This is a genomic window from Psychrobacter sp. AH5, from assembly GCF_040371085.1.
Taxonomy (GTDB): Bacteria; Pseudomonadota; Gammaproteobacteria; order Pseudomonadales; family Moraxellaceae; genus Psychrobacter.
Genome location: NZ_JAMBMT010000001.1, coordinates 576,717 through 692,059, shown reverse-complemented (window position 1 = coordinate 692,059; position 115,343 = coordinate 576,717). Strand labels below are relative to the sequence as shown.

Below are 115,343 nucleotides of genomic sequence, written 5' to 3'. Positions count from 1 at the left end.
AGATTATTCGCCTAAGTCCTGAGGACCAACGAGGCGATGAGGTGCTACCAGGCCGGGCAGGTCAGTATTGGCAGCCTGAGTGTCTGCATTACTCGCCCATTGGTAATAGTGATATTCAAACCCGTAGTTGGCAGATTCTAAACGCTATAAAAGAGCGTAACATTGATTTGATGATCATCGATGTCAGTGTCGAAGTGGCTATGCTTTGCCGCACCGCTAGCGTACCCTATCTCTATGTACGCCTCGCTGGTATTCGTGATGATACGCCGCACCTTAATGCTTTTGCCGGAGCGCTTGGCCTGCTTGCGCCTTACCCTCAAGCGTTAGAAGCTGCTGAGACTGATAGTTGGCTAATCAACAAAACGCTGTATTTGGACTTTTTGGCTAACAAAACTGCCAACGCTACGAGCTATGGTGACTTTATAGCTTCATTGAAAAATTTGATCCATCAAAACTATAAAAGTAATGACAAGCTTATTGAATCAACGCAAAAGCTGAGCCTAAACAGTGAAGGTAAGATAAAAACCAAAATGATAACGGTAATAAAAGGTTATGGCGGTCACGAGGCTATCGACGCTAAATTGCCAGAGCTACGAGCGGTGCAGCCTGATGCTTTTATTTTATCGCTTGGCCCCATCAGCGCTGACAAACGCGCTTATGTCGATATCGCTCTCGAGGTGCCAGACGTCACCCCTTTTATCGCGCATAGCGATTTATTAATCATGGCCTGCGGTCTCAATGGTATCGCGCAAGCTTATCATTATAAGACGCCATTAGTAGTGCTACCTGACGAGCGTCCGCACCGTGAGCAAGAGGTGATGGCAGCGGCGCTGGTCGCGCAAGGTCGGGCTATTGATTGGCAAAGCTTTATTAAGCTTAGTAAAAAAGATTTAGATATTAAGAGCTTATCCAACTTAACTATCCAAACTAATCATCAGCAAAATCCGTACAGCGCAGATAATAAAACAGCCGCGCAACACTTCATGGACAGTTTAGCTTACTATACAACTGCTAAGATTTGGTTTGAAGAGTGGCTATTACCGAAGCTCAATCTCACTCCTAAGAGCCTAAAGCAATAAGAGAAACTATGACTAGTGCAAACGAACCCCATTCCAAAACTATCAATGTCAGCGTGATTACCACTTGCTATGGACGCAATCGCCATCTTTATAATCTGCTGAGCAGTTTAGCCAATGGCAGCATGCGTCCTCAAGAAGTCATTATCGTCAATGATGATGCTGACCCTGAGCACTTAGCGCAGTATCCGCTGCATATCGTGCAAGTGCCGACTGCACAAGCTGACCTGATAGCCAATAGTCAACAAGGGGCCGTCTCAAAAAACAAAAATACTGCAAAAAAAACAGGCTTTGATATTGGCTATAATCGTAATCTTGGCGCGGCAAAAGCCAGTCATGAGGCGTTAATATTCTTAGACGTTGATTGTATAGTATCGACGACTTTTATTGAGCAATTAACTGCCAAGCTACAAGCTTATCCTGACGCTTTGTTAATGGGTCAGCCGCTTTATTTGACGCGTCCGCTAACCGCTACTGAGTCGCTACAATTGCAGCAAAGCGATCTGAGTAATGCTGAATTAAATGCTTTTGCGGTCACTAACCCCTATCGCCATAATCTTGTTAAAAAAGCTGTTGAACAAGCCAGTAAGATAGCATCAGATACATTAAATAAAAATCACAAGGATATGGAGCGCACGCAAGACTACGGCGCTTTTTGGAGTTTATGTTTTGCCATCTCGCAAACTCAGTTTCAGCGCCTAGGCGGCTTTGATACGCATTATGTCGGTTATGGCGCAGAAGATACCGACTTTGCTTTTATGGCGCGCGCTTTAGATATCGAATTTTATCTGACAGATGATGTAGTCTATCATCAGCAGCACAGCGTCTACCGCCCGCCGCTTAACCATCTGGCAAGCATCGTCATCAATGCCAATCGCTTTTATGATAAATGGCAGCATTGGCCGATGGGGGGCTGGCTTGAGGAGTTTGCGCAGATGCAAATAATCGACTGGGACGCTCAGCAGCAAACCCCTATTGCCATTATCCGTCAGCCTAGCGTCAGTGAGATTGAGGCCGCCTATTGTGCCGATGCGCCTTATGTTTAATTTATCAGCTAAATCCAGTACCACTTAGGCTAAAACAGCATCCTATTGAGAATGCTTTTTTGTAAATTGACTTATTTAATTCTCTATTCACTAAACATCTCGGCAAAAAACGTCAACAATTTTGCTCACCAACCTGTCAATGATGACGCACTACGCTGGGTGATAAAACCATCTGGCGTTTGTCCATTATCGGCCTGCCAGCGCTGAAACGCCAAGCGTGTATTGGTACCGATGATACCATCAGCCCCTTTGGTATCGTAACCGGCGCTAGTAAGACGGCGCTGTAGATTGGTCACTTGTGAGGTTGATAGCGGACGCTCATAGCGCGGCCATGATTTGCGTAGACCGCTTTGACCGTTTAATGCTTTACCTAACAAGCTCACCCCTAACGCATAATTGGATGAATTATTATAGACTTTGATGACATCGAAGTTTGGGCTTAACAGTAAGATAGGGCCATCTTTACCAGCGGGCAGCCATAGCTCCATTGGCGTATTGGCATCTAAATTGACATCTTCTATAGTGTCAATACCTAATGCGGCCCATTTAGCCGCTGACTGCTTAGTACCTACCAATGAGTAATCAAAGGAGGCCGGAAGGGTGGCTTCATAAAAAGGCGCAAGGCCGCGTACCCAGCCCGAAGCATTGAGATAATTGGCGGTAGAGGCAAGGGCATCCGCCGTCGACCAAGGGTTACGATGACCATTGTAGTCGCCATCCACCCCATAATCTAACCAAGTCTTAGGGATAAACTGGGTCTCGCCCATACCGCCCGCCCAAGAGCCGTCAAGCTGCGACCAGTATATGTCTCCCCGCTGCAATAAGTCTGATAGCGCCAATAGTTGCTCTTCGGCAAACGTTTGACGGCGACCATCGTAAGCGAGACTAGCTAGCGAGCTTGGAATATAGCTGTTGCCAGTCACTGCGCCAAATGAGGACTCCATGCCCCAAATAGCGGCAATGATTTCAGCTGGTACGCCATAGCGCGACTCTAAGCCAGATAAATAAGAGCGCTGCTCATTGAATTTACGCTGACCGCTACTGACTCTGCCGCCAGATACCGCTGAGTCAGCATAGTCCCATGGCATTTTGGAGAATTCAGGCTGGCTTGAATCAAGCGAGATGACTTGCTGATTGAGATTTACAGAGGCGAGTAGACGCTGTATATCGTTAGCACTTTTACCAGCGGCAATCGCGCGCATGGTAAAGTCTGACTTCCAATCTGAGAAACTGGTGTAACTTGGCTTTGGTGCTGGCGTGACAACTTGAGGTCTGACGACTGGCTTTGGCTTGACAGTGATAGTCTGTGTCACTTGTACATTAGGTTGGCGTACAGGCTTAGTCGGTTGCGGCGCAGTCTGTTGACTGCTACAGCCGACTATCATTAGCGCAGGTAGCAGTATAGCGATGTGGTGTTTTTTAAAAATCATGAGGGTCTCGAGTATCAGGTATCAATAGCGGATGAAATGAGTCAAATATAGAACAATACAAAACGGTGGCAGCAGTAGCACAATCCGTTGCTAGCTAAAAATCACTTTAGCAATAAATAATAATAAAGTCGATGGAAGTAGTCATTATTATAGAATTTAAAATTGACATAAAAAATCGCTATCCTTAGATAACGATTATGGGATGTTAGAGTTTTATCTGCCATAAGCTAGCGAGCTAGATAAGCGGTCATCTCCTCAACCCCATGCAAAGTCATCGGGTACATATGATTGTCGAAGAGTTGTCTTATCTCAGTAATGGTTTGGGTATAAGACCAAAAGGCTGCTTCCTCAGGATTGAGCCAAGCGACTTTATCAAAATGAGCTAGCACCCGCTTTAGCCATACCACCCCTGCCTCGTTATTCATATACTCAACACTACCGCCGACTGAAAACAGCTCATAAGGCGACATTGAGGCATCGCCTACAAAGATGACTCGGTACTCACGCCCGTATTTGTTGAGTAGCTCGTAAGTGGGCATCGGATTACTGTGGCGACGGCTATTGTCTTCCCATACATAGTCATAAAGACAATTATGAAAGTAAAAAAACTCTAAGGTTTTAAATTCGTTTTTTGCCGCAGAGAACAGCTTCTCTAGCGCCTCGACATGGATATCCATACTACCGCCAACATCAAACAGCATCAGCACCTTGACACGGTTACGGCGCTCAGGCTGCATATGGATATCGAGTATGCCCTTTTTGGCGGTACGTTTGATAGTCTCGTGGATATCTAACTCATCCTCGCTGCCGGTACGCGCGAACTGGCGCAAGTTGCGAAGTGCCATCTGGATCTGCCGGGTGCCAAGCTGCTTGTCATCATCGAGATTACGATATTTGCGCTGCTCCCAGACTTTTACCGCGCTACCTTTGCGCGATTCACCGCCGACGCGCACGCCTTCAGGATGATCGCCATAAGCGCCAAACGGCGAGCTGCCGCCAGTGCCGACCCATTTACTGCCGCCTTGATGTCGCTCTTTTTGCTCTTTGAGCCGCTCCTCAAGCGCCTTCATCAGCTCCTCAAGCGAGCCGTATTTTTTTAATAATCGGCGCTGCTCATCGTTTAGGTTTTTGGGATCCAGCTTGAGATCGAGCCACTCTTTTGGAATGTCCGTCAGCTTATTCATCAGCTCATCGATATCAAGGCTATCAACGCCATCAAAATAATCGGCCATCGCCCGATCAAATTTATCAAAGTGACGCTCATCTTTGACCATACACAGACGAATAAGCCGGTACATATCTTCGCGGCTAGCAAAGATTTGCAAATCTGCATCCTCAGGATGCGGCTGCATCATCAGCCCTTTATCAAGCGCGGCATTGAGATCGAGTAACTCACGAGTGGTCACTGGCACGCCGTAACTACGTAAGGTGTAGAATAGTTTTACAAACATGATCAGGCCTCACTTATTAGCTGTCATTGTCATTAAATGGAATCAAGCTTACTCAAAAATAACTTTAAGCGGCTTACCTTCTAACGACGCATCATATTGGCAAAGCGCTGCAGTAGATTGACATCGGCTTCGTTTTTTAGCAGTGCCCCATAGAGCGGTGGAATCGATTTTTCGCCGCGCAAGTTCTCTTCAAGCTCGTCTTGTGCCATATCATCAGCCAATAGCAGGGTTAACCAATCGACTAGCTCTGAGGTTGAAGGCGGCTTTTTTAGACCTTGTAGATTGCGCAGCTTATAAAAGATATCGAGTGCATCATTGACCAGTTTTTCTTGGATATTGGGGAAATGCACCTCAATAATTTGGCGCATGGTTTGCTCATCTGGGAAGTCAATATAATGAAAGAAGCAGCGACGCAAAAAGGCATCGGGCAGCTCTTTTTCATTATTTGAGGTAATAATCACTACCGGACGCTGCTCAGCTGAGATAGTCTCGCCAGTCTCATAGACATAAAAAGACATTTTATCTAGCTCATGCAATAAGTCATTGGGGAACTCAATATCGGCTTTATCGACTTCATCGATGAGGAGCACACTTCGCTGTTTACTAGTGAACGCTTCCCACAGCTTACCCGGCTTGATGTAATTACCGATATCGTAGACTTTATCATCACCCAATTGTGAGTCGCGCAAACGCGATACCGCATCGTACTCATACAAGCCTTGCTCAGCTTTGGTGGTTGATTTGATATGCCAAGTAATCAGCGGCATCCCTAAACTCTCGGCCACCTCTTCGGCGAGCAACGTCTTACCGGTGCCAGGCTCGCCTTTGATGAGCAGCGGCTTTTGCAAGGTCATTGCCGCATTGACGGCTAATTGTAGATCACCAGTTGCGATATAAGTATCGGTACCGGTAAAGCTTTTTTTGCTGTTATTTGTCATAAAAGTAGTCTCAGTTAAGGTTTTTTATATAAAAGGTATAGGGCGTTTAATATTAGCTTTAGATTAGCATAGCCCTTGCTTAGACCAAAATACTGATGGGTTTGCAATTTTTGGTTCCGGTGTAGTTAGTACGAAATAAAATCGATACACCAATATTAACCGTGCAGCTGGTATAAATTTTCCTTGCGTGCTGTGTCTACGCTGACAGAGGCTGCGCAAAATTCATTCCAGCCGCACTTTATCAGTTTTAAAGTGAATCAACTATAGTCAGTAGTGACTGCTTTTTTGATGGCTAATAGCTGGCGCTTTTTTAATACTTAGATTAACACATGAAGTGCAATTTCAAAGAGCAGGTGAAAAAAAGACCTAGATGCGCTAGCATCAAAGTCTTTATCCACCGACCAAAGTGAGATTGCAACCATGAGCTATACGCATCTAAGCCTAGGGGAACGATACCAGATTTATGCCCTAATAGGGGCAAAACATAGTATTAATTTCATAGCTCGAGAGTTAAACAGAAGTCCCAGTACCATATCAAGAGAGCTTAGACGCAATAAAAGCCTACGAGGTTACCGAGCAAAGCATGCTAATAACAAGGCTTGTGACAGACGGGCTAACAACGCCACAACTATTGTGGCTGACATCTGGGCATGGGTGACAGACAAGCTTAAAGAGAACTGGAGTCCTGAGCAAATATCTGGCGTTCATGCTGGTATCAGTCATATGAGCATTTATCGCTATATTTGGCGTGATAAGAGGCAGGGTGGCACATTGTGGCAGTGTCTCAGACGTAAAGCCAAACCATACCGGCAGCGTCTAACCGCTGAGACTCGAGGCCGTATCAATGACAGAGTCTCGATTCATGAGCGCCCTTGTATTGTTGAAGAACGCTCACGTATTGGTGACTGGGAAGCGGATACCGTTATCGGTCAGCATCACAAGCAAGCGATTGTCACGCTCGTTGAACGTAAAACGGGGCTGCTGAAGATGAAGCGTGTGGGTCATAAAACAGCACAGCAAGTATCAGAGGCAATGATAGAACTCTTAGCGCCAGTGAGTTTGCAGGTTAAGACCATTACCTCTGACAATGGTAAAGAGTTTGCTCAGCATAAGAAGGTGAAACAAAAGCTCTTTAGCCCTTTCTTCTTTGCCGATGCTTATGCGTCATGGCAGCGAGGAACCAACGAGAATACCAATGGCCTTATCAGAGAGTACTTGCCTAAGGGTTGTGACTTTAGACAAGTCTCTGATAATGAAATACAGGACATTGAGAACAAACTAAACAACAGACCAAGAAAACGATTAGGGTTTAAGACGCCTATGCAGGCGTTCTATAATATTAATTAGCGTTGCACTTGGTGTGTTAATCTAAGATATAAAAACCGCGCAAAAAAAAGACACTCTACAGTGTCTTTATTATCTTTATACCCTATTGACGTTAGCTTTTATTATCCGTGTCTTGTTTATCTAGGGTTTCGTTCTTTGAGGTTTTAGAAGTTTTAGTGAGTAGCGGCTCTTCGGTTTTACTATAAAAGCCTTTTACGGGTTTTTTTGCCGCCGGCTCAGAGGTTTTAGAATGCTCAGCAACAGTAGCATCCACCGCTGTTATCGGTACGGTATTGGCATGTTCAGTATGCTTTTCTTCTAGATAATTACCCGTAGCTAATTGCATATTTGCCTGGGTATCCTCAGCGCTATTACGCCGTGCTTTATCAAGGCTTGATTCAAAAGCGCCGCGAATTAGCTGCCAGACAAAGCCAATAAACAGGCCAACTACTAAAACGATCAAGATAGGCAGCGCATTATTAACCGCGCCTACCGTATCTTTCATCATTAGCGCATAGACCACGCCAATACTGGCAGGGGCAATCTCGCCTTGCTCACCAAGAGCGGTGCCAGGGGCTAGTAGCACTGCAAATATTACCATCCAGCTCATACCGCCAAGCGGTTTTGGCAAAATACGTGCAACCAATATCCACAATAGCAGTACGACTACCGTGCCACCCAAATAAGCATACATAGGCAAGTCAGCAGGCGGTACATTTTTGACCATCTGACTCCACCAAATCACAATCTCACCAAGTATTTCGCTGAGCTGCTCTAATGGCAAACTGTTTAAAAGACCTTTTAACCAATCCATGCGTATTCAATTACCTGCGTTCGTAGATCTGGTGGCAGATTACTCTCGTAGCGTCTTGCCTAAAGAGATAAAATTGCCCAAATTAAGCCGCTAGTTTATCACGAGTTAAGATAAAGGTGCACTGACTATCAAGCTAAGCTACGAGAGTAGGTTTTATCAATCGTACTTATTATCTTGCGCCTCTTTCGCGCGCATCTCAGCTTGCCGGCGCATCACATCTTGTGGCGGCATTTGCACAAAGTAGCCTTGCGATTGTAGTTTGGTTAGTACCTCTGCTTTGTCTACGCGAGCAAGTTTTTCGGTATTGCCTAAATCTAAGTGCATAACGAACTGACTAGCACCTAGTCCTGCTCTAAAATCTTTGGGCAAAACACTTAGCCAGTCTCTAATCTCATCGGTATCATCAGGATAATCAGGACGAGCGATATAAACGTACATATCAGAGTGTTTGGGAAATTTATAAATATCACAATGCATCAGTGTCACCTATTTATTAAACGGTTATAAAACAATCCAAGTTATCAAAGCTTGTTAAGGTTATAAAAGCTATCAAAATTATTATTCAGTAGCCTAGCATAATTCGGCTAATTATCAGTAGTGACTTTTAGTTAGTAGATAGTTAGCCAAAAAAGACAGCTATAATCCACGATTTTAAAAATTAATTGCTATTAAAGGCGGTGATGCCTTGTAAAACAGCTATGAACCTTTCATAATAAAAGGGTATTTCAGGAGAGAGTTTTGTGATTAAGCCAATAAATAGCCATCAATGACCACACAACCACCGAAGGCGCATCTACCCTGCTAATCGCTCAGGTAAAAGGACTGAAAAACACATGCCTATTTATAGTCAAATGATAAGTTTGAATATTAGTCAAATAAATTATCATTAGCACTCATATCATGGCATAACAAATCTGGAGAGCGGCAAAGACCATTAGTGCTTTGCCCACCGAAGGGGAGAAAATAGGCTATCATGGCGACTATTACTTTTGCTTTAATAAAAGTGATAATTCATAGCTATATAGTCTGTTGAAAATCTCAGGTCACAGGACAGATAGGGCTTAAACACAAATTGACCATTAGTGTCTGTTTGTGTGGCTTTATTTTGTGTCACCCTTTATTGTAAGGTTTACATCTTGCATTTTTGTCTCTCACTATTGTTTAACTGCTCAATTTGTACTATTAAGAATTAATTCTCTATAGTCCAGATAGCATAAACACAAGGATTTGTTATGACCGATACCAATACTCAAAATACCGACTCTACAGCTAATCAAGCCCCTCAGCGCACGCCTCTTTATCAGTCGCATGTAGATAGTAATGGCAAACTTGTTGATTTCTCCGGTTGGGAGCTACCAATTCATTACGGTTCACAAATCGAAGAGCATGAAGCCGTGCGTACTGATGCGGGGATGTTTGACGTCTCGCACATGGTGGTGGTTGATGTGGCTGGCAAAGATAGCAAAGCTTGGTTACAAAAGCTGCTAGCTAACGATGTTGATAAGCTCAAAACGGTAGGCAAAGCGCTGTACTCGCCTATGCTTAATGAGCAAGGCGGTATCATTGATGATCTAATTGTTTACTTGATGAATGAAGATGAGACAGCGTACCGTATCGTCTCAAACGCCGCGACTCGCGATAAAGATATGGCGCAGTTCCATAAAGTCGCTGAAGGCTTCGATGTCACTTTGAATGAGCGTACTGAGCTTGCGATGATAGCTGTGCAAGGTCCTAAAGCGGTTGAGAAGCTTACGCAAGCTAAACCAAGCTGGGCGGATACTTTAGCAGCTCTAAAGCCTTTTGTGGGTGCTGATTTGACAGATATTGAAGGCCAAGATTGGTTTGTCGCGCGTACCGGCTATACGGGTGAAGATGGTGTTGAAGTCATTATGCATGGCAATGATGCGCCAGAGTTTTTTGACTTACTAAAGGATACTGATATCAAGCCTGCTGGCCTTGGCGCACGTGACACCTTGCGCATGGAAGCGGGAATGAACCTTTATGGTCATGATATGGATGATAATGTCAGTCCGTATGAGTGCAACATGGGCTGGACTTTAGCGCTAAAAGATGAGCGCGACTTTATTGGCCGTGAAGCCCTAGTAAGTAAACGTAAGCAGGCAAAAGAGGACAATACTGCGATGAAGCAGGTAGGTCTATTGATGACCAGCCGCGGCGTGCTACGTGAAGGGATGGAGGTCACTATCAATCAAGGCACAGATAATGAGCAAACCGGCATCATTACTAGCGGTACTTTCTCGCCTAGCCTAAAAAACTCTATCGCTATTGCCCGCGTACCCGCTAGCCTCTCAGAGGACGATAAAGTACAGATCGATCTACGCGGTAAAGGCAAATTCGTCGACGTGCGCGTACTGAAATTACCTTTTGTACGTAATGGTCAGCAGCAGTTTGACTAATATTATTTGGTTTAACTTTGCTTTGCCTGATATTATTGTCTTTAGCTTACAAAGCGGCGTTAATTGATTAAAGTGTTATTTATTACAAACCACCCTCTATTATTTGGAGAGAACCATGAGCAATATCCCAGCAGAATTAAAGTATATCGCAAGCCATGAGTGGCTACGTTTAGAAGATGACGGTACTATCACTGTCGGCATCACCGATCATGCCCAAGATTTATTAGGCGATGTGGTATTCGTTGAGCTTCCTGATGTTGGCGATACTATCGCTGTTGATGATGAGATCTCAGTCGTTGAGTCCGTCAAAGCCGCCTCTGACGTCTATGCTCCTCTTTCAGGCGAGATTGTAGCTATCAATGAAGCGCTTGAAGACGATCCTGAAATCATCAACTCAGACCCTTATGGCGAAGGTTGGTTCTTTAGAATGAAGCCTGACAATATGGAAGACTACGAAGCATTATTGACCGCTGATGAGTACGAAAGCGAGCTGTAATCTATCCTGATAAAAAGTAGATACTGGTGTGCTGACGTACATTGGTATCTATTTTAATTTTCAAAATCTATTCATCTTATCCGCCTCTCAATACTAAAAGTCGATACAAGCACTGGTGATACTAAGCCTTGACAATGCCTATAAGACTGGTATTACCCATAATACAAGCCCGGATTCTGATATGACTGCTGATATTGATAATAATCGTCAAATTCATCAAAGCGAGCAAACGGCTCAAACCGATTTGGCTATGCCTAATCATACCCCGCAGCTAGAGGCTTTTACGCAAGTGGTTGAGTCGCGTCGCTCCGTGCGCCGCTTTACCGATACGCCTATTCCAGATGACGTCATGGCAGACTGTCTGCGTCTGGCTATGCTTGCGCCGAACTCTAGCAATCTGCAGCCTTGGGAGTTTTATGTCATTGATAGTACTGACAAGCGCAAACGCGCGATCAAAAACTGTATGAATCAAAATGCCGCCAGAACCGCAGCGCGCCTGATAGCAGTGGTAGCACGTACTGACAACTGGCATGATAATGCTCAGCAAATCCTTAAGGAATATCCGGATCAGCCGGTACCCAAAAAGGTCAAAGACTACTATACCAAAGTGGTGACCTTAGACTTTTTACGTGGTCCTGTTAATGTGATCTCAGCGGCCAAATGGAGTGCTACCAAAGTCTTTAGACAAGTCAAAGGGCCTATCAAATCGCCCTACTATACTTTTGACGATATCAAAAACTGGGCTACTAATAATACCGCTTTGGCCGCAGAGAACTTGATGCTAGCGCTAAGAGCACATGGTTTTGATAGCTGTCCGATGGGCGGTTTTGATGAGCCGGCTATGAAGCAACTACTTAACCTTACCGATGACCATCATATCGTAATGATGATTGGTGCCGGCGAGCGAGCTGATAATGGTATTTATCATGAGCAGTTTCGCTTTAATCAACAGCAATCGGTACATTACGTTTAATTCTTTGGCTTTATTCTATTCATCTACTACTATTTTGTACTTTAATTTTGCGTCTCTTCTCAAACGCTAATAAGGACTGTCATGACTACTTCTCAAAAACCGACGTTCGATACTTTTAAAGGTTTATTCAATGAGTCTGAATTTGTATATCGTCACTTAGGCTCAAATGAAAGCAAGCAAGCTGATCTTCTAAGCGCAATTGGCTACCAAGACATGGCAAGCTTTATCGATGATACGGTGCCAGAGCCAGTACGCTTGCATAAAGACCTAGACTTGCCACTAGCCATGAGCGAGCATGCCGCTTTAGCTAAGCTACGTAAGATGGCGGACAAAGTTACTGTCAATAAGAGCTATATCGGACAAGGTTACTCGCCGGTGCGTATGCCCGCGGTTATTCAGCGTAACGTGCTTGAAAACCCAGGCTGGTATACTGCTTACACCCCGTATCAAGCCGAAATCGCGCAAGGTCGCTTGGAGGCTTTGCTTAATTTTCAACAAGTTTGTATCGATCTGACTGGCCTTGAGATGGCAGGCGCCTCCCTACTTGACGAAGCCACCGCAGCAGCGGAAGCGATGGCGATGTCTAAGCGCATGAGTAAAAGCAAATCAACGCAGTTTTTTGTTGATGAGCGTATCTATCCGCAAACTTTAGATGTCATTCATACCCGCGCCAAGTACTTTGGCTGGGAAGTCATCGTCGGTGACTTTGAATTAGCCAAATCAGGCGATTATTTCGGCGCTATCTTCCAATACGTTGGTAAAGAGGGCGATGTTCAGGATCTAACTGACGTCATCAGCGCAGTAAAAGAAAAGAAAACTTATGTCAGTGTGGTAAGTGATATCATGAGCTTAGTGTTGCTCAAGTCCCCTGCTGATATGGGCGCTGATGTGGCGCTAGGTAGCACGCAGCGTTTCGGTATTCCTATGGGCTATGGTGGTCCGCACGCCGCTTACTTCGCCTTTACTGATAAAGCCAAACGCTCAGCGCCAGGCCGTATCATTGGCGTATCTAAAGACGCGCAAGGCAATACTGCTCTACGTATGGCGTTACAAACGCGTGAGCAGCATATTCGCCGTGAAAAAGCCAACTCCAATATCTGTACCTCACAAGTGTTGCTAGCCAACCTCGCAGGTATGTACGCTGTTTATCATGGCCCAAGTGGCGTCAAGCGTATCGCTACCCGTATTCATGCCTTTGCGACTGCTTTTGCCAAGGTAATTAAGGCTAACGGTGAAAATAAACTTAGCGTGGTACATGAGCAGTTCTTTGATACTGTCGTCGTCGATTGTGGTTCAGAGCAGCTAGCGACAGAGATTTTTGAGAACGCGGATAACGTCGGCTATAACTTATGGCGTTTTGATGAGACCAAGATTGGGGTGGCTTTTAGTGAAACCAGTGACGAAGAGGACTTTAAAGTCTTAACCCAGCTATTTGTTAATAAAGCGCATGAGCTACCAGAGGCGGCTACGGTCTCATTAGATGAGGCGCATCTGCGTACCGATGATATCTTGAGCCATCCGGTATTTAACTCGCATCATACTGAGCATGAGATGCTCCGCTACCTAAAGTCTTTGGAAGATAAAGATCTGGCAATGAACCGCAGTATGATTGCTCTAGGCAGCTGTACCATGAAGCTCAACGCTACTAGCGAGATGTTGCCTATCACTTGGCCTGAATTTGCTAATGTCCATCCGTTTGCACCGCTCGATCAAGTCTCAGGTTATATTGAGATGATCGATAGCTTACAAGAGCAGCTCAAAGCCATCACCGGTTTTGATGATATCTCTATGCAGCCAAACTCTGGCGCTTCTGGTGAATACGCCGGTATTCTAGCCATTCGTCGCTACCATGAGTCCTTGGGAGAAACCAATCGCAATATCTGCCTAATCCCTATGTCGGCACACGGTACTAACCCTGCCACCGCTATTATGATGGGTATGGAAGTGGTGGTAGTCAAAACCGATGACAACGGTAACGTCGATATTGAGGACTTAACCGCGAAATGCGAAGAGCACAGCGCTAATCTAGGCGCGCTGATGATTACTTATCCCTCAACTCATGGAGTGTTTGAAGAAGGTATCCGCAAGATTTGTGACCTTATTCATAGCCATGGCGGTCAGGTCTATATGGATGGCGCCAACATGAATGCTCAGGTCGCTATCATGCAGCCAGCAGAGGTAGGTGCAGACGTGCTACACATGAACTTGCATAAGACTTTCTGTATCCCTCATGGCGGCGGTGGTCCAGGTATGGGTCCTATCGGTATGCAAGCACATTTGGCCCCGTTTAAGGCCAACCACACGGTTGTGCCAGTACACAACGCCCCAAATCAATGCTCAGCAGTATCGGCCGCTCCTTATGGTTCAGCGAGCATTCTACCGATCTCGTGGATGTATATCACCATGATGGGCCGTGATGGCTTACTTGAGGCGACAAACTTAGCGCTGCTAAATGCCAACTACGTCGCTGATCAGCTCAAAGACGACTATCCGGTACTCTATGCAGGCAAAAACGGCCGCGTTGCCCACGAATGTATCATCGATATCCGTCCGCTCAAAGACGAGACAGGCATTAGTGAGAGCGACATTGCTAAACGCTTGATGGATTATGGCTTCCATGCGCCAACCATGAGCTTCCCTGTTGCCGGTACGCTGATGATTGAGCCGACTGAATCTGAGTCTAAAGAGGAGCTTGATCGCTTTATTAGTGCGCTAAAATCGATCAAAGCGGAGATCATGAAAGCCAAATCAGGCGATGAGGGTTGGACATTAGAGGATAATCCAGTAGTCAATGCTCCGCACACCGCTGCTGTTATCACTAGTGAAGAGTGGTCACATCCGTACAGCCGTGAGACAGCCGCTTTCCCATTACCGTATATCCGCGCCAATAAGTTCTGGCCAAGTGTCGGGCGTATCGATGATGTTTATGGCGATAAGAACCTTATGTGTTCTTGCCCTAGCATCGAGAATTATATGTAGTCTTTAGCAAATTTAGTTTAAAAACAAACCTCCAAGTCAGCCACTGATTTGGAGGTTTCTGTTTTGGTTATATAAATAACGATTTAACCTTAGCCTAGCATAAGCTATATTTTGTAGAATAAAAGCCCTGGGCTAAAGCCCCAGCTTATGCCAAATTTATCATAATAAAAAGTAACGTGTCACTCTAACTATTAGCTTAGCGTTGTTATTAACTTTTTTGGAACCCTCTATGAGTCAAAAAAACCGCCTTATCCTTATTCATGGTCTACATCAATTTCCATTTATTATGCGGCCTATGGCCAAGCACTTGCAGATAGCAGGTTTTAAGACGCATACGTTTGGCTACCGCAGCATGCGCGACGATATCAAGACTAACAGCGCACGTCTAAACAGTTGGCTTGAGACTAATCATAATCCTAGCGAGCCTATCGATCTAGTGGGTCATAGCTTAGGCGGCTTAATAATTCGTGACTTTGTCGCTCACTATCCACAGTGGAGAGTTGGGCGTTGTGTGACACTCGGCACACCGCATAATGGTAGCATTAGTGGCGATTATATTTGGCGACTAGCGCCGATTATTGTTGGTAAGTCGTATGAGCAAGCTTTGGATGGCACGGTTGCGCCGCTGCCAGAGGGGATTGAGCTTGGCGTCATTGCAGGCAACAAAGCTCAAGGGCTCGGTCAGCCTATTTTGAGCTATCATAATCATAAGCGGCGTAAAGCGGACGGCTCAATAACCAATGATTGCTTAGCTCATGACGGCACTGTTTATGTAGCAGAGACTAAACTTGTAAGCGCCACTGATCATATCGTAATGCCAGTGACGCATACCGGAATGCTGATGAATAAAGAGGTGATTAAGCAAGCTATGTATTTTTTAGCAAATGGCGAGTTTAGACGCTAACGCCCATGCCCTGCTGTAATTCTGCTTTGTGCTCAATAATAATAGGTATTAACTGCTGAGTTACCCACTTATAACGCCAGCCTTGCAAACCCTCTGGCATTTCATTCAAAGCCTTGTCATAGGCGATGACTTCATATAATTGGCTGAGCCATTTTTTTCGCATCAACACATTGGCTGGTATAGCTGTTTTTTTTGCTTGTAGATCAATCTGTTGCTGCACCGCTTTAGAGAGTATCTTGTTTTTTGAGCGATAAGGCGCAGGTAAGCGCGGGGGCTGCTCAGCAGGATGCGTATCTTTGGCCTGTTTTATGACACCTAGTAGCTCCTCACCATAGAGTCTGAGCATACTACGGTGCATAGTAGTCTTGTGCGCCAGCTCGCGCATAGTATTAGGCTTTTCAGTGACAATCTCTCGTACCGCTTGTTTTTTTATAATAAAGGTACGCGGCTGATTGGTCGCGCGCGCTAGCTGTTCGCGCCAAGTCGCCACTGCTTGTAGTATTGCCATTTGCTGCGAGGTATAACGATAATCCGCCATGGTTAGGTACATCTCTTCATCGGCAACCTGCTGGGTTTCATAAAGCTCATAAGCATAAAGCTGACAATCATCCCAAACATAGTCATACAAACCCTGCTTTTTTAGCTCATACTCCAAGCTTAAATACAGCGCTGGCAAAAAGCGCACATCATCTATCGCGTACTGCTCTTGCTCCTCTGACAAAGGACGACGTAGCCAATCAGACTGGCTATGTTCCTTATCAATATGCATATCTAGCTGATCATCAAGCGCTTGCTGATAGCCCATTTGCAATTGCCCCGTTAGATAAGCCAAAGCAATTTGCGTATCAAAGATATTGGTCAATGGCGGACAACCTGATAGCAAATAAAAAATACCCAAATCCTCACCACAAGCATGCCAAATCGCTACATCCACTGCAATGAGAGCTTGCCATAATTCTTGTAATTGTAGCCTTGGTGCATCCAATAAATAAATATGATCGCCGACGTTAATTTGCACCAACGCCAGACGCGGATAATAAGTATCACGCTTGATAAACTCCGTATCTAAAGCCACCCGTCCGCAGCTCTCTAACGCTGCAATGACCGCTGTCAGTTGCGATTGCTCTTTGATCCAAGTGACTGGCAGCTCATCAGCGCTATCAAGCAAAGCATCAATATCAGGCTCGACAGGCAAAGCATCGGACGGATTAAAAGTCGCGGCTACGGACTCATCGTCAATAGTAGCCCTATCATCTTGAGAGATTGGCGCTGTTGCTGTTGTTGCTAAAGAAGGGCTTGACACGGGCAGATACCTGCTAAATTAAGAAAAGTTTGTAATAAGATTTATGATAAAAACTGGTAAGTATAACAATAATAGCTAGCAAACTGCGGTTTTAGCAAAATTACTAACTATAAAGCATTTTAATATTATAAAAAGGAGCGATTTTGCAGCGCTTGACCCAGCGTCATGCTATCAAGGTATTCAAGCTCGCCGCCCATCGGTACGCCTTGTGCTAGGCGCGTAATCTTTTTGACATGGCGAGTTACCGCTTCGCTAATAAAGTGGGCGGTGGTCTGACCCTCAACGGTGGTGCCTGTAGCTAGTATCAGCTCCTCTACCGGCTCTTCTTTGACGCGCCATACCAGTTGATCAATATTAAGATCATCAGCGCTAATACCATCAATAGGCGACAGATGACCGCCCAACACAAAATACAGACCACGATAACCCGCCGTTTGCTCGATAGCCATGACATCAGCGGCGGTCTCAACTACACAAAGCTGAGTAGTATCGCGTCTTGGATCTTGACACAACGGACAGATACTCTCATCACTAAAGCTGTGGCAGCGCTGGCACTCCACAATCTCACGCATCGCTTCATCCAGCGCTTGCGCGAGCGCCATACCTTGGGGTCGCTTTTTGGTTAGCAGATGCAAAGCCATACGCTGAGCACTTTTTTGACCGACACCTGGCAGGACACGTAATTGTTTGACCAGTTGATCGAATTTGGCAGTAAGCAAATTATTATCCTTTCACTGTTATAAAGAAGATTCTGCGAGGCTGGTATAAATTTTTTGCAGCCTCTGTCAGTCCCGAAACGCATAGACACAGTACGCCAGAAAAATTTATACTAGTCTCTCTTACTAGTGTTGCTACTTTATAGAATATTGACACTATAAGTTAGATTCTAGTGATAAAAATGGGGTCGTATCATCGCGATAACAACCCCATTTTTTGACTGCTAAATTCAATATTTATAAGCTTTTTGTGCTAATTAACCCTATTAGTTAACTTTATATAAAAGCTTAGAACATACCTTGCATACCAGGTGGTAGACCCATGCCTGAGGTTGCGCCTGCCATGGTTTGTTCATACAGCTCATCGGCTTGACGAACCGCGTCGTTGACAGCAGCAGCGATGAGATCTTCAATCATATCAGGCTCATCATCAAGTAAGCTTGGATCGATAGTGATACGTTTGACCACATGGCGACCGGTCATAGTGACTTTGACAAGACCACTGCCCGCTTCGGCCTGTACTTCTTTGTTAGCAAGCTCTTTTTTGGCCGACTCAACATTGGCTTCAACTTTCTTTTGCATGGTTTGTGCTTGTTGCATTAAAGCTTGAATATTCATAATAGTCTCTTCTTCTTTATAATAAAAAACGGGTATAAAAACAGTAAAGCATGGAGCTGATTATAACGTTATCTTTACAGACTGTCTAAGCCGCGTGCCAAATCTTTGATAATATCTTCAGCATCTTCAAGCCCAACTGACAATCGTAGCAGACTATCATTAACGCCTGCCTCTAAACGCGCTTCGGCAGTCAAACGAAAATGAGTAGTAGTCGCTGGATGGGTAATCGTGGTCTTAGCATCGCCCAAATTATTGGTAATGGAGATCATTTGCGTAGAGTCAATGACGTGCCAAGCAGCAGCCTTGGCATCATCTGACTCAGTGGCTTTGACCTCAAAGCCCATAATCGCGCCAAACCCGTCCTGCATATGATGCTGGCGTTTGGCAAGCTTGTGCGCGGGATGATCTTTTAGGCCAGAGAAATGTACTTGACTTACCTTAGGATGATTGACCAAAAACTGCGCCACTTGATTGGCATTGGCGCAGTGCGCCCTCATTCGCAATTTGAGCGTCTCAAGCCCTTTGGTAAATACCCAAGCATTAAAGGGACTCATACTTATACCGCCTGAACGCACGACGGTAAAAGCCTCTTGCATTAGCTTATCACTACCGACAAGCGCGCCGCCTAAGACACGGCCTTGACCATCTAAGTATTTGGTCGCCGAATGAATCACCACATCCGCGCCCAAATCAAGCGGACGCTGAATAGCAGGAGAGGCAAAGCAGTTATCCACCACCAGTAAAATATCGTTAGCCTTTGATAATTCACTCAAAAAACCAATATCACAAATTTGCGCCAGCGGATTACTGGGGCTTTCACAATAAATAAGCTTAGTATTTGGCTGCACCGCCGCCGCCCAAGCGTCATTATCAAAGCAATCGACGTAACTGACTTCTACGCCAAACTTGGCCATATAATTATTAAATAGGCCAATGGAGGAGCCAAAGAGTTGATTGGCCGCTAGCAGATGATCGCCGGCTTTTAGATAAGCCAAACACATGGTCAAAATAGCTCCCATACCTGAGGCAGTCGCCACGGCGCGCTCGCCATTCTCAAGCGCCGCTAAACGCCTCTCAAAGGTGCGCACACTAGGATTGGTATGGCGCGAGTAGACATTACCCGTCTTAGTACCATCGAAATGCGCTGCTGCATCACTAGCTGAGCTATAAACATAAGAGCTTGTGGTAAAAATAGCTTCTGAATGCTCGCCTTCATCGGTACGGTGTTGACCGGCACGCACAGCGATGGTTTGCATACCATAATCAAGACTCAAATCTAAGGCATCTGAGCGCCAATTGCTATCCAAACCATTATCGTCATTATTTTGCTGCGTTGATGTTTGGCTCATAGTTGTTCCGTAGTAAGAGTTAATTCTGTGGTGACTGTTATCTAAAGGATTATTAATGTAGGGGCTAGCCATGGCTTTAGGCTGCACAATATCATATCATGCCTCTGGCTTTGAGACACCTGCTAAGCTTTTTTTTTGCAACTGCCATTTTACCAAACACAATTTTTGTTAAAGCGGCTGATTAAAAAACTTAACGTATTTTTTATAGGCAGATATCCTTGTACCTGCTAAGCTTGGCAAAAATAATTTTGTATAACCATGGGATTACTGCGCTTACACTGGCTATGGCTCATAAGCATTGCTATTAATGGCAGTTGACTTCGCTGCTAAATAAAACTTCAGTCCATTGAGGCCAAGCTATTATGTCGTTAAATAGGTATATAAATAGAATGACGCTGAGCCTAACTCTTGGCTTATCTTTGAGTATGGTAGGCTGTCAAAGTTTGCCTGAGGTAGCGCATTTACCAAAAAGTAAAGCCTTGTCTGCGCGTGTCAATGCTTTGTACCAAAATGGCAATCAGGGCGATGACGCAGCCAAAAACACTATAGAGACGTCAGCTAGTGCAGACGCCGTAAGTGACCCAGTTGTAGCAGATACGATAGATAAAGAAGATAAGCAGAGCGCTACCGATATGGAAGCTGCCAATGAGCTAGAAGCTGGCAAAAGCAGCACCTTTGACACTGAGACCAAAAAGTCTCAAGAGCTGACCAATAGTATAAGTAACGATGTAAATAACAACGTGAATAGCGATATTAATAACAGCGTAAATCATACTGATTTGGTCGCGGCTATTAGTGAGCAAAACAAGATTCACCCTGATTTGTCAGGCTATCATCCTATTGTTACTGGTGCCAATGCTTTTGCGGCGCGCAGTGTCTTAACCGATATGGCAAATCGAACTATCGATGCTCAGTATTATATTTGGCATAACGATCAGTCCGGTCAATTGCTGCTAAAAGACTTGTGGGAAGCGGCTGAACGCGGTGTTATCGTGCGCTTATTGATTGATGATTTTAACAGTAGTAGTGATTTAGATCAGCAGTTGCTGCGCTTCTCAAACCATCCTAACATAGCGGTACGCATAGCCAATCCGCTGATGCATCGTAAGTTTCAGGCGTTAAATTTTGTCACTGGTTTGCCTCGTATTAATCGGCGCATGCATAATAAGAGCATGACTTTTGACAAACAAATCACTATTATCGGTGGCCGTAATATCGGTAACGAATACTTAAGTAATGATCAAAATAGTCAATTTGCAGATTTAGATGTGCTGCTTATCGGTAAAGTGGTCGCTGATATCGATAACAGCTTTGGTAGCTATTGGTCAGCGCCAATCTCTTATGATATTGAAACTTTGGTAAGCTTTGATAAAGATAAACCTACTGATTTTATAGCCGGTTTAGATCAGCTTGATGAGGATGAAAAAAACGATAGCCAAAGTAGCTTATCCGTCTATCGCTCCGCTATTGAGGACTCCTCCATTGATACCGACTTATTAAATAAGCGTATTCCTTTTCGCTGGACGGATATGCAATTTTTGAGTGATGATGTCGGTAAGCTGACCAAAAGCGTGGCTACCGATACCAATTTGGTGCAGCAGCTACGTACCTTACTAGGTCGCCCCTCAAAAGAGCTGACAATCATTTCATCCTATTTTGTGCCTACCAAAGATGGTGTGGATACTTTAGTACAGTTAGCCAAAAGCGGCATCACTATAAAAATACTAACCAATTCTTTTGATGCTACTGATGTGACCGCAGTGCATTCGGGTTATAGCCAATGGCGACCTAAGCTGCTAAAAGCTGGGATAAAAATATACGAGTTAAAATCAACAGCTAGCGAAGAGAACCGCGAAAATAAGCTTTGGAAAGCTCGCAGTCAATCCTCTACTAGTTTACATGCCAAGACCTTTGCTATTGATGATCATCAAGTGTTTATTGGTTCTTACAATGTCGATCCACGCTCAGCAAATATCAATACTGAGATGGGGGTCATTATTAATGATGATGAGCTCGCGCGCCAGCTCCATGAGTCGCTAAGTGCCGATCTATTGACTCAGGCTTATGAGGTCAAATTAACCGATGAGAATCATCTGCAGTGGCACACTATTGAGGAAGGTGAGGTAAAGATCTATGAGGCTGAGCCGCGAGTGGGTTTGTCTGACCATATTTGGCTGACCATTATGTCCTGGTTGCCAATTGATTGGCTACTATAACTTTGGCTAAATCCAAATCAAAGGTTTATCTTTTTAGCGCTTTTGTCTTTATTAACGCGTAACCTTTCAACTTTTTTAGCTTTAGGAGAGACGGTTATTTTAATGGCCGTTGTAATGCTTTGCTTGTATACGGAAAAATAACTAACCATGCCTTCTCGTCCCCAATATGCACTAATGTCTTCTAAAGACAGAAATATGATGATTTTTGTCTGCCTAACTAGTGCTATCACTTTTTTTGACTTTTTGATTTATTTGTATATGGCAGATTATATCTCTTCTGCTTTTTTTCCGATAAACGTTGATCCTCGGGTTACTAGATTACAAGGTTTAGGCTTATTTGCTATCGGCTATTTAGCTCGCCCTCTTGGCGGTGTTATTTTTGGCCGCTATGGCGATATTAAGGGAAGAAAACCTTTATTATTGATCAGTATATTGGTTACCGCAGCTTGTATGATGACCATGTCGGTACTGCCTACTTATGCGCAGTGGGGTTTGATGGCTCCTATTTTGTTTATTGTTTTACGGCTGATTCAGGGGATGGCGTTTGGGGTTTATGTGCCTTTGTCTTGGATATATATCGCTGAGCAAGTGCCGCGCCAGTATTTATCTGTGGGTTGTAGCTATGTAACGGCTAGCTTCTTTGTTGGCGTGTTATTTTCTAATGCCTTTTTTGTCTGGCTAACAGGCTCAATGACGCCTGTTCAGCTATTGGACTACGGCTGGCGTGTGCCTTTTATCTCAGCTGCCGTACTGAGCTTTTTGCCACTATTTGCTTGGCGTTTGATTAACGAATCACCGTTTTTTATTGAAATGCAGGCAAAAAAAGCTTTGGATAAAACGGCTATTACTGAGCCTTTTACTTTACTACTAAAATACTGTAAGCATGCGGTATTTTTGGGTCTTATGCTTAGTCTAATCATTGCCAGTATCACTACGGTAGTTGCATTACTATTGCCAAGCTTGATTGAACTACGCTTTGTTTTAGATACTGATCTGTTTGGTTTTTCGCATAGTTTAGGCATTATCTTTATGGTTTTTGGCTGTATTTTTTACGGTATTCTCTCCAATTATGAGAATTTTGGTAAAATACTTGTGATAGGATCAGTGCTGCTCATCGGTCAGATGTTCGCCTTTTATTATCATTTGCAAGCAGGCGGTGATTACATCTTGATTATGTATGCGCTCTTAGGCTTTTTTGCCGGTATTGTCGGCATGGTGCCGGCTATTTTTGTTCAATTATTTCCAACTAACGTACGTCTAACGGGTATAGCCTTCTCTTACAATGTGATGTATGCCATTGTTGGCGGAACTCTACCTTTTATTCTCGGTTATGCCACCTCATATATTAGCTTTTCTCCAGCGCTATATGTCGCCTTTATTGGCGCTATAGGCATTATGATTGGTCTATATTTTTATCATTTACCTGAGTCTAGAAAGCTGGATCGTATTATTTAAATCGCGTTGCCTAAAAGCTGATTTCTCTAAACCTTGGCTGTTGCTAAAGTCGCTCTGCTAAAACCAGACGCCACCTTATTTTTAAAAAGAGTTTTATAGTTATGGTTGATATGACCAATAAGCGCTTGTCAGTCGCTCCAATGATTGATTGGACGACTACCGATTATCGTTATTTTGCCCGTCTGTTTAATCCGCATGTTTATCTGTATACGGAGATGATTAGCACTGGTGCGCTGATACATGGTAATCGCGCCCGGCATTTGCGTTTCGATGCGCGCGAACATCCTCTCGTTTTGCAATTAGGCGGCGCCGATATCACCGAGATGACTCAGTGCGCTGAGTTTGCTCAGCAGCATCACTATGATGAGGTCAATATAAATGTCGGTTGTCCCTCAGATCGCGTACAGCATAATAAGATAGGTGCTTGCTTGATGGCAGAGCCCGATACCGTGGCAAGCTTAGTCAAACACATGCAAGCGGCGGTCGATATTCCGGTAACTGTCAAACACCGCATTGGGATTGATGATTTTGATAGTTATGAGTTTATGAAGGATTTTGTTGAAACCGTGGCAGCAGCAGGTTGCAGCCGTTTTATCGTCCATGCTCGTACCGCTTTGCTACAAGGTCTTAGTCCCAAACAAAATCGTGAAATACCGCCGCTACGTTATGAGGATGTCTACCGCCTCAAACAGGAGTTCCCTGAGCTTGATATCGAGATTAATGGCGGTATCGAGACGGTGCAGGATATCGAAAACCATCTACAATATATTGATGGAGTAATGATTGGCCGTGCTTTTTATCACAATCCTTATCTGCTTGCTCAAGCCAATAGCTTATGGGGCGAGCCTGCACCAAAACGCTCTGCTATCTTAGCTCAGCTGTACCCTTATCTTCGTCAGCAAATAGCGCAAGGCGAAGCGTTACCGACTATGTCTCGGCACTATTTAGGGCTCTTTCAAGGCTTGAATGGAGCACGCAGATGGCGACAGGCTTTGAGCGGTAAACCAAGTTTGACAGTAGAAGATGTTGAAGCGGCGGCAGCTGAGGTATTAGCGCTTAATCCTGAGGTTTAATGGCTTAAGCTAAAAACCTTTTTTTGAGTTAACAAACTTATAATAAATACTGCCCCATCGCCAAACCGTTATTAAAGATATGCAATAATATTGGCAATAATAGTGAGCCTGATTTGTAGCGAGCGTAACAAAATATCATGGCGAGCAAAACGATAGTACTGATCTCATACAAGCCGTATTGCAAATGCATAATGGCAAACACTAAGCTGGTGATCAAGCTAGCCATTAGCGCGCCATGTGCCTCAGACTTCGCTCTCGCCTCTGCTAGCGATAGCGAGTTTGCGACATACCTCAACGAAAACTGCTCTTTGAGCGCTGACCAGATAATCCCGCGAAACACCAGCTCTTCATAAATAGGCGCGACAATCACCAAAGCGATAATCAGTAGCCACACTGAGCTTACCGACTGGTACAGAGGATCGACAAATAGTGAAGGCGATTTATCTAATAGATAAGTCAGCGCTTGACTGCCGATCAAAAATATCAATAACAGTCCAAAGCTGCCGATAGCTACTTTCAAATTAAAGCGCTTTAGTGCTAAATAGTCACTAACCCTACCGCCTTTTGAACGGATAAGGAGCACTATCAGAGCGCTCAAAAACAGCAAACTTAAGAAGATAGAGCTACTAACAATAGTTCCATTACCGCTAGCATGATAAAAAACGTCCGCTACCGTTTGCGTTTTAAACGCTGGTAATAGCAGCCTGCCGGCAATATAAACCCCTAACAGCTGACTGGCAAAAAAAGCAAACACCATACCAACTAGCAGCGCCATAGCTTCAAAAAGAGAGAATAGCGGCTGTGGAGTTTGAGCAGATAAGCGGGTGAGTTTTGGCATAAATATTGACTCAAAGGGATAAGAGGCGAAGCAAACTAATAGAACGGCTTACTCTATGAAGTCTGCTACTACTCAGATAACTGCTGCTCAATGATATCTAATACCAGCGCTGACACTGAGTCTGGATGCTCAAGCGGAAACATATGACCGCCGGCATGAGTCTGAAAATCTATACCCAAACGCGCTTTTATTTTATGAGGGAATTTACGTTTTAAAAAGATACTATCTTTGCCAATGATTAGCGTAGCTGGTGGCTTGGGTCCTTTGTTAGGCGTCAACCAATACATCGATGGATTGGTTCGAAACACTGCCACTTCGCTTTGTTTTGAGATAGCCAAAGTCACTTTGCCATCAGCGCGCTCATGTAATCCATGCTCGATATATCCTTGAAAGCTACGCTCATCAAAATGCTTAAAAAAACCTTTATGGCGTAATTGCTCATAAGCGTCCGCTCGACTATTCCAGACATCACGGCGATGTTTGGAGATGCCTGATGGCGATATTTTATCCATCAAGCGATTATTCATCATTGGTAATCTATCTAGCGTTTTGGCCAGATGCCAAAATAAGCTACTACGCCCATAAATCCAAGGCGGATCCATTAATACCGCTTGATTAAAGTACTTGGGCGCACGGTATAGCGCTTGTAAAGTACACATAGCTCCCAAAGAGTGACCTACCGCAACGAGTTGCGCCACACCGTGACGCGCGCAAGCATCTGCCACACTATCGATGACTTGCTGCGTCAAACTACGCCATTGATCATCTACTCGATAACCAGGCGTCTCCCCTAACATTGGGATATATTCGATAGTAAAAAACTCAGCTAATCCAGCAAAAAAAGGCTCATAAACGGCACTTGGCATGCCATTAGCATGAGCAAAATGTAGCACCGGCTTTTGCGTTAGTTTTGATACGGGTAATTGCGAAAATCTCTGCATTTCATGGTTGTTTTGATTATTTGCTACAGGGTTATTTACACTCATGACGGGCTCTCTATTATTTTAATAATCTCGCTATTTTATTTATACCTAGCCACGATAGCACTAGCTAAAAATCAATGTTAGTTATAGCAAAAGGCTGAGCTATTTACTAGCTCAGCCTCAACACTGACACCATAAAGCTTAACTAAAACCACTAACGCATCTCAGCACTGCCCTCTTGTTGCGGCAACATATCAAGGATAATACTTGAGCCCACGCCAGCGCCTAATTTTACGGCAAAACGATCCATAAATAACTGGAACGGATCAACAGGAGAGTAGTTCACGACGTTATTAAGCTTCAATTGCTTCTCTAAGCTAGCAATACTACCCTTTTTATCGGCCAAGCCCAAAGCGATAGACTGCTCGCCGGTCCAAAATAACCCTGAGAATAATTTATTAGCTTCAGGATTTTTGAGACGATCACCGCGGCCCTCTTTTACCGCATTAATGAAGTGCTTATGGGTATTAGCTAGCACCTTCTCAACATGCTGCTCTTCATAAGCAGTAAGCGGACGCGATAGGCTTAAGATGTCTTTATATTCGCCAGCGGTAATAGTGCGATCTTCGACACCCACTTTATCCATCAAGCCTTCGATGTTATAACTTGGCATAATAACGCCGATAGAGCCCACCAAACTTGATGGATTGACATAGATCTCATCCGCTGCAGAAGCAATATAATAAGCACCAGAAGCACCGATATCACCGATGACCGCGTAGAGCTTTTTATCAGGATACTGTTTGCGCAGATCCATCATCGTTTGCCAGATCTCATCAGACTGCACTGGTGAGCCGCCTGGAGAGTTGATATCTAAAGCTACCGCTTTTGCATTGTTATTCTCAAAAGCGCGAGTCAAAGCTTCGCTGATATCATAAGCATTGGCTATATCGCCGTTGCTGATGACGCCTTGTAGCTCAACCACTGCCAGATGTGGAGAGTTAGTTCCTTCAATACCAGTAGGCGTTTTGGTACTACAGCCTCGGCTGAAGCTAAAGAATAACAACAAGATATAACCAAAGGTCAGCAGCTTAAAAAAGATACTCCAACGCCTAGAGCGGCGCTGCTCTTCAACACTGGCTAATAAGGTTTTTTCGATAAGACGCCATTCTTGTCCGCTTGGCTGATTGGCCGGTACCTGCTGTAAAGGTAGCGGTTGATTTGCCGAATTATCAGGACGTTTGTTAGGGTCTGGTGGCCAGTTGGGCATATAACTTCCTAAGTTAAAATCGATCTAAACAAGGTATAAATATCGTCTATAAAAATACAGGTCTAACTGATAAAAAATAAACAGTGTGCTAAGTATGGTGGCATTATAGCCAAGGTTCAATAGTAAAAGGTGAGCTTATTGCATCAATAAGCTTACAGGTTAGGTATCGGCCTAGCTATTGGTTGCTATTAATAATTATCCTCAAGCATCAACGCGGCCTCCAAGGGTTGCTCATCATAAGTTATTATTTGCTTAGCCTGCTGCATCTCTAACACCTGTGTCGACACCCTTGAGCTACTATGACTCAGCCAAGCGCTTGAAGTAGTCGCGGCTTGGCTGATATCTAACGCGAAAGGTTCAGCGCGACACATTAGCGACCACAACTGCCAGCTGCGTTTGTGAGTAGCACTATCCAGAATAAGCCGCGACGAAGCTGTAGGCTCAGTTATGGTCTCAACTGTCGAGTCAGTCTTAGCTTTATCTAAGATAGCTAATCCTTTATCATCAACAAGCATTTGCACAGTAGCTTTAGTAGGCTGCTGAGGATTACTAGCCTTATAATGCACTACCGTTATCGGCAACGAGCTGTCGATAGCCACACTACAATCCCAAACGCTAGCATCATCAATCTCACGCCAACCAGTCAGCACTTGTAATTTTAGCTGTCCGCTCAAATCTTGCCACCGCTTACCTGTTTGACAGTCTTGGGCACTAATATAAGGTGTATTAGTAAGTGACGATTGGCTTTTTTGGGTTTGTGGTAAAAGCGCTGGCCAAAGCTCATGCCGCCCTGCCTGCCAATATTGCGCCGTAGGTAACACTTGGCTTAATCGCGCTACCGTCAACGCTAATAGCGGCTGCGCGCCTGATAAGTTTTGCAAATCTTGCAAGCCTTTAGTATTTTTAGAACTTGCTTTACGCTTATCGCTTTTAGTAGTATCAGACAAAGTTGCCGTCAAAGCTGAGTCGCTACTTTGCACGATGATACCTTGCAGATTTTTTATAGCGAGTGTGCGCAGTTGCTGCTCTAATATTTTCGTAAGCTTATCAGCGATTAATGAGCTTGGCTTACTATCCTCACCTTGCACTCTATGATCTGCCAAAAATAGCCAGCTTATCTTATCTTGCCTCAGTGATTTTTCACCCTCTTTACTTTGGTTAGCATTATTTTTATCAATAGGATAAATAAGTACTGCTGACGTGATATAACGATCGCCTGTCGGCAAAATATAGAGGGTTGGTGTCTGAGAAAAAGAGTGCTGATTGGCATAAATAGTCATCAGCAAAAGCGTCAGCGGCGGTAGTGACAATAAGCGGCTCAGCAGTCCGCGTGGCAGTAGCCATGGCAATATCACCAGTACCGCCATCAATACCATAGCAAAATTGATAGGCGTATATAACCAAGCGCTACTTAGTATAGGCAGCGTCGTTAGCCACTCAATCAATTGATGTAAATAACTGACAATGCTACTAACCAACGCCCAAATGCTATCAGCGATAGCTGGCGATAATAAATAGCAAAGCCCGGCTAGTAAATTTAGCGGCACAATGAGCCAACCGAATAAACCAATAGCAAATAAGTTAATCACAAGTCCCCATAGCGAGACTTTGCCAAATAACAATAAAGTGATAGGCAGCAGCGCGATAAATAACCAAAGCTGCAATCTAAAGATACGCTTGAATAGTAACCAGCCTTTACTATTCAAGAGCTTTAACTTGATAAAGCTTTGCCGATTTTCGCTGATTATTGACGAGCTAGTAGAATATGATAGAGATAATGAAGAATTAGAGTTTAAAGTTTGGCTTTGTAGCACATCCTCGTATTTTAGTAATAAAGCTACCGCAATAAAAGACAGCCAATAACCCGCTTGCCATAACACGTACGGATCCATCCAAGCCATAATGATCGCTAATGCCAGCAGCACTCGCATGGTGCTAATAGGCACCAAGGTTAGGCGCACTAGCCCTAGAGCTAATAGCATCCAAGCGGTACGTGCTGCGGGTACATCAAAACCTGTAAATAACGCATAAATAAAAGCCGACGCTATTATCACCCACCAACGTACTTGCCAGCGCGCCGCGGTGCGATAGAGTGCCGGATAAAATCGCTGAACTAATAGCACTGCCATAGCCGCTAACATAATAGCCATAAATAGCACATGAGTACCCGAAATCGCTAACAAATGCGAGATACCGGCTAGCTGGTACAGATCTTTGGTCTCGCGATTGATTAAGCTGCGATCACCGGTAAGTAGGCTCAAGGTCACGGCTTGCGCTTGTTGTTCACTAGCGGTTTTAGCGGACCAATCTTGATAAAAATGCTGACGTAGTTGCAAACGCCAATTATCGATAGTGTTACGCGCTCGCTGCCAAAATAAGGTAGCGTCATCGTTAGCTAGCGCTAAGCTTGATGAGTGCTCAGTGACTGAGCTCACTGCAATAATAGTCGCTACCCCATCAATATGACGAGCACGTAGCCAACGATAACTATCAAAACCAGTCGGATTATTTAGCGTTTGCTCAGAGCTGGCTAGCGGCGCTAGTGATAAGCTCATTAATATACGCGAGCCAGGCTTTAGATTATTGAGGGTGACAATACTAGGGTCATCATTGGCTTTTTTGGGGTATAAGCTTAGTAATACGCGCCGCTCGTTTAATTGGTTGCTTTTGGGCAAAGGGTTGTTTGCGTTCTCGATACTTTGCGCTGTTAAATCGTTGGAGCTTAGCTCAGCTGTCAGTGGCGCTATATGGCTCAAAGTAGCGACTTGTCGATAGCCGCTATTGGTACTGGCATCATAGACGCTATCTCTAATACCCTCGATAGTTACCCAAGCTTGTACCCGCATAGCTGTGCTCACTTTGGTAAGCTGCAACTGTTGATGCTGAGTTAATGCCTGTAAGATACTGCCAGTAAGTAAAGCGAGCGCTAATAACGCTACGATTAGATAACGGATAGCTTTGATAAGTAAGGCGCGATTATAAAGGCGTGTTATTGAAGCAGTGACAGGTAAGGTAGTTTTTGCAGAGTTGCTATTAGCTGTTAAAGCTAATTCCTCTATTGCTGGTTGCTCGGTTACTAGCGCTATGGGAGGTGAGAATACTAAAGCGGTTCGCAGCTTAAAGAGGATCAAAATAAAAGCCATTGCAAAAAGTAGCAAAGGTAAAAACCAACCATTACTAGTCACTATCAGCGGTAGACTCTCCAGAGCTGATAACTCACTATCGGCCGCTACCGTTAATACGCCAATCATAGCGACTATAATTAAAGTGCCAATCAACCAATACACTGGCACTCCTTAGCCGCTGATTTAGTTTTTTTATCACCTGCTAGCGATAGTATTCGCCTTTATATTGACCTATACTAACCAGCTTACTTAAAACAAAATGTCGCCGTAAAAAACTTTGTCAAAAGCTAGATCAGAGCTCAAAAGTCGCTATGATTTAATTATAGCACTATTACTGTTGATATACTTTTGTCTAAAAACGTAATCACTTATCTGCTTAATATATTGGTATCGGCAGGTAATAATTAGCGACTAAAGGCAAGCTTGTGTCCAAAAAACGTCTAAAAAACCTACTTCCTACTCCCGAACAAATCTTACAAAGCCGTAGTCTAAAACTATTTGCGCCGCATTTAGCGGATCCTAGGTTGTGGCAGTTTAATCGCCATAGCCTAAATAAAGCGGTTTATATTGGGGTGCTTAGTGCGTTTTTTCCGCTACCAGGACAGATGCTATTAGCTTTGATTGGCGCGCTTATCTTTCGCGCTAATGTGCCGATGGCGCTTGGTCTGACTTGGATTACCAATCCGTTGACGACTCTGCCCATCTTTTATGCCGGCTATTATATTGGCGCAAAAATCATCGATGTGCCGATGATTAGCTTACGGCTGATTGGTAGGATGATTGCTGATTTTAGCTTGTGGGTATTATCAGATGGCGCCAATCCTTTTGTCACGCATAGCGGCAAAGTATCGATTACCGCTTTTTGTTTGGGACTGACTATTTTAGCTATCATTACTAGCATCGTTTGTGGTTTGGCATTCAAAGCGATTTGGCGTTATAAAACAGTAGTCAGTTGGCAAAAACGACAAGGATTACGTAATGATAAAACACCAAAACCTTAGTGGCTTAAAGGCTCAATGGTGCAAAGTTTTGACGCTTTAAAACATTACTATAGTAATGTAGTAGCTATAACCTTAATAGCTATAAATCTTCTAGCAGTGTCTAGCTTTGTTGATGAGTTTCCAAGGCGTCAAGAATAGTATCTTTGAATTGACTATCCATCACTTGTGTCGTAATGACTTTATCATCTTTAGTTAAATGATATTGCTTACCGCCCACCGTTTCTTGCACTTTCAAATAATAATCCACACCGGCTAAAGTAATAGCATCAAATATCGCTGTGAATTGCTCTTTTTGAGCTGCTACCCCTACTCGCTCAAACGCTTGAGGGTCAATATATGGAAATAAAGGATCCTCACCTTCCTCAGCGCTGCCAAAAGCGGCAATAGGATCGTCTTTATTATCTATAACTTTACTCTCAATAATATCGATTAAACTCATGGCTCAATACTCATAATATAATATAAAAAACCATACCATTAGCCATTGTTATAAACAATATCTGCTTTTTAGAGATCTAGTAGCTTTTCTAACGACTAGCTCATTGTCTGTAACTCAACATCTATCGCTTACTGCTAATACCGCTTTACTGTTAACTTCATTATGGCTCTTTACTAGTAGTTTTCCCAGTGGCCATTGCGTAATAGTAGCTGACGATCCGCTAGCGCAGCGAGGCTACGATCATGAGTCACCATTAATAATGCCGTTTTCATAGTGCTTTGTAGCTCTGAGAGTAGCCCAAAAACACTTTGTGCATTATCATAATCCAAGTTTCCGGTAGGCTCATCGGCTAAAATAAGCGAAGGCTTAGTGACCAAAGCGCGAGCAATAGCAACCCTTTGACGCTCACCACCGGATAGCTCACCAGGTCTGTGCTCCAAACGATGACCCAAACCCACATTTTCTAAAATCTCAATCGCCTGCTTACGAGCCTCAGTAGTTGATACTTTTGGGCGCATAAGCAGCGGCATAGCGACATTTTCTATTGCGGTAAACTCCGCTAATAGATGATGAAACTGGTAAATAAAACCTAGATATTTATTGCGCATGGCACCGCGTTCGGTCTCATTCATATGATTAAGACACTCCCCATGTAACCAAACTTCACCGCTAGTAGGCGTATCAAGACCACCTAATAGATGCAATAAGGTACTCTTGCCCGAACCACTAGTGCCAACGATAGCTATACGCTCGCCGGCATTGATATTAAGATCCAAACCAGTTAGCACTTGAGTGTGTACCGCCCCTTCATCATAGATCTTACTGATATTGCTTGCCTTCAAAATAGCTGACATTCCGCTTCCTTTATTCTTTAATTGCTTACAGTTGCTATATATTCACCCTCGACTACTTCGATATGTTTACGTAGGCTATAGATGACCGTGTAATAGCTCAGTACAGGCTTGGCTACTCATAACGTAGCGTTTGTGCCGGTTGAATTTTAGCCGCTCGGCGCGCTGGATAAATTGTCGCCAAAAAGCTGAGGACAAAAGAGGCGCCTGTAATCAATACCACATCGGCTAAACGTAATTGTGAAGGCAGATAATTGACAAAATAGGCATCAAATAGATTCAGACCGAAAACTTGATTAATAAAGCCCAAAATATCGCTGACCGTAAGCGCAAATATAATACCCAATATCGTTCCTGCCACCGTTCCAATAACCCCTATCACTACCCCTTGCACCATAAATACTTGCGTAATCAAGCGCGGTGAGGCACCAAAGGTCTTTAAAATAGCAATATCAGCTTTTTTATCGGTCACTAACATCACAAGACTTGAAACAATGTTGAAGGCGGCGACTAAAATAATTAGAAAGAGCAGTAAACCAACCATCGCTTTTTCCATCTGGATAGCCCCAAATAAATTACCATGGGTTTGTGTCCAGTCGCTCGGATAAAGCTGAGCGGGCGCGATGCTAGCCGCTTTTTGCGCCGCAATGGGGGCTTGGAAGATATCATCTAGCTTTAAGCGAATACCTTGCGCGCCAGCCGGTAGCCTGAGCAGCTTTGCCGCATCGTTCATCGGAATAAAGGCCGCTAGAGTATTAACATCAGGACTGATATCAAAGATACCTGTCAAGGTAAAGCGCTTAAACCTAGGGATAACGCCGGCTGGTGATGGCGAAGCTTCAGGCAATACCAAAGTCACCTTATCGCCGATATTAAGCCCAAGCGACTGCACCATCTCCAACCCTAATACGATAGCGAAGTCGCCATCTTTTAAGGTGTCGATGCTGCCTTCTGTCATGTGATTATTGATAATAGAGACATTTTTTTCGTACTCAGGGTCGATACCAGTGACCATGATTCCGGCTACTTGACCATTTGAGGTCAGCATTCCTTGCAACTGAATAAAAGGAGCCACTGCTGCCACTTCTGGATCTTCAGCTTTGATACGATCTGCAAGCGGCTGCCAATCACTAATGACCTCAGCTGAGGTTACGGTCGCTTGTGGCACCATACCTAGTATGCGAGTTTTGAGCTCGCGATCAAAGCCATTCATCACCGATAATACGGTGATAAGTACCGCAACTCCAAGCGTCAAACCTATCATAGAGATCAGCGATATAAAGGAGATAAAGCGGTTACTGCGCTCAGCTCGGGTATAACGCAGGCCAATAAATAATGCTAAAGGACGAAACATAGTCAAACTCTTTATCTTATTCACATACCTCTATATATACTGACTTTTAATAGCCACAAAAAAGCGACTATAGCCCAATAAACAGGTATATAAACATGGTTTTAGACGGATCTATTAGTTTAGTGCATCAATAATCATACTACAGAGATAATCACACTCTGATAAAAGGGGGATAGTTTGACATAGTTTCCTCAAAATATGCCAACGATTAGCATAAACTATCACGGTTTTTCGATAAAACTTCGCTGTTTGATATTATTTTTATACTCAGGCTTGCTATTGTTTGCCTGCATACCTATATATTATATGCTAAAGACGAATGTCATTAACCCATTATCATGGTTTGGTAGCTGGCTTGATAAAGTATTAGTAGCTATGAGGCAATAGTTTTAGCGGAGGTATTATATACCCCTAAGCTAATGGCTTACTGCATTAGTTGCGTTTATTAATTATTACAGCTTGCTGTTCCAACTTCACCACTGAGCTAAGTTTGAGTATCTCTATGACCATTAATTATCATTATAAAAACGTACAATCCCCTACCAAAATCACTTTATCTGACGAACAAACCGCAGGTCACGCCGATCACTGGCGTATTTTGACTAGCGATATGAGTCAGGATGTGCCTGAATGGTTACAGCAAATGATAGATCACGCTACTATGCCTAAAGGCCTTAATGGTAATGTTAGTGCTCAAGATAGCTGCCTGCTATTATCTGAAAACAAGCCTTGTCATATCAATCAAGTATTAGCGATGAAAGAGGGTCGACCGGAGCGTTTTATCAACGCTTATCCTTGTGTGGATAGTCCTTATGGTATGACCTGTAAAATCGAGCGGGTAATAGTTAATGAAAACTCGCATGATGCAGTATTAAGACTGCGTGGCAGCGATGGCAGTATTGTTTATGCTTTTGATCAGCTCTATACTCCTAACCGTCATTTGTATGAGCAAGGAACTACTTATTTTGTCAATTTCAGTGCTTGGGCGCATGAGATCTCTATTAGTGAACAAAATGAGGTGATCAGAGTTGAAGACGAGGAAGCTATTCGTTATCACCGCGCTTTTAACGACATTGTCGCCGCTAATGATGGCAAAATACCCGATGATTTGCAGGAGCAGATCAAAGCTTGGCGTCCAGAGACCAAGGAGCAAATGGCACCGGTAGAGATCAATCTCGGTCACATGTGCGCCTATCTATTTGGCGATACTCTAGGACAAGAGGATGAAGCTTGGTGTCAAGGACAAGTTCTAGGCAAGCAGCAAACTGTCTTTAATAATAAGCCTATCATTTTGTTTGATGTGGTGATACTGCGTGAACAAGATACTCAGCCTTTTGTAGTGCGTATCGGCGCTTGTCTCACTGATGAGACTCAAGCTATCGAGGTGCACGACTACGTCCAAGCCAATATTTGGCTACAAGCGGCGATTTATAAAGAAAATCAACAGCTTCAAGCATAAAGCTAGAGCAATAAAGCCATAGCCTGCGCCTGTTATGGTTATCATCGAAAAAGCCCCTAGTTCATATAGGGGCCTTTTTGTACCGCAAAATAGCTTAAGCTAAAGTGGTTATTGATTTGATATTTTTGAATAGCTCTTTTTGCTCAGTACTCGGGCGCGCCGTTTGCAAAGCCATCAACTGCGACATATCGCCTTCTACACGAATCTTACCACTCATAAAGGCGCCCATAATCTCGTTCATGTCGAAATCTGTGATGATAGACTGTAGCGTACTACGATCAAGCAGTAGCGTCGTGGTTGCCTCAGAATTTAAGCCTTTATGGAGCAGACCATTAGCATAGTTACTTTCGATAACTTCATTATCATCAGTGACTTTTAGGTTAATCACCATATCCGCTAGCGCTGGTGGCAGATTGAGCTCACCTGCTTCATTACCCATTTGCTCAACTTGCTCAAACCAGGTATCGGTCAAAAAAACAGCCATATCATTATCCTTAGTAAATACTCATTGTAGACCACTAATTGCCTCAATAGGTTGAATTGAGACAGAAGTTATAATACAGTCATTGCCTAGTGCAACGATCATAGTCTCTACAATCATATATTAAATTGCGATTATTGTAATAAAAATTTATTTTGCGGTATAGGGCTCAGATTAAAGAGAAATAAAAGCTAATACTAGCATTGATTGCTAAACTGTAACAAAAAACTTAATCATAGACTTTAGGTATAAAACTTAACTATCAGCGTTCTTTTACAATTAGTTACCTCTATGTGACTATAAAAAACGCCTAACTCTTGACTATCCCTAGGCATTTTTTACAAAATATTTAGAGTAAAAATGATCGTCAAACCAGTCGCTGTAATGCTGTGTTAATTTCAAAATAATTTAATATAATTATTTTAATATCAAATAGATGCTTGTTAATACTGTGATACTTCAATGGGTTATTATAATAAGTTGTCAGATAAATTATTTACCAAAGATTTTGTATTTTGACACATAGTTCTGATGATATTTTATTAATATTGCGTTACAATACCCTTAAACAGAGTCGGGAGTTTTAACTAAACGTTACCTCCACATGTTTTTGTCAGCAGCCGCTAGCATCTATCTGTTCCTTAACAGCTTTTATTGCAGATTAATGTCAGCCTGTATTTTGGTCGATAGTTAGTGTCTGATGTAGAGATAACTACTGAGTGATTCAGATCTAAATACTATTATTTATAATTAACTTTAACGATATATTAATCATCCTAACTTTGTCTAATCATTGCTTACTTTACAAGTGTTCATTTAGCTTAGTAAGTACCGAGATAGCAACGTTTGGCTCACTAGTTAATACACCGTTACAGTGATAGATAATCCTGATGACAGCATGTGCCGCAATCCCTATCTATTTTATGACATTGCCTTTTAGACTTTAGCTTTGTTATGGTTTAGATACTCGGAGATTTAGTTAATTCTGTTGATAATTTAGGCTGTAAAGGAATCATCCAATGAGTTTACAAAACACAGCAGTCGCCCCAGTTGACCGCGAGTACGAGATCACTATCGTAAGATTCTTTACGATTATGACTGTCGTTTGGGGTATTGTCGGAATGAGTCTTGGTGTGTTCTTGGCATCGCAATTGGCGTGGCCAGCACTTAACTTTGACATTCCATGGCTGACATTTAGTCGCCTAAGACCACTGCACACCAATGCGGTCATTTTTGCGTTCGGTGGCTGTGCCCTGTTCGCAACTTCCTACTATATTGTTCAGCGTACTTGTAAGACTAGACTATTTGCACCGTACCTAGCTTGGTTTACCTTTTGGGGTTGGCAAGCGGTTATCGTAGCCGCAGTTATCACTTTGCCGCTAGGTATAACGACGACTAAAGAATATGCTGAGCTTGAGTGGCCAATCGATATCTTGATTGCTTTGGTATGGGTCTCTTATGCCATTGTTTTCTTTGGTACTCTTATCAAACGTAAAACCTCGCATATTTATGTGGCTAACTGGTTCTTTGCTGCTTTTATTATTACGATTGCTTTACTGCATATCGTCAATAGTATGGCGATTCCTGTTGGTGCCTTTAAGTCATATTCATTATTTGGCGGTGCAACTGATGCCATGGTGCAGTGGTGGTACGGACATAACGCGGTAGGTTTCTACCTAACTGCGGCCTTCTTGGGTATGATGTACTATTTCGTTCCGGTACAGATTGGTCGTCCTATTTATTCTTATCGCCTCTCTATCGTTCACTTTTGGGCATTGATTGCTTCATATATGTGGGCAGGTGGTCACCATCTACACTATTCAGCGCTACCAGACTGGACTCAGTCGTTAGCTATGGTGTTCTCAATCATTCTATTCGCACCTTCTTGGGGTGGTATGATTAACGGTGTTCTAACCTTATCAGGTAGCTGGGATAAGCTGCGTACCGATCCGATCATTCGCTTTATGATTGTAGCATTGTCATTCTATGCAATGTCTACTTTTGAGGGTCCAATGATGTCTATTAAGACAGTCAACGCGCTCTCACATAATACCGACTGGACAGTAGGTCACGTACACTCAGGTGCACTTGGCTGGGTAGGTATGATTACTATTGGTTCGCTATACGTACTACTACCACGTATTTATAACAAGCCAAAAATGTACTCAATCAGCCTTATCACTACTCACTTCTGGCTTGCGACAGCAGGTACTATTTTCTATATCGTCTCGATGTGGATCTCAGGTATCGGTCAAGGCATGATGTGGCTTGCCACTAACCCAGACGGTACTTTGGTATATAGCTTTGTAGATACGGTTGAGTTCTCTCATTTCCCCTATATTGGCCGTGCATTTGGTGGTCTGTTATACGTGTCTGGTATGTTTGTTATGGCCTATAACGTCTATCGTACTGTCAAGATGCCAGAAGGTAAGCCTGTTGATATCGCTGACCCTACGGATCATGAACCTAGTGTCGAACAAACTTCGACAGCTAAAGTATAAGGAGCGATCATGGCTGGTACACCGCATGAAATTATTGAGAAAAATACAGGCTTGTTGGTCATCTTTATCGTTATCGCTATTAGCTTTGCAACGCTAGTTGAAATCGTACCGCTGATTTATGATAACAAGAGCCCTGAGGATGGCGGTGTCAATACACCCCTTCCCTCTATGGAGCCTTGGACTGCCCTTGAGTTTGAAGGTCGTGATATTTATATCCGTGAAGGTTGTCACGTCTGTCATACTCAAATGGTACGTCCATTGCGCGCAGAAGTAGAGCGCTATGGCCCCTACTCTCGTGCTGCAGAGTCGACGTGGGATCACCCTTTTTTATGGGGATCAAAGCGTACTGGACCTGATTTAGCACGAGTGGGTGGTCGCTACTCAGAAGATTGGCAAAAGCAGCATCTCATTGCGCCAAGATCTTTAGTTCCTGAGTCAGTAATGCCAGGTTTCCCATGGCTTGCTACCAACGAAGTGGATGGTGTTAAGGTTCAAACTAAAATGCGTCTATTCCGTGATCGTTTTGGCGTACCTTATACTGAAGAGGATATCGAGGGCGCACCTGATGCCGTACTTGGTGCTACCGAGCTTGATGCTCTAGTTGCTTATTTGCAGCAGTTAGGTACCGCAATGGAAGGACAGCGCTAATGGGTATTGGTGAATTACAAACAATTGCAACTGTTTCTGCCTTCATCGCCTTTATAGGCGTTGCTTGGTGGGCTTATTCGCCAAAAAACAAAAAACGCTTCGAAGAAGATGCACAACTTGCGCTTGATGATGAGATGAAAGATCGCTCATCGGATGAGCAGCGCGATAAGGATAAATGATGACATTCTTTTGGAGTTCCTGGATCACCATATTAAGTGTTGCCTGTTGGGTCGGTATTCTTGCCCTCTTATTATTTGTACTCAAATATAAGCCAGAGGTCGAAGAAGACGGTACTACTGGACATAGCTATGACGGCATTCAGGAATACGATAAACCGCTACCAAAATGGTGGCTAGTGATTTTCTTTGGCACTATCGCTTGGGGTGCTGCTTACTGGATCTTTTTTCCAGCTATCCAACCTGGCAGCTGGAACGGCGTTGCCACTGTAGAAGTTGATGGCGAGACAGTGCCATGGACCTCAAAGAACGAGCTGTATAGCGAACTTGAAGCCAACGACAAGGTTTTCACTGATAACTTTGAACAAAGCATTCTTGCAAAAGCTAATGCTATTGAAGCGACAACGACTCTTAATGAGTTGAGCGAGCTACAAACAACGTTACGTCGTAGTGAAGAGCCACCAGCAGATCTACAAACCCAAATAGACGAAAAAATTGCGGCTCTATCTCCTGCGGTCGAAAAATTGGCTCAAGATCCAAATGCCTTGAAAGTAGGTAGCCGTCTGTTCTTACAGAACTGTTCAGTCTGCCATGGTTCTAACGCCAAAGGCGCTGTGGGCTATCCAAACTTGACTGATAATGAATGGTTGTATGGCGGCGGTGCTGATCATATTTTAACGACTTTGCATAAAGGCCGCGTTGGCGGTATGCCAGCATGGCGTGATCAGATCGGTGAGGATGGAGTCCGCGCCGCATCAGAGTACGTTTTATCATTATCACCAAAAAATGGTAGTGAAAGTAACGGTCCTCTAGATCAAACCTTGGTCAAACAAGGGGAAGCTGTTTTCTCGCAGAACTGTGCTTTATGTCATGGTCCAGATGGTAAAGGTATGATCTCAGCAGGCGCGCCAAACTTAACTGATGATATTTGGTTATATGGTGGTGATCGTGAGACGGTACGTGACACTCTACGTTATGGCCGTGCAGGTGTTATGCCTGAGTGGGAAACTAAACTAGGTAACGAGCGTATCATGTTGCTTGCCGCTTACGTTTATTCCCTATCAGACAGATCTGCAGCTACAAGCACTAATATGACTGCTAACAATACAGCAACCTCTGCTCCTGCTAAGCAAGAAGCTAGCGCTAATTAAGATAGTGAGTAGTTGATTAAGTGTTATAGAGATGGATTTTAATTAAGGGAGAACTGTTAATGCAGTTCTCCCTTTTTGCTTATAAAGCTAGCTTTATACTCCGTCAAAAAGCGATATCAATAGCTTTAGAGATATTGTTTTTAAGGATTAAAACCCCATTTATGTTAAGGGTAATGTTAAAATACTAATTAACATATTATAGTTATCAATGATGAATGATAGCAATATATTCATTTTGTTTAGTCAGCCAGCAGACTGATTCTTTTTCTAAAAGAGGCAAGTTTATGTCAGCTCCACAACCCAATAAAATCCCCGTACAACAAGTAGACATGGATGCTACTAAGCATCGTGTGCATCCACGTTTTGTAAAGGGTTTTTATCAAAATATTCGTGTCGTTAGTATGTACTTCTTTTTGGCGCTATTTTTGCTTTTGCCTTGGCTGCGTTATGACGGTAGGCAAGCTATTTGGTTAGATGTACCCTCGCAGCATTACTACATCTTTGGCATGACATTTTTGACTCAAGATTTTTATTTTGTTGCTATATTTGCCATCATTGCTGCCTTTACACTGTTTATGGTGACGGTCTATGCTGGTCGGGTGTGGTGTGGGTACGCTTGTCCCCAAACTATCTGGACTCATCTTTATCAGCATGTCGAAAAATGGGTGATTGGTGATCGTAATAAGCGTCTTAAGTTCGATAAAGAACCTTTAGGTCCAAAAAAGGTACTTAAGCGCTCTCTGATATACCTTATTTGGTTTATATTTTCGGTGATTACAGCAACTACCTTTGTTAGCTATGTGGCTGGTACTGATTATATTTATCAAAGCTGGCAGATGATAGGCTTTATTCCTTTTCCTGATTGGCCGACCTGGATATGGGTAGCTGTATTTATTTTTACTTTTGCTACTTATGCTAACGCCGGCTACATGCGTGAGCAGATGTGTATTCAGATTTGTCCGTATGGCCGTTTTCAAAGTGTTATGTTTGATAAAGATACGCTGGTTGTTTCTTATGATTACGACCGTGGTGAGCCGCGTGGTCCCCGCAAAAAAGGAACCAATCCTGATGATTTAGGCGACTGTATTGAATGCCAAATGTGTGTGCAGGTCTGCCCTACCGGTATCGATATTCGTGATGGGCTACAAGTCGCTTGTATTCAGTGCGCTGCTTGTGTCGATGCTTGTAATGAGATCATGGATAAGGTGGGTTATCCGCGTGGTTTGATTCGTTATACTACTGAGCGTCAATTGGTAGAAAAAGAGGATACTAAAGTCATTAGTAAGCGCTTATTTGCTTATATGGCTCTACTTATTGTGCTCTGTGGTGGCTTGATTTATGCATTGACCGATCGCGTACCGTTAGAGATTGATATACGTCGTGACCGTAATCAATTGTCTTCATTGAACCAGCAAGGTATGATTGAGAATAGCTATGTGGTGAAGCTTACTAACAAGACTCAAGATGAGCATACCTACAAGATTACTTTAGCGCCAGAAGAGGGTTTAAGCTTGCAATTACGCTTCAATGATGTCCCTTTAGCGCCAGGTGAAAGCTTTGATATGTCGGTCAGTATCTATGGTGATCCAGCGATTGTTGAACCGGGTCAGACTCCCATTACGCTCAACGTTGAGAGTGAAGATGGTAAATATAAGGTTAGTAAAGATAACGTCTTTACCACTCAAGGTCAGTAGTGTGAGCCCGTAACATGAGCTAATAGTATAAGATAGTGCTCCTAGTTAATTATAGCCAATGTCCTTATTAGATTGTTTCACACTTTTTAATATGGGCAGGGGCTAATGCAGTAAACGCTGACACACCAAACGCTAACGTTTTAAACGCTATTATATTCATAGGTATTTTATGTCTACTTCTTCATCAGACTTTAAGCATCAAGACAGTCAGCCGTGGTATAAAAACTACATGGTGATTATCTTCGTTATTGGTCTACCGGCCTTTGTGGTAGTGGCTTGTATTTTTTTCGTTTATTACTCTTATCAGATTCGTGATAGCGTGGTTCGTGATGATTGGTACATGGATGGCAAAACGCTATATCATGATGTCTCGCGTGACAAGCTCACTTATGATCTTGATTTACATGGTCAAATGCAGTTCTCTGAGACTGGCGATATTACCTTTTATCTTAATTATCCTGAACAAAGCTTACAATCGGGCAAACTACTAAATGGTGAGCCGGTTAGCTATCCTGAAAAACTAGAGTTATCCATCTCTCATGCGACTGATGTCAAAAAAGATCGTGATGTCATATTGGAGTATCAGGGTGCTAATAAGTATACGGCTCAAGCGGATATTGACCCTTTAAAGGCCAAGTACTATTTACAAGTTAGTAATGATGGGAAAGATGATTGGCGTATGCAAGATGTGGCTAAACTGCCACGTGCTGAGGTCAGCTTTGATCCGCTACCAGTCTTTGAGAAAAACTCCTAATAAAGCTATCAAAGTGTTTAAGACAAAAACCAGTGAACATCAAAAGTTCGCTGGTTTTTTTAATTGGCTTAAACTAAGAAACCACTTTATTTATAGTACGGGATTAATAGTTGGAATTTTATGCGGCTGCGCGCTGTTGTGGTCAGTCTTTGGCGCAAACGTTTGCGTTTTAGGCTGTATAGGTAGACCCATATCATCAAGACTATGCTGCTGACCTACCTGAATATTCTCCCCCTCAAATGAGCGTTCACTCTCATCGCGCTGCAAACTTAGCGTCTCAAAATCAAATAACTCTCGATCTGCTAGCTGCGATGGCGCTACATTTTGCATAGCTTTAAAGATAGAAGCTAAACGCTGCGGATGGGCATCATCCCATTCGCGCAGCATGTCATTGATGATAGCTCGTTGTAGATTGGTTTGGCTGCCGCAAAGATTACAAGGAATAATCGGAAACTGCTTTAAGTGGGCGTACTCTATAATGTCTTTTTCTTCAACATAAGCTAGCGGGCGAATGAGGATGTTTTGTTTATCATCGCTAAGTAGTTTTGGTGGCATAGATTTGAGCGCGCCGCCATGAAATAGGTTTAAGAAAAAAGTGGCGAGCATATCATCGCGGTGATGACCCAAAGCGATTTTGGTCGCGCCAATTTGTTTGGCAAAACCATAAAGTGAGCCACGACGTAGCCGCGAGCAAGCTGAGCAGTAAGTTTTACCTTCAGGAACCACGCTTTTGACAATACTATAAGTATCTTTTTCTAAAATATAATGGGCTATGCCTTGCTCGTTTAGATAGTTGGGTAGTATCTCTTCTGGATAGCCCGGCTGTTTTTGATCAAGATTGACCGCGACGACATCAAAATGAATAGGCGCTGCGCGTTGTAACTTTAGCAGCATATCAAGCAAAGTATAGCTGTCTTTACCGCCTGAGACGCAGACCATTATCACATCGCCCTCTTCTATCATATTAAAATCATGAATAGCTTGAGAGACTTGGCGACGTAGTTTTTTCTGTAATTTTTTAGATTCAGCTGATAGTGGAGCGTCTGTTTCTTTATCAAGGATAGAATGATCAAGGGCAGACATTTCTACTTGAGAGTCGCTATTAGGAGTAAATAAAGTAGCTGTATTTGAGGAAACGGTGTTCATAAATGACTCAATATCTATATATTAGGGCTTGTTAAAACGTATTAAAAACAGGATAGATTATAACAAATATTCCAAGCAGACTAAAAAGCGATGCTTGGCTATAATAAAACACTTGTAGTTAGCGCCAGCTGTCGTTATCAGTCTAAATTTGTTAAAATAGCCGCTTTTATTCTACTGATAGATCTTATTATGACCCATGCTACTTTGCCCTCTAACTCTGAGACGCCAAACGACAATCAAGCTATTAAAAGCAGTGAAAACGCGGTCGTTCTACTATCCGGTGGCCTTGATTCAGTGACTTGCCTTTATTGGGCAAAAGCTCGCTACGCTTCAGTGACAGCAGTGAGCTTCAACTATGGTCAGCGTCATAATAGTGAGTTAGTAGCCGCCAAAAATATAGCGGCGATGGCAGCGGTTGCTCATCGTATTATCGATATTGATATTGCTCAGCTTGGTGGTTCTTCATTGACCGATCACAGTATGACAGTGCCAGATGGTGATACAGATAAATTCTCTAATAAAGAGCATGAGCAGCTCGATAATGAAGCGATTCCGAATACTTATGTTCCGGCTCGCAATACCATTTTTTTATCTTATGCTTTAGCAGTGGCTGAAGTGAGTAATGCCAATCACATCGTTATCGGAGTGAGCTCTATCGATTATTCTGGCTATCCAGACTGTCGCCCTGAGTATATCGAGGCCTTCGAAAAAATGGCCAATCTAGCAACCAAAGCTGGGGTTACTGGTCATCCTTTACGTATTCAAACGCCATTACAGCAGCTATCAAAGGCGCAAACTATCCAGCTTGGCTTGGCGCTTGGCGTAGATTATGGACAAACTATCTCCTGTTATCAGGCCGATGATGATGGGCGAGCATGCGCAATATGTGATAGCTGTACGCTACGCCGCGAAGGCTTTATGCAAGCCGGAGTTGCTGACCCGACCCGCTATAAAGCCTACGTTCAGTGATCAGTAAAAAAAATGGGATCGTTTAGATGATAATCTAAAATAAAAGCGTAACATTTGCTTGCATGATTACAGCATCTCTGCGGTGTTATTCATTAACCATAGTTGATATGGTAGGGCTCAAAATTATGATTATCATCTAGCGACTTGCTGATTTATTATTTAATGACTTACCTGTAAGAGGATTTTTATGAAGCTGTTACCTATCCTGCCTTTGGCGCTATTTAGTTTTTTTGCTATGTCGCAAGCGAACGCTGTCGATATTAAACAAAATAATATCAATCAATGCGTCAATGGCGCGATGAAGTACAAAGTAGCGGATAAAAATACGGCTACTAAACTTTGTAGTTGTACTATTAACGTGCGTAGTAAAATGACTATCGGTCAGATGTGGGAGATTGAGAGTTACGCGCAAGATAATAAAGATCCCTCAAGCTTGCCTTATGTAAAAACTATGCAAAGAGATTTGCAGCAATGCACTGAAGGCTTAGATCTAAAGCCGCCACAAAAACCTTCTTAAGCGCCATTAAATGATAGAGTCAGCTGAAAATAAAAGGGTTATAGATTTAAGCGCGCTACTGGTATAAATTTGGTTGGCTTGCTGTTTATACAGAGGCTGCACAAAATTCATTGCAGCATCGCTATGTCATTTTTAAAGTATATTGACTATAGTATAAATATAAGTTTAAACACAATTATAGCTACCATAGCTTTTTTATGACTTGAGTGTTTTTGATTGCTGTATTTATCTTTTATTAGGGTATATCTATTAGGATATATCCCAAAAGGGCTGGCTATTGTCAGTCTTTTTTTATGCTTACTAGTTGCCAATATACGCTCAAAGTGTAAAACTGAAGCTTGATGATGATTCACTCATATTATGACTAAAAAATAATTAAAAAAGGAGCTTATGATGGCAAAGCCAACTACTGAAGTTATTGCTTTACCTGATTTTCCAGTTACTTTAACTCGTAAGTTAGACGGACAGTTTATTGATGATGCTATTAGCTTATCTGCGCTGATGAAAGATAGACAAAAAGGCTTGATACTTTATTTTTATCCTAAAGATAATACCCCAGGTTGTACTACGCAAGCTATCGACTTCACTAAGCATCTACATGATTTTGGTAAGCTTGGCTACGATATTATCGGCGTCTCGCGTGATAGTATTGAATCTCACAAAAACTTCATAGAAAAACATGAGTTACAAATCCCGCTTATCAGCGATAGCGATGAGAAGCTCTGTCAGTATTTTGAGGTGATCAAAGAAAAAAATATGTACGGCAAAAAGACGCTTGGTTTGGTACGCTCAGCTTTTGTATTTGATAAACAAGGCACTTTGACTCACGCGCAGCGCAATCTACGCGCTAAGGACTACGCAGAACGTCTATTGACGGTACTATCGGTCGACTAGTTCCCAATAAACATCAGTAAACTATAAGCTATAGCAAAGCTCGTTAAACATTTTTTCAACAACCTGCTACGCTTATCTTGCTGAGTCGTTATCAACTTTGGCTTAACATAATGAGTGTTTATTAAATGTCAGCTACACAGCTGATAGTAATAAATTTATTATAGGATAAATTCGTTATAAAAAGCGATAACTAAAATCCCCCTTTTTAATTTGAGAATATTATGAGTAAATCGACTGAGCAAACCGCTGATAATGTGGCTGACAACCGAGATAATAATAAAATCACTCGCAAGGTTTCAGTAGCCGTTATCGGGGCAGGTACGGCTGGACAAAACGCTTTTCGGCAAGCGAGTAAAATCAATAAAGATATTATTATTATCAATGACGGGTTTTGGACCACCACCTGCGTCACTGTAGGCTGTATGCCAAGTAAACTACTTATTGCTGCCGCTGAGCGTGCGAATGATGCTAAGTATTCAGAGGAGTTTGGCATTCACAGTGACGTTACTATTAATGGCAAGCAAGTTATGGCGCGCGTACAAGCAGAGCGTAGCCACTTTGAGAGCTTTATCGAAAAGCAGGTAGAGAGTTGGCCTGATGATAAGAAAATAGCAGGTACGGCTCATATAAATGCTGATGGTCTTATCGAAGTCAATGATGAGCTGATTAAAGCTAACAAGATTATTATTGCTACTGGTAGCTCGCCTTTTATCCCAGATGGATGGAGCGATAAGCTAGGCGAGACGTTACTCACCTCTGATAGCGTATTTGATTTAGCCGATTTGCCAGTTTCGATGGCAGTGATAGGGACAGGTTCGGTAGGACTAGAGCTTGCCCAAGCCTTTACCCGTTTAGGAGTGGCGGTCACGGTATTTAATCGTGAAAACCGCGTGGCTGGCCTAAAAGATACCGATATCAATGCAAAAGCTATTGATTGCTTGAGCAATGATCTAACCTTGAATCTGAAAAGTACCATTAACGATTTAGGCACTCACATCGATAGCGATGATAAGCTCTCAGCCTTTATCGAATATACCGACAAAGATGGCAATGATCATCGCTGGGAAGGTGAGCGCGTCTTGGTAGCTACCGGTCGGCGCAATAATATCAAATCGTTAGGTGTCGAAAATCTAGGAGTAGAGCTAGATGACAAAAACCGGCCACAAAACTTAGATATTCATACCGGTCAAATCGGTGAGCTTGAAGTGTATATTGTAGGCGATGCTAATGCTCATATTCCCTTGTTGCATGTCGCTAGTGATGAAGGCTATAGTGCTGGTAGTATTGTTTGTAATCAAAATACCGATGCTTATATCCGCCCGCCAGCGATACCCTTCTCTATTGTTTTTACCTCACCACAAATCGTCAATGTTGGTATGACTCAGCAGCAAATAGAAGAAGATCCGGAGCTAGAGTATGTCATTGGTAAAGTGAGTTTTGATAATCAAGGACGTAGTCGTATTATGGGCGTCAACTGTGGCCTATTACATATTTATGGCTGCAAGCAAACCGACAAAGTATTGGGAGCCAGTATGGTTGGCCCTGACGCTGAATATATCGGTCATATCTTAGCGACCGCTATCACCAATGATATCTGCGTCAAGCAGCTACTAGATACGCCTTTTTATCATCCCACTATTTTAGAGGGACTGCGAACGGCTCTACGCGATGTACAGCATAAAATGGCTATTCCTTATCAAGCTTTAGATACTCAAGAAGATGGCTTTTAGTGTTGTTTCATTTTTGTAGATAATAAAGCTGCAAAATACTATTTTATTAAATAGACCCTTATTACTGATAAAAACTGGCATGGATAATAAGATGGCAATCGCTAGTATTACTGATTTTTTTCAAGAAATCATTCGTGATTTGCATGCCAGTCTTTATTTAGCATTAGGAGGCTCTATTGAGGAGGACACGCTAGATTGGTCTTCTTATGCTGTAGAGCTGACCAGTACGGGTATCAAAATCTTAATACTTTTGGCGGTAATAGGATTTTTTTATTGGTTAGCTATTTATTTTTTAAAGCACAATAAAAAGCGCTTTCGTCTCAATGATCGCCGCGCCAAAATCGCTCGTTCTATCTTTCGTTATATCTGGATTGTCGCCAGCTTAATTGCGGTTATGAGTCAGCTTAATTTTGAGCCAGAAACGGTAAAAGCAACAGCGAAAGCCAGTATTTGGGCTGGGGTTTATTACATCTTATGGACGTCATCAGGACAAATCATCCATAGAGTCTTACAGCATTATGGTCTTAATGCTTCTATTGAGCAGCTGCTCAAAAATATTTTATCGGTCCTACTACTGGTATTGGGTCTTGCCAGTGTCATGGCGCAGTTTGGTTTTGATATTGTCTCTTTGGTAGCTGGTTTAGGTATTGCTGGTTTGGCCGTTGGTTTTGCCGCACAGTCAACGCTTGCCAACTTTATTGCTGGTATTACTATTTTACTTGAGCAGTCCTTTCAAGTCGGCGATTGGGTCAATATTAATGGTAATGAAGGCCGCGTCGTAGTGATTGCGCTGCGTACCACACATGTGCTGACCCGAGACAATATTACCGTTATCATCCCCAACTCCAATGTCGCCTCCTCCGAGGTGACCAATCTGACCTCCAAAAACTTCATTCGTTTTGACATAAGAGCTCGCATAGCTTTTGAGGATGATATCGAAAAAGCCCGTCAACAAATATTGCAAGTGCTGACAGATACTGAGGTAGTACTAAACCGCCCTGAAGCCTCTGCTACGGTGGCAGAGATTGGCGAATATGGGGTATTTTTTATTGTACGCTTTTGGGTCAAGCCTGCTTCTGTCGCTCGCATGCCAAAAATCAAAGAAGATCTGCAAGAGAATATCAAGCTTGCTTTTGATGCCGCTAACATCTCAACTCCTTATCCGCATATGCGCCTGCTTATGCCAAAAGACGTCGATTACTCGATTCCAACCAAGCCTTTTGCTACTACTACGCAAATAGTGAGCGAAGAGTTACCAAATAACAAGTTACCGGATAACAAAGAGGAGTAAAGGGAGAACTATCAGCTAGCGCTTACTTAAGCTTATAAAATTTTGTACACAGTGCAAGGATTGGTTGTGGCATTGCTCTAGATACTTAAATACTGCTAAATCTTTGTAATAAATATAATTATTTATCACTAGACGAGTGTTTTCTTGGTCCAAAAAGTGACCATGAGTATCTATGTTACCTTTAACGCTAGGGTATACTGACTCAGCATATTGTTTAAATGCCGTCTGCCCAAGACTATGATCTGGCAGTTGATCGAAGGGACCATCATAATAATTATTAAGCGCTGAATTACGGCTCGCTATCCCCACTAAAATCTTACGAGGCTGTACTCTGTTATTATCATGAAAATAGACAAATCCCGTTCTAGCACCCACGCTGATATGTGGTGACAAGTCATAATAGTATTCGTAACTTTGGCTCTCATCCAAGAGATAGTAAAATTGCTTCAGCTGCTGATTGAATACTAAAGTAAATACCACTCCAGATTCATCCTGCATATCGCCTAAGAACACCTCTTGCGCACTAGTCAGGTAATCGCTAGTGGGAATATTAAGGCTAACTGCCTTCTCTACTCCATCAAAGCTAAGCTGATATTGGCGCTCTGCTGTCTTAGTCAATACCAATCCGTCTGCCGCTGAATACGTCTTGTAATAAACCTCAGAATCCTGCCCGCCCTTTGCCTCTATATCATAATAATAAGCTAAAGAGAGTTGAGCTTTATCAACCAGCTTGTGACTGAAGCGAAGATTACCGCGTATCACATTACCTTGATGATAAAACCAAAAATAATAATAGCCTTCCGTTGGATACACTGTAATCCGTTCTGGCGTATGATCCATAACCGTTTTTAGCACCGCGTCGATATCAGTAATATCAACAATATTATGACTCGATAAACTCTCTATCATCTCTTGATTGGTATTTACTTTTGACATCGCAGGGCTTGAGAGCAGCCATAACGACCCAAAAGCCAAGAGCGCTAAAACCCTGATTTTATAATTATTTTTAGTAGGGTGTGTATAGAATTCAAATCAAGGGCAACCAGATAAAGACACAAGCGAGCATTACCGCCGCTGCAAAGCTATCTTTGAGCTTATCATATCGCGTGGCAATGCCCCTAAAATGTTTCAATCTAGCAAAAGCGTTTTCTACCAAATGACGGCAACGATACAAATACCAATCTAGTGTGTCGTTACTGCTTTTAGAGTTCGACTTAACAGGTATGACTGACTGAGCACAGTGCTTGAAGATACACTCTCTAATATCGCTACTATCGTAGCCCCTGTCTGCAATCACCGCTTTAGTCTGGTTGTTAATGGTGCTACATATCAACGCCTTTGCCATCTTAGAGTCATGTACTTGCCCACCTGACAGCTCAACATGTATAGGGTTGCCACAAGCATCGACCACTAAGTGCAGTTTGCTGCTATTACCTGCAACGCTTTTACCAATGGCCTCATCAAGATGACTGGCTGCGCCTGTACTATGCTGATGAGCTTTAACCACGCTACCGTCTATAAATAACCATTCACTATCATAGTTTGCTGTGACTATCTTCATGAGCTTTTGCCATTTACCGGTTTTACGCCAGTAACGGTATTGATGATATATGCTAGACCAATGACCAAAATAAGAAGGTAAGTCTCGCCATGGACAGCCTACTCGTATGCGGTACAACATGCCTTCAACGGTACGTCTTAGATTGGGCTTGTTATATACGTTAATTTGTCGCAATATAATAAATAGCTTGTGCCAATGTTCATCGTTGAGCTTAGTGCGAGCCATAAGTGACGCCTTGTTTCTTTGTTGTGGTAAACATTAGAGTAAGGCGTTGCTTATTTTTTTCAATGCTTTCTCAATTCTATACAGTCCCTAATCTTTTTCATAATACCCTCCTCTAAACCAGTAATAAATTCTGCATCGTAGCTATCGATCTAGAAAATATGATTTTGCCCTAAAACCAGTTTAACCAACGAGCTAAAGCAATGTACCTGTAGATATTGACAGGTACATTGTTAAAAAATCATTGTTATGATGAACTGATAGTAGAAATAATGATCTAAAACTTAAGGAGCATAAGATGACTATTATCAAGACCTTATTGACTGGTTTAGGGGCAGTGGCTCTTAGCGTCTCTATCGCTTCTGCTCAAGAAGGTAGTCGTGACAAAAAACCTGCTGAGGCGATGTCAAAAAGAGCCACTTTAACCATTAAACCAATTACAGACTCGCAAGTAACAGCAAAAAAGAGCGCTATAGGCGCTGTCGTAAAAACGGATTTGGCTGTTGCAACCCCAACACCACACCTTCGTCACAGCGAGATCAACACGCAAGCATGTTATGCGCAGTTTGGTAACCCACCAGTGTATTACGTTTTGGGAACGGCCATGCCTATAGATTGCAATTACTACATCATAGACTAACCATTCATATAGTCATTTCTATAAATTTTGGCAGATACTATAAAAAGATTTAGACGAGATAAATAACTCAGGGAGAATATCATGACTATTTTAAGAAATTTAATGCTCAGCTTAGCGATTGCGCCCTTAACCGTTTCTATGGCTTTTGCTGCAGGTGGTTACGATCCCATCACAGGTATTGACGTCATTGTTACCGAAGCAGGTTTTGTCACTACGAACGTAAAGCAACCAATGCTCACTCAAGAAAGCGGCGGAGTTAGGCGCCAAACTATTAAACCTTTAGCGCAAACCAATCCTACTAGACCTTCCGCTAATGAAGAAAAAGAGCTTTATCATGATGAGAAAAAATCAGAGTGCTATCGTCGTTATGGTAATCCACCTACCGTTACTATTGGCGGTAAAACCCTTAGAGTAGCGTGCGAAGTTAGGGAAAGAAGAATGGAGATTAACCCTTCAGCAATGCTGGAGTCTGGAATAACGTCTCCTATAGATCTCTTAGGCGTTCCGTCTTATACGGAGTCTGAATAGACTATAGAGCTAGTTATTTTCCTATGCCTATAGGAGATAGCAGATGATAAAACAGCTCATTCTCCTAATAGGGCTCATTATCATGAGCTCAATGGCCTGGTCAACAGATAAGCTGATGCCTATTGAGGGACAATGGCAGTTTTATCAGACGGATAATATTACCCTTAGCTACAGTGATGTTCCAGATTCTGACTGGCAAGTAGTTTATCCGCCCAAGCTTTTGAGCACCAATGCTAAGCATGGCATCTATGGCTGGTATCAAGTGTCTTTTGACTGGACACAGGCGACTGATAAAGATTGGCTACTCTACTTGCAAAGCATTCGTTATGCCGATGAGACTTGGCTGAACGGTCAGCGTATCGGTGGGCTAGGTCAAATTCTAAAGCCATGGGATTTTAATACTTCTAATCCACAAAATATGGCACGCAAATATACAATTCCGCCCAATTTATTAAAGCCCTCTAATAATCTATTGGCTGTCAAGGTCAATCTAGGGATCGGACAAGCTTGGGGCGCGATGTATCCTGGCGGCGTAGGTATTGGCGGCAATACTATCGGTATTGGTCAAGCACAAAGCGTCTATGATATTTATACTAAGCGCCTGATAAAAAGCACTCGTTTTGATACCATACTCATCGTATTAGGTGTCATCGATATCTTTATTATTGTCTTTTTATTTCGTAAGTCTATTCATCACTTTAGAGAGTTTTGGTGGCTATTGATTAGTAGCTTATCTATGCTATGTGGTTCGTTGTTGCTCGATCATTATGTGGTATTGGAGTCGCCGCCTAATGGTCTTAATCTATTATTGATTCTCTCTATTCTTATTGTGCCTTTTACTAGTGCCTTATATTTTCAAGCGGTCTATCACAATCTCTCAAAACACCTTATTTGGTTTATTACTGCTATAGGCCTGATATTGATTGGGCTGATTATTATTCCTAATATTGCTACTAGTATCAAAGAGTATAGCTGGCTTGGCTGGACGGCACTTGCGACAGTGACTTATTTGTACTGTCTATTATCAGTATTATATGGCATTAAACAGCGCTGTACTGGGGCAATGGTTCAGCTCATTGGTTTGGTTATTTATATTGCCTCCATCCGTACGCAGTGGTTGCCGAATGATTTATTTGAGCACCGCAATATTATTATTGGCACCCTTATATTTCGTTATGCTTTACTGTTTTCTTATTTTCAGCGTATCACTGAGATGAGTAGCCAATATAAACAGCTCTCTAAGCGCCTATTAACTACTATTGAGGATCATAAAAAAGAGATAGCTCGCGATCTCCATGATGATTTGGGCCAGCACTTATCGGCGGCAAAATTGCAACTACTGCTCTATCATCAAGGCGAGACAAAGGTGTCAATCCATTTTATACAGCAAGAGATAAACGCCGCTATCCAGTCTACGCGAGAGATTATGGAAGGGCTGCATCCTGTCTTTTTGGAGCACTATCGTTTTGATGAGGCGCTTAATAGAGAAGTTACGCGCTTGCAACGCCTATATCCGGTAGCTATTGAGTTGACAATGGGCAAGGTTAAGCTTGAAAAAAAGATAGAAAAGCAGCTTTTTCGCATTATCCAAGAAGCGCTGCACAATGCTATTAGGCACGGTCAAGCATCATTTATTAAAGTACAACTGCTCGTGAATAAAAATCAGATTAAGCTGGTGATAAGGGATAATGGTTTGGGTTTTGATCCCAAGAACCTGTCTTTATTCTCAAAACAATACGGTTTTGGTCTAGTTAGTCTCCATGAACGCGTAGCGCTAATCAACGGTCAATTGCAGCTATCCTCTAAAAAAGGAAAAGGCACTACTATCAGCATTATTCTTGCAAAAAAGCATTAGTAACTTATCATTAAATAAATGCTGTTAGCTATCTAACTATCAAACTATATCTATCAAGCCATAACTTACGGCTTTGACGATAGCTTCTGTACGATTGCTAGCGTCTGTTTTTATAAAACAATTGGTCATATGAAAGCAGACAGTACGCTGAGAGATTCCTAATTTACGAGCGATTTGCTTATTGCTATCACCGCTTGCAACACAGGTTAGCACTTCAAGCTCTCGCTCCGTCAGGCAGGGAATAACTACTAGGGATACCTCTTCACAAATTAAGGACGGTGATATAAAGCTTTTATTCAAAAGCACTTGTTCAATAGAGGTAATCAAATCCTCAAATGCCATGTCTTTTAATACATAACCTGCTAATCCTAAACTAAGCAGCTGCTGTGCTCTATAGCTATCTTTTAGCATTGTCAGCACGATCAATTTAGTATCAAAGCTGTTTTGTTTAAGGTGCTCAATCATGTGCTCTATCGAGACGCCTGTCATCGATAAATCAATAAGCGCAATATTAGGCTGATATTGCTCAATCATGGCTAATGCTTGATCGCCATCCGTCGCGCTAGCCAATAACTCAAAACACTCTAAGCGCTCAAACAGCATGATTAAGCCTTCCAAAAATATAGGATGGTCATCAGCTACGATTAATGTGGTTAGCGTCTTCATTTATTTAGTATAAAGCATATAATCCCTCTTATTTAGAATTAATAGAGACAAATTAACAAGTATTTGGCAATACTTTCTTAAAATTTACTTAATATTACTGTTAGCTTCGTTACTTTTGGGCGGCTAACTTATTTAACCCTATGGCTTTAAACCTTAGCCAACTGAATTGTGCTAAAATTGCCGGCTAAATAAAACCTCTTTTATTCTCTGATTCGCTCTTTTTGCAACAGGTATCCGTATGACCGAAGTAACCCTACCCGCCTCGCCACAAACCACCTCGCCAGCCGCCTCAAACGAATTGTCGCTCGATCTTGTTATCACTTGTGCTGATGGTTTAGAGCTACCACTACAGACTGAGCTGACCAGCTTCGGTATCGCTAGTGATATCAAGAGTACCGGGCGACTCACGGTTCGCGCTAGCTTGCGCGATTTATATACGATCTGTTTGTGGTCACGAGTAGCTTCTAGAGTACTTATGCTCATTAAGCGCAAAAACATCAACATCGACTATGATGTAGCAGAGCAGCTTTATGGCCTCGCGAAGTCCATTAACTGGACGGAGCAATTCGATCTTGAGCAAACCTTTGCTATTCGCTTGTCAGTGGATAAACGAGTCGCTGTTAGTCAGCAGTTTGCGATGCTACGTATCAAAGATGCGATTGCCGATACCTTTAATGAAGCTTTTGAGAGCCGTCCTAATGTCGATAGTAAAAACCCAGATTTTGCTATTTTTGCGACAGTTAATGATAAGCAGGCCGAGTTATATTTAGATCTATCCGGTACAAGTTTGCATCGCCGTGGCTACCGCGTGGCGATGACCGATGCCCCATTAAAAGAGAACCTAGCCGCAGCCCTACTCTATAGCTCAGGTTGGCATCTAAAAAATGCGGCTAATAACGCGCCTTTGTATAATGCCTTGATTGACCCGATGTGCGGCTCCGGTACTTTTATTATTGAAGGCCTGCTGATGCATTTAGATTATGCCGTCGGTATTGATAAAGCCGCCAATCAATTTGGCTTTTATCAGTGGCAGCATCATGATGAGACGCTGTGGCTTGCGATGATAGATGAGGCGCAGACCCGTTTTCGCGAAGCGCTAGCCATCGCGCTTGAGCAGCCTGATACTTTGCCGCTGATACTTGGTTTTGATGCCGATAGCGGCGCTATTTTGGCCACAGAGAAAAACCTAATTGCCGCAGGTTTGCAAGAGTTATTACCACTGATTGATCTTGAGACCCGCGCGCTTAGTAAATTGAATGACACTTTACAGCCGATGGTTAAAGATGGCCGCTTAACTAATCCGCTAATCATCACCAACCCGCCTTATGGTGAGCGTCTGGGCGATGAGGATTATATTCGTCCGCTTTATCAGGCGTTAGGACTTATCATTCAAGACAGCTTTGCCGGTAGCGGTATCGAGCCGATGCTTGGTATCTTGGCAGCAAACGTTGAGCAAGTTGATATCTTGCCTATTAAAGAGCCAAAAACGCTGCGCTGCCACAATGGCGCGATAACCGTTTATTTCCGTTACGGTCAGCTCATTGCAGGACAGACAGGTAGCCTAGTTAGCCGCTTTGAGAAGCGCGAGATCAACGTGGAGGAAGGCCAAGACTTTATCAATCGTCTACAAAAGAATTTGGGGAAACTCAGAAAACAGGCGAACAAAGAAAAGGTCAGTAATATCCGCGTCTATGATGCTGATTTACCTGACTTTAAAGTGGCAGTTGATCTATATGGCGACTACGTGCATGTGCAAGAGTATGCACCGCCAAAAACCATTCCGCCTGAGACTGCCAAAAAACGCTTTAATCTGGCCCTTATGGGTATTCGTGAAGTATTAGGCATCAACCGCGAGCAAGTATTTATCAAGACTCGCGCGCGTCAGTCAGGTAATGAGCAATATAGCAAACAAGGTAGTTCAGATAAAAAAGGCAAGTTCTATATCGCCCGTGAAGATGGCGCTTACTTTTATGTCAACTTTACCGACTATCTTGATACAGGGCTGTTTATCGATCACCGTAATATGCGCGCGCGTATCAAGCGTAATAGTGAAGGCAAATCGGTGCTAAACCTTTTTGCTTATACTTGTACCGCTAGCGTCCATGCCGCTTTAGCTGGTGCCAAAAAGGTCACGAGCGTCGATTTATCACAAAACTATCTTAATTGGGGCAAACAAAACTTTGTATTAAATGGCCTTGATATTAGTCGCAATAATTACCAATTTGTCGCCGCCGATATCTTTGAATGGATAAAAGATAATACTGAACAATTTGATATTATTTTTATTGATCCACCAACCTTCTCAAATTCCAAAAAGTTTCAGGGCACCTTTGATGTGCAGCGCGATCACGCCGCTTTAATCAATCGCGCTATGAACCGCTTAACCTCCGATGGCGTGCTCTATTTCTCCAATAACTTTAGCCGTTTTGAGCTCGATGAGCAGTTGATGGAGCGCTACAATATCACTGATATTACCCCTCAGACCATAGGTTTTGACTTCAATATCAAAAAGCCTATCCATCAAAGCTTTGAGATTCGCCATCGCTGATTTTTATTTAATAATAAAGCAACAATAAGCTTTACAACAATGACCCGATCCGCTTTGATTGGGTCATTTTTTGTTGTTATGATAGAACATCATTTAGCAGCAATTACAGTTATCATTTACACTCTATTGATTGCAAACTTTTAACTATAAAAATCAACCTAATAAAAAGGATCTATCCATGGCTTTATCATTAAATAAAGGCGGTAATTTATCGCTAACTAAAACGGACCCAAACTTAAATAAACTGCTTATCGGTCTAGGCTGGGATGAGCGCGCCACCTCTGGTGCTGAGTTTGATTTGGATGCTAGTGTTTTTTTATTAAGTAACGCCGGCAAAGTGCGCGGCGATCACGATTTTATCTTCTATAATCAGCTAAAATCTGATAATGGCGCAGTTGAACACACCGGTGATAACCGTACTGGCGAAGGGGACGGCGATGATGAAGTAATTAAAGTCAATCTAAGCCAAGTGCCAAGCGATGTCGATAAAATCGTCGTCACTGTCACTATTCATGATGCTGCTGCTCGTAGCCAAAACTTCGGTCAAGTGGCTAACGCTTTTATTCGCGTCGTTAACGAAGAGTCTGGTACCGAAGTCGTACGCTTTGATCTGGCAGAGGATTATTCAGTCGAGACTGCTATGGTGTTCGGTGAGGTCTATCGCCATAACAATGAGTGGAAGTTTCGGGCGGTAGGTCAAGGCTACTCAGGTGGCCTACAAGCGATGTGTCATCAATATGGTGTTGATATCTAATCGCAAAGTATCATTAGTGGCGAAGTACAATTAGTTGCAAAATACTACAGTTTTATATAGCTAAACGATTAAAAATGCTTTATGTTTCTGTTAATTTTCGTCCCCAAAAAGGCAGCTACTTATAGCTGCTTTTTTGAGCATGTATTAGTTTTTTACAATGTTTGCATTTATCTTTATTAGACCAAATTAACTCAGCATTACTTTATGCCATTAGACAGGACATGTCATGAGACATTTTTATTTAGACTTTATCTTTACCGCTATTGCTTTGGCCGTAGCTGCTTGGTGGGGATATTCACATAGTGGGATCAGTGGCATGTTATCCACGCTATCTATCACCGCTATTTTGGCGGTAATGGAGATCTCATTATCCTTTGATAATGCGGTAGTCAATGCCTCAGTACTAAAGCGTTGGGACGCCTTTTGGAAGATGATCTTCTTAACGGTTGGTATCTTAATCGCCGTGTTCGGGATGCGCCTCGTATTTCCGATTGTCATTGTTGCGGTCACCGCCGATCTTGGCATGATGGAAGTTATCCGCTTAGCGCTTAATAACCCCACAGAGTACTCAGCCAAGCTATTAGCCCATCACGCTGAGATCTCAGCATTTGGTGGTATTTTCTTATTACTCGTATTCTTAAATTTTGTCTTTGACGATAAAGACGTTCACTGGTTTCATTGGCTTGAGAGCCGTTTGGCTAAATTTGGCAAAGTCGATGCTATGAGCGTCTTTATAGCACTGATTGTATTGATGATCGCCGTCTCCTTTGCTAATGAAGCGCAAGCGGCAGCAGTCCTTATCGCTGGCGTTTGGGGTATCTTAGTGTATCTTGGCGTGCAAGTCATCTCAGGCTTGTTAGAGGGCGATTTGGAAGAAGAGCTAGATGAAGACGGCAATAGCACCGGTGAGGTTACTAGCGCCATTTTGCGCGGCGGTATCATCGGTTTCTTATATTTAGAAGTGCTCGATGCCTCCTTTAGTTTCGATGGCGTTATCGGTGCATTCGCGATTACCAATGATGTTATCGTCATTATGTTAGGTCTAGCTATCGGTGCGATGTTCGTGCGTTCAATGACGATCTTCTTAGTCGATAAAGGCACGCTTGATGAGTTCATCTACCTTGAACACGGCGCGCATTATGCTATCGGTGCGCTAGCGGTTATTATGCTGCTCTCGGTTAAGTTCCATGTACCAGAGCTGATCACCGGTCTTATCGGTATTGCCTTTATTGGTTTGGCTTTGTGGGGTTCATTAAAGTATCGTAAAGCAGAAGCCCTAGCCAATCCTGACTCAGAAACACAGCTCAAAACCAAGCAACTAGATTAGTTTGAGGTTATGACAAACAGTAAAGGGCTATAACGATGATTCGTTATAGCCCTTTTTTATGTCTATTATTTTAGAAGGACAAGTAATCTAATATATACGCTCTACTTCCCTGCTAGCATCTTTTGCAGTTTTGCTAATATCACCCCATACAGCGGTAAGAAAATCAACACGCCCATTATCATCTTAAACAGGTAATCTACGCTGCCAATCTCTATCCAGTTTGCTGCCATAAAAGCATCTGGGCTTTTGTAAAAGGCAATGGCAAAAAAGCAAAAACTATCCACCAGATTACCGATAAGCGTTGAGGCTAAGGGGGCAATCCACCAAGTTTTGAGCTGACGCAGTTTATTAAATACCTGAATATCTAATAGCTGGCCAATGACATAAGCGCTGAAGCTCGCTAGGACAATACGAAAGACAAATAAATTAAAATCCAGCAGATGCTCGTGACCGACAAACTGCCCTTTTGCAAACACCACTGAGAAGTAATAAGAGATTGCCAGCGCTGGCAACATCGCAAAAAATATGATTCTTCTAGCTAACTGCTGACCAAAGATACGCACGGTCAAATCAGTAATTAAGAAGATAAAGGGGAAGGTTATGGAGCCCCAAGTGGTGATAAAGCCAAATACTGCTACGGGTATTTGCACCAAGTAGTTACTGATAGCGATAATAAAAATATGTAGACTCGCCAGCCAAAATAAAGCGCGGCTATAACGAATGGATGGGATAGGTGTAATCAAGGTAGTACTAATGCTCATAGAAGAGTCCTTTTTTTAAATCAGGGTTGAGGGAACCTGAGCGCGCATATTATAAAGCAAAACACTTACAAAAGCCAAAATGGTTTGGATAAAAACCTTAGATAGCAGATCTGACATTATAGCTATATTCACTTTTTTGTAGCCAGTTTTTGTAGAGGCCATTACAGATACTTTTAAAACACATCTCTAAACAGTTAGCCACAAAATACGACTTGCTTAGTGCTTAGCTGCTTAGTATAGTAAAACTTAACGATAGACAGGACATAGTCTACGGTTAGCAATTATCCTAACTAATCATTTATCAATAAATCAAAGGACAATTTTATGGCTATTAGCTTAACGAAAGGCGGCAACGTAAACTTATCAAAAGAAGCTCCAGGCTTGACTAACATTACTGTTGGTCTTGGTTGGGATCCTCGTGCTACTGACGGCCAAGAGTTTGATTTGGATGCTATTGCTTTTTTGGTTAATGAAGGCGGTAAAGTACGTAACGATCAAGACTTTATTTTCTTTAACAATTTAAAGTCTGACAACGGCGCAGTTGAGCACACCGGTGATAACCGTACGGGCGAAGGTGACGGCGATGATGAAAAAATCAAAATCAATCTTGCTAGCCTTCCAGCGGATGTTAGCAAAGTAGCGGTTTGTGCCATTATTTATGAAGGTCAGGCACGTAATCAAAACTTTGGTCAAGTAGGCGACGCTTACATCCGTATTGTCAATGATAATGGCAACAGCGAAATCGCTCGTTACGACTTATCAGAAGACGGTAGCACTGAGACCGCTATGATCTTTGGTGAGCTATATCGTCACAGTGGCGACTGGAAATTCCGTGCAGTAGGTCAAGGATTCAGCGGTGGTCTAGGTCCATTAGCCTCTTCTTATGGTGTCAATGTCTAAGCCTAAATAACCAGTCAAAAGCATCATTTATTAAAGCTATCAAGTGCGATTATTCACCGTGTTTGCTAGCTTTAATTTTATCCATCAAGCGTTTTTCCCTACTTATCACTACTCCCATTAAAAGTAAGACTATTAATCAAAATATCGATGTAAGGATTTATTTATTATGGCAGCGACTTTTAGTTTAATCGGCACTATCGAACCTTTTTTGCACTGCAATCTCAAAAAAGGCGATTCTATCTATTGTGAAGCCAATGCCATGGTAATGATGGAGTCAAACCTTGAGCTAAAAGGCAAACTGCAAGGTGGCCTGATGCAATCCTTAATGCGCCGCTTTGCTAATGATGAGTCGCTATTTCAGCAGCAGATCGAAGCGACGGGCGGTGAAGGCGATTGTCTACTTGCCCCTACCCTCGATGGCGATATGCAAATACTTGATGTAGGCGCTCAGCAATACACCTTAAGCGATGGCGCTTTTGTCGCAGCCCAAAAAGATGTCGATATTAGAGCGAAGATTCAGCGTAACCTAGGCGGCGCGGTATTTGGTGATACCGGCGGCTTTATGGTGATGCAGACTCAAGGCAAAGGTCAGGTAGTCGTCTCAGGCTTTGGCTCCTTATTTGAAATTGATGTTGAGCCTGGTAAAGATGTGGTCATCGATAACGGTCATGTGGTCTGCTGGGACTCCAATCTTGATTATAAATTATCAGTCTCTACTAGTAAGAAAAAAGGCATTATGAGTAATATTATCAACTCAGTGACTAGCGGCGAAGGTATGGTGCTTAACTTCTCAGGCAGCGGTAAAGTGATTATTTGTTCGCGTAACCGGGATAGCTATCAAGGCTGGCTGCAAAGTATATTAGGCAGTAATTCAGGTGGCCGCGGCGGAAGTGGTGGTTTTTTGGATAATATTTTATAAAAGACTCTTTATAAAAAATATTTTATAGTCGAAAAACAGTAAACCTAAATTATTAGTCATATTTTAATATAAAAATTAAACTTTTAGATTATTTATAACTATTACACTCTCAACTACGATAAGGATTATATTATGGCAGTTAGTCTACAAAAGGGACAGAAAATATCCTTAAGCAAAGAAGCAGGCGGCACTCTGACTCAGGTTAAACTTGGCCTAGGTTGGGATGTCGCCCAAAGCCCGCAAGCACAAAAAGGCGGATTTTTGGGTAAATTATTTGGCGGTGGTAGCGGTGGCGACACTATTGATCTAGATGCCTCATGCATTATGTTCGATAGTAATAAGCAAGCGGTCGATGCTATTTGGTTTGGTCAATTGCAATCAAAAGACGGCAGCATTTTGCATACCGGTGATAATCGTACGGGCGCTGGAGATGGCGATGATGAAGTGATCAATGTCGATCTATCAAAAATTCCAGCTAATGTGACCTCTTTAGTATTTACCGTAAACAGCTTTACCGGTCAGACTTTTGAGACAGTAGAGAATGCTTTTTGCCGTATCGTTAATGCACAAAACAACTCAGAGGTGGCACGTTATAACTTATCGGCGCAAGGGGGTCATACCGCTATGGTGATGGCAAAAGTCTATCGTCATAACGATGAATGGAAGATGCATGCTATTGGTGAAACCGCCTCTGGTCGAACTTTCCATGACTTGATGCCCGCTATCGCTCCGCATGCGTAAAATTTAGTATTAAACCCTTAAAAACAGCCTAGCTATGATAGCTAGGCTGTTTGCATTGTAGCATTCGACAAAGCGTCTATTTGCTACCCCGCTTCCAACTAAAGCCCCAATTAAAGGCGTTATCCATCTCTTTGTGACCATTAAAATACTGGTTAATACGCTCAACATTAATACTACCTTGCTGATTGACCAGCCGCGCAATAGCGCACATAGGCGCGTTACCTGCGCCTTCGGTAAGCCGAGTCTCGATCGGCGGCTGCCCGGGTACATGGATAGTGACCACGCCATCGGTCTGCGCCCAATTAGGTACGCCCTCATAGATAAAAGCAAAGATAAACACCTCTTGAATCTGCGACCACTGCTGCCCGTTGATATCAAGCCATTCGCCATCGCTCACCTGCCCTGTTCTATCATCAGCGCGCAGCAATACAAAAGGCGATGAGTTTAAACTACCAAAGCGATTACCTAGCGCTTGAATCAGCGTTTTCTCGCCGTTTTTTAGATGTACCATGGCTCCCACATCAAGATCAATACCGCCTGAACCACGCTGCTTAAATAAGTCACCAAGCAGTCCTTTTTTGGGCGCGGCTTTATCGACATTAGGCCGCTGATTCCAGTTTAGATTGACTGATATTTTGCCAAAGTCATCGCGCTTGGTCAGATTAATAGTGGATTGGTTTTTGGTTAAAGTAATCTTACTAAGATTGACCGAGAGACTAGCTGGAATTGGCGGCGGACTACTTTGAGTAGCGCTGCTTTGATTCGTACTGCTAGCCTTTTGCGTATTGATGGGCTTTTGCGTGTTGATGCTTGCTGACTGATTTTGAGCTGGCGTATCATCGCTAATCTCAACACCAAAGTGCTCAGATAGCGGCTTAAGCCCGCCCTCAAAACCTTGGGCAATAAATCTAAACTTCCAGCTGCCCTGCCGACGATAGCACTCTGCCAGAATGATAGCCTTCTCACTACGTCCGGCGCTACTAAGCTGACAGCTAATAAGTACTTGACTGCCTTGCATGACTTGAATATCGACATCGCCAAGCTGCGCAAGGGTCTGCTCGCTTGAGAATGCTAGCGCTATTTTCTCAATCTCCCCTGCCTGCGCTGGCAAATTAATATCAAAAAACCCATCGCTATCATGCCCGCGAAAGCTGACGCTACCATCATCGCTACGTGTCTGACCATAAAAAATCATATCACCATCACCACGTACTTTTCCTTGACTGGTTAAGCGGTAAGCGGCGCAGTCGATAGCGTTTTGGCTCAAAATACGAATGCTAATATTATCATTAGGCAGTGGCGCATTAGCACCAGCAACTAATTTTTGCGGTGAGGTTTGACTCATTATCTCGTCCTTTTTGTCTTTATAGTTTGTCTTTATGTTTTAGCAATCATCCTAGTTATAGCCGTATAGTAGCATGAATATTCATCTATTTTTATGACGACTTTTAGTCCAAAGTTATTATCCATACCAGCGGATTAAAAGCACTAATAGCGCCACTTTTTATTATTAAATCGCTATAAACATTTATATACTAGCGCATTTGTATATAATGGCGATGAATATCTTAGGGTCTTGAGAGCATTGTGGAGAGAGTAATGACTAACGACATAAGCAACAACGAGAAAACAAAAGCCGTTTGGCTTGCTGAGGGTCAATCTAGCCAGCGCGATATGTTAGAGAGCTTACAATGGCTAAAAACTCAAGCTACCTCGCCATTTACTATCATTGGCTCTCATCGTCACCAGCGTCCTGAGATATTTGAATTTGCTGATAAGGTTTATCTTGAGCCTTATCAGTCAGCTAGCGAAGCTGAGGCTCAGCCCTTAGTTGAGCGTTGGCAGTATGTGCTAAAACAGGCCAAACAAAATAACGTCAAAGTATTACTCACTGGCCGTAATAGTATAGATTATGAGGCGCATAGAGCGGCCTTTACCGAGGCAGGTATTCGGCTATTAACTGGCGCCACTAGCGTAGTTGCTCTTGAGACGATCGATGATAAATTTGCTTTTATGCAGCAGTGTCAGGCTCATAACATTCCAGTCGCGACCGCTTGGCGTTTTGATACTATCGATGAGCTAGAGGCACTATTGGCTAAGCATAGTCATCAGCCCCTCTGCGTAAAGCCAGTAACTGGTATATTCGCACAAGGATTTTGGCGACTCGATGCCGATAAAAAAACAGAAGATCAGTACGACAGCTTTGAGCACTTATACTTTACTGAAGATAAAAAAATCAATACTACTCAATTTATCGCTGCTTATCGCGATAGCCAACTGGTAAAAGAGCAGCCTATTCCGATGCTACTCATGCCTTATTTATCGGGGCGTGAGTACTCTATCGACGTGGTTTGTGAAGCTGGTGAAGTACTGGCCGCTATCACTCGTTATAAAACTGGCAAGGTTCAGCATATTGGCTATGATGAGTCGGTGATGGAAGTAGTTATCGCGCTAATCAAAGCTTTTCAGTGTGATGGTATCGTTAGCGTACAGACCAAAGAAGATGAGCAAGGCCAGCACCGAGTATTGGAGATTAACAGTCGTCCTTCGGGCGGTATTGGCTACACTACTCACAGCGGCGTCGATCTCACAAAAGTAGGCTTTAGTTATTGGCTCGGTTTGACCGACAAGCCCAAATTGGCTGATGTCGTCAAGCAAATTACTCCTTGTCAGGTACGCTCTATTATGACAAGTGTAAAGATTGAGGTGGATGAAGCTAACGGTTTTGAATAGTAGCTTTGGCAGCTATAATCAAATCTGCGGCCGTATTAAGTATAGTTAGCTTATTATCTATTTTTACCCTAGCTCAGGAAAGCGTCTAACCATATATATCATTATCAATAATGCCAAAGCGGCAATAGCGCCGCCCACGAAGCCGACACTTGATAGCGAGATATAGGTTACAGCGTAGCCGCCGAGCAAGGCGCCCATACCTATTCCTAAATTGATAATTCCTGAGAACATAGCCATTACCATGTCTTGAGCATTGACATCGATCTCGATAACTTTGGACTGAATCGTTAGCATCAGTAGTATCATCGCTGTGCCCCAAACCACAGTTACTATACTAAGTAGCCATATCGAGCTTACTGCCCATAACATCAGCATCATCGGCAATAAAATTAACAGGATTGACACCAGCATTAGCTTGGTAGTCGATCTCTCGTTCCAGCGGCTAAAGATATAACTACCGATGAGTCCAGCCGCGCCAAATAGGAGCAGGATAAAAGTGACTTGGTTTTCACTAATAGTGCCAATCTTATTCATAAAAGGTTCGATATACGAATAAGCGGCGTAGTCAGCCGTAAACACCACAAAGCAGAATAAATACAAGCAGATCAATAGCGGATTTTTGAGTAATTCTGGCAGCTTATTAAAAGAGCCATCAAACATACTAGGCAGATCGGGTAAAAGCTTCATCTGTAAGATGAAAATAATAAAAGCAATCCCGCCAATACCGGCAAAAGTCATCCGCCAACCAAACCACTGCCCCACTATGCGTCCTATAGGCACGCCGAGTACTAGCGCTAACGACGTTCCTGTCGCTAGTATACTTAATGCCAACGCTTTTTTGCCTGCAGGCGCTACTCGCAAAGCTATGGCAGCGGTGATGGCCCAAAATATCGCATGCGACAAAGCAATCCCAACGCGGCTAATGAGCAGCACTTGAAAGCTCCAAGCAAATACTGATAAAACGTGGCTGGCGATAAATACGGCAAATAAAGCTAGTAGCAAGCGCTTACGCTCGAGGCGACTAGTCAGCAACATAAGCGGCAGCGACATAGCGGCAACTACCCATGCGTAAAGAGTCAACATCCAACCCGTCTCGGCGCTAGTAATAGAGAAGTCTTGCGCAATATCACTTAGCAGTGCCACAGGAACGAACTCTGTAGTATTGACCACAAAAGCGCTAACGCCCATCAATATCACTTGAAAGTATTTGCTTTGACGAGAGACTTCATCGGTCTCAATAGCATGTTCCATAAAATCTACTCTATAAAAAGGAGTCGATTTATCAAAGTTAAAATGGACTCAAAATGAGACGAAAAGCTAAAGCTGGGTCAACCCGCAATTCTGATAGCAGTGTGACAATATATCAAGCAATTTTTACAATAAAAACAACGACTATCAAAGCTTATCGCTCATAAACAAACTACTTATAGCAAAATATTAAAGATACAATATATGAAATAAATAATATCTAGAGCACGCGAGTAATAGTTAAAATTTGATGGTGAAGGATGAGGACGTAGTATAATTGACTAAACAGCGTTAAATAGGCAGGCATAAAGTGTGAGATAGAGCGTAAAATTTCAGCTATCATCACCGCCTACCTCTACTATATAAGCAGTTTACATAATTTATTTGAAAGATATCTCAAAAGAGTCCCCTTAAGGAAGATGAATGCCAAACCAGTCACAAAGCACTACCATTGCTCTACCCCGTGGCAAGCTTGATTTAACCTATCAGACCAATACTAATACTAAAAGCACTCATGATAAAAGCTATCAGCTTAAGGACCTACTAGGTTTTGCTCAGCGCATTAACCCTAAACGCGCTTTTTTATTCGTCTCCAAAGTTTTGGGTCGTCATATTCCAGTGGCGCCTAGCACTATGCGCGGGGCTTTTACTGATTTGGCGAATTTAATTCCTGATAATTTACCTGAGCCGATACTAGTTATAGGTATGGCAGAAACCGCGGTTGGACTATCGGCGGGCGTACATCAAGCGCTACAAACGCGTTACTCAAAAGCCTTGCTGCTTAATTCTACTCGTCATGCTCAGCATAGCAAAAACCACCATGAGACTTTATTTACTACCTTTAGTGAAGATCATAGTCATGCCAGTCAGCATTTAATTTATCAAAGTAAAGAGCAAAGCTTACAAAAACAGCTACTTGCTAGCAAAACGCTAATCATGGTCGATGACGAAGCGTCAACGGGTAATACTTGTGTCAACGTAGTGACGGCTTTGCGCGAGGCAGGACTACAGCAATTAGAGCAAGTACATCTCACTACATTGGTCGATTGGTCATTAGCTAAGGACCATACTGACAATGCTGACGATACTATATCTTCGCGCTTGCCAGATATAGAATTTCAGCGCCATCATCTACTCTCCGGCGCTTGGCAATGGACTGACGCTCCCAATCCTCAGCCTATCGTTATGCCGTCGGTAGATACTACCGAGGCTGGTAGCCAGACTTTGGGAGATACTGGTAATTGGGGACGCTTTCCGACGCTAGATAGTACAGAGGGCTTTACTGATTATCTAAATAATTTTCAGCAAGCTTTTGCAGATTTTAGCGGACAAGCCACTTTTGACAAAAATCAATTGCCGAAGCGAATTTTGGTCTTGGGGAGTAATGAGTTTGTGTGGTTGCCTTTTTTGTTAGCCGAATGGCTTGAATCTGCAACTTTAACATCTAAAACTAATGCAAACGGCGCTAATAACGATGCTAGTAATGACGCTAGTAATGATGCTGATACTACTGTCAAATTTAGCGCCTTAACTCGCTCGCCCATTGCGCTTGGTGGCGCGATTAATACCATGCTAAGCTTCCATGATAATTACGGCCTTGGCATGACTAACTTTGTTTATAATGTTGAGCCAAAGGATTGGGATTTGATTGTCTTGTGTGTAGAAACCGCTGCCGATAGTGTGGATACCATGTGGCAGGACTTGGATAATGTGTTAGTAGTAGGGGTTGACAGCTGAGCTTTTAATTTACCGTAGGGTGAGGTTAGCGCAGCGTCACCCATCATCTAAGCGTTATAAACTTACTAAGCGGTGGGTGACGTTTTATCTTCATTCTTTATAAGAATTTAATAAAACTAACCGCACCCTACAAGAGCTTTTAATTGTGGACCATATATGACCGCCCCATTCTTCCAAGTTAATTCTGATATTATCAAACCCTATGCCCTAATGGATCTAGACGATACGCTATTTCAAACGCAGCGCAAAATAGAGGCTTGGGATTTACCTACTGCTAAAGCAAATAGCTTGGTGTGTGCCAGTGTCAATAAACAAGGCGAGCCGCTTAGCTTTATGACCACTCGGCAAGCTATCTTTTTTAATTGGTTATTGACTAGCACGGAGTTGATAGTCGTTACCGCTCGCGACCGTAGTGAGATTAAGCGAGTTAAGCTGCCTTTTGCCAGCTGGCAGGTACTAACCCATGGCGCGATAATCCTCAACCAAAATGGCGAACTATTACAGACTTGGCAGCAGCGTATGTATAACGAGCTTGCGCCATTACAGGATAAACTTAGTCAGCTTAGTCAGTTATTTGCCAAGCATAGCAGCAATGATAACAGCCAGCTGAGATTTACTGCCCATAGCGATGATTTTATTAACGGTAGCGTCAGTGAAAAGTTAGTTATTTATCTAGCGATTAAACATGCGAAAAAAGATCATCAAGCCCTAATCGAATTGGCTAGTCAGCTTCCTAAACTTGTACGCGATTTTGATAAATATTTTTATGTGCATGTAAACGCTAATAATTTAGCTATTTTGCCTCATGTTGTACATAAGCGTCACGCGGTACAGTTTTTATTAGCGCAGCATTTAGATAATGAGCGCCCAAGCTTTGGCTTTGGTGACAGCTTAGCCGATCTGCCTTTTTTGCAACTATTAGACTGGTATGGTATGCCCAATCATGGTCAGCTGCACGAACAGCTTGCTGCTAAATAGCCTATAAAAACATAGCGATACAGATATTATGACAAGAGCTAGATTACAAGATTTAAATAAATATGGCTCAGGCAGCTATTTGGCTAGCGATGTGACCGTACTACTAGATATCGTCGACAAACAGGCGGTAGCGGATGTGCCTGTGAGTGAAAAAGAAGCGCTGATTCAAAGTGGTCAGCGTCATTATTCCGAGATGCTCACTTTAGAGCAAGCGCCGACGGCTAGGCATGAGCAGCTTTATTTGCAAGCTCTAACTCAAGGCAAACAGCGCATGGCTAGTGACATTGCCAATATAGCTTATACTTTACATAATATTTTCCAAAGCTCTGTCGATGATAAAAATCCTCTAATTATAGTCAGCTTAGTACGGGCAGGATTGCCTATTGGCGTATTATTGCAACGAGCTTTGGCAGATAGTAATAGCAGCTATTCACTACCTAGCAAGCACTATGGTATCAGTATCATTCGCGATCGTGGTGTTGACTCAGCTGCACTGCAATTCATATTAGACAATCATCCTGATAGTCCAATGGTCTTTGTCGATGGCTGGACGGGTAAAGGCGCTATTTATCAGCAGTTAGCAACTAGTCTTGAAGTCTTCAATGATAAAAGCCATCCTAACTTTGGCAATATCTTCCATCAAGGTCAAGGGGTGATACCACTATTAACGCTCGCTGATCCAGCTGGCGTAGCGTGGCTTGCAGCTAGCGAGGAGGATTGGCTGATACCTTCAGGCTTATTAAATAGTACGGTATCTGGGCTAATATCACGCTCGCTTTATACTGAGCCTCAATCAGGTCTACATCGCGCTATTTTTTATGATAACTTAGTAGATAGTGATCACAGCTTAGCTTTTATTGAGCAAATTGATTCGGCAAGGCAGCAATTAACCCTATCGCCCATAATATTAGCTACCTTCAGGCAGCCTAGATATCGTACGCAAAGCATCATTGATAAGCTAGCCACAGATTATAATATCAATAATCACAATCGTATCAAGCCAACTATCGCTGAGGCGACCCGCGCTATACTGCGCCGCGATCCTGAACGTATTTTATTAGCGAGCGCAGCGCATCCGGATACTGAACTACTGCGACATTTATGCGCCGATAGAGAGATTGAAATTAACGTGTTAGGTGCTAAAATACTGCCCTATCAAGCGATTACTCTCATTAAGCAGCGTGTCAAATAGCTTTATTGTCTAGATATACCAATAAACAGATTAGTCATACTAGCGAACCGCTCCCCTCATTTATCACAATATATGATACTAACTATGCCAGATAACCCCAACAACGAGTCAGAGCTTTATAATTATACTCAGTCCTACGAGCATCTTATTACTGAGCGTCATGCGCTGCTCAAAACGTACAATCATCATCCTTATCAATTAGGCGCAAGCCTTTATATGCCAGCGACTCGGCAGGATATTTGGCAAGTTATTAAGCGCGATAAATTGCCAACTATCAACAGTATTATTATCTGTGTTGAGGATGCGGTCAGCCATAACGATGTCGAATTAGCCTTAGAGAGATTGCAAGAGCTTTTAAATACTTGGGCGGCGCATAGTGATAGTATTAACACTCCATCAGCCCCTGAAAACAATCAGCAAAATCGGCCGACAAGGCCATTGGTTTTTGTGCGGCCTCGTAATCCGATGATGCTGCAAAAGCTGGCTCACTACCAAAACATAGAATTGCTTGACGGCTTTGTCATGCCTAAAGTCGATATGTGTAGTTTGTCTAATTGGCGTATGTCTTGTCAAAACCTCAGCTCCGAGCAGCTATTGATGCCAACGCTTGAGACTGCCGCCTTATTTGATCCGCATCATAACCAAGAGCTCGCTATCGGCTTTAAAGAAGCTTTTAGTCAGCCTGTTTTTGCCTTGCGTATCGGTGGTAATGACTTGTTTGCCGCGCTGCGTCTGCGTCGCCCCAAAAACAGTATCATCTATGATACTCCTATCGGCACCCTTGCTTATCAATTGCTTGGCTGCTTTGTGCCGCATGGCTTTTATCTATCAGCGCCAGTGTTTGAGTATTTAGATCAGCCAACGCTATTTATGCAAGAATTAACGCGTGATGTCAGCTTAGGATTAGTCGGAAAAACCGTAATTCATCCGAGTCAAATTGCGCTTGTGCAGCAAGCCTATTGTGTGCCAGCCAGCGTTTTAGATGAAGCGCAAGCGATACTCCATAGCGAGGCCAAAGCGGTATTTAAGTATAATAATACTATGCTTGAGCCCGCAACGCACCGAGCTTGGGCGACAGAGATTATCAACCGTGCCAAAGTATTTGGGACTATTAATAATGATAATACGGACTATAAATCACGAGTGTAATTATCCTTTTATACTCGTTGGCTATATATGAAGTAGCAGAGCGCAAAACCACAAAGCCGCTATCTTACTGATAACGGCTTTGTCGCTTTAATCTAAGCCTTAACTTTTAATACCAGCCTTCAATACCATCCAAAAACTCGCCCAACACTCTATTAACCTGTTCAGGCTCTTCAACGGTTGAGGTATGACCAGCGCCTTTTATCACCGCTAGTTTTGAGCCATCGATAGCAAAGTGCATACGCTCTGATTTTGCATAAGGAGTGGCGGCGTCTTCATCACCTACGATAATTAAGGTTGGGGTTTGAATCTCGCCTAAGCGCTCATAGACACCCTCACGATCGATAACGCCAGTCGTCGCTTTTATGGTGCCACCTTTGCGGTTACTTTGGAGCATAGAGAGCCACTCTTTACGATCGGCCTTTCGCTCCTTGGCTGCCAAAAAGGTACTACCAAACATAATGGGCATCACCTTTTGACTAACGCGCTTCATACCCAGCCAGCGAATTGCCTTCATTAACTTGCGATATTCAGGCACGTTTTTGGGATCTTCAGCATCAGCGGAGGTTTCTAGCAGTGATAATGACAACAGGCGCTCAGGATGATCGATAGCGATGCGCTGCGCCACAAAACCGCCCATAGAAAGACCGACAAAATGACACTTCTCGATATTGAGCGCATCCAAAAGGCCGATAGTATCTTTGGTTAAGCTATCCATATCATAGCCGTCTTTAGTAATTTGCGACTGCCCTTGTCCGCGAAAGTCAAAAGTGATACAGCGATAGTTGTTTTTGAAATGCTCGACTTGCTTGTCGTACATCCTACCGCTCCAAAGCAGCCCATGAGCGAAGACTATCACCGGCTTTTGACTATCATTGGGGGCACTATCTTCATAATATAGTTCAACGTTGTTTACTTTAATCGTTGGCATAACTTTTCCTTGTTAATAGGGTTTATTATAAAATTTAAACTCATTTTTATTAAATAGAGCATCACTACTTACTCTCTACAATTAGCATAATTTACTATTCATAAGTTTAGTAGTGTTATTTGTGAATATAAAGTATTTAACTTTGATTAATAATGGCTTGGAGGTGCACAAAAGCCAATTTTAGAGCCTACATCAAGCTGTTATAGTAGTTAGCAGCAGCATTTAAGCTACTTAGCAATCAACACTGTAGGACTTACAAGATAATATCTCATAAAAAACAACCTCTACAAGGACGCCACTTATGGCCAAAGCTCTAGTCGATTATCAAAATGATAATCATATCGCCATTATCACCATGAACGATCCCAAAACCTTAAATGCCTTTAGTACGCCAATGAAACAGGCGATGATGGATGCGCTGGATAAGGCCGATCAGGATAACGAAGTACGGGTTATTATTTTACAAGGTGGTGGTAATAACTTCTCCAGTGGTGGTCATATCGGTGAGATGCTTGAGAACGGTATGGAGTCTGAGGCGCTGGTCGCGAAGCTCGATTTTATGCTGCGAGAAGTGGCTGAGGTCAGTCTAAAATTGCGTAATATTCATAAGCCTATCATCGCTAAATTAGAAGGCGCGGTAGCAGGCGCAGGGATGAATCTAGCGCTCACTTGTGATTTTCGTATTGCGAGCGACAATGCAAAATTTGTGCAAGCCTTTGTCAATATTGGCCTGATACCCGATGCTGGCGGTATCTACTTATTAAATCAATTGATCGGTACAGCAAAAACCACTGAGCTTGTCATGCTTGGCGATAAGCTAAAGGCAGAAGACGTTGCACGCCTAAACTTAGTTAATAAAGTGGTCAGCGCTGAGGAGCTAGATAGCGAGGTCATGGCACTAGCGACGCGTCTAAGTCACCTGCCTGGCAAAGCGCTGGCGTCTATGAAACACATGATTAATGTTCACGCATATATGGGACTTAATGAAGCACTAGATATGGAAGTTGAGCAGCAAACTATGATGGCGGCGACGGATGATTTTAAAGAAGGTATTAGCGCGTTTATGGAGAAGCGCAAGCCGGTTTATCAGGGTAAGTAGGTTTTAAATGATTGACGTTGTAATTCATCACTAATTTTTAGTTGATTTGAACCATAAAAAACCCCGCATCATGACGATACGGGGTTGCTGTTTATCTAAAAGCGGTAAAACTTAAAAACGTCTCATTTTGAAGCTTAAGTCAACTGAGCGACGTTGATTTTATCCGCTTCTTCCGTATACGCATCCATACGATCGAAGTTCATGTACTTGTAGACTTCATCACCCATGCTGTTAAGCATACCCGCGTATTGCTGATATTCGTCGTTGGTTGGCAGTTTGCCTAATACCGCAGCAACCGCAGCTAGCTCAGCAGATGCTAGATAAACGTTAGCGCCTTGACCTAAACGGTTCGGGAAGTTACGCGTAGAGGTGGACACGGCGGTAGATTTCGGCGCGATACGCGCTTGGTTACCCATACATAGTGAACACCCTGGCATCTCAGTACGCGCGCCGGCTTGCGCGTAGATGTTGTAATAGCCTTCTTCCATCAACTGGCGTGCATCCATCTTAGTTGGCGGCGCAATCCACAAACGAGTCTTGAGGCTACCTGCTGGTACGTCCTGCAAGAGTTTACCTGCAGCGCGGAAGTGACCAATGTTAGTCATGCACGAACCGATAAACACTTCATCAATGGTATCGCCTGCGACATCAGCTAGCGTTTTGGCATCATCTGGATCGTTCGGGCAGCAAAGGATGGGCTCTTTGATCTCGCTCATATCGATAGTCATGTCGATGGCATATTCTGCGTCTTCGTCAGCACGCATTAGGCTTGGGTTCGCCAGCCACTCTTGCATCTGCTCGATACGGCGGCTGATAGTACGCGCATCGCCATAGCCTTCTGAGATCATCCACTTAAGTAGCGTGATGTTTGAGTTTAAGTACTCAGTTACCGACTCTTCAGATAATGTGATAGTACAGCCAGCAGCACTACGCTCAGCAGAGGCATCAGATAATTCAAACGCTTGCTCAGCGGTTAGATCTTCTAAACCTTCGATCTCAAGGATACGACCGTTGAACTCGTTGATTTTACCTTTTTTATCGACCGTCAAATAACCCTCTTTGATGGCTTGGTAAGGAATAGCATGGACCAAGTCACGTAGCGTGATACCAGGCTGACGCTCACCAACGAAACGGACACGGACAGATTCTGGCATATCAAGCGGCATAACACCAGTCGCCGCAGCAAAAGCGACTAGACCAGAACCCGCTGGAAACGAGATACCCATTGGGAAACGCGTGTGCGAGTCACCGCCAGTACCAACAGTATCTGGAAGAAGCATACGGTTCAGCCAGCTATGAATGATACCATCGCCTGGACGTAAGCTTACGCCGCCGCGGTTCATAATAAAGTCAGGTAGCGTATGCTGAGTCTCAACGTCAACAGGCTTTGGATAAGCAGCGGTATGACAAAAAGACTGCATCACAAGATCCGCTTGGAAACCTAAACAAGCTAGATCTTTTAGCTCGTCACGGGTCATAGGACCTGTGGTGTCTTGCGAGCCGACTGTGGTCATCTTAGGCTCACAGTACATACCCGGACGCACGCCTTCTAGGCCACAAGCTTTACCGACCATTTTTTGTGCTAGTGTAAAGCCTTTACCGGTATCAGTCGGCTCTTCTGGCTTTGCAAATACGTCTGAATGACCAAGACCCATGTATGCGCGGGCACGGTTAGTCAGGCCACGACCTACGATAAGTGGAATACGGCCACCAGCACGAACTTCATCAAGCAGTGTTGGCGAGTTTAATTTGAAAGTTGATAATACTTCATCAGAATCATGCTTAGTGATTTTGCCTTCATACGGATAGATGTCAAAAACATCGCCCATATCCAGCTTATCAACCGCTACTTTTTCGATTGGCAATGCGCCTGAATCTTCCATAGTATTGAAGAAGATAGGAGCGATGTTGTTACCCAGTACTAGACCGCCGCCGCGTTTGTTTGGTACGTTCGGGATATCTTCGCCCATTAGCCACAGTACTGAGTTGGTCGCAGACTTACGGCTAGAGCCCGTACCGACGACGTCGCCGACATAAGCAAGTGGATAGCCTTTTTCTTTTAGTGCCTCGATCTGCTTCATAGGACCAACAACGCCCTCTTCATCAGCCGTGATGCCGTCACGAGAGTTTTTGTGCATGGCAAGTGCGTGTAGAGGAATATCAGGACGGCTCCATGCGTCTTGAGCTGGAGACAAGTCGTCAGTGTTGGTTTCGCCCGTGACCTTAAACGTGGTGTAAGTGGTTTTTTCTGGTACCGCATCACGGTTCAAGAACCATTCGGCATCCGCCCAAGACTGCACTACTTCGCGAGCGATGTCATTGCCCGCTTCGGCTTTTTCAGTCACGTCGTTAAACGCGTCAAATACTAGCAATGTTTTCTTTAAAGCTTCGGCAGCTTCTTGTGCTACATCGGCGTCATCTAATGCTGCAACCAATGGCGCAACGTTATAGCCGCCTTGCATAGTGCCTAAGATCTCAACCGCTTTTTTCTTACTGATAAGTGGTGAGCTTGCTTCGCCTTTTACGATAGCCGCTAAGAATGCCGCTTTTACATAAGCCGCTTGGTCCACACCGGCTGGGATACGATTTTCTAGCAAGTTCATCAAGAACTCGTCTTCACCTGCTGGTGGGTTTTTTAGTAGCTCGACCAATTCGGCGACTTGGTTTTCGCTAAGCGGTAGTGGTACTACTCCTAGCTGGGCACGTTCTTCGACATGTTTGCGATAAGCTTCTAACATATATAGTTTTCCTCGTCGGTCGATGATCAGCACATCACGGGGGTAGTCAGTATAACAGCCTGCGTCAATGTGCTTAATTGAATACAAATATTGAATAATTAGTATGGCAATGATAGCCTAAAATGCTCAAAATGTTAATGGTTAGGGGCTAAAGCGCCTTGCATAGCCAACATTTATTAAAAAAATGGATGGTATAACTAAGCGGATTATTATCACCTTATAACTACCTTTCAATTAACCGTCTAAGATTATTAGGAAAAGCCATATGGATAATGACTCAAATTATGATAAAGGGCTAAAGGTTCGTACCGAAGTTATGGGCGCAGCACATGTTGAGCGCTCTCTTAAGGGGGCAACCGCTTTTACTCAGCCGTTGCAGGATTGGATCATTGAGCACGCTTGGGGCAGCACTTGGCAAGACGACTCAATATTGCCACGCAAATACCGCTCATTAGTCACCTTGTCATTCTTGATCGCGCAAAAAAGCCCTAATGAGTTAAAAGGTCATATCCGCGGTGCTATCAACAATGGCGCAAGTGTCAGCGAGATTCGCGAAGTACTGATGCATAGCCTGCCTTATTGCGGCGCGCCAACGACGCAAGAAGCCTTTCGAGCGGCTATTGAGGTATTTACTGAGATGGGTATTGATATTGAAAAGTAAAAACTGATGGTCTCTAATATTCCGCTAGTCTCCAAAACCGTCCAATCAGCTATTGAATTACTTTTATACTAGCTTCTTTGACGATAGCTAGATGATTACTAAAGCAAATTTTGCTATAATTACTCGATAAAATCTAAGACTCACTACTATCAGATAATAAAATAAAACCCTTGTCTTATAAAGGTTTAGGCCTTGATACAAAGACAGTGAGGGTTAGGGATAACTCTATGAGCTCATTAGCTGTACAAACCCACGTTCCTGCTGTTAAAGCTAAGCCCAAAAAAGCCATTCAAGGCGAAAAGTTGCGCGGCTACGATAAGGTTGCCCGTATACCTATTAAGGTGATTCCTACTGTTGAGACTAAGCAAAAACCGGATTGGATACGAGTAAAGCTATCCTCCCCTGCGGAAGTGGCGCGTATCAAAGCCAAACTACGTGAGCAAAAGCTCTATACCGTTTGCGAAGAAGCGGCCTGCCCCAATCTTGCGCAGTGCTTCTCTGATGGTACTGCTACCTTTATGATTATGGGCGATATTTGTACCCGTCGCTGCCCGTTTTGTGATGTCGGTCACGGTCGCCCTAATGAGCTTGATAAGGATGAGCCGCGTCATACCGCTGAGACTATCTTAGGTTTAGGGCTAAAATACGCGGTTATCACCTCAGTGGATCGCGATGATCTAAAGGATGGCGGCGCGCAGCATTTTGTCGAAGTATTGAATGAATCTAGAGCTTTGAGCCCTAATTGCTTAATTGAGATCCTAGTCCCTGATTTTCGTGGCCGTATGGATATAGCGCTCGATTTATTGACGGAGACTGCGCCGGATGTGTTTAACCATAATATCGAAACGGTGCCGCGTCTGTATAAAGCCTTCCGTCCGGGTTCTGACTATCAGCATTCGCTAGATCTGCTAAAGATTTATAAAGAGCGTCGCCCTGATATCGCCACCAAATGCGGGTTTATGGTGGGTCTTGGTGAGACTGAAGAAGAGGTTTACGCGCTACTTGATGATCTAAAAGCCCATGATGTCGATATGATTACCGTAGGTCAGTACTTGCAGCCGAGTAAGGATCATGCGCCAGTCGATCGTTACGTGCATCCTGATGAGTTTCAGCGCTACATGGATTATGGCAAAAAGATTGGCTTCTTTAGCATTTGGGCCGGTCCTATGGTGCGCTCAAGCTACTTTGCCGATCGTCAATACTATGGCGAGGACTGTCCTGCGCCAGTTCGTAGCAAAAAAGCGCTTGCAGCGGAAGGTAAATTAGGCTGCTAATAGTTATTCTATAAAGTTGTTTATGAATGATTAGTAGCAAAAAAAAGGAGACCTAGCAAGGTCTCTTTTTTTGTCTAAATGATCAGCAGCTCTACTTAAAGCCAATATTATGAGACACTCAGAAAATGTTATATTTCGCTTTAATGAATTTCGAGAATAAACATAGCTAACTTTCTTCTTATAACTTTATTTTAATAAAAAGGATTGACCGATGAGCAAACAATTTACGCCGCAAGAAGGCTCCTGCTCTTGCTGTAGCAATACCTACCTGATTAACAACACGCCGATTGCTCGCTTTATCTGTCATTGTACTATTTGTCAGGAATACACCGGACAAGCTTATAACGATATCACCGTTTTAGTTAAGCCAGATGTCAGTGAGCTAAAGCTAATGCGTACTAAGTTTCGCCGCTGGAAACTACCACCAAATATAAGCCGTGGACTTTGCAAAAGCTGCAATAAACCTAGTATAGAGATGGCAATGGGCGGCAATCTGCTATTAGTGCCTACTAGCAATTATGCTGATGCAGCGGCACTACCAGAACCTAGCATGCATCTGTTTTATAATCGCCGTGTCGCAGATATAGACGATAAGCTGCCTAAATACAAAGGCTTTGCACAAAGTCAGGCGATGATCGTCAAAGCATTGGCTCAGGGTTTATATAATAGATTTTCTAAACGCTAGTGGTAGTAGCTTTATAAGCTTTTAGTTAAAAAGAACTGTGTCAATTCAATCATCTAATGTCTAACTGCGTTTAAACCGATGATACCTCTCTACCCACTTAAGTAATTTCTCTGGCGCATGATTGCGTTTCCACGCCCCTGCCGCGTACTTATTCGCCTCACTCATGGTCGGATAAGGATGGATAGTGCCAAGGATTTTATTAAGGCCAAGATTATGTTTCATCGCCAAGACGTATTCGGCTAATAACTCGCCTGCATTATTACCGACGATAGTCACGCCAAGTATTTTATCTTTATTAGGCACAGTCAATACCTTTACCCAGCCTGTCGCTTGGCTTTCAGTTATGGCGCGATCCAGATCGCCGATATCATAACGCGTCACTTCAAACTTAATATCTTGCTCATGAGCCTCAGTTTCACTAAGCCCAACGCGGGCAATTTCAGGATCAATAAAAGTCACCCAAGGAATCACTCGATAATCGACTTTGAACTTTTTTAGACCGCCAAATAAGCTATTGACCGCCGCATACCAAGCTTGATGGGAGGCTACATGAGTGAACTGATAGGGGCCTGCGACATCACCAGCCGCTAAAATATTAGGGAACTTTGTTTCTAAGTAGTCGTTAGTAACAAGAGTACCGCCGGTATCAAAAGTATCAATGCCTAAATTCTCAAGACCATAACCAGTAGTCCGCGCTTGTCGTCCGACCGCGATAAGCAAAGCATCAAACTCAATAGTCGCCTCAACCCCTTGCTTATCTTTCACCGTCAGGCTTTGCAACGCACTATTAATATCGTCACGCGTACAGCGTATAGCATCGTGATTGAGTAATACGTTTACGCCATCAGTCTCTAGACAGTCTTTAGCATACTCTGCCACTTCCGGATCTTCTTTTTTTAGCAGCCGACTACCGCGCTCTATCTGCGTGACATTAGAGCCTAAACGCGCAAAGGCTTGCGATAACTCACAGCCGATAGGACCGCCACCGATGATAACCAAGCGTTTAGGCGGCGACTGTTGATGACTAAGCTTTTGCCAAAGAGTATCACTAGTCAAATAGTCGATGTTTTCTAACCCATCGATAGGCGGTATAAAAGGTCGGCTACCGGCAGCGATAACGATATTACGAGTCGTCAGCTGCTGCACTTGACCATTATTATCCTTAATCTCTACTGTCCACGGATTAACGATCGTGGCGTAGCCTTTGATAACCTCTACCCCAAGTCCGCTATAGCGCTCAACGCTGTCATTAGGTTCTATTTTTTTGATAATGCGCTGTATGCGGCTCATTACTGATTTGAAGTCGTAATTGACCTCGACATTTTGTAACCCGTAGTCTGCACCATGGCGCATATGATGAGCAACTTTGGCACTTTTTATCAGTGATTTACTAGGTACGCAGCCATAATTTAAGCAGTCGCCGCCCATTTTATTAGCTTCAACTAGTGTCACTTTAGCTTTGACAGTAGCAGCGATATAAGCAGAGACTAGCCCGCCTGCCCCTGCGCCGATCACTACCATATTGCGATCAAAGGATTTAGGCTTATGCCAGCCTTTGTAGACTTGCTGAGCTTTGTACCAATCGAGGGCTTTTTTGGCCAATAATGGAAATATCGCTAGCAGCGCAAAGGAGCCTAACAATGTAGGTGAAATAACATCACCAAGGCTCTCAATCTGTGCGAGTTGTACGCCAGCATTAACGTAGACAAAAGTGCCAGCTAGCATGCCGAGTTGACTGACCCAGTAATAAGTCCAAGCCTTAATAGTCGTCAAACCCATCAAAATATTGACCAAAAAAAATGGAAATATCGGCAATAAGCGCACGGTAAATAAATAGAAGCCACCATCTTTTGCTATACCGTCATTGATACTTTTAAGCTTACTGGCAAATTTAGTTTGGAAGCTGTCGCGAAACAAAAAACGTGCGGCCAAAAAGGCAAATAGCGCGCCAATGCTCGAAGCAAAAGAGGCCAGTAATAAGCCCCACCATAGGCCAAACAAAGCGCCAGCTAACAAAGTCATAATAGCCGCGCCTGGCAATGAAAAGGCGGCGACAAGCACATAAGCCAAAAAGAACAAGCCGCCTACTAATAGCGGCGATTCATCACGCCACTCATAAAACTGCGATAGACGCGCCTGAATACCTTGTAAGGTTAATAAGTCATCAAAGCCAAAGAAGAAAAACCCGGCAATGACTAAGATGACGACTAGGACAATTAAGATCTTTTTCATAAACGACTATTGTCCTTTTGGGGAGGGATAAGTGAAAACGAGCAGTTTATATCTATGTATAGCATGGTAAGTTGAGCGGCTTGATAATGGATTTAAAGTCACTTAGCAACCTAATGCATGTCACATTATTCGCATTATTATTGATTATAGTCTAATCAATCGATAGCTAAATTCAAGTTTAACTAATCAATGATACGGTATTATGTCACCAATATTTTTATTAAAAAGTGGTAATAATAATTAGCGGCTGTTGAATTTATAAAAATTTTACTTTTTATTGACAAAACGCTTATCAATATACTTTTTAAGTGCCCAAACCCAGCGACCTTGCACACTGTATCTGCCCCAACTACCGATAGCGTATTTATCACCGCAAGATAATAGATATAGCGTACGATTTTTGGGCTGATAACTCTTTAGAGGTTTGCCTGCTAGATAAGCTAACAGATTATCCGCTGCTACCGCGCCGCCAAATACCGCATGGACACCTGAGTGCGCCATATCGCGATCGACGCGGCTGCAGACATCACCAACGGCAAACACATTGGCATGTGAGATACTTTGCTGATAGCTATTGACGGCAATAAAGCCATTCTCTACCGTTGCCAAATTGCTATGCTCGCTCCAAGCTGAACCCATAACGCCAGTCGCGGCAATGACTGCATTCACAGGCAAGCTTTGCTTAGTCGTTAGCAGCTGCTCATTCGTTAAGCTCTCAGCGCGCTCATAGATAATATCAATATTATGACGCTGCAGTTGTTTAATGACGCGAGACTTGAAACCTTGAGCAAAGTCAGAGAGTAGCTGCTCACCGCAGACTAGATAAGCTTGATGCTTAGGACTGATTTGCTGTAAGGCAAACTGCGCTGCCATGACGAGCTCTGCCGCCGCCGCTCCAGCGCCAACCACTGCTAGCTTATACTGATCCGCTTGCTTGGCCTCTTGCAAGATTTGTTGCCACTGCAAAACGAAGTTAGCTAATGGACGCACGGGGACAACCTTAACATGATTATCATCAGCTTTTTCAGCCTCTGAATCATCAGATTTTAACCAGTGCAAGTCCGTGTCAGCGCCAGTGTTTAATGATAAAACCTGATAATCAAGCGTCTCATCTTTGCTAGTGACGACAGTCTGCGTCTCAGCATCAACCGCTATTATAGGCTGCTGCAATAACGACACTTCGGCACGTCTGCATAGCTCAATCATGTCGATAGTTATCTCAGCAAGGTTATAATGCCCTGCCATCCAGCCGGGCAGCATCCCTGAATAAAGCGTTTGCGGCTGCTCAGTTATCAAAGTAATAGCGACATCTTTTAGTGGCTTATCGCTAAGACGACGCAATAGGCCAATATGCGCATGACCTCCGCCAGCTAATAGTAGATGTTTAGCTCGTTTGACTGCTGTATTTTTCATAAGTTTCTTACTATTAGTTCGTTATTGGTTCATTATTGGTTCATTATTGGTTCGTTTAGTATCTGCTAAATCATTATTGAAGCTAACGACCTGGTAAATAAAATAACATTGACCCTGTAGGTCATTGTGGTTAAATTGGTAACCATGATATTTTTAAGCTAATTTATTTAGAGCTTTATCGCTCTTTTAACCCTCGCCCGCTACTAAGGAGCCTTAATGACTCTCATGCCTCTACTCAAACCTACTTTATTAAGCTTAGGTATAATAGCCATGATGGGTTGTAGCTCCAGCCATGACACCGCTTTCACAAAAACGAATAAAACCGTAGCAAAGACTAAGCAAAGCGTAGACAATCTAGACTCTACCGCCACCGTTTACTATAACGGCGACATTATTACTATGCAAAGCGACCAGCCAGAGATGGTCGAAGCCTTAGTCACTAAAGGCGGCAAAATTGCTTATGTAGGTACCTTGGACAAAGCACAGTCAAAATATAAAAATGCCATCTCAGTCAATCTAAAAAACCAAACTTTATTACCAGGGTTTATCGATCCGCACAGTCATTTTGGTATGATTTCTAACACATTCGGTCAAGCTGATCTAAATCCACCACCAGTAGGCAAGATTGACAGTATAGATAAAATGCTGCAAGCGCTAAAGGCTTATAAAAAAGATAATAATATCGCTGATGGCGAGTGGAGATTTGGCTGGGGTTATGATGAGACCCAATTAGCGGAGGGTCGTCATCCGACCAAAGATGAGATCGATAGCGTGCTGCCTAATAATCCGGTTTATCTACAACATACTAGCGGTCATATGGGCGTGGCGAACTCTAAAGGCTTAGCTGAGATGAATATCACGGCCGATAGTAAAGCGCCAGAGGGTGGTAATATTGCTCGGGTCAAAGGCTCTAACGAGCCAAACGGTTTGGTGCAAGAGACCGCTATGTATCCTTTCGTGCGTAACTTATTAGAAGTACTGGCTCCTAAGCAAGCTCAGTTCTTTGAGCAAACGCAGGACTATTATGCCAGCAATGGCATTACCACCGCCCAAGATGGTTCAACCACGCGTGATGCCATTAAGTTTTTTCAGGCGCAAGCTGATGCTGGTAAGCTAAAGATCGATTTGATATCCCTAGCTGGCGTGAGCGACTTGGATGAGAACTTAGCGGATAAAGATTTTAAATGGAAAAGCTATCAAAACGGCTTTAAAGTACAAGGCACAAAGATTATCGCTGATGGCTCCCCGCAAGGCAAGACCGCTTATTTTAGTCAGCCTTATCTAACGCCTGTAGCCGATTGTGATAGTAACTGCCGCGGCCTGCCAAGCTTGAGTCAAGATGAGCTCAATGAGATGTTTGCCAAAGCTTATGCTCGCGATAATCAGCTCTTTATCCATAATAATGGCGATGGTGCCACCGATATGGTGATTAAAGCTCATGAGTATGCCATCAAAAAGACCGGACAAGCGGCGGATAAAGATCGTCGTACCGTTCCCATTCATGCGCAGTTCGCGCGCCTTGATCAACTACAAGCTTTCAAAAAGTATAAAATGCTACCGTCATTCTTTACCAATCACGCTTACTTTTGGGGCGATGTCCATGTCAAAAACTTAGGCTTAGCTCGCGCAAACTTCTTAAGTCCGATTGCCACTGCCGATAAAATGGGACTAAAATATACCAACCACTCAGATGATACCGTCACCCCTGTCGATCCTTTATTTGGTATCTGGTCCGCGGTCAATCGTACCTCACGCACTGGCAAAATTATCGGTGTCGATGAGCGCGCCAGCCCTTATCAAGCGCTAAAAGCAATCACCAGCCACGCCGCTTATGAGTATTATGAAGAGGACAGCAAAGGCTCGTTGACTCCTGGCAAATTAGCGGATTTAGTTATTTTGGATCAAAATCCTTTGAGCGTACCAGCCGATAAAATACGGGATATCAAAGTGGTAAAAACCATCAAAGAAGGCAAAACGATTTACGACAGTTTATCTAGCCATAATACGGCGCAATAAAATCTTAACCCATCTTGTTAATCTCCAAATCGATCAAGGAAGCTTTATGAGTACTACCGAGCAAATCACCTCATCGGATACTAGCCACTATTTACACCATAGTTTTTTTGAGCCTACAGATAGTGCTACTAAAATAACTGCTACCTTATTAATAATTCATGGTATGAGCGAGCACAGCGGCCGCTATAGCGAGTTTGCACAATTCTTAGCGGATAACGGTATTGCAGTAGCCACGTATGATCAGCTCGGTCATGGCAAGACAGTCAAGTCCGCAAGCGAGCTTGGGTTTTTTGGTGATGAGCATCCGGTGCAGACTTTATTAAAAGATGTAATCTTGATGGCAGATAACCTAAAAGCTCGGCATCCTGATGTCCCGCATTTCGTTATGGGACACTCCATGGGCTCCTTTATTGTGCGCACGGTAATGAAGCATCACGCACATAACTTCGCTGGCGCTATCTTGATGGGTAGCGCTGATGTCAATCCGTTAGCAAAAGCTATTTTGCCTATCAATAAGCTACTAGCAAAAGTCGCGCCTAAAAAGCCCAATACGCTATTTGCTACTACCATGAATAAAGTGCTTAATAGTAAGCTTGATAACCGTATTTCCTCCTCGCCCTTTGCTTGGTTAAGCGAGAATCAGGCCAATATTGAGGCTTATGAAGCTGACCCTTTAACGGGGTTTGAATTTACTAATAATGGCTATTTGACGCTATTTACCCTAATGCAATCAGGTCTTAATAAAGGCTGGGCAACTACTATCAAAAAAGACTTTGCCATGCTCTTTATCAGTGGTAAAAACGATCCTATCGGTGACATGGGCAGAGGTGTGCAGAAGGTAGTTAACCGCTTAAAACAGCAAAAATTCAGCGATATCACTATAAAGCTTTATCCGCATATGCGTCATGAGCCGCTACAAGAGCTGGAGAAACATACGGTTTATCAAGATATCTTGGCGTGGATCAATAATCATCTCAAAAACTCTTAGAGCGTATCAACTACGTTTTTAACTTTGTTCATCAACCTTTAAGGATTTTTATGTCATTACAACAAACCATTGAGCAAGCTTTTGAAAACCGCAACGACTATAGCCCAGCTAATATGCCATCAGAGGTGCGGGCAGCTATCGAGCAAGTACTTGAGCAATTAGATAATGGTAGTTTGCGTGTCGCTGAAAAAAAAGAGGGCCAGTGGGTGGTCAATCAATGGGCCAAAAAAGCAGTGCTATTATCTTTTCGCCTCAATGACAATTATGTGCAAGCTGCCGGCGAGCATGTACAGTTTTATGACAGAGTGCCGACTAAATTTGCTGATTGGACAGCGGCCCAATTTAAAGAAGCGGGCGTGCGCGTTGTGCCACCAGCGGTAGCGCGTAAAGGCTCCTACATCGCAGCTGGTGCGGTACTCATGCCGTCCTACGTCAACATTGGCGCTTATGTCGATCAAGGCGCTATGGTTGATACTTGGGCAACCGTCGGATCTTGTGCACAAATCGGTAAAAACGTGCATTTATCAGGCGGCGTTGGTATCGGCGGTGTGTTAGAGCCGCTACAAGCCAATCCTACTATCATCGAGGATAATTGCTTCATCGGTGCGCGCTCTGAAATCGTTGAAGGCGTGATCATCGAGGAAGGCGCAGTGATCTCTATGGGCGTCTATATCGGTCAATCAACGCGTATTTATGATCGTGAAACGGGCGAGATTCATCGCGGCCGTGTGCCAGCAGGCTCAGTAGTAGTGCCCGGTAGCTTGCCTTCAGAAGACGGCACTCATAGCTTGTACGCGGCTATCATCGTCAAAAAAGTCGATGCACAAACCCGTGCTAAGACCGCAGTTAATGACTTACTACGCTTAGATTAAACGAGACGGTTTGGTAGTTCTCAATTTATTTTGTGCTTATACTAAAAAAGATGCTCAAGGTTATGCTTAGCATCTTTTTTCCGGTTTACTCTACTGTTTAGTAGAGCCACTTACGTTATAATTCATCGTTTGCAAAATCATTATGGATAATCGCTCTCTGCTCTACTGAGCATGATTATCTTAGGTTTGGCAAAGTCGATGTCAACAGTCTCAGAGCAGCCAAAAAGCGTAAGGATACAAGGATGGTAAAACTCATTTTGCTTGGGTTATTAGCAGGTGCGCTTTTTAGCTCAACCTTTATATTGAATGAGGCTATGAGTAGCGCAGGTGGGCATTGGTTTTGGTCAGCTAGTCTGCGCTACTTATTTATGTGGCTGATATTGAGCTTAATTATCGTTGTACCACACGGCTTTGGACGCATCAAAGCACTAAGCGCTATTTTTGCGCAGCATTGGCGCTTTTGGTGTTTGACTGGCAGTATTGGTTTTGGCGTTTTTTATACGGGTATCTGCTATGCCGGCGACCATGTTGCTGGTTGGGTGGTCGCAGCGACTTTTATGTTTACGGTGGTCACAAGCTTATTAGTGCTATTGGCATTTGGTCAGCGCTTTGATAAAAAGTTTATCTTTTATGCCATACTAGTGTTTATTGGCGTGGTGTTAGTCAATGTCAGCGAGGGACTACGCGCTACTGCAGCAGCAGCTTTGGCAACCCCTTCTATGTCGGAGATGCTACTGTTTGGCGCTTTACCTGCCTTGCTCGCAGCATTTTGTTATCCGATTGGCAATCAGCTGGTCTGGCAAGTCTCTTATAATTCTCGGCAGCGCATGGCTGCAGAGCCTTTTTTAACAGTCGCTGCTAATGACGCCGCTGATACTAACGATTTTACCACTCCTACCATTAGTCTACCTTACTCCCATGAACCGGCTGCCAAAATTGAGCAGCAGTCCTCCAAATTACAAAAGTTAATCAGCCGTATTCCCGCTATCGAAACGGACTTATTACAAAATGCTTTTAACAAAGTCTGGCTAATGTCCTTAGGAAGTTTGCCATTTTGGCTATTGTTAGGCATTATAGTGCGCCCAGAAGCCCCTAGCTCCTCACAGTTGTTCAATACCTTGCTAGTAGCTCTATTAGCAGGCGTTGGCGCGACTAGTATATTTCTTTATGCACGCGAGAAAGCGGTGACTTCGAGTGAGGTCGCTGGTGTTGACTCCACCCAAGCTAGTGAGGTCATCTTTGCATTGATGGGCGGTATGCTGTTTCTTAGTAATGATCTACCTTCAGCGATGGGACTAGTAGGCATTGCCCTTATTATATTAGGCTTAATACTATTTGCTAAAGATGGTTAGCGCTATAATCGGTATTGAGTATTGAGTATTGCTCTTATAAAGTATTGCTTTTATATTTGACTAAATATCATGGAAATAGGTAAATAAAATGGTTAATGATTTAATTTTTCCTGATATTTTATTATACCTATTAGATATGGTAGGTATTGTTGCTTGCGCTATTGCCGGCACTCTACTCGCTCAGCACAAAGGCTTCGATATCGCTGGTTGTATCTTGGTCTCGATGGTTAATGCTATCGGCGGTGGTACAGTACGCGATTTGGTGTTAGATCGCCATCCGCTATTTTGGATGACCGATCTGAACTATGTCATCGTCATCACCATAACCTCGCTGGTTTTGCAAATCTTCTTTCATCTGTATCATAAAATTGATAATGCGCTAAAACTGTTTGACGCTATAGGGCTTGCCGCCTTTAGTGTCATTGGCTTCAAAGTTGCACTAAACCAAGATATGTCACCGCTGATTGCTATTATGATGGGAGTTTGGACGGCTATTATTGGTGGTTTACTGCGTGATATTATTTGCAATGAGATACCGCTACTGCTGCAACGAGAGATCTACATCTCCGCTAGTATTGCCGGTTCAGTGACTTATTTATTGCTTGATTATTTCGGCGTCAATCCCGGAATTAACGAATTTATTATGCTTGGCGTCATCTTTGCAGTACGCATGCTTGCGCTACGCTTTGATTGGCATCTACCTTCTATCCGCTTAGTTGACTAATATCACTAATTGTCAGCTTAGGCATGTTTTTGTGAACCTCTACCTTTATGATCAGCACCTTAACTCAGCTACCACCGCAGGCGCTTACCCCAGAGTTTGTAACTCGTTTTGAGCCGACCTCATTTATGTTTTGGCTAGAGATGTTTGGTATTTTTGCCTGTAGTGTCTCAGGGACGATTCTAGCTAAGCATAAGAACTTCGATGCCTTTGGCTGTATTTTGGTGGCGATGATTGCTGCCATTAGTGGCCCTACCGCCCGTGATATTATTCTTAATCGCTATCCGCTGTTTTGGATGGTAAATATGAATTATTTGCTGATTATCACTATTACCTCGGTTGGCTTTCAGATGTTTTGTAATCCCAAAGCGCGTCATGTCGATGGTCTGTTGAAGCTATTTGATGGCTTGGCGCTTGCAATATTTACTCTAATTGGTATTCAAGTGGCACAAGAGATGGGCGCTAATATTCCAGTTTGTATTTTACTTGGCGTATTAAACATTTTATTTGGTACAGTCATCCGTGACATGCTATGTAATGAGATTCCGCTGGTATTACAGCGCGAGCTTTATATTACTCCAGCCATTATTGGCGGTATTTTATACTTTGTGCTGCAGGTAATGGATATCCCTTCTTGGATAACGCAGTCCTTGACGATGCTTACTATCTTCTCTATTCGTATGTTGGCCGTACAACATGATTGGTATTTTCCAGATATTAGCTTAATTAAGAAAGCCAGTTTATAGTCTATAAAAACGCAAGTTAACGACTTAAAAAGACGCGTTAAAAGCTTCAATGGTTAAAAGCTTTAGTGCGCCCTCAACGCTTAGTCACCGCCAAATCTTTTATCATTAGCTGCAGGCTTTGCTTACCATTCCATTCATTGATATCAAGCTGAAATAAGATATGTACCTCTGCTGCGCGATAATCCCAATGGTCATTATCAAAATTAAAATAAATAGCTTCAATAGGATATTGTACACCCGGATAACGAAGCGATAGTTTGAGGTGTTTATCCTTTAATATCTTAAAGCTTAATACCTCAAATAGTCCATCAAATATTGGTGGAGCAAAGCCATGACCCCAAATGCTAGCATCGGCTAAATGCTCAGCAAACGCTAAGCTAAAATCGCTCGCTTGCAACGCGCCGTCGGTGAATTTTTGCTCAGCGAATACCTCGTCATCAAGCTGCGATATCACCTCATCAAAAGCCTCAACAAAAGCCTCAAAATTGCGGCGCTTAATAGTCAAGCCTGCTGCCATCGCGTGTCCGCCAAAATGAGTGATAAGGCTGGGATATCGCTCGGCGACCTGCTCAATAGCGTCACGAATATGCACCCCGGCTATCGAGCGCGCAGACCCTTTGATCGCATCATCTGCTCCTGTACGCGTCGTATCAGCCGGCGCAAAGACAATACTAGGGCGATAGTGGCTTTCTTTTAAGCGTCCAGCCACGATACCGATAACCCCTTGATGCCAGTCATCTTGATACAGGACAATACTGCGCTTATCATTGATAACAGAATTTTGCTGAGCTTTAGAGGCAATGGTTTTAGAGATAATAATAGTGTCATCGCCCTCCTCCAAATCATTATCACTATCTGCGCTACTCTCAGCTAAACCCTGCACAATGTTATCGGCTTGCGTGCGCATCTCGCCTTCTACTTGCCGGCGACTGCGGTTAAGAAGCTCAAGCTCGTGCGCTAAACGCTGCGCGCAGGCCCAATCATCGGTCAATAAACATTCAACACCGATACGCATATTATCCATGCGACCGGCAGCATTAATCCGTGGCCCTAATACAAAACCAAAATCTTGCGCCTGTAATTGCTTAGCATCACGGCCCGCTTGTTCAAGTAGCGCTAAGATGCCGATACAGCAGCGTCCTTGGCGAATGGCGTTTAGTCCATGATGCACAAGGATACGGTTGTTTTTATCGAGTACGCCGACATCTGCGATAGTGCCAAGCGCCACTAAGTCTAGATATTGGCTAACTTGTACCGTGGACTTGCCAGCCTCTCGGCGTAATTTAGCCAACCGGCCTAACACATAAAACGCGACCCCAACACCTACCAAAGCCTTGCTAGCAAAGGTGCAGTCCAATTGATTGGGATTGACTACCGCTTCAGCAGGCGGCGTCGCCTTAGTAGTCAGATGATGATCGGTAATAATCACTGTAATGCCATCCGCTTGCGCGCGTGCTACGCCATCGGTACTTGAGATACCATTATCAACGGTGACGATGACCTCTGGCTGATAAGTTACTATACCTAGCTCAACAATCTCAGGCGTCAAACCATAACCATATTTAAAGCGATCCGGCACCAAAAAATCTACTTTAGCGCCCATAGCCGTTAATGCGCGCATCATCAGCGCCGTACTAGTAGCCCCATCGCAATCAAAGTCGCCAACGATTAAGATACGCTGATGATTATCAATAGCCTCATCAAGCAAACGCACCGCCTCAGTGACACCATACAAGTCCTCAGCAGGCAGCAAGGCGGATAAACTCGTCTGCAGCTCATCTGGATCGGTAATACCGCGTCCAGCATAGAGCCGAGCAAGAGTAAAAGATTGGGCAGCTAGCGATTGTAGCGCGGTGGGCAGCTCGTCAATGCGAGTGCCGGTAAATCGAGGGATTAAATTTAGCATAGCGGTATTCTACTGACTTTAATCATTAGCCACAATGTTAATTTTAAACGTTAATTTAACGGCTAATTGATGAGCATTTACTCCGTAATTTACCCGTATCTAGATTCAGGCTACTGAACTTATGCTATTGTGAGTCTTAACTAGCTACTAGATAAGCAGTCTAAGGATAATCGTTACAAAAACCGTGTACTTTTTAGCTATTTTTTTGCAATTTGCTACAAAGCTGGGATTGTATGGCGCTGATAAACTCCTAAAATGATACTAACTTAAATAATCAGACCATTAATTTAATTAGTCATTAACTTTTGCACGACTTTATAAGGATAATTTTATGAAAACCACCCCTACTGCCGAAAAGCTTCCTAACACTATTGACCCCAATCTAGATCTAGATGAGGTAAAAAAAGAGTGTCTGAAATTAATTAAGAAGCGTGCCAGAATCTCCGCTGGTGTAGCGATAGTGCCTATTCCTTTTTTTGATGTCGCTGTTGATGCTAGTATGCTAACCATGCTATTACCAGAGATTAGTGAGCGTTTTGGTTTACTAGAGAATCGTAGAGGGGCGGTTGATCTTGAGTCGCGCGCTATTCACTGGAAAGAGCTAAAAAACCGTACGGTTGATTTTGCTGGCTTGATGGCGACGCGTGGTATCGTCAAAAAAACTATTCAAGGGTTTGGAGGTCGAATTGCCGCTAAACAAGTGACTAAATTTGTACCATTAGGCGGGCAACTAGTTGCCGCGACTATGGGTTATACTATTTTCAAAAAGATAGCTAGCGATCATATTGATGAGTGCTACAAATTAGCAAAAGACATTCAGCAAAGAGAAAGTAGCAAAAATGTCTAAACACCATAGTTTTTAGCGAGTAATAGGCAAATCATAGACAATAAACCAGTTAAGACAATGCTCTTAACTGGTTTTTTTATCTGATCTGTTTTAGGCTAATCGATTTTAGACTAGTCACTATTAGCGCTCACTTCCCCTACCTAAATTAGGGTATTATTTTGCTTACTATTAATTCTATCTACAGGGATATACTGATGAATAAACTATTAATCTCCAACACCTTGCTAGCTACTGTTACTTTAGCTGGCTGTGCAGCAACAGGCGCTAATAATAATGCGGGCAACGCTATCGGCACTGCCAATGAGATTGGTATGAATGTCTTTAAAGCGGCTATCGATAATCAATGCCGCAGTCAGATTGAAAAGCAGAGCGCTTGGCGTATTGCTAGTGCTGCTATGAGCGATAGCCAAGAAGAAGCTATCAAAGCTAGAGTATGCGGCTGCGTCAGTGAGCAAGCGCCGCAGCAAGTGACGCTCGTAGAGTTAGGTAATGCAGCAATTGATCCTAGCTACCGCACTCAGCTAGTAGCAAGAGTAGTGGCAAAATCGTTACAAAGCTGTTATGGCAGTATCGTTGGCTAGAGTAGAGTTGCTATACTCTAGGTATAGTATGTCGATAAATCTAGTATATCGATTTTATTTTTACTTGACGATAGTCTGTTATCCATAAAAAAACGCAGCCCAGTCATCTTAAAGACTATGCTGCGCTTTTTAGTATATCTTTGGCGCACAAAAACAAGATAGCGCTATTATTTAGCAGTTGCCATTCAACTCAAGTCGCAAATACGATTAGCGTTACTAATATTTGTCAGCGTCAGTAATCACTTGCTCGCTTCCTAAGGCAGCAGCCATAGGCAGGACTTTACTAATGCGAAAGTATTTTGAGTGACTGTTTATAATATCGTTCACCCCATCTACTAAGTCCTCTATAACATCATCATAAATACCATGATGCAGCTCAGTTTCGAATTCAGTAAAGGGATGCTTACGAGCCGCCGCTCTTACATCTGTTATGCCGTCTTTGGAATAAAAGATGTTTACGCTACCATCACTGTTTAATACACAAATCAAGTTACCATCGTCAATGACCATATCTACACGTTCAGGCATAAAAATATAATCATCAACGTCGAGTAATTCTTTTTCAATCCCCTTTTTAAATAATGCTTTGACATCCATACTGTATTACTCCTAATATTTATTGTATTTATGGTTTATTTTATTGAGGCCACTTAGGACTTATGACGCCTAAATTATAGGGCTAATCCTCTTTAATTCTGCTATCTTCTGACGGCAATTAGATAATAATTTATTAACTTATACTATAAGATAACCTTGCTATTTTTAAGATAAAAAGTGTAAAACTGCGTTTAGGGTTAGTAAGAACAATAAGATATTTTTAGGATGAAGAGAATAAGCTACATTCGTTACTAGTATAGGCTATAGAAAAAGATAAAGCTAAAAAAAAGCGAACCAACTATAAGTTAACTCGCTCTATTTTTCGCTCTCAAACTATTATATTGAAGATTTTATGGCCCTCTACAGCAGATGCGCTTTTAGCTCTAGCACCTTATCGCGAGTCTTGGCTGCATCTTCAAATTTTAAATCACGCGAGAACTGCTTCATTAGTTTCTCCAAGCGATTGATCTCTTTGGCGAGCAAATCTGGGCTTCTAAGGATACTGATATCGACATCAGGTAGATTGCTTTTGACCGGAATTGCCTGATTATCATTGGCATCCAAATCTTCACCAGTATCAATCTTGTCAGTGACATTACGGCGCGCGCCTCTTGGCGTAATGTTATGCTCAAGGTTAAAAGCGATCTGCTTCTCGCGGCGACGATCGGTCTCCTCTATCGCTTTTTCCATGCTCGGTGTAATACGATCAGCATACAAGATAGCTTTGCCGTTTAAGTGACGCGCCGCGCGGCCAATAGTCTGAATTAAAGAGCGCTCAGAGCGCAAAAAGCCTTCTTTATCGGCATCAAATATTGCTACTAATGACACCTCAGGCATATCTAAGCCTTCACGCAATAGATTAATACCGACAAGTACATCATGCACGCCGGTACGCAGTTCATGAATGATTTGCATACGCTCAACGGTATCGATGTCCGAGTGCAAATAAGCAACCTTAATATCATACTCTTTTAGATAACTGGTCAAATCTTCAGCCATACGTTTGGTCAAGGTAGTAATAAGCACGCGCTCATCAAGCTCACGGCGTTTGGTAATCTCCGATAGCACATCATCGACCTGAGTCAGCACCGGACGAATCTCAATCTCAGGATCAATCAAACCCGTTGGACGAACCACTTGCTCAACTATCTGCTCGCTATGCTCAAGCTCATAAGCCGCAGGGGTTGCGCTCACATAGATGGTTTTGGGCTTGATACGCTCCCACTCTTCAAACTTCATCGGCCGATTATTCATCGCACTAGGTAGACGAAAGCCATAATTGACTAGATTCTCTTTACGCGAGCGATCGCCTTTGTACATCGCCCCAACTTGTGAGACTGTCACATGCGACTCGTCGATAAATAGCAGCGCATCCTCTGGAATATAATCAAAGAGTGTCGGCGGCGCCTCTCCCCAGGGACGACCGGAGAGATGCTGCGAGTAGTTCTCAATGCCATTACAGTAGCCAAGCTGCTGAATCATCTCTAGATCATACTGGGTACGCTCTTTTAAACGCTGCGCTTCAATGAGCTTATTATTCTCACGAAAATACTCAAGGCGTGGCTCAAGCTCGGCTCGAATAGTATGACTAGCCGCCTCCAAACGATTACGCGGGGTCACATAATGCGATTTGGGATAAATCGTAATACGCGGTACGCTACGTACGGTCTTGCCGGTTAAAGGATCAAACCAAGTGATCTTTTCTACCTCATCATCAAATAGATGCACGCGAATCGCTAGCTGCTCGGACTCAGCTGGATAAATATCTAGCAGCTCACCGCGTAAACGATAAGTACCACGGCCAAAATCCAGCTCATTACGAGTATATTGCATCTCTACCAAACGCTTAATAGTCGCCGTACGATCTATTTTATCGCCGACCACTATATGCAGCAGCATTTTTAGGTAACTCTCAGGATCGCCCAAACCATAAATACAAGACACCGAGGCGACAATAATCGCATCACGGCGCTCAAGTAAGGCACGCGTTGCAGACAGGCGCATCTGGTCAATATGATCGTTAATGGCGCTGTCTTTTTCGATAAAAGTATCACTAGCGGCAACATAAGCCTCAGGCTGATAGTAATCATAATAGCTGACAAAATACTCAACGGCGTTATTGGGGAAAAACGCCTTGAATTCGCCATATAACTGCGCCGCTAGCGTCTTATTATGCGCCATAATAATAGTTGGGCGCTGGCACTCAGAGATAACCTTTGCCATGGTATAAGTCTTGCCAGAGCCGGTCACCCCAAGCAACAACTGCTCGTCCATGCCAGCGTTAATGCCTTTGACCAGTTTTTCGATTGCTTGTGGCTGATCACCTGCCGGCTCAAAGTCAGTGACCATCTCAAAGGCGCGACTCGATATTTGCGTTCCAGACGCATTGACACCAACAATCTCAGCTTCGCCTTGTAGCTGAGTGGCCAATTGGTTTAACTGACGCGACGAGCGCGGTTCGGGCATTCGCATAGTAGCTTTCTTCTTTTTTGAATTTATAATAATGTGGGGGCTAAACCGCTACTTTTAAAGGCGAATTTATAGCTTCCAGCTGTTATTGAGCCACTAAATATAAAGGCCAAACTCTAACTAAAAAACAAAAATTAAAGTATGGTTTAGCAGCTATCGATTAGCGGTCATTAAATAGAGGGCAAGTTATAAAAGCTCATGATTTATATGGTTAGTACGAAATAAAATCGATACACTAATATTAATCGTGCAGCTGGTATAAATTTTCCTTGCGTGCTGTGTCTACGCTGACAGAGGCTGCGCAAAATTTATTCCAGCCGCACTGTATCGGTTTTAAAGTGAATCAACTATATGATGAAGTAGATATACAGTAGGCTTGTAATAGTCATATAAAGGTAATGATTTTTGGTAAGTAAAAGTTATCAGAATCACTCCTTTTGGCTATTAAAATTACAAAGCTTTTCACGCTTAACAAAGCCATTACACGACCACTCAACAAAGCCTAAACCTTGGGGTTCAATAACTTTTTTAAGCTGCTATTATTGATAATGAAATTTGGCAACAAACCATCAAGATAGGTTTTCAAAGTTTCTTTTAAAAATATATTAATAACTATTTATTCAAAACTAAAATAATGGAGTAAACTATGAGAGAACGTTACGCAAGCGGTATAAATGACGAAACTGCCAAAAAAATGGTAGATCTACTTAATTCTAACCTAGCTAGCTTGATTGATCTGAGCATGGATACTAAGCAGTGCCATTGGAATCTACAAGGTACGGGCTTTATTGGTGTGCATCAACTGTTAGATGATACTTACGAGCGCTTGACGGAAGCTTTTGATACAGTAGCAGAGCGTATCGTTATTCTTGGTGGTAAAGCCAATGGTATCTCTAAGCGTGTGGTGGAAGATTCTATTTTAGAAACTTATCCTACTGATATCTCAGAGGTTGACCAGCATGTACGCGAGCTGACTAACCGCTATAAAAAAATTGCTGAGACCTTACGTGAAGCTATCGACACTGCAGGCGATGCTGGTGATGAAGATACCGCTGACCTACTAACTGAAGTTAGCCGTATTGTGGATAAAGACGCTTGGTTTATCGGTGCCAATGCGCCAAAGAAATAGTTCGAGATTGACAGCTGTCTTTTTGTAATGTCACTTGAGTAGTATGACTTAAGTAGACAATTGCTTGAATAATAATTACTTAAAAAAATCTAGTCTAAACTAGCAAATAGAAGGTCACCTTAACGGGTGACCTTTTTTTGGTTATAGCTTATTACAGCTAAAACTACTGTAGAGCTTTTTATTTTTTAGCGGTCAATCTTTATTGGCTTTCATCAGTTTTAAAGGTTTGGCATTTGGCGCTGATAGAGTCAAGATAGCTTCTTGAAACAGCTCATTAGCACGGAACTGACCTTCAATGGCTTCAAACTTTTGTGCAATACTCTCCTCTTTTTGATTGCCAGCGATATCTACTGCCGCCACCATAAATATCTTCTTGGGTCCAACCCATTCTAAATGTAAGTAGGAGACACTATCAATGTCTGCATGGCTTAACAGCTCGCTTAATACATAATCATGCATGGTGGTTGAGACTTTATAACCGACCAAAAAGTCTCGATTGCGGCTGATCAAAAATATTGCCACTATCCCTAATAATATACCAACGATAATAGAGCCTAGCGCATCCCAAAAGGCTTGACCGGTATAAACATGCATTCCCATAGCAGCAGCGGCAATCACTAGTCCAATAACTGCGGCTAAATCCTCAAAAAACACCCCGCGCAAAGTTGGGTTTGAGGTATTAATAACGTAGCCCACAGCGCTGACATTGAGCGCCTCTCCTTGCTTTTTACTTTGCAAATAGGCTTGAACGAGTGAGAACCCTTCGAGCACAAAAGCAATAGCTAGGATAATAAAAGCGATAGTGTAATTGGTCTCAGTGTCAGCCGCATTCCATTCAGTAATGCCAGTATAAATAGAGACAATCGAGCCTGCCATAAAAACGCCAAAAGCAGCTATCATCGACCAAACATAAGACTCTTTGCCATAACCTAAAGGATGAGTATCATCTGCAGGTTTAATAGATTTTTTTTCGGCTACTAATAAAAATATACCATTACCAGTGTCTGCCCAGGAGTGCGCAGCTTCGGCTACCATAGAGGCGGAGCCAGTAATAAAGGCTGCAACGGATTTGGCAATAGCAATGAGAAAGTTTGCACCAATAGCGATTAAAACAGTAATCACTGAGCTGGGCTTTTTGTCCTTGGGATTAAGACTAGGGGGTTTATCACCTCGGGCGCTATTGGAGATATCCGGACTCCCTAGGTGCAATTGTGGATTGGCAATGGATGGTTTTAAACTCATAATAAACTCAATAACGCGGCTAATAAAAACTAACTAAGATTTTTTAGCTGAAATAAAAATATCTAGCTCAGAATAAATTAACCGCTGTTATTTAACAGTAGTTTATGCGTTTATGATAAGTAACTTTTGCTAGCTACTTTTTTATCATCTACTGCAATCAAAGCTTGGCTCAGCAAAAGCTAACTCAAGCTTTAGTGGCATTTTGAGTCAACTCTCCTACTTCCTTATTAATATTGCAGCTAGGACGCTGGGAGTCTTGCATACGCAAACTTTTACGCTCAAGGGCAGCATCAGCGCGGCACTGCTGTAAATCGTTTTTTATATCAAGCGGCGGTATTGGTGTGGGTTTACCATTATCATCGATAGCCACCATGGTGAAATAACAACTATTGGTATGGCGAATGGTACGCGCGCGGACGTCTTCTGCCTCAACCCGTATACCAATCTCCATAGAAGTCGTGCCTACATAATTGACACTAGCGGCAAAAGTGACAAGCTCACCGACATAAATAGGCTCGCGGAACATCACTTGATCTACGGACAGCGTCACCACGTAGCTACCGCTATAACGACTAGCGCAAGCATAAGCCACCTGATCGAGCATCTTTAATAAATCGCCACCGTGGACGTTGCCAATAAAGTTTGCCATATCTGGGGTCATCAATATCGACATATATAATTCGTGATTTAATGGCGCTCTTTTCGCAGTAGAGCTAGTGTTGTATTGCGGCATGATGGTCCTTAATAGTTAAGAGAATATTAAATGCAAATAGCTAAGAGAAGAATTGAGAAGATAATTATGAGATTTATTTGTCATTTATACAGCAGGTAGATAGCTAGTGCAAACCCATTAGACACAAAAAAACGGCTTAACCTAAGTTAAGCCGCTGTTATTTAAGCTGGCACACTTAAGCTGAAGCCGTTCTATCCAGCCAGCGAAAACGGTATGCCAACCAAGCCGTACCAGCACTCACTGTACCGGTTAAAAAGCCGCCCCAAGTAAAATCTACCAAAGCGGTATCAAGTGTATAACCTTTAAATAAAGCTAGATTGGTAAAGTCGTAAGTACCATAAGCCATTAGACCCAGTAATCCGCCCAATAAGAAAATATGACCGATTGAGGCATTTGCTTTAATCTGCGGATAAAGAACAATAATACATAGCGCTAAGATATAGAACATATAGAACACGGCAGCTGCCATCATATTAGGTTCATCGGCTAAAAGATGACCTATACGCTCCTCATAAAATAGTCCTTTCATCGTTGACAGCCAGACGAAATCAACGCCCAAGAACATGGCAACGGCAACCAAATAAACAAACGTATAGCCCATAATAATATCCTTTTATAATAACTAAACAAGGATCACAGTTGCCTCCATGCTCAGCCTGTTTTATTTACGTAATCTCTTAGTAGCCCCTATGATTTGATATCACTCAATAGTAAAAATATTTAGAACAACTATGATGATTGCTACATTGATTAAATATACTTTAACTGTACTTCAATATAACGCATTTAGGTTTAGGAATCGTTGTAGCTTTAGGTAACTTAATTGTAAAGACTTTATGAAAGCTTTAATCTTAGATTTATCCTTTTTAACCGAAAGCAGCAGCAATGCTAGGAGCACTACGCGGATCTATAGTGTTGTCAATAAACTTGTCTGGCACCTCAGCAGCAGGCGAGTCAGAGAAATGTAGAATATCTATATTATTTGGCTTGACTGCCGTCAGCTGCACGACACCAATAGTACGCTCCAAAAATCCGCCTTCACAGTAACAGAAATAAAACCTCCATAATCTGATAAACGCCTCATCATAGCCAAGCGCTTTTATCTCTTCACGCTGCGACATAAACGCTAAGCGCCAATCTCGTAGCGTATGCGCATAGTCAAAGCCGTAATCATGCAATTGCTTGATGACCATATCGGTCTGCTGAGTAAACTGATTGTTTAACTCTTGATTGGATAATAGACAACCGCCGGGGAAAATATGGGTCTGAATAAAATCCACTGACTCTATATAACTCTGATAATTTTGATCATTAAAGGTGATGGCTTGTAGTACCATCAGCCCTGTCGGCTTAAGCAGCTCATTGCACTTAGCAAAGAAGGTCGGTAAGTACTCATGACCCACCGCTTCAATCATCTCAATACTAACTAGCTTGTCATATTGCCCTGTTAATTCACGATAATCCTCTTTGAGCAACGTAATTTTATCAGACAAGCCAGCTGCCTCTACACGTATCCGTGCCTCATCGAATTGTGCGTCAGAGATGGTGGTCGTCGTGACATGACAGCCATAATGAGTAGCGGCATAAATAGCAAATCCGCCCCAGCCTGTACCGATCTCAATGACTTTATCCTCAGCAGTGAGCTGCAAGCGCTTACAGATTAGCGCTAGTTTATGCTGCTGCGCCTCATAAAGCGTAGCTTCAGGGTTTTTATAAACGGCTGATGAATACATCATCGTCTCATCCAAAAAGCGCTGATACATGTCATTACCCAAATCATAATGCGCCAAGATATTGGATTTGGAACCTAACTGATCATTACTACGCAGCTGATGCTTAGCCCTCTCAAAGGTTTTACTAATGGCCGCAAAACGATTTTCTAACTTATTGAGCACCGACAAATTGCGCGCGGCTAGACGTATCAACCCAGTTAAGTCATCGGTATCCCACTCGCCATTGATGTAGCTATCCGCCAAGGCAATCGAGCCGCCAAACAATAACTGACGATAAACGCTGATATCATGAATGGTTAAGGTGACCTGCAGAGCATGACGACCAACCGCTGAGCTACTTTTTAGATTTAGTGATTTACTACCGAAACTATGCGTATCAACAGCTTGATCAGTAAACGCCTCAATGATGGTTATACCGCCGAATTGTACCCGTTTCAAAGCTTGGAATACCGCTTTTCTGGCTAGGTAACTTACACTATCATTTACAGGCTTTAAAATAGCACTGTCATTAAGCGTCTGGCTCAAACGCGCATTTACCTTCTCTAATCGAGTTGTTGGCTTCCGTTCGGTCGGTCGTACTGACATCGTTTTGGTATCCTTTTATGCATTTATCCATTTAAAATACGCTTTGATTACTACTAGGGTTGAGATTTCAATTTTGTTACTAAGCTTTAAGGATCTTTAGCTCCGTCATGTTAGTTGATATCAGCACTCTGCTCACTATCGGCTAGCTTTTGGTCATAACTAATATAAGGCACCCTTTTGAGCGCATAAAGCTTAAAGGTGTGCCAATAGATACGGCTTAGCGAAGTCACGTTCATTAACGGATTTTGCTTTAAGCTTTGCTGTATCGTCTGCTTAGTCATCGGCTCACCGCTCATTTTTATCCCTGTCTTGAGCACCTCACCGCGCTTATCACTGATATTGATAGCGATGCGAATATCAAAAGTATCTTGTTTATTATTAGCAGTTATAGAGTCCTGCAAAAAAGAAGACTTTACATCAACCTGCCAGCGATAGAGCTGGTCAATAGGATTAAAAGGCGAGACATGAAAGTCTTTATCATGACAGAACTCAGTCTGCGCGCCTTGTAATAAAAACCCATAATAATGACGCTTATCCCACGGCGTATTGGAGACCTCAGCTAATAGATGGGTGGGCACTTGCTCATCATCAAAGCCTAGATAAAAATTCACCGGACTAAAATACAAACCTGCATTACGACAAACCACTAAGCCCACGATATCGCCTTTAGGCCTACTGCCTGTCTTATCTTTAAAGACAGCATTTAGACGCTGCAACAACCCCTCTATATCTTTAGCATCAGCATCAACCGCCGTTTCTTGACTCGTCTGATCTAAAGGCAAACCTTGCAAATAATCATCGGCATAAAACTGCTGTAGTGCTTTATGTTTAGCTGAAAAAATGGGTAAAGCTGTCATGCGTTTATGTCGCGCAAATACACTCACCTCAGGTAGATCCTGCCCTGCTGCTAAAGCACTAATATTGACGCCCCAATAGCGATAAGGATAGCTAAACTTATGCACGCTCGGTAATAGGCGACTGTGCCATGTGGTCCCATGAAACAGCTGATGAGGAAATCGACTCTTAGACGAATGGTCACTTTTAGGCATTAAGCTCTCTTTTATTTGCGGCCGTGGATTTAAAGCTATTTATTGCTGCGAAAAACATTAGAAAATAGACCGCGCTTTTTTTTAGCCGTTGTTGATGGAGCTGATTTGGCTGCTACTGTATCGATATAATCTACCAATTCTTGATTGATCTGCGCGCTTAGCAGTTGGCGATTTTTTAGCTTGCGAGCCGATCGATCGGCTTTGACGGGCAAATCTTTGTAGACAAAAGGCGTATGCGCGCTATCGCTATTTGGTAAATGACTAGTATCCACCTCGTTTTTAATATCGATCTGAACTCCTAAAGACTGACAAACGCGCAGAGCACTACGCACGCCATCCTCATGAAAACCATTAAACCAGTAAGCTCCGCAAAAATGCGTATGTAGACCGCTGCTAGAGATAGTTGACCACTGTTTTTGCGCCTCAATCATCGGCTTATCAAACACCGGGTGGCTATAATCAATCGTCTTTATCACTTGCGCTGCATCGATTTTATGATTAAGAGTCACTAGATAATTATGCTGCTTGGTCAAGCGCTGCAAGATATTCATGTGATAAGTCAGCACCGGTTTTGCTGAAGCTTGCTTATCAGTAACATTTGTATTGTCGGTTTTGCCATCGTCATCGAGTAGATAATTCCAGCTTGCCCATGCCAAAGGTTTTTTGGGCAAAACGCTAGTATCGGTATGCAGCACCGCCGTGTTTGAGGTAAAACGAAAGTGACTTAATACTTGTGTTTCATCATAAGTGGCATCTGAGAGAATTTTTAAGGCTGTATCAGCATGGCAAGCAAAAATCACCTCATCAAAGCCCAAACTTTCACTATCATTATTATTGCCTGTGCTCACTACCAAATTAACTTTATAGTCAGCGTCTTTATGCTGATTACGAGTGAGCGCTTTTACAGGCGAATTAACTCGTACTTGCCCGCCTTTTTTAACAAATCGCGTTACTAGTTTATTGACGTACTGCTTAGAGCCGCCTTTGATAGTGAACCACTGCGGACGATTAACCACATCGAGTAGGCCGTGGTTATCAAAGAACTGCGCGAAGAATACTAACGGAAAATCCTCTACCTCTTCTAAGCTTGTCGACCAAATAGCCGATACCATAGGCAGCAGATAGTTATCGGTAAATAACTTGCCATAGCGTTTACGGGCTAGATAATCGCTCAGGGTTTGCTGAGTCAATACGCTCACGTCTTTACCCTGCGCTCGTGTACTCTCAAAGTTCTGACGTAGCTGCTTCATCTGCTTATTAAACTGCAAGATATCTTGTACAAAGCGCCAAAACTTTGGGCTGACGATATTTTTGCGCTGCGATAACAAGGTATTAATGGTATGGCCATTGTATTCAAAATTGCGCGCGACATTTTTGACTGAAAAGCTCATATCTGTCGACTGAAAAGGCACTTGCAGCTCATGCAATAAGCGAAAGAAGTTAGGATAAGTCCGCTCATTAAAGACAATAAAACCGGTGTCGATAGCGCTTTTTTCTAGCTGACTTGATTCTCTAAACCTAGATTTTGACTTTTTGCCGTCTTGTAGCGTCACATCGATAGTATTGACGTGACCACCGATATAGTCATTGGCCTCAAAGACGGTAACCTCGTGCTGATCTATCAGATAATGCGCGCAAGTGAGTCCCGATACTCCAGAGCCAATAATAGCGATGCGCTTTTTCTGAGCACCTTGCTGGCGGCTTTGCTTCATATAAGTAACACTGCTTGGTTTTGCTGCTACAGACTTGCGATGAAAAAACGGCATGCACCTTATCCTTTAGACTTTATATAATGGTTATAAAAGGCATCTCTATTACTTTTTATTCAGCTGTTTACTCACTTGCTGCCAAGCGACATCCGGCAGCGTACCCAAAGTTTTTAGCGGCAGCGTCAGCTTTTTGGGGAACTCAATGACTTCATGCTTGGCTTCAATACCAGCGCGGATCGCTTGACTGGCTTGCTCAGTAGTCTGCAAAAACGGCATGGGAAAATCATTTTGCTTAGTCATCGGCGTATCGACAAATCCTGGTACCACTAAGCTGACGGCCACATCAAATGGTACCAGACTGATTTGCAGAGTTTTCATTAGATAGTGAATCGCCGCCTTTGAGCTACCATAAGCTTCTGCGCGAGCAAAGGGCACATAAGCAGAAGCGGAGCCTAAGCCCACTAGACGACCTTTTGAAGCGATGAGTTTGGGCAGTACGCCTTCGATAGCGTGTGACAGCGTACCCATGTTAATTGACATGACCTTCATAAAGCTTTCGCTATCAAAATTAGGCATATCTAAATACTCACAAGCTCCGGCGCAGCAAATAGCTAAATCCACTGTATCAATCTTCTCAAAAGCCTCTATCACCGCCTCTTTATCCATCAAATCTAAATCAATAGCCGTTGCTCCCAGCTCTTTTAGCTCCGCTAGAGCCTCATCATCACGGCCCACTGCATATAAATGATGGCCTTGGTGCAGATAATCTTTTGTTAATTGCTTGCCAATTCCTGAGGTAGCCCCTGTAATTACAATGTGAAGTTTTTTTGGAGAATCAGTCATCATAATAGTCCTTTTTATTATAGCGCAAATATATAATTATTAACCAGCGTTTGTCCTAATAGCGGTTTTGTTTATGATAGCTAATTAATCCGGTTTGATGGAAACGTTATTGTTGTAACTTCGCAAACAACACCGCAGCTTTGGCCATAAGATTCAATAAAAATTTTTAAAGGCTCATAAATAACAGCTGGATGATTCACCTAAAGTCTAATCAATCACTAGAATCCTACTTTTAAGTTAGCTCTATCTCATTTAGCTATGAGGGTTTGACTCCTCAAAATATTGTTAAAATATTAAGTTTCTGTTACCAGTAGAATAAGACAGCTTCGTCTCTACATGCTACAATAATGCGACCTAAAACGCTGCTCAAAGCGTATCGGCACTGCTAATACCCAGCTTTAAAACTGCTAATACATAGCTTTAAAATAGAGCTTTGAAAAGACTGTTTCATATCGTAAGCTTTCACTATTTTTTATTCTTACCTGTTTTTTATTTATCACTAACAAGGATTTCTTATGAGCGACCTGCAACTCTCTGACCGCGTCAATAGTATCAAACCTTCACCGACCCTAGCCATTACCAATAAAGCCAAAGAGCTAAAAACTGCTGGTAAAGACATTATCGGTTTGGGCGCTGGCGAACCTGATTTTGATACGCCTGAGCACATCAAAAAAGCGGCTATCGAAGCTATCAATGATGGCTTTACTAAATATACCGCTGTCGATGGCACACCAGAGCTAAAGAAGGCTATTATCGAGAAGTTTAAGCGTGATAATGACATCAGCTATGAGCCAAATGAGATCTTAGTATCGGTAGGCGGCAAGCAGTCGTTCTTTAATTTAGCCCAAGCCTTTATCAATCCAGGCGACGAGGTTATTATTCCAGCGCCTTACTGGGTGAGCTATCCTGACATGGTCCTTATCGCTGAAGGCGTGCCTGTCATCGTAAAATGCCCTGCTGAACAAGATTTCAAAATCACCGCTGAGCAGTTAGAAGAGGCGATCACTGACAAAACCAAAATGCTAGTGCTCAATAGCCCTTCGAACCCAACAGGCATGATCTATACTTTAGACGAGCTAAAAGCGCTAGCAGAAGTGCTAAAAAAATACCCGCACGTTTATGTGGCCTCAGACGATATGTATGAGCACATTCGCTGGACAGGCGATAAGTTCTACAACATTCTAAATGCGGCGCCTGAGCTCAAAGAGCGCGCTATTATCCTAAATGGCGTATCCAAAGCTTATGCGATGACCGGCTGGCGTATCGGTTATGCCGGTGGCCCTGCTAAACTCATTGGCGCGATGAAAAAAGTACAATCACAATCGACCTCTTGCCCAACTTCTATCAGCCAAGTCGCTGCTACTGCGGCTATTAGCGGTGATCAAAGCGTACTAAAACCAATGGTTGAGGCCTTTGAGAAGCGCTGCGATATGGTCGTCGATGGTCTAAATGCTATCAAAGGCATTACTTGTTTGCGTCCAGATGGCGCTTTTTATGTCTATCCTAATATCAAGCCACTGATCAAAGCCGCTGGCCTGTCAACTTGTACCCAGTTTTCAGAATGGCTACTTGATAAAGTTGGCGTAGCCGTCGTACCAGGTGACGCTTTTGGTCTAGGCGGCTTTATGCGTATCTCTTACGCCACTGACGAGGCAACTTTAAAAGATGCTTTATCGCGTATCGAGTCAGCGGTTGCGGATTTGGATGTGGCTGAGTAATGAACTTATTCAAAGCTAAGCGTATATAGAGATTTGAATAAATAGCAAAAAGGCGTCCTTAATCGGCGTCTTTTTGCTTTATAGAGATAAAGAGTCGCTAGCTAAAACTAGCTGCTCTTATAGCTTTTAGTCAGAAAAGCCTTAAAATCTCGTTAATTTAGACAAATTTTGCTTTTAAAGCTAAAAAAGGCTTGACCTATTTTTTATCTTTGCTAGAATACGCTCCACTTAGCAGCAACTCATTACCTTAATCGGTCGTTGTTAAGCCCGTTGTGAGAATATTTAACACTCATAGCTTATTCCTCAATAGCTCAGTTGGTAGAGCGTCGGACTGTTAATCCGTGTGTCCCTGGTTCGAGCCCAGGTTGAGGAGCCAAATTTTAGACAATTTGTCTAGCCTTAGCGAGTTATTAATTTTAGATAACTGACTAAGACGTTTTATTGAATCCCTTTGATTCGATTATGGCATTTGCCAAGACCCTCATCGTTATGATGAGGGTTTTTTTATGCCTATTATTTAGCAGTGATAGCTTGTCAGTCAGACAGCGACTTTTATTGTGTTTTTTATAAAAAGTTAAGCTACACTAAGATTAATTATATTACTCATGTTGATTAGACTATCGTATGTGGGAACTTTTTGATACTGCCGCTTTCGCACCCTTTGTGATTGCAGGCTTCGTGCTCCTTATCCTCCTAGCTGTAGAGCTGCTAGGATTTTTCTTTGGCGGTATCAGTGGCTTTTTGGATAACCTACTGCCAGAGTCGCTAATAGATGCTGATCTTGATGCGGATATGAGTGTTGATAGTGATATGAGCTTAGGGCTCAGAGCGCTTGACTGGCTCTATGTCGGCCGTATTCCGACGATGATTTTGCTCATTTTATTTATCGCAAGCTTTTGTATTACTGGCTTTATTATTCAACAACTCGCCTATTCATCCCTAGGCCACTTTATCTCGCCTTGGCTAGCTGCCCTTGATGCTCTGGTCATTAGTGTGCCCCTTCTCAAAATGCTCTCAGCTTTGCTTTATCCTATCTTGCCTAAAGATGAAAGTAGCGCGGTCAGTGGCGACTCTTTAGTCGGTAAACCTGCACGTATTTTATTAGGTAGCGCAAGCATCGGTCATCCAGCGCAAGCTAAAGTGATAGATGAACATGGGCAAAGTCACTTTGTGATGATTGAGCCTGATCCCAGCGCTTTGACTGCTAATAACTCTAACCCTTTGTTAATGAGCGGCTCGGCGGTAAATCTGTCTACTGATAATCCATCTGCCGATAAAGAAGCGAGGCCGTTATTTAGTGCTGAGGATAAATTAATTATTACCAAAAAAGTAGCAGGACATTACTTAGTAAAAAAGATTTCATAGCCCATTAGCAATTAGCAATTAGCAATTAGCAATTAGCAATTAGCAATTAGCAATTAGCAAAAACAGTTAAGACTATTTTTGCCTAAACTTTTAAGTTTTAAATTTGAGGAATAGTATGGATACTTTGGTTTATTGGGGCATCATCGCCGGCGTTATCGTCGTAGCTTTATTCATTATTGCCTTTATTTTGACGCGACTTTATACGCGCGCCAGTAAAGAGGTGTCATTTGTCAGAACCGGTATGGGCGGTGAGAGCGTTATCTTAAATGGCGGCGCTTTTGTATTACCGGTCTTGCATGAAGTCATTCCAGTCAATATGAACACTCTGCGCTTAGAGGTACGCCGTGCCGATAACGAAGCGCTGATTACCAAAGATAGGATGCGAGTCGATGTCAAAGCTGAATTTTATGTGCGCGTAAGTCCGCTAAAAGAGTCCATCGCTACCGCCGCACAGACTTTGGGTATGAAAACCATGGCGCCAGGTGAGCTTAAAGATCTGGTTGAAGGTAAGTTTGTCGATGCGCTGAGAGCGGTGGCCGCCGAGATGCAGATGGAAGAGCTGCACGAAAAACGCGTGGATTTTGTGCAAAGGGTGCAGCGGGCAGTATCAGAGGATTTGGCTAAAAATGGCTTGGAGCTTGAAACCGTATCGCTCACGGGTCTGGATCAAACTAAGTTTGAATATTTTAATCCGCAAAACGCCTTTGATGCTGAAGGGATGACGCGCTTGACCAAAACGATTGAGGAGCGGCGCAAGCTACGTAACGATATCGAACAAGAAACTGATCTGGCTATCAAAACCAAAAACTTAGAGGCTGAGCGTAGCCGCATTAATATCGTGCGCGAAGAAGAATATGCCAAGCTTGAACAAGAGCGTGAGATCTCCATTCGCCGCGCTGAGCAGTCAGCCAATATCGCTACCGAAGAGAGCATCAAACAGCGCGAGGCCGAAGAAGCGCAAATCGCCGCTCAGCGTGAGATTGACCTAAAACGTATCAATGCCGAACGCGATATCAAAAACCAAGATATCATGAAAGAACAAGCGGTTGAACAGGCCAATATCGAGCGCCGAAAAGCTATCGAGCTTGCTGAACAAGAGCGTCAAATCGCCGTTGCTGAAAAGTCGCGTGCAGAGTCCGTAGCCAAGGCTGAGGCCGATCAGGCGCGCGCACTAGCCGTACAACAAGAAGAGAATGTCACTACCGTGCGCGAACGTGAGATAGCAGAGCGTACCAAAGCGGTACAGCTCATTAAAGCCACTGAAGAGGCCGAAAGAGACGCTATCGATATAAAAGTTGCCGCGCAAGCTGAAAAGCAAGCAGCGACCGATAGAGCCGAAGCCGTACGTATCGAAGCACAAGCGGCGGCCGATAAACAGCGCCTAAGCGCTCAAGGTGAGGCGGATGCACAGTTAGTGATTGCCAATGCGCAAGCGGAACAATATAGAGTCGAGGCCGAAGGTCAAGAAGCGATCAATAAAGCGGCAAATATGCTGTCACAGCATCAAATCGATATGCAAATACGCTTAGCCTTACTTGAGCGCCTGCCAGCTATCATCGCCGAATCCGTCAAACCTATTCAAAACATCGATGGTATCAAGATTTTGCAAGTGGGTGGCAATGGCGCAGGTATGCTGGCTGGTCAAAGCCAAAGTGGCAGCGGTAATGAGGCTAGCAACAATGGAGGTTCGGCAAATTCATTAGCCGATGAGATGGTCAGCTCTGCCCTACGCTATCGTAGCCAAGCGCCACTCATTGACCATTTATTAGGCGAACTAGGCTTAGCAGGCGGCGGCGATATCAATGCTTTGACCAGCGCGCTAGTAGATTCACAGTTTAATCCGGTGAATACTAATGCTAGCGATGATACCTTCAAATCAGCGCCGATAAGTCGTGCTGAGAAAAACCGTGCCAGCCAAAACCAAAACCATAGTCAAAATACCAATCAAAGTGCCAATCAGAGTGCCAATCAGAGTGCCAATGCGGTTAGCAATCAAGGCTCAGCAAGCGCTGATATACACGAAGTAGAGCTGCCAGCTGCGGTCAATAAGCGCGTGAATAAAGCTATCGATAAAGCGGATGCTAGCTATCAGCTGTCCTCGGCAGTACCTTTAGGCAATGAGCATAACCCTAGTCATTCATCGTCTACTGATACTGAGTAAAGCGCTGCTAAGCTTTATAAAGCGCTTTACTCTATAGCAGCTATAGATATGGTTTGGATAATCGTCTGAATTTTATGGCTAAGGGCTGATTTATACTAAAATCTATAAAATTTTAATTTTATTGCGCTAATAAGGTTGACAGCCTATAACTACTTGGCTAAAATACGCCTCACATAACGCGAACCGCTTTATTGGTTCAACGGTTATAACCTTTTATTCCCCAATAGCTCAGTTGGTAGAGCGTCGGACTGTTAATCCGTGTGTCCCTGGTTCGAGCCCAGGTTGGGGAGCCATATTGTATAAATCAGCCTTCATCAAATTATGATGGAGGCTTTTTTATGTGCGTTATTTTTATAGCTTTGGTATTTTTTTGGGTTATTTTATTGTAAGGTAAGACAGCATAGTTATAAGTTTAATAAGCTTTTTTGATTATTGCTCTGACTGCTATATCGTTTTATATCAAACTGACTGTAGTATAAGTGCTAGAATGAGCTAACTGTTTTGTTTTACTGATAATTTTATTCCTATCCACTAAAGGTCTATTATGATACCTGTACGTATAAAAAATAAATTCTCTGATCATCCACAAAAGGTGATGCGTCCGATTAGTATTCGTCTCTCTGAGGAGATGATTGAGCTATTACAAGCGACATCATCAGAGCTCGGCTTTAAACGTATTCAAGGCCTTATTCGTCTATATATACGCCAAGGACTAGATCGCGATCACCAAGACTATACTTTAGCGCATGATGAAGTGTTTATCGAAACCTTACGCAAACGCGGTGTCAGTCAACGTATTATCGATGAGGCTATTGTGGTGACGCATAACAACAACATCACACATCCGTTATCTGAGCTACAAGACAATGACTAAAAGCGGCAGTTTCGGCTAATCTGATTGTCGCGATTCACGGATTAGCAACGACTTCAAATCCTAAAAAAGCTAAGCTTACATAATAGTGCTTAGCTTTTTTTGTGGCCAATGGTTTTAGCCATTAAAAATAATCAAACGCAAAGCGGCTATAAAAAAGGTATATTAAAGCTAGAGCTATAAAAATAAGCGTTGATGAGGAGAAAAATAATGCAAAGATCACAAAAGCGCTTGACGACAGTTTTATTTTTGACGGTATCATTAGCTTTTATACCTGCCATAAGCGGCTGCTCAATGCCGCAGCAGGACCCTACCAAACAAACCATTCCTACTGACTCTAATCAATGGCAAAAAAAGCTTGGCAAAACTTTTGAGCAATTATCCGAAAGCGATAGACAGCTGCTCAGTCGCTATATGCTACGTATGAAGCTTAGCGGCGCTTATGAGTCAGGCGCTATGCCTCGTACTACCATAAGACAAGCGCTAATACAGCAGCGTGAATACGAGCGCTTGCATCCTAATAACCCCACTGGCGAAAAGAGCCCCGTGGTCGCTAGCAACCAGCGCGGTGGTATCAATGCACAGACTTACCCTGTAGCACTACTACCGGTCAAAACTAGCGATGACGATAGCTTAAATCAGGTCAAGCTCCAGTTTATGCTCTCAAATCACGGTAATGTACCGATTAAGAGCTTCAAAGGCTCACTGCTAATGAGGGACAATAAGCTAAAAGAAGGTAAAGGTTTTAATGTACCCTTGACTCAATTCGATCCACCTATTGCGCCTGAGCAATCGGGTAAAATAATTATTGAAAGTAGCATAGAAGACATCAACGTCATGCGCGCGATTAGAAACGCGCAGGACGTCACTATCGAGATCGATGAAGCAGTACTGACTCTTGCTGATGACCAACAAATTAAGTTTGATAAAATCGTACGAAAATAACTGTTTAATGCCTATTGCCGGTAAGCTAATAGTTAAGATAACAGCCATAAAAAAACCCCAATCCGTTAAGATTGGGGTTTTACAGTTCATTAGAACCAATTTGGCGGAGACGGAGAGATTCGAACTCTCGAAGGGCTATGAACCCTTGCCGGTTTTCAAGACCGGTGCATTCAACCGCTCTGCCACGTCTCCATAGGTGGGCTATTATAGAGACTTGAGATAAAAATGCAATAGCAAAAGTAAAAAAATCTAAATTATTTTACTTATAAGTTTTTTTACTCGTAGCTACATTGGTGGCGGCTAGATGTAAGCACATATCTAATAGTCTATTAGCATAACCCCATTCATTATCATACCAAGCAAATACTTTGTATTGATTACCCACTTGCATCAGTTGTTGACCATCAATAATCAGCGACTCAGGCTGGTGAATAAAATCGCTCGACACTAGCGGTTCGTCAGTATAAGCCATAATGCCTAATAGCTGATCCTGACTAGCAGTCTTTAGCGCTGCTCGTATGGCTTCTATCGTGACTTGCTCATCATTAAATATAAAGGTGACGTCAATGGCTGCCACATCAATAGTGGGCACGCGGATAGAGTGACCATTAATCTTACCAATCATCGTAGGCAATACGCGCTCAGTGGCGGCAATACTACTAGAAGTAGTAGGAATAATATTGTGACCCGAAGCACGCGCACGCCGAAGATCTCGATGAGCTTGATCGAGTACCGTCTGATCAGCCGTGACCGCATGAATCTCAGTCATCATCGCTGATTTGACGCCAAAAGCGCTATCTAAAGTGGCGATTAAAGGCACCAATGCTTGGGTAGTACAAGAAACGCTAGAAATAATAGGCAACTCTTGCGTTAGCTGCTCGCTATTTACCCCCATAACAATGCATGCCTCCACATCATCAAAGGGAGCTGCGCCAATGATGACTTGCTGCGCTCCTGCCTCAATATGCCGATAGGCTTGCTCATAAGAGCGAAAATGACCGGTACACTCTAGCACCACATCGATATTCAAATCTTGCCAAGGCAAATCCTTTGGATCGTCTCTTGATAAGAGGCGGATACAATAAGTCTGATTGTTTTTGGTTAAACACAGCTGCATGTCCGCTTTTGCGCTAGCAGAGGGTTTTTGCTGCTTATCAGTAATACCGTCTTGAACGATGGCAGCACTGATACCTAAACGGCTTAAACGTCCATGAGTACTATCAAATTTTAATAAATGTAATAAAGTTTCAGCGGACGCTAAATCATTAATAGCAACCACATGAATGGAGCGGCCAAGCACCTCAAAGCGCTCAAGTAATGCTCGCAATACATTACGACCTATACGGCCAAAGCCATTAATAGCGATGCGTAACGGCTTAGTATATTCGCCTATTGGGTACATAGCTGCGTGAGTAGAGTCATCATTTATCGGTTTGTAAGTGGCATTGGCAAAATCTGACATAACAAGGTATCACTATAATAGAAGAAAGAAGCTTGAGGGATATAAAGCAGGTATTTAACAGCGTTTAGCAAAAAGACGGTTAAAGTTATCTGGTGGTGTATCAAAAAGTATGCTGAGGAAATAAAAGGAGGAGTGACAGCCGAAGCAAGATGATATATTTGAGGTTATGAAGACACAAATACAGATCAGTTGCCCCGACTGTCACAGTCCCAGTTTAAAGAAAAATGGCATAAAAAGCTATGGCAAGCAGAACTACCAATGTAAGGACTGCAAACGTCAGTTTATTGGCGACCATGCCTTAAGCTACCAAGGCTGTCACTCTCAAATAGAAGACATCATACGGCTAATGACGGTTAGAGGCTGCGGTGTTAGAGACATAGCCATCATTACCTCGGTGAGTATTGGTAAAGTGCTCAGCACCATAGGCTCATCTGTTTATAAGATCGCGCCTAAGAAGCGATATTATGAACGCTTAGAGGTTGATGAGTTCTGGACTTACGTGTATCGCAAGAAGCGTAAAGTCTGGCTTATTTATGCTTATGACCGTGCTACTAATGAGATTGTCGCTTATGTCTGGGGCAAACGTGACCTGAAAACGGCTCAGAAACTAAGAGCCCGTCTTAAGCAACTTAAAGTGAGCTATGACTCTATTAGTATGGACAATTGGGACAGTTTCATAACGGCCTTTAAACCAGATAACAAACAAGTTGGCAAACAACATACCGTAGGTATTGAAGACAATAACTGCCGTCTTAGACACCGACTAAAACGAGCCGTTAGAAGAACCTGTTGTTTCTCTAAGAAGCTCGATAATCACTTTAAGGTGTTTGATTTGGTGTTCTTTTATATCAATTATGGCTATGTCTGATGCCAGCATACTTTTTAGAACACCACCAGTTATTTTTATGCCACTTATTTTTATATAAACGTTCTAATTTTTATATAAACATCCTAAGGCGTAATAAAAATAAGCGCTAGACGGATAGTATTGTAGTCGACCATTTGTCTGAGCTGCTCATAGATAGGCTTGAGCTTAATACTACCATCATTATTGAAGTCGTTAGGATTATTAGCCACTTTTATGGCGACATAAGCATTCCCTACTGCCGTCATAATCTCATCATCAGGACGTAGATGATCGCAGGCAAGGCTCGGATCTTGCGATTTAAGCTCACTAATATGACGCATGATAGTCGATTGCGCCAGCTCACGAGTTTGCGCAATCTCCATAATCGATAGGCTCTCTTCTAGCAATACCTTGGTAGCAAGCAAAGTCGCTTCTGACTTATCAGCGACTTGATTGCCAAGTTTCTGCTTTTTGTCTTGCTGTGCCTTAGAGTGTTCTCGGCGTCTTTTTTGCAAACTAGCATAAGCGTCAATGACGGATTGGCTAGTAGTGCCGCCGGACTTTAGAATAAACTT

At 43.0% G+C, this 115,343-nt stretch carries 97 protein-coding genes, 3 tRNA genes and 2 riboswitches (2 of these 102 cut by a window edge); of the genes, 59 read left to right on the top strand and 41 right to left on the bottom strand.

Going from position 1 to position 115,343, the window contains the following annotated elements; translation table 11 throughout:
- Positions 1–1,079, top strand: partial view of a hypothetical protein gene (locus M0N77_RS02970; protein ID WP_353103399.1) — the 3' portion only. Its footprint begins 157 nt before the window's first position; only the last 1,079 of its 1,236 coding nucleotides appear in the window; the start codon falls outside the window, past its left edge; its stop codon occupies positions 1,077–1,079.
- A gap of 8 nt (positions 1,080–1,087) precedes the next feature.
- Positions 1,088–2,122, top strand: coding sequence for a glycosyltransferase (locus tag M0N77_RS02965; protein ID WP_353103397.1), 1,035 nt, complete (start codon positions 1,088–1,090; stop codon positions 2,120–2,122).
- A gap of 125 nt (positions 2,123–2,247) precedes the next feature.
- On the opposite strand, the gene M0N77_RS02960 is transcribed toward M0N77_RS02965, so the two are convergent.
- The 3 genes from M0N77_RS02960 to M0N77_RS02950 all read right to left on the bottom strand — a co-directional run bounded on the left by M0N77_RS02960 (position 2,248) and on the right by M0N77_RS02950 (position 5,941).
- Complete coding sequence (locus tag M0N77_RS02960) at positions 2,248–3,552, bottom strand: lytic murein transglycosylase (protein ID WP_353103395.1); 1,305 nt, start codon at positions 3,550–3,552, stop codon at positions 2,248–2,250.
- Positions 3,553–3,779: 227 nt separating this feature from the next.
- A complete protein-coding gene (locus tag M0N77_RS02955; RefSeq protein WP_353103393.1) occupies positions 3,780–5,003 on the bottom strand; it encodes a VWA domain-containing protein in 1,224 nt (407 codons plus the stop codon).
- An 80-nt stretch (positions 5,004–5,083) separates the two neighbouring features.
- Positions 5,084–5,941: a MoxR family ATPase gene (locus M0N77_RS02950; protein ID WP_353103391.1), complete on the bottom strand. Its 858-nt coding sequence runs from the start codon at positions 5,939–5,941 to the stop codon at positions 5,084–5,086.
- A 420-nt stretch (positions 5,942–6,361) separates the two neighbouring features.
- Here M0N77_RS02950 and M0N77_RS02945 point away from each other — a divergent pair, with 420 nt between their 5' ends.
- Positions 6,362–7,288 (top strand): IS30 family transposase, encoded by a 927-nt coding sequence (locus tag M0N77_RS02945; protein WP_353103389.1) that lies wholly within the window; start codon positions 6,362–6,364, stop codon positions 7,286–7,288.
- A gap of 91 nt (positions 7,289–7,379) precedes the next feature.
- On the opposite strand, the gene M0N77_RS02940 is transcribed toward M0N77_RS02945, so the two are convergent.
- Both M0N77_RS02940 and M0N77_RS02935 read right to left on the bottom strand, forming a co-directional pair.
- Positions 7,380–8,081, bottom strand: coding sequence for a hypothetical protein (locus M0N77_RS02940; RefSeq protein ID WP_353103387.1), 702 nt, complete (start codon positions 8,079–8,081; stop codon positions 7,380–7,382).
- Positions 8,082–8,237: 156 nt separating this feature from the next.
- The gene (locus M0N77_RS02935) at positions 8,238–8,558 is read right to left on the bottom strand and encodes a YcgL domain-containing protein (protein ID WP_353103385.1); all 321 of its coding nucleotides are present in this window, start codon (positions 8,556–8,558) and stop codon (positions 8,238–8,240) included.
- 239 nt (positions 8,559–8,797) lie between these two features.
- A riboswitch (glycine riboswitch) is annotated at positions 8,798–8,916 on the top strand.
- Positions 8,917–8,985: 69 nt separating this feature from the next.
- Positions 8,986–9,145, top strand: a riboswitch (glycine riboswitch).
- A gap of 168 nt (positions 9,146–9,313) precedes the next feature.
- On the opposite strand from M0N77_RS02935, the gene gcvT reads away from it, so the two are divergent.
- From gcvT to M0N77_RS02910, 5 genes are all read left to right on the top strand, one after another.
- Positions 9,314–10,498, top strand: coding sequence for a glycine cleavage system aminomethyltransferase GcvT (gene gcvT, locus M0N77_RS02930; RefSeq protein WP_353103383.1), 1,185 nt, complete (start codon positions 9,314–9,316; stop codon positions 10,496–10,498).
- A 115-nt stretch (positions 10,499–10,613) separates the two neighbouring features.
- Positions 10,614–10,994, top strand: a complete 381-nt coding sequence (gene gcvH / locus M0N77_RS02925) for a glycine cleavage system protein GcvH (RefSeq protein ID WP_353103381.1) — start codon at positions 10,614–10,616, stop codon at positions 10,992–10,994.
- 250 nt (positions 10,995–11,244) lie between these two features.
- A complete protein-coding gene (locus M0N77_RS02920) occupies positions 11,245–11,967 on the top strand; it encodes a nitroreductase family protein (RefSeq protein ID WP_353105551.1) in 723 nt (240 codons plus the stop codon).
- Between the two features lie 81 nt (positions 11,968–12,048).
- Entirely contained in the window at positions 12,049–14,946 is a 2,898-nt protein-coding gene (gene gcvP / locus M0N77_RS02915; RefSeq protein WP_353103379.1) for an aminomethyl-transferring glycine dehydrogenase, read from the top strand.
- A 229-nt stretch (positions 14,947–15,175) separates the two neighbouring features.
- Positions 15,176–15,850: an alpha/beta fold hydrolase gene (locus M0N77_RS02910; protein WP_353103377.1), complete on the top strand. Its 675-nt coding sequence runs from the start codon at positions 15,176–15,178 to the stop codon at positions 15,848–15,850.
- On the opposite strand, the gene M0N77_RS02905 is transcribed toward M0N77_RS02910, so the two are convergent.
- The 4 genes from M0N77_RS02905 to M0N77_RS02890 all read right to left on the bottom strand — a co-directional run bounded on the left by M0N77_RS02905 (position 15,840) and on the right by M0N77_RS02890 (position 19,836).
- Positions 15,840–17,153 (bottom strand): HRDC domain-containing protein, encoded by a 1,314-nt coding sequence (locus M0N77_RS02905; RefSeq protein ID WP_353103376.1) that lies wholly within the window; start codon positions 17,151–17,153, stop codon positions 15,840–15,842. The genes M0N77_RS02910 and M0N77_RS02905 overlap by 11 nt on opposite strands.
- Positions 17,154–17,278: 125 nt before the next feature.
- Positions 17,279–17,872, bottom strand: coding sequence for a recombination mediator RecR (gene recR, locus M0N77_RS02900; protein WP_353103374.1), 594 nt, complete (start codon positions 17,870–17,872; stop codon positions 17,279–17,281).
- A 285-nt stretch (positions 17,873–18,157) separates the two neighbouring features.
- Positions 18,158–18,487: a YbaB/EbfC family nucleoid-associated protein gene (locus tag M0N77_RS02895; protein ID WP_353103372.1), complete on the bottom strand. Its 330-nt coding sequence runs from the start codon at positions 18,485–18,487 to the stop codon at positions 18,158–18,160.
- Positions 18,488–18,561: 74 nt separating this feature from the next.
- The gene (locus tag M0N77_RS02890) at positions 18,562–19,836 is read right to left on the bottom strand and encodes an O-succinylhomoserine sulfhydrylase (protein WP_353103370.1); all 1,275 of its coding nucleotides are present in this window, start codon (positions 19,834–19,836) and stop codon (positions 18,562–18,564) included.
- A 389-nt stretch (positions 19,837–20,225) separates the two neighbouring features.
- On the opposite strand from M0N77_RS02890, the gene M0N77_RS02885 reads away from it, so the two are divergent.
- From M0N77_RS02885 to dusA, 3 genes are all read left to right on the top strand, one after another.
- Positions 20,226–22,052: a phospholipase D family protein gene (locus M0N77_RS02885; RefSeq protein ID WP_353103368.1), complete on the top strand. Its 1,827-nt coding sequence runs from the start codon at positions 20,226–20,228 to the stop codon at positions 22,050–22,052.
- Positions 22,053–22,247: 195 nt separating this feature from the next.
- Positions 22,248–23,507 (top strand): MFS transporter, encoded by a 1,260-nt coding sequence (locus tag M0N77_RS02880; RefSeq protein WP_353103366.1) that lies wholly within the window; start codon positions 22,248–22,250, stop codon positions 23,505–23,507.
- A gap of 101 nt (positions 23,508–23,608) precedes the next feature.
- Positions 23,609–24,580 (top strand): tRNA dihydrouridine(20/20a) synthase DusA, encoded by a 972-nt coding sequence (gene dusA, locus M0N77_RS02875; RefSeq protein WP_353103365.1) that lies wholly within the window; start codon positions 23,609–23,611, stop codon positions 24,578–24,580.
- A gap of 37 nt (positions 24,581–24,617) precedes the next feature.
- Here dusA and M0N77_RS02870 read toward each other — a convergent pair whose 3' ends face one another.
- The 4 genes from M0N77_RS02870 to M0N77_RS02855 form a co-directional block, all read right to left on the bottom strand.
- Positions 24,618–25,418, bottom strand: coding sequence for a CPBP family intramembrane glutamic endopeptidase (locus tag M0N77_RS02870; RefSeq protein ID WP_353103363.1), 801 nt, complete (start codon positions 25,416–25,418; stop codon positions 24,618–24,620).
- A 68-nt stretch (positions 25,419–25,486) separates the two neighbouring features.
- Complete coding sequence (locus tag M0N77_RS02865; protein ID WP_353105550.1) at positions 25,487–26,359, bottom strand: alpha/beta hydrolase; 873 nt, start codon at positions 26,357–26,359, stop codon at positions 25,487–25,489.
- A gap of 196 nt (positions 26,360–26,555) precedes the next feature.
- Complete coding sequence (sppA, locus tag M0N77_RS02860; protein WP_353103361.1) at positions 26,556–27,611, bottom strand: signal peptide peptidase SppA; 1,056 nt, start codon at positions 27,609–27,611, stop codon at positions 26,556–26,558.
- A gap of 188 nt (positions 27,612–27,799) precedes the next feature.
- Positions 27,800–30,898: a ComEC/Rec2 family competence protein gene (locus tag M0N77_RS02855; protein ID WP_353103359.1), complete on the bottom strand. Its 3,099-nt coding sequence runs from the start codon at positions 30,896–30,898 to the stop codon at positions 27,800–27,802.
- A 263-nt stretch (positions 30,899–31,161) separates the two neighbouring features.
- On the opposite strand from M0N77_RS02855, the gene M0N77_RS02850 reads away from it, so the two are divergent.
- Positions 31,162–31,737 (top strand): DUF2062 domain-containing protein, encoded by a 576-nt coding sequence (locus tag M0N77_RS02850; RefSeq protein WP_353103357.1) that lies wholly within the window; start codon positions 31,162–31,164, stop codon positions 31,735–31,737.
- 100 nt (positions 31,738–31,837) lie between these two features.
- On the opposite strand, the gene M0N77_RS02845 is transcribed toward M0N77_RS02850, so the two are convergent.
- The 3 genes from M0N77_RS02845 to M0N77_RS02835 form a co-directional block, all read right to left on the bottom strand.
- Positions 31,838–32,176: a hypothetical protein gene (locus tag M0N77_RS02845; protein WP_353103355.1), complete on the bottom strand. Its 339-nt coding sequence runs from the start codon at positions 32,174–32,176 to the stop codon at positions 31,838–31,840.
- 173 nt (positions 32,177–32,349) lie between these two features.
- On the bottom strand, positions 32,350–33,030 hold the full coding sequence (lolD, locus tag M0N77_RS02840) for a lipoprotein-releasing ABC transporter ATP-binding protein LolD (RefSeq protein WP_353103353.1): 681 nt from the start codon (positions 33,028–33,030) through the stop codon (positions 32,350–32,352).
- 112 nt (positions 33,031–33,142) lie between these two features.
- Positions 33,143–34,381, bottom strand: a complete 1,239-nt coding sequence (locus M0N77_RS02835; RefSeq protein ID WP_353103352.1) for a lipoprotein-releasing ABC transporter permease subunit — start codon at positions 34,379–34,381, stop codon at positions 33,143–33,145.
- A gap of 502 nt (positions 34,382–34,883) precedes the next feature.
- On the opposite strand from M0N77_RS02835, the gene M0N77_RS02830 reads away from it, so the two are divergent.
- Positions 34,884–35,840: a hypothetical protein gene (locus tag M0N77_RS02830; protein WP_353103350.1), complete on the top strand. Its 957-nt coding sequence runs from the start codon at positions 34,884–34,886 to the stop codon at positions 35,838–35,840.
- A 94-nt stretch (positions 35,841–35,934) separates the two neighbouring features.
- Here the strand turns inward: M0N77_RS02830 and M0N77_RS02825 are convergent, their stop codons facing one another.
- A complete protein-coding gene (locus M0N77_RS02825) occupies positions 35,935–36,324 on the bottom strand; it encodes an alkyl sulfatase C-terminal domain-containing protein (RefSeq protein WP_353103348.1) in 390 nt (129 codons plus the stop codon).
- Between the two features lie 1,016 nt (positions 36,325–37,340).
- On the opposite strand from M0N77_RS02825, the gene ccoN reads away from it, so the two are divergent.
- The 6 genes from ccoN (at position 37,341) to M0N77_RS02795 (ending at position 43,245) form a co-directional block, all read left to right on the top strand.
- Positions 37,341–38,822: a cytochrome-c oxidase, cbb3-type subunit I gene (gene ccoN, locus M0N77_RS02820; RefSeq protein WP_353103346.1), complete on the top strand. Its 1,482-nt coding sequence runs from the start codon at positions 37,341–37,343 to the stop codon at positions 38,820–38,822.
- Between the two features lie 9 nt (positions 38,823–38,831).
- Positions 38,832–39,470, top strand: a complete 639-nt coding sequence (ccoO, locus tag M0N77_RS02815) for a cytochrome-c oxidase, cbb3-type subunit II (RefSeq protein ID WP_353103344.1) — start codon at positions 38,832–38,834, stop codon at positions 39,468–39,470.
- Entirely contained in the window at positions 39,470–39,649 is a 180-nt protein-coding gene (locus M0N77_RS02810) for a cbb3-type cytochrome c oxidase subunit 3 (protein WP_353103342.1), read from the top strand. The genes ccoO and M0N77_RS02810 overlap by 1 nt, the downstream gene beginning before the upstream one ends.
- On the top strand, positions 39,649–40,797 hold the full coding sequence (ccoP, locus tag M0N77_RS02805) for a cytochrome-c oxidase, cbb3-type subunit III (protein ID WP_353105549.1): 1,149 nt from the start codon (positions 39,649–39,651) through the stop codon (positions 40,795–40,797). The genes M0N77_RS02810 and ccoP overlap by 1 nt, the downstream gene beginning before the upstream one ends.
- 284 nt (positions 40,798–41,081) lie before the next feature.
- Positions 41,082–42,491, top strand: a complete 1,410-nt coding sequence (ccoG, locus tag M0N77_RS02800; RefSeq protein ID WP_353103341.1) for a cytochrome c oxidase accessory protein CcoG — start codon at positions 41,082–41,084, stop codon at positions 42,489–42,491.
- A 169-nt stretch (positions 42,492–42,660) separates the two neighbouring features.
- Positions 42,661–43,245 carry a FixH family protein gene (locus tag M0N77_RS02795; protein ID WP_353103339.1) on the top strand — a complete coding sequence of 195 codons (585 nt, stop codon included), beginning with the start codon at positions 42,661–42,663 and terminating at the stop codon, positions 43,243–43,245.
- Positions 43,246–43,335: 90 nt separating this feature from the next.
- Here M0N77_RS02795 and ttcA read toward each other — a convergent pair whose 3' ends face one another.
- Positions 43,336–44,328, bottom strand: a complete 993-nt coding sequence (gene ttcA / locus M0N77_RS02790) for a tRNA 2-thiocytidine(32) synthetase TtcA (protein ID WP_371834214.1) — start codon at positions 44,326–44,328, stop codon at positions 43,336–43,338.
- A 252-nt stretch (positions 44,329–44,580) separates the two neighbouring features.
- Here ttcA and queC point away from each other — a divergent pair, with 252 nt between their 5' ends.
- From queC to M0N77_RS02765, 5 genes are all read left to right on the top strand, one after another.
- Positions 44,581–45,360, top strand: coding sequence for a 7-cyano-7-deazaguanine synthase QueC (gene queC, locus M0N77_RS02785; protein ID WP_353103335.1), 780 nt, complete (start codon positions 44,581–44,583; stop codon positions 45,358–45,360).
- A gap of 187 nt (positions 45,361–45,547) precedes the next feature.
- A complete protein-coding gene (locus M0N77_RS02780) occupies positions 45,548–45,877 on the top strand; it encodes a hypothetical protein (protein ID WP_353103333.1) in 330 nt (109 codons plus the stop codon).
- A gap of 393 nt (positions 45,878–46,270) precedes the next feature.
- Complete coding sequence (locus M0N77_RS02775) at positions 46,271–46,771, top strand: peroxiredoxin (protein ID WP_353103331.1); 501 nt, start codon at positions 46,271–46,273, stop codon at positions 46,769–46,771.
- A gap of 221 nt (positions 46,772–46,992) precedes the next feature.
- Positions 46,993–48,501: a dihydrolipoyl dehydrogenase gene (locus tag M0N77_RS02770; protein WP_353103329.1), complete on the top strand. Its 1,509-nt coding sequence runs from the start codon at positions 46,993–46,995 to the stop codon at positions 48,499–48,501.
- Positions 48,502–48,592: 91 nt separating this feature from the next.
- The gene (locus tag M0N77_RS02765; protein ID WP_353103327.1) at positions 48,593–49,792 is read left to right on the top strand and encodes a mechanosensitive ion channel family protein; all 1,200 of its coding nucleotides are present in this window, start codon (positions 48,593–48,595) and stop codon (positions 49,790–49,792) included.
- A 15-nt stretch (positions 49,793–49,807) separates the two neighbouring features.
- Here M0N77_RS02765 and M0N77_RS02760 read toward each other — a convergent pair whose 3' ends face one another.
- A complete protein-coding gene (locus M0N77_RS02760; RefSeq protein ID WP_353103326.1) occupies positions 49,808–50,728 on the bottom strand; it encodes a hypothetical protein in 921 nt (306 codons plus the stop codon).
- 91 nt (positions 50,729–50,819) lie between these two features.
- Positions 50,820–51,578 (bottom strand): IS5 family transposase, encoded by a 759-nt coding sequence (locus M0N77_RS02755; protein WP_025651202.1) that lies wholly within the window; start codon positions 51,576–51,578, stop codon positions 50,820–50,822.
- A 295-nt stretch (positions 51,579–51,873) separates the two neighbouring features.
- Between M0N77_RS02755 and M0N77_RS02750 the strand changes: the two genes are divergently transcribed.
- The 3 genes from M0N77_RS02750 to M0N77_RS02740 all read left to right on the top strand — a co-directional run bounded on the left by M0N77_RS02750 (position 51,874) and on the right by M0N77_RS02740 (position 54,598).
- Positions 51,874–52,215: a hypothetical protein gene (locus M0N77_RS02750; protein ID WP_353103323.1), complete on the top strand. Its 342-nt coding sequence runs from the start codon at positions 51,874–51,876 to the stop codon at positions 52,213–52,215.
- 102 nt (positions 52,216–52,317) lie between these two features.
- Positions 52,318–52,743 carry a hypothetical protein gene (locus tag M0N77_RS02745; protein WP_353103321.1) on the top strand — a complete coding sequence of 142 codons (426 nt, stop codon included), beginning with the start codon at positions 52,318–52,320 and terminating at the stop codon, positions 52,741–52,743.
- A gap of 43 nt (positions 52,744–52,786) precedes the next feature.
- Positions 52,787–54,598: a sensor histidine kinase gene (locus M0N77_RS02740; RefSeq protein WP_353103319.1), complete on the top strand. Its 1,812-nt coding sequence runs from the start codon at positions 52,787–52,789 to the stop codon at positions 54,596–54,598.
- A 39-nt stretch (positions 54,599–54,637) separates the two neighbouring features.
- Here M0N77_RS02740 and M0N77_RS02735 read toward each other — a convergent pair whose 3' ends face one another.
- On the bottom strand, positions 54,638–55,264 hold the full coding sequence (locus tag M0N77_RS02735; protein WP_353103317.1) for a response regulator transcription factor: 627 nt from the start codon (positions 55,262–55,264) through the stop codon (positions 54,638–54,640).
- Positions 55,265–55,502: 238 nt separating this feature from the next.
- On the opposite strand from M0N77_RS02735, the gene rlmKL reads away from it, so the two are divergent.
- The 3 genes from rlmKL (at position 55,503) to M0N77_RS02720 (ending at position 59,893) form a co-directional block, all read left to right on the top strand.
- Positions 55,503–57,812, top strand: coding sequence for a bifunctional 23S rRNA (guanine(2069)-N(7))-methyltransferase RlmK/23S rRNA (guanine(2445)-N(2))-methyltransferase RlmL (gene rlmKL / locus M0N77_RS02730; RefSeq protein ID WP_353103315.1), 2,310 nt, complete (start codon positions 55,503–55,505; stop codon positions 57,810–57,812).
- A 178-nt stretch (positions 57,813–57,990) separates the two neighbouring features.
- Positions 57,991–58,566: a TerD family protein gene (locus M0N77_RS02725; protein ID WP_353103313.1), complete on the top strand. Its 576-nt coding sequence runs from the start codon at positions 57,991–57,993 to the stop codon at positions 58,564–58,566.
- 226 nt (positions 58,567–58,792) lie between these two features.
- The gene (locus M0N77_RS02720; protein WP_353103311.1) at positions 58,793–59,893 is read left to right on the top strand and encodes a DUF475 domain-containing protein; all 1,101 of its coding nucleotides are present in this window, start codon (positions 58,793–58,795) and stop codon (positions 59,891–59,893) included.
- Positions 59,894–59,994: 101 nt separating this feature from the next.
- Here M0N77_RS02720 and M0N77_RS02715 read toward each other — a convergent pair whose 3' ends face one another.
- Positions 59,995–60,654 (bottom strand): 7-cyano-7-deazaguanine/7-aminomethyl-7-deazaguanine transporter, encoded by a 660-nt coding sequence (locus M0N77_RS02715; protein ID WP_353103309.1) that lies wholly within the window; start codon positions 60,652–60,654, stop codon positions 59,995–59,997.
- 324 nt (positions 60,655–60,978) lie between these two features.
- Between M0N77_RS02715 and M0N77_RS02710 the strand changes: the two genes are divergently transcribed.
- From M0N77_RS02710 to M0N77_RS02700, 3 genes are all read left to right on the top strand, one after another.
- Complete coding sequence (locus M0N77_RS02710) at positions 60,979–61,554, top strand: TerD family protein (protein ID WP_353103307.1); 576 nt, start codon at positions 60,979–60,981, stop codon at positions 61,552–61,554.
- A gap of 166 nt (positions 61,555–61,720) precedes the next feature.
- Entirely contained in the window at positions 61,721–62,473 is a 753-nt protein-coding gene (locus M0N77_RS02705) for a TIGR00266 family protein (RefSeq protein ID WP_353103305.1), read from the top strand.
- Between the two features lie 132 nt (positions 62,474–62,605).
- Positions 62,606–63,214, top strand: a complete 609-nt coding sequence (locus tag M0N77_RS02700; protein WP_353103303.1) for a TerD family protein — start codon at positions 62,606–62,608, stop codon at positions 63,212–63,214.
- 76 nt (positions 63,215–63,290) lie between these two features.
- Here M0N77_RS02700 and M0N77_RS02695 read toward each other — a convergent pair whose 3' ends face one another.
- Positions 63,291–64,559 carry a TerD family protein gene (locus M0N77_RS02695; RefSeq protein ID WP_353103301.1) on the bottom strand — a complete coding sequence of 423 codons (1,269 nt, stop codon included), beginning with the start codon at positions 64,557–64,559 and terminating at the stop codon, positions 63,291–63,293.
- Positions 64,560–64,813: 254 nt separating this feature from the next.
- On the opposite strand from M0N77_RS02695, the gene M0N77_RS02690 reads away from it, so the two are divergent.
- Positions 64,814–65,947, top strand: a complete 1,134-nt coding sequence (locus M0N77_RS02690; RefSeq protein WP_353103299.1) for an ATP-grasp domain-containing protein — start codon at positions 64,814–64,816, stop codon at positions 65,945–65,947.
- Between the two features lie 63 nt (positions 65,948–66,010).
- Here the strand turns inward: M0N77_RS02690 and M0N77_RS02685 are convergent, their stop codons facing one another.
- Positions 66,011–67,198, bottom strand: coding sequence for a sugar transporter (locus M0N77_RS02685; protein WP_353103297.1), 1,188 nt, complete (start codon positions 67,196–67,198; stop codon positions 66,011–66,013).
- A gap of 420 nt (positions 67,199–67,618) precedes the next feature.
- Here M0N77_RS02685 and M0N77_RS02680 point away from each other — a divergent pair, with 420 nt between their 5' ends.
- From M0N77_RS02680 to M0N77_RS02665, 4 genes are all read left to right on the top strand, one after another.
- Complete coding sequence (locus M0N77_RS02680) at positions 67,619–68,932, top strand: phosphoribosyltransferase domain-containing protein (protein ID WP_353103295.1); 1,314 nt, start codon at positions 67,619–67,621, stop codon at positions 68,930–68,932.
- A 156-nt stretch (positions 68,933–69,088) separates the two neighbouring features.
- Complete coding sequence (locus M0N77_RS02675; RefSeq protein WP_353103293.1) at positions 69,089–69,910, top strand: HAD hydrolase family protein; 822 nt, start codon at positions 69,089–69,091, stop codon at positions 69,908–69,910.
- 28 nt (positions 69,911–69,938) lie between these two features.
- Complete coding sequence (locus tag M0N77_RS02670) at positions 69,939–71,102, top strand: cysteine protease StiP domain-containing protein (RefSeq protein ID WP_353103291.1); 1,164 nt, start codon at positions 69,939–69,941, stop codon at positions 71,100–71,102.
- A gap of 84 nt (positions 71,103–71,186) precedes the next feature.
- Positions 71,187–72,251, top strand: coding sequence for an HpcH/HpaI aldolase/citrate lyase family protein (locus tag M0N77_RS02665; protein WP_353103289.1), 1,065 nt, complete (start codon positions 71,187–71,189; stop codon positions 72,249–72,251).
- Between the two features lie 106 nt (positions 72,252–72,357).
- On the opposite strand, the gene M0N77_RS02660 is transcribed toward M0N77_RS02665, so the two are convergent.
- Positions 72,358–73,179, bottom strand: a complete 822-nt coding sequence (locus tag M0N77_RS02660) for an alpha/beta fold hydrolase (RefSeq protein ID WP_353103287.1) — start codon at positions 73,177–73,179, stop codon at positions 72,358–72,360.
- A gap of 301 nt (positions 73,180–73,480) precedes the next feature.
- On the opposite strand from M0N77_RS02660, the gene M0N77_RS02655 reads away from it, so the two are divergent.
- Entirely contained in the window at positions 73,481–74,278 is a 798-nt protein-coding gene (locus tag M0N77_RS02655) for an enoyl-CoA hydratase-related protein (protein ID WP_353103285.1), read from the top strand.
- A 134-nt stretch (positions 74,279–74,412) separates the two neighbouring features.
- On the opposite strand, the gene acnB is transcribed toward M0N77_RS02655, so the two are convergent.
- Positions 74,413–77,016 (bottom strand): bifunctional aconitate hydratase 2/2-methylisocitrate dehydratase, encoded by a 2,604-nt coding sequence (gene acnB, locus M0N77_RS02650; protein WP_353103283.1) that lies wholly within the window; start codon positions 77,014–77,016, stop codon positions 74,413–74,415.
- Positions 77,017–77,281: 265 nt separating this feature from the next.
- Between acnB and M0N77_RS02645 the strand changes: the two genes are divergently transcribed.
- The 3 genes from M0N77_RS02645 to M0N77_RS02635 all read left to right on the top strand — a co-directional run bounded on the left by M0N77_RS02645 (position 77,282) and on the right by M0N77_RS02635 (position 79,636).
- Positions 77,282–77,677: a carboxymuconolactone decarboxylase family protein gene (locus M0N77_RS02645; protein WP_353103281.1), complete on the top strand. Its 396-nt coding sequence runs from the start codon at positions 77,282–77,284 to the stop codon at positions 77,675–77,677.
- Between the two features lie 227 nt (positions 77,678–77,904).
- Positions 77,905–78,951 (top strand): lipoyl synthase, encoded by a 1,047-nt coding sequence (gene lipA, locus M0N77_RS02640; RefSeq protein ID WP_353103279.1) that lies wholly within the window; start codon positions 77,905–77,907, stop codon positions 78,949–78,951.
- Between the two features lie 211 nt (positions 78,952–79,162).
- Entirely contained in the window at positions 79,163–79,636 is a 474-nt protein-coding gene (locus M0N77_RS02635; RefSeq protein WP_353103277.1) for a GFA family protein, read from the top strand.
- Between the two features lie 60 nt (positions 79,637–79,696).
- On the opposite strand, the gene M0N77_RS02630 is transcribed toward M0N77_RS02635, so the two are convergent.
- Together M0N77_RS02630 and M0N77_RS02625 are read right to left on the bottom strand one after the other, a co-directional pair.
- Positions 79,697–81,868, bottom strand: coding sequence for an FAD-dependent oxidoreductase (locus M0N77_RS02630; protein WP_353103275.1), 2,172 nt, complete (start codon positions 81,866–81,868; stop codon positions 79,697–79,699).
- Positions 81,869–82,135: 267 nt separating this feature from the next.
- The gene (locus tag M0N77_RS02625; protein ID WP_353103274.1) at positions 82,136–83,281 is read right to left on the bottom strand and encodes an FAD-dependent oxidoreductase; all 1,146 of its coding nucleotides are present in this window, start codon (positions 83,279–83,281) and stop codon (positions 82,136–82,138) included.
- 216 nt (positions 83,282–83,497) lie between these two features.
- Here M0N77_RS02625 and M0N77_RS02620 point away from each other — a divergent pair, with 216 nt between their 5' ends.
- The 6 genes from M0N77_RS02620 to M0N77_RS02595 all read left to right on the top strand — a co-directional run bounded on the left by M0N77_RS02620 (position 83,498) and on the right by M0N77_RS02595 (position 89,976).
- Positions 83,498–85,297 (top strand): amidohydrolase, encoded by a 1,800-nt coding sequence (locus M0N77_RS02620; RefSeq protein WP_353103272.1) that lies wholly within the window; start codon positions 83,498–83,500, stop codon positions 85,295–85,297.
- Positions 85,298–85,343: 46 nt separating this feature from the next.
- A complete protein-coding gene (locus tag M0N77_RS02615; RefSeq protein WP_353103270.1) occupies positions 85,344–86,285 on the top strand; it encodes a lysophospholipase in 942 nt (313 codons plus the stop codon).
- 50 nt (positions 86,286–86,335) lie between these two features.
- Positions 86,336–87,157, top strand: coding sequence for a 2,3,4,5-tetrahydropyridine-2,6-dicarboxylate N-succinyltransferase (dapD, locus tag M0N77_RS02610; RefSeq protein ID WP_353103268.1), 822 nt, complete (start codon positions 86,336–86,338; stop codon positions 87,155–87,157).
- 242 nt (positions 87,158–87,399) lie between these two features.
- A complete protein-coding gene (locus M0N77_RS02605; RefSeq protein ID WP_353103266.1) occupies positions 87,400–88,509 on the top strand; it encodes a multidrug resistance efflux transporter family protein in 1,110 nt (369 codons plus the stop codon).
- An 88-nt stretch (positions 88,510–88,597) separates the two neighbouring features.
- Positions 88,598–89,233 carry a trimeric intracellular cation channel family protein gene (locus M0N77_RS02600; RefSeq protein WP_353103264.1) on the top strand — a complete coding sequence of 212 codons (636 nt, stop codon included), beginning with the start codon at positions 88,598–88,600 and terminating at the stop codon, positions 89,231–89,233.
- Between the two features lie 47 nt (positions 89,234–89,280).
- Complete coding sequence (locus tag M0N77_RS02595; protein ID WP_353103262.1) at positions 89,281–89,976, top strand: trimeric intracellular cation channel family protein; 696 nt, start codon at positions 89,281–89,283, stop codon at positions 89,974–89,976.
- Between the two features lie 73 nt (positions 89,977–90,049).
- Here M0N77_RS02595 and recJ read toward each other — a convergent pair whose 3' ends face one another.
- A complete protein-coding gene (gene recJ, locus M0N77_RS02590) occupies positions 90,050–91,882 on the bottom strand; it encodes a single-stranded-DNA-specific exonuclease RecJ (protein WP_353103260.1) in 1,833 nt (610 codons plus the stop codon).
- Positions 91,883–92,213: 331 nt separating this feature from the next.
- On the opposite strand from recJ, the gene M0N77_RS02585 reads away from it, so the two are divergent.
- Positions 92,214–92,729 carry a hypothetical protein gene (locus M0N77_RS02585; RefSeq protein ID WP_353103258.1) on the top strand — a complete coding sequence of 172 codons (516 nt, stop codon included), beginning with the start codon at positions 92,214–92,216 and terminating at the stop codon, positions 92,727–92,729.
- A gap of 194 nt (positions 92,730–92,923) precedes the next feature.
- Complete coding sequence (locus M0N77_RS02580; protein ID WP_353103256.1) at positions 92,924–93,310, top strand: hypothetical protein; 387 nt, start codon at positions 92,924–92,926, stop codon at positions 93,308–93,310.
- Positions 93,311–93,526: 216 nt separating this feature from the next.
- Here M0N77_RS02580 and M0N77_RS02575 read toward each other — a convergent pair whose 3' ends face one another.
- Both M0N77_RS02575 and uvrB read right to left on the bottom strand, forming a co-directional pair.
- On the bottom strand, positions 93,527–93,907 hold the full coding sequence (locus tag M0N77_RS02575) for a hypothetical protein (RefSeq protein ID WP_353103254.1): 381 nt from the start codon (positions 93,905–93,907) through the stop codon (positions 93,527–93,529).
- A 360-nt stretch (positions 93,908–94,267) separates the two neighbouring features.
- The gene (gene uvrB, locus M0N77_RS02570) at positions 94,268–96,379 is read right to left on the bottom strand and encodes an excinuclease ABC subunit UvrB (RefSeq protein WP_353103252.1); all 2,112 of its coding nucleotides are present in this window, start codon (positions 96,377–96,379) and stop codon (positions 94,268–94,270) included.
- 643 nt (positions 96,380–97,022) lie between these two features.
- Here uvrB and dps point away from each other — a divergent pair.
- Positions 97,023–97,505: a DNA starvation/stationary phase protection protein Dps gene (dps, locus tag M0N77_RS02565; RefSeq protein ID WP_353103250.1), complete on the top strand. Its 483-nt coding sequence runs from the start codon at positions 97,023–97,025 to the stop codon at positions 97,503–97,505.
- 192 nt (positions 97,506–97,697) lie between these two features.
- Here dps and M0N77_RS02560 read toward each other — a convergent pair whose 3' ends face one another.
- The 7 genes from M0N77_RS02560 to M0N77_RS02530 all read right to left on the bottom strand — a co-directional run bounded on the left by M0N77_RS02560 (position 97,698) and on the right by M0N77_RS02530 (position 105,402).
- Positions 97,698–98,747 (bottom strand): cation diffusion facilitator family transporter, encoded by a 1,050-nt coding sequence (locus M0N77_RS02560; RefSeq protein WP_353103248.1) that lies wholly within the window; start codon positions 98,745–98,747, stop codon positions 97,698–97,700.
- Positions 98,748–98,931: 184 nt separating this feature from the next.
- Positions 98,932–99,480, bottom strand: a complete 549-nt coding sequence (locus M0N77_RS02555; RefSeq protein WP_353103246.1) for an acyl-CoA thioesterase — start codon at positions 99,478–99,480, stop codon at positions 98,932–98,934.
- A gap of 175 nt (positions 99,481–99,655) precedes the next feature.
- Positions 99,656–100,081: a DUF2177 family protein gene (locus M0N77_RS02550; RefSeq protein WP_353103244.1), complete on the bottom strand. Its 426-nt coding sequence runs from the start codon at positions 100,079–100,081 to the stop codon at positions 99,656–99,658.
- 265 nt (positions 100,082–100,346) lie between these two features.
- Positions 100,347–101,798, bottom strand: coding sequence for a cyclopropane-fatty-acyl-phospholipid synthase family protein (locus M0N77_RS02545; protein ID WP_353103242.1), 1,452 nt, complete (start codon positions 101,796–101,798; stop codon positions 100,347–100,349).
- A gap of 110 nt (positions 101,799–101,908) precedes the next feature.
- Positions 101,909–102,847 carry a DUF1365 domain-containing protein gene (locus M0N77_RS02540; RefSeq protein ID WP_353103240.1) on the bottom strand — a complete coding sequence of 313 codons (939 nt, stop codon included), beginning with the start codon at positions 102,845–102,847 and terminating at the stop codon, positions 101,909–101,911.
- A gap of 35 nt (positions 102,848–102,882) precedes the next feature.
- Positions 102,883–104,613, bottom strand: a complete 1,731-nt coding sequence (locus M0N77_RS02535; protein ID WP_353103238.1) for an FAD-dependent oxidoreductase — start codon at positions 104,611–104,613, stop codon at positions 102,883–102,885.
- Positions 104,614–104,661: 48 nt separating this feature from the next.
- A complete protein-coding gene (locus M0N77_RS02530; protein WP_353103236.1) occupies positions 104,662–105,402 on the bottom strand; it encodes an SDR family NAD(P)-dependent oxidoreductase in 741 nt (246 codons plus the stop codon).
- Between the two features lie 512 nt (positions 105,403–105,914).
- Here M0N77_RS02530 and M0N77_RS02525 point away from each other — a divergent pair.
- The 7 genes from M0N77_RS02525 to M0N77_RS02495 all read left to right on the top strand — a co-directional run bounded on the left by M0N77_RS02525 (position 105,915) and on the right by M0N77_RS02495 (position 112,459).
- Positions 105,915–107,117 (top strand): pyridoxal phosphate-dependent aminotransferase, encoded by a 1,203-nt coding sequence (locus M0N77_RS02525; RefSeq protein WP_353103234.1) that lies wholly within the window; start codon positions 105,915–105,917, stop codon positions 107,115–107,117.
- Positions 107,118–107,417: 300 nt separating this feature from the next.
- Positions 107,418–107,493, top strand: a tRNA-Asn gene (locus tag M0N77_RS02520).
- Positions 107,494–107,741: 248 nt separating this feature from the next.
- Entirely contained in the window at positions 107,742–108,482 is a 741-nt protein-coding gene (locus M0N77_RS02515) for an OB-fold-containig protein (protein WP_353103232.1), read from the top strand.
- A 115-nt stretch (positions 108,483–108,597) separates the two neighbouring features.
- Positions 108,598–110,643, top strand: coding sequence for a flotillin family protein (locus M0N77_RS02510; RefSeq protein WP_371834182.1), 2,046 nt, complete (start codon positions 108,598–108,600; stop codon positions 110,641–110,643).
- A gap of 217 nt (positions 110,644–110,860) precedes the next feature.
- Positions 110,861–110,936 (top strand) — tRNA-Asn (locus tag M0N77_RS02505).
- Positions 110,937–111,187: 251 nt separating this feature from the next.
- Positions 111,188–111,517 (top strand): CopG family transcriptional regulator, encoded by a 330-nt coding sequence (locus M0N77_RS02500; RefSeq protein ID WP_353103230.1) that lies wholly within the window; start codon positions 111,188–111,190, stop codon positions 111,515–111,517.
- A gap of 207 nt (positions 111,518–111,724) precedes the next feature.
- Positions 111,725–112,459 (top strand): hypothetical protein, encoded by a 735-nt coding sequence (locus tag M0N77_RS02495; RefSeq protein ID WP_353103229.1) that lies wholly within the window; start codon positions 111,725–111,727, stop codon positions 112,457–112,459.
- Between the two features lie 101 nt (positions 112,460–112,560).
- Here the strand turns inward: M0N77_RS02495 and M0N77_RS02490 are convergent.
- Both M0N77_RS02490 and M0N77_RS02485 read right to left on the bottom strand, forming a co-directional pair.
- A tRNA-Ser gene (locus M0N77_RS02490) sits at positions 112,561–112,651 on the bottom strand.
- A 67-nt stretch (positions 112,652–112,718) separates the two neighbouring features.
- The gene (locus tag M0N77_RS02485; protein WP_353105548.1) at positions 112,719–113,861 is read right to left on the bottom strand and encodes a glyceraldehyde 3-phosphate dehydrogenase NAD-binding domain-containing protein; all 1,143 of its coding nucleotides are present in this window, start codon (positions 113,859–113,861) and stop codon (positions 112,719–112,721) included.
- Positions 113,862–114,087: 226 nt separating this feature from the next.
- Between M0N77_RS02485 and M0N77_RS02480 the strand changes: the two genes are divergently transcribed.
- Positions 114,088–114,789 carry an IS1 family transposase gene (locus M0N77_RS02480; RefSeq protein WP_353103227.1) on the top strand — a complete coding sequence of 234 codons (702 nt, stop codon included), beginning with the start codon at positions 114,088–114,090 and terminating at the stop codon, positions 114,787–114,789.
- Positions 114,790–114,872: 83 nt separating this feature from the next.
- Here M0N77_RS02480 and M0N77_RS02475 read toward each other — a convergent pair whose 3' ends face one another.
- A protein-coding gene (locus tag M0N77_RS02475; protein ID WP_353103225.1) for an AAA family ATPase crosses the window boundary here: on the bottom strand, positions 114,873–115,343 show its end. It continues 1,473 nt past the right edge of the window; 471 of the gene's 1,944 nt are visible here — the last part of the coding sequence; its start codon lies beyond the right edge, outside the window; its stop codon occupies positions 114,873–114,875.

Coding starts and splice junctions, on each gene's coding strand:
- M0N77_RS02965 (WP_353103397.1), top strand. CDS start 1,088: ATGACTAGTGCAAACGAACCCCATTCCAAAACTATCAATGTCAGCGTG.
- M0N77_RS02960 (WP_353103395.1), bottom strand. CDS start 3,552: ATGATTTTTAAAAAACACCACATCGCTATACTGCTACCTGCGCTAATG.
- M0N77_RS02955 (WP_353103393.1), bottom strand. CDS start 5,003: ATGTTTGTAAAACTATTCTACACCTTACGTAGTTACGGCGTGCCAGTG.
- M0N77_RS02950 (WP_353103391.1), bottom strand. CDS start 5,941: ATGACAAATAACAGCAAAAAAAGCTTTACCGGTACCGATACTTATATC.
- M0N77_RS02945 (WP_353103389.1), top strand. CDS start 6,362: ATGAGCTATACGCATCTAAGCCTAGGGGAACGATACCAGATTTATGCC.
- M0N77_RS02940 (WP_353103387.1), bottom strand. CDS start 8,081: ATGGATTGGTTAAAAGGTCTTTTAAACAGTTTGCCATTAGAGCAGCTC.
- M0N77_RS02935 (WP_353103385.1), bottom strand. CDS start 8,558: ATGCATTGTGATATTTATAAATTTCCCAAACACTCTGATATGTACGTT.
- gcvT (WP_353103383.1), top strand. CDS start 9,314: ATGACCGATACCAATACTCAAAATACCGACTCTACAGCTAATCAAGCC.
- gcvH (WP_353103381.1), top strand. CDS start 10,614: ATGAGCAATATCCCAGCAGAATTAAAGTATATCGCAAGCCATGAGTGG.
- M0N77_RS02920 (WP_353105551.1), top strand. CDS start 11,245: ATGCCTAATCATACCCCGCAGCTAGAGGCTTTTACGCAAGTGGTTGAG.
- gcvP (WP_353103379.1), top strand. CDS start 12,049: ATGACTACTTCTCAAAAACCGACGTTCGATACTTTTAAAGGTTTATTC.
- M0N77_RS02910 (WP_353103377.1), top strand. CDS start 15,176: ATGAGTCAAAAAAACCGCCTTATCCTTATTCATGGTCTACATCAATTT.
- M0N77_RS02895 (WP_353103372.1), bottom strand. CDS start 18,487: ATGAATATTCAAGCTTTAATGCAACAAGCACAAACCATGCAAAAGAAA.
- M0N77_RS02890 (WP_353103370.1), bottom strand. CDS start 19,836: ATGAGCCAAACATCAACGCAGCAAAATAATGACGATAATGGTTTGGAT.
- M0N77_RS02885 (WP_353103368.1), top strand. CDS start 20,226: ATGACGCTGAGCCTAACTCTTGGCTTATCTTTGAGTATGGTAGGCTGT.
- M0N77_RS02880 (WP_353103366.1), top strand. CDS start 22,248: ATGATGATTTTTGTCTGCCTAACTAGTGCTATCACTTTTTTTGACTTT.
- dusA (WP_353103365.1), top strand. CDS start 23,609: ATGGTTGATATGACCAATAAGCGCTTGTCAGTCGCTCCAATGATTGAT.
- M0N77_RS02870 (WP_353103363.1), bottom strand. CDS start 25,418: ATGCCAAAACTCACCCGCTTATCTGCTCAAACTCCACAGCCGCTATTC.
- M0N77_RS02865 (WP_353105550.1), bottom strand. CDS start 26,359: ATGCAGAGATTTTCGCAATTACCCGTATCAAAACTAACGCAAAAGCCG.
- sppA (WP_353103361.1), bottom strand. CDS start 27,611: ATGCCCAACTGGCCACCAGACCCTAACAAACGTCCTGATAATTCGGCA.
- M0N77_RS02845 (WP_353103355.1), bottom strand. CDS start 32,176: ATGAGTTTAATCGATATTATTGAGAGTAAAGTTATAGATAATAAAGAC.
- lolD (WP_353103353.1), bottom strand. CDS start 33,030: ATGTCAGCTATTTTGAAGGCAAGCAATATCAGTAAGATCTATGATGAA.
- M0N77_RS02835 (WP_353103352.1), bottom strand. CDS start 34,381: ATGTTTCGTCCTTTAGCATTATTTATTGGCCTGCGTTATACCCGAGCT.
- M0N77_RS02830 (WP_353103350.1), top strand. CDS start 34,884: ATGACCATTAATTATCATTATAAAAACGTACAATCCCCTACCAAAATC.
- M0N77_RS02825 (WP_353103348.1), bottom strand. CDS start 36,324: ATGGCTGTTTTTTTGACCGATACCTGGTTTGAGCAAGTTGAGCAAATG.
- ccoN (WP_353103346.1), top strand. CDS start 37,341: ATGAGTTTACAAAACACAGCAGTCGCCCCAGTTGACCGCGAGTACGAG.
- ccoO (WP_353103344.1), top strand. CDS start 38,832: ATGGCTGGTACACCGCATGAAATTATTGAGAAAAATACAGGCTTGTTG.
- M0N77_RS02810 (WP_353103342.1), top strand. CDS start 39,470: ATGGGTATTGGTGAATTACAAACAATTGCAACTGTTTCTGCCTTCATC.
- ccoP (WP_353105549.1), top strand. CDS start 39,649: ATGACATTCTTTTGGAGTTCCTGGATCACCATATTAAGTGTTGCCTGT.
- ccoG (WP_353103341.1), top strand. CDS start 41,082: ATGTCAGCTCCACAACCCAATAAAATCCCCGTACAACAAGTAGACATG.
- M0N77_RS02795 (WP_353103339.1), top strand. CDS start 42,661: ATGTCTACTTCTTCATCAGACTTTAAGCATCAAGACAGTCAGCCGTGG.
- ttcA (WP_371834214.1), bottom strand. CDS start 44,328: ATGTCTGCCCTTGATCATTCTATCCTTGATAAAGAAACAGACGCTCCA.
- queC (WP_353103335.1), top strand. CDS start 44,581: ATGACCCATGCTACTTTGCCCTCTAACTCTGAGACGCCAAACGACAAT.
- M0N77_RS02780 (WP_353103333.1), top strand. CDS start 45,548: ATGAAGCTGTTACCTATCCTGCCTTTGGCGCTATTTAGTTTTTTTGCT.
- M0N77_RS02775 (WP_353103331.1), top strand. CDS start 46,271: ATGGCAAAGCCAACTACTGAAGTTATTGCTTTACCTGATTTTCCAGTT.
- M0N77_RS02770 (WP_353103329.1), top strand. CDS start 46,993: ATGAGTAAATCGACTGAGCAAACCGCTGATAATGTGGCTGACAACCGA.
- M0N77_RS02765 (WP_353103327.1), top strand. CDS start 48,593: ATGGCAATCGCTAGTATTACTGATTTTTTTCAAGAAATCATTCGTGAT.
- M0N77_RS02760 (WP_353103326.1), bottom strand. CDS start 50,728: ATGTCAAAAGTAAATACCAATCAAGAGATGATAGAGAGTTTATCGAGT.
- M0N77_RS02755 (WP_025651202.1), bottom strand. CDS start 51,578: ATGGCTCGCACTAAGCTCAACGATGAACATTGGCACAAGCTATTTATT.
- M0N77_RS02750 (WP_353103323.1), top strand. CDS start 51,874: ATGACTATTATCAAGACCTTATTGACTGGTTTAGGGGCAGTGGCTCTT.
- M0N77_RS02745 (WP_353103321.1), top strand. CDS start 52,318: ATGCTCAGCTTAGCGATTGCGCCCTTAACCGTTTCTATGGCTTTTGCT.
- M0N77_RS02740 (WP_353103319.1), top strand. CDS start 52,787: ATGATAAAACAGCTCATTCTCCTAATAGGGCTCATTATCATGAGCTCA.
- M0N77_RS02735 (WP_353103317.1), bottom strand. CDS start 55,264: ATGAAGACGCTAACCACATTAATCGTAGCTGATGACCATCCTATATTT.
- rlmKL (WP_353103315.1), top strand. CDS start 55,503: ATGACCGAAGTAACCCTACCCGCCTCGCCACAAACCACCTCGCCAGCC.
- M0N77_RS02725 (WP_353103313.1), top strand. CDS start 57,991: ATGGCTTTATCATTAAATAAAGGCGGTAATTTATCGCTAACTAAAACG.
- M0N77_RS02720 (WP_353103311.1), top strand. CDS start 58,793: ATGAGACATTTTTATTTAGACTTTATCTTTACCGCTATTGCTTTGGCC.
- M0N77_RS02715 (WP_353103309.1), bottom strand. CDS start 60,654: ATGAGCATTAGTACTACCTTGATTACACCTATCCCATCCATTCGTTAT.
- M0N77_RS02710 (WP_353103307.1), top strand. CDS start 60,979: ATGGCTATTAGCTTAACGAAAGGCGGCAACGTAAACTTATCAAAAGAA.
- M0N77_RS02705 (WP_353103305.1), top strand. CDS start 61,721: ATGGCAGCGACTTTTAGTTTAATCGGCACTATCGAACCTTTTTTGCAC.
- M0N77_RS02700 (WP_353103303.1), top strand. CDS start 62,606: ATGGCAGTTAGTCTACAAAAGGGACAGAAAATATCCTTAAGCAAAGAA.
- M0N77_RS02695 (WP_353103301.1), bottom strand. CDS start 64,559: ATGAGTCAAACCTCACCGCAAAAATTAGTTGCTGGTGCTAATGCGCCA.
- M0N77_RS02690 (WP_353103299.1), top strand. CDS start 64,814: ATGACTAACGACATAAGCAACAACGAGAAAACAAAAGCCGTTTGGCTT.
- M0N77_RS02685 (WP_353103297.1), bottom strand. CDS start 67,198: ATGGAACATGCTATTGAGACCGATGAAGTCTCTCGTCAAAGCAAATAC.
- M0N77_RS02680 (WP_353103295.1), top strand. CDS start 67,619: ATGCCAAACCAGTCACAAAGCACTACCATTGCTCTACCCCGTGGCAAG.
- M0N77_RS02675 (WP_353103293.1), top strand. CDS start 69,089: ATGACCGCCCCATTCTTCCAAGTTAATTCTGATATTATCAAACCCTAT.
- M0N77_RS02670 (WP_353103291.1), top strand. CDS start 69,939: ATGACAAGAGCTAGATTACAAGATTTAAATAAATATGGCTCAGGCAGC.
- M0N77_RS02665 (WP_353103289.1), top strand. CDS start 71,187: ATGCCAGATAACCCCAACAACGAGTCAGAGCTTTATAATTATACTCAG.
- M0N77_RS02660 (WP_353103287.1), bottom strand. CDS start 73,179: ATGCCAACGATTAAAGTAAACAACGTTGAACTATATTATGAAGATAGT.
- M0N77_RS02655 (WP_353103285.1), top strand. CDS start 73,481: ATGGCCAAAGCTCTAGTCGATTATCAAAATGATAATCATATCGCCATT.
- acnB (WP_353103283.1), bottom strand. CDS start 77,016: ATGTTAGAAGCTTATCGCAAACATGTCGAAGAACGTGCCCAGCTAGGA.
- M0N77_RS02645 (WP_353103281.1), top strand. CDS start 77,282: ATGGATAATGACTCAAATTATGATAAAGGGCTAAAGGTTCGTACCGAA.
- lipA (WP_353103279.1), top strand. CDS start 77,905: ATGAGCTCATTAGCTGTACAAACCCACGTTCCTGCTGTTAAAGCTAAG.
- M0N77_RS02635 (WP_353103277.1), top strand. CDS start 79,163: ATGAGCAAACAATTTACGCCGCAAGAAGGCTCCTGCTCTTGCTGTAGC.
- M0N77_RS02630 (WP_353103275.1), bottom strand. CDS start 81,868: ATGAAAAAGATCTTAATTGTCCTAGTCGTCATCTTAGTCATTGCCGGG.
- M0N77_RS02625 (WP_353103274.1), bottom strand. CDS start 83,281: ATGAAAAATACAGCAGTCAAACGAGCTAAACATCTACTATTAGCTGGC.
- M0N77_RS02620 (WP_353103272.1), top strand. CDS start 83,498: ATGACTCTCATGCCTCTACTCAAACCTACTTTATTAAGCTTAGGTATA.
- M0N77_RS02615 (WP_353103270.1), top strand. CDS start 85,344: ATGAGTACTACCGAGCAAATCACCTCATCGGATACTAGCCACTATTTA.
- dapD (WP_353103268.1), top strand. CDS start 86,336: ATGTCATTACAACAAACCATTGAGCAAGCTTTTGAAAACCGCAACGAC.
- M0N77_RS02605 (WP_353103266.1), top strand. CDS start 87,400: ATGGTAAAACTCATTTTGCTTGGGTTATTAGCAGGTGCGCTTTTTAGC.
- M0N77_RS02600 (WP_353103264.1), top strand. CDS start 88,598: ATGGTTAATGATTTAATTTTTCCTGATATTTTATTATACCTATTAGAT.
- M0N77_RS02595 (WP_353103262.1), top strand. CDS start 89,281: ATGATCAGCACCTTAACTCAGCTACCACCGCAGGCGCTTACCCCAGAG.
- recJ (WP_353103260.1), bottom strand. CDS start 91,882: ATGCTAAATTTAATCCCTCGATTTACCGGCACTCGCATTGACGAGCTG.
- M0N77_RS02585 (WP_353103258.1), top strand. CDS start 92,214: ATGAAAACCACCCCTACTGCCGAAAAGCTTCCTAACACTATTGACCCC.
- M0N77_RS02580 (WP_353103256.1), top strand. CDS start 92,924: ATGAATAAACTATTAATCTCCAACACCTTGCTAGCTACTGTTACTTTA.
- M0N77_RS02575 (WP_353103254.1), bottom strand. CDS start 93,907: ATGGATGTCAAAGCATTATTTAAAAAGGGGATTGAAAAAGAATTACTC.
- uvrB (WP_353103252.1), bottom strand. CDS start 96,379: ATGCGAATGCCCGAACCGCGCTCGTCGCGTCAGTTAAACCAATTGGCC.
- dps (WP_353103250.1), top strand. CDS start 97,023: ATGAGAGAACGTTACGCAAGCGGTATAAATGACGAAACTGCCAAAAAA.
- M0N77_RS02560 (WP_353103248.1), bottom strand. CDS start 98,747: ATGAGTTTAAAACCATCCATTGCCAATCCACAATTGCACCTAGGGAGT.
- M0N77_RS02555 (WP_353103246.1), bottom strand. CDS start 99,480: ATGCCGCAATACAACACTAGCTCTACTGCGAAAAGAGCGCCATTAAAT.
- M0N77_RS02550 (WP_353103244.1), bottom strand. CDS start 100,081: ATGGGCTATACGTTTGTTTATTTGGTTGCCGTTGCCATGTTCTTGGGC.
- M0N77_RS02545 (WP_353103242.1), bottom strand. CDS start 101,798: ATGTCAGTACGACCGACCGAACGGAAGCCAACAACTCGATTAGAGAAG.
- M0N77_RS02540 (WP_353103240.1), bottom strand. CDS start 102,847: ATGCCTAAAAGTGACCATTCGTCTAAGAGTCGATTTCCTCATCAGCTG.
- M0N77_RS02535 (WP_353103238.1), bottom strand. CDS start 104,613: ATGCCGTTTTTTCATCGCAAGTCTGTAGCAGCAAAACCAAGCAGTGTT.
- M0N77_RS02530 (WP_353103236.1), bottom strand. CDS start 105,402: ATGATGACTGATTCTCCAAAAAAACTTCACATTGTAATTACAGGGGCT.
- M0N77_RS02525 (WP_353103234.1), top strand. CDS start 105,915: ATGAGCGACCTGCAACTCTCTGACCGCGTCAATAGTATCAAACCTTCA.
- M0N77_RS02515 (WP_353103232.1), top strand. CDS start 107,742: ATGTGGGAACTTTTTGATACTGCCGCTTTCGCACCCTTTGTGATTGCA.
- M0N77_RS02510 (WP_371834182.1), top strand. CDS start 108,598: ATGGATACTTTGGTTTATTGGGGCATCATCGCCGGCGTTATCGTCGTA.
- M0N77_RS02500 (WP_353103230.1), top strand. CDS start 111,188: ATGATACCTGTACGTATAAAAAATAAATTCTCTGATCATCCACAAAAG.
- M0N77_RS02495 (WP_353103229.1), top strand. CDS start 111,725: ATGCAAAGATCACAAAAGCGCTTGACGACAGTTTTATTTTTGACGGTA.
- M0N77_RS02485 (WP_353105548.1), bottom strand. CDS start 113,861: ATGTACCCAATAGGCGAATATACTAAGCCGTTACGCATCGCTATTAAT.
- M0N77_RS02480 (WP_353103227.1), top strand. CDS start 114,088: ATGAAGACACAAATACAGATCAGTTGCCCCGACTGTCACAGTCCCAGT.